The sequence below is a fragment of the Caulobacter sp. UNC358MFTsu5.1 genome, from assembly GCF_000712075.1.
Classification (GTDB): domain Bacteria; phylum Pseudomonadota; class Alphaproteobacteria; order Caulobacterales; family Caulobacteraceae; genus Caulobacter.
In genome coordinates this window covers 111,117-222,259 of the sequence record NZ_JONW01000009.1, presented here as the reverse complement: position 1 = coordinate 222,259, position 111,143 = coordinate 111,117, and the positions used below count along the sequence as shown (strand labels likewise).

107 protein-coding genes, 1 tRNA gene and 2 pseudogenes (2 of these 110 cut by a window edge) are annotated in these 111,143 nt (G+C 69.9%); 64 read left to right on the top strand and 46 right to left on the bottom strand.

Translation table 11 applies throughout. From position 1 onward, the window contains the following. From BR39_RS0118495 to BR39_RS0118450, 10 genes are all read left to right on the top strand, one after another. On the top strand, positions 1-734 hold the 3' portion of the coding sequence (locus BR39_RS0118495; protein WP_029914935.1) for an alginate lyase family protein. The gene continues 322 nt to the left of window position 1, outside the view; only the last 734 of its 1,056 coding nucleotides appear in the window; its start codon lies off the left edge, out of view; it ends in the stop codon at positions 732-734. Between the two features lie 139 nt (positions 735-873). After that, on the top strand, positions 874-1,452 hold the full coding sequence (locus BR39_RS0118490) for an ANTAR domain-containing response regulator (RefSeq protein WP_029914933.1): 579 nt from the start codon (positions 874-876) through the stop codon (positions 1,450-1,452). After that, on the top strand, positions 1,449-2,594 hold the full coding sequence (locus BR39_RS0118485; RefSeq protein ID WP_035018659.1) for a CmpA/NrtA family ABC transporter substrate-binding protein: 1,146 nt from the start codon (positions 1,449-1,451) through the stop codon (positions 2,592-2,594). The genes BR39_RS0118490 and BR39_RS0118485 overlap by 4 nt, the downstream gene beginning before the upstream one ends. A gap of 253 nt (positions 2,595-2,847) precedes the next feature. Next, the gene (locus BR39_RS0118480; RefSeq protein ID WP_029914928.1) at positions 2,848-4,071 is read left to right on the top strand and encodes a NarK/NasA family nitrate transporter; all 1,224 of its coding nucleotides are present in this window, start codon (positions 2,848-2,850) and stop codon (positions 4,069-4,071) included. Positions 4,072-4,096: 25 nt separating this feature from the next. Beyond that, on the top strand, positions 4,097-6,553 hold the full coding sequence (gene nirB / locus BR39_RS0118475; RefSeq protein ID WP_369795650.1) for a nitrite reductase large subunit NirB: 2,457 nt from the start codon (positions 4,097-4,099) through the stop codon (positions 6,551-6,553). After that, complete coding sequence (gene nirD / locus BR39_RS0118470) at positions 6,550-6,894, top strand: nitrite reductase small subunit NirD (protein WP_029914925.1); 345 nt, start codon at positions 6,550-6,552, stop codon at positions 6,892-6,894. Before nirB ends, nirD begins: the two co-directional genes overlap by 4 nt. After that, positions 6,887-9,565, top strand: coding sequence for a nitrate reductase (locus BR39_RS0118465; RefSeq protein ID WP_029914923.1), 2,679 nt, complete (start codon positions 6,887-6,889; stop codon positions 9,563-9,565). The genes nirD and BR39_RS0118465 overlap by 8 nt, the downstream gene beginning before the upstream one ends. Next, positions 9,558-10,313 carry a uroporphyrinogen-III C-methyltransferase gene (gene cobA, locus BR39_RS0118460; protein WP_029914921.1) on the top strand — a complete coding sequence of 252 codons (756 nt, stop codon included), beginning with the start codon at positions 9,558-9,560 and terminating at the stop codon, positions 10,311-10,313. Before BR39_RS0118465 ends, cobA begins: the two co-directional genes overlap by 8 nt. 141 nt (positions 10,314-10,454) lie before the next feature. Then, positions 10,455-11,744: a DUF5690 family protein gene (locus BR39_RS0118455; RefSeq protein WP_029914919.1), complete on the top strand. Its 1,290-nt coding sequence runs from the start codon at positions 10,455-10,457 to the stop codon at positions 11,742-11,744. A 76-nt stretch (positions 11,745-11,820) separates the two neighbouring features. Further along, entirely contained in the window at positions 11,821-12,486 is a 666-nt protein-coding gene (locus BR39_RS0118450; protein WP_029914917.1) for a hypothetical protein, read from the top strand. Here BR39_RS0118450 and BR39_RS0118445 read toward each other — a convergent pair. The 9 genes from BR39_RS0118445 to BR39_RS0118405 form a co-directional block, all read right to left on the bottom strand. Further along, the gene (locus BR39_RS0118445; protein ID WP_029914915.1) at positions 12,483-13,025 is read right to left on the bottom strand and encodes a DUF1697 domain-containing protein; all 543 of its coding nucleotides are present in this window, start codon (positions 13,023-13,025) and stop codon (positions 12,483-12,485) included. The two genes, BR39_RS0118450 and BR39_RS0118445, sit on opposite strands and share 4 nt — an antisense overlap. A gap of 61 nt (positions 13,026-13,086) precedes the next feature. Continuing rightward, positions 13,087-14,250 carry a cystathionine beta-lyase gene (gene metC, locus BR39_RS0118440; RefSeq protein ID WP_029914914.1) on the bottom strand — a complete coding sequence of 388 codons (1,164 nt, stop codon included), beginning with the start codon at positions 14,248-14,250 and terminating at the stop codon, positions 13,087-13,089. A gap of 160 nt (positions 14,251-14,410) precedes the next feature. Further along, positions 14,411-14,587, bottom strand: coding sequence for a DUF1843 domain-containing protein (locus BR39_RS26230; protein WP_081916892.1), 177 nt, complete (start codon positions 14,585-14,587; stop codon positions 14,411-14,413). Positions 14,588-14,614: 27 nt separating this feature from the next. Then, positions 14,615-15,481 (bottom strand): 3-mercaptopyruvate sulfurtransferase, encoded by an 867-nt coding sequence (sseA, locus tag BR39_RS0118430; protein ID WP_029914911.1) that lies wholly within the window; start codon positions 15,479-15,481, stop codon positions 14,615-14,617. Positions 15,482-15,722: 241 nt separating this feature from the next. Then, complete coding sequence (locus BR39_RS0118425) at positions 15,723-16,295, bottom strand: peptidoglycan recognition family protein (RefSeq protein ID WP_029914909.1); 573 nt, start codon at positions 16,293-16,295, stop codon at positions 15,723-15,725. A gap of 102 nt (positions 16,296-16,397) precedes the next feature. Further along, the gene (locus BR39_RS0118420; RefSeq protein WP_029914908.1) at positions 16,398-17,396 is read right to left on the bottom strand and encodes a cysteine synthase A; all 999 of its coding nucleotides are present in this window, start codon (positions 17,394-17,396) and stop codon (positions 16,398-16,400) included. A gap of 120 nt (positions 17,397-17,516) precedes the next feature. Then, entirely contained in the window at positions 17,517-17,798 is a 282-nt protein-coding gene (locus tag BR39_RS0118415; protein WP_029914906.1) for a hypothetical protein, read from the bottom strand. A gap of 68 nt (positions 17,799-17,866) precedes the next feature. After that, positions 17,867-19,102, bottom strand: coding sequence for a cyclopropane-fatty-acyl-phospholipid synthase family protein (locus BR39_RS0118410; RefSeq protein ID WP_029914904.1), 1,236 nt, complete (start codon positions 19,100-19,102; stop codon positions 17,867-17,869). Positions 19,103-19,169: 67 nt separating this feature from the next. Further along, positions 19,170-20,627 (bottom strand): deoxyribodipyrimidine photo-lyase, encoded by a 1,458-nt coding sequence (locus tag BR39_RS0118405; RefSeq protein WP_029914902.1) that lies wholly within the window; start codon positions 20,625-20,627, stop codon positions 19,170-19,172. 62 nt (positions 20,628-20,689) lie between these two features. Here BR39_RS0118405 and rfaD point away from each other — a divergent pair, with 62 nt between their 5' ends. From rfaD to BR39_RS0118385, 4 genes are all read left to right on the top strand, one after another. Continuing rightward, entirely contained in the window at positions 20,690-21,691 is a 1,002-nt protein-coding gene (gene rfaD / locus BR39_RS0118400; protein ID WP_029914901.1) for an ADP-glyceromanno-heptose 6-epimerase, read from the top strand. 102 nt (positions 21,692-21,793) lie between these two features. After that, complete coding sequence (locus tag BR39_RS0118395; RefSeq protein WP_029914899.1) at positions 21,794-23,281, top strand: hydroxymethylglutaryl-CoA synthase family protein; 1,488 nt, start codon at positions 21,794-21,796, stop codon at positions 23,279-23,281. A gap of 11 nt (positions 23,282-23,292) precedes the next feature. Continuing rightward, positions 23,293-24,495: an acetyl-CoA acetyltransferase gene (locus BR39_RS0118390; RefSeq protein WP_029914897.1), complete on the top strand. Its 1,203-nt coding sequence runs from the start codon at positions 23,293-23,295 to the stop codon at positions 24,493-24,495. Between the two features lie 51 nt (positions 24,496-24,546). After that, positions 24,547-25,680 carry a DUF3089 domain-containing protein gene (locus BR39_RS0118385; protein ID WP_029914896.1) on the top strand — a complete coding sequence of 378 codons (1,134 nt, stop codon included), beginning with the start codon at positions 24,547-24,549 and terminating at the stop codon, positions 25,678-25,680. Between the two features lie 151 nt (positions 25,681-25,831). Here the strand turns inward: BR39_RS0118385 and BR39_RS0118380 are convergent, their stop codons facing one another. The 7 genes from BR39_RS0118380 to tcyJ form a co-directional block, all read right to left on the bottom strand. Then, a complete protein-coding gene (locus BR39_RS0118380) occupies positions 25,832-26,209 on the bottom strand; it encodes a DUF6285 domain-containing protein (protein WP_029914894.1) in 378 nt (125 codons plus the stop codon). Further along, entirely contained in the window at positions 26,206-27,198 is a 993-nt protein-coding gene (locus tag BR39_RS0118375) for a phosphotransferase family protein (protein WP_029914892.1), read from the bottom strand. Before BR39_RS0118375 ends, BR39_RS0118380 begins: the two co-directional genes overlap by 4 nt. Before the next feature lie 19 nt (positions 27,199-27,217). Further along, positions 27,218-29,293 (bottom strand): ATP-dependent DNA helicase RecG, encoded by a 2,076-nt coding sequence (gene recG, locus BR39_RS0118370; protein ID WP_029914890.1) that lies wholly within the window; start codon positions 29,291-29,293, stop codon positions 27,218-27,220. Positions 29,294-29,440: 147 nt separating this feature from the next. Then, positions 29,441-29,743 (bottom strand): hypothetical protein, encoded by a 303-nt coding sequence (locus BR39_RS0118365; RefSeq protein WP_029914888.1) that lies wholly within the window; start codon positions 29,741-29,743, stop codon positions 29,441-29,443. Positions 29,744-29,805: 62 nt separating this feature from the next. Then, on the bottom strand, positions 29,806-30,546 hold the full coding sequence (locus BR39_RS0118360; RefSeq protein ID WP_029914885.1) for an amino acid ABC transporter ATP-binding protein: 741 nt from the start codon (positions 30,544-30,546) through the stop codon (positions 29,806-29,808). Further along, on the bottom strand, positions 30,543-31,199 hold the full coding sequence (gene tcyL, locus BR39_RS0118355) for a cystine ABC transporter permease (RefSeq protein ID WP_029914883.1): 657 nt from the start codon (positions 31,197-31,199) through the stop codon (positions 30,543-30,545). The genes BR39_RS0118360 and tcyL overlap by 4 nt, the downstream gene beginning before the upstream one ends. A 55-nt stretch (positions 31,200-31,254) precedes the next feature. Continuing rightward, on the bottom strand, positions 31,255-32,064 hold the full coding sequence (gene tcyJ / locus BR39_RS0118350; RefSeq protein ID WP_029914881.1) for a cystine ABC transporter substrate-binding protein: 810 nt from the start codon (positions 32,062-32,064) through the stop codon (positions 31,255-31,257). 171 nt (positions 32,065-32,235) lie between these two features. Between tcyJ and BR39_RS0118345 the strand changes: the two genes are divergently transcribed. After that, complete coding sequence (locus BR39_RS0118345; protein ID WP_029914879.1) at positions 32,236-33,417, top strand: M48 family metallopeptidase; 1,182 nt, start codon at positions 32,236-32,238, stop codon at positions 33,415-33,417. Between the two features lie 44 nt (positions 33,418-33,461). On the opposite strand, the gene BR39_RS0118340 is transcribed toward BR39_RS0118345, so the two are convergent. Then, positions 33,462-34,577 carry a beta-ketoacyl-ACP synthase III gene (locus BR39_RS0118340; RefSeq protein ID WP_029914878.1) on the bottom strand — a complete coding sequence of 372 codons (1,116 nt, stop codon included), beginning with the start codon at positions 34,575-34,577 and terminating at the stop codon, positions 33,462-33,464. A 313-nt stretch (positions 34,578-34,890) separates the two neighbouring features. Here BR39_RS0118340 and BR39_RS0118335 point away from each other — a divergent pair, with 313 nt between their 5' ends. Continuing rightward, complete coding sequence (locus BR39_RS0118335) at positions 34,891-35,436, top strand: porin family protein (protein ID WP_029914876.1); 546 nt, start codon at positions 34,891-34,893, stop codon at positions 35,434-35,436. A gap of 76 nt (positions 35,437-35,512) precedes the next feature. Here the strand turns inward: BR39_RS0118335 and BR39_RS26225 are convergent, their stop codons facing one another. Continuing rightward, positions 35,513-35,845, bottom strand: coding sequence for a DUF805 domain-containing protein (locus tag BR39_RS26225; RefSeq protein ID WP_255347303.1), 333 nt, complete (start codon positions 35,843-35,845; stop codon positions 35,513-35,515). A gap of 55 nt (positions 35,846-35,900) precedes the next feature. Beyond that, positions 35,901-35,978: pseudogene (locus BR39_RS27290) on the bottom strand (DUF805 domain-containing protein); the annotation flags it as partial. Positions 35,979-36,184: 206 nt separating this feature from the next. On the opposite strand from BR39_RS27290, the gene BR39_RS0118325 reads away from it, so the two are divergent. Both BR39_RS0118325 and BR39_RS0118320 read left to right on the top strand, forming a co-directional pair. Next, on the top strand, positions 36,185-36,553 hold the full coding sequence (locus tag BR39_RS0118325; RefSeq protein ID WP_369795649.1) for a hypothetical protein: 369 nt from the start codon (positions 36,185-36,187) through the stop codon (positions 36,551-36,553). Next, positions 36,550-37,473 carry a sterol desaturase family protein gene (locus BR39_RS0118320; protein WP_029914871.1) on the top strand — a complete coding sequence of 308 codons (924 nt, stop codon included), beginning with the start codon at positions 36,550-36,552 and terminating at the stop codon, positions 37,471-37,473. The genes BR39_RS0118325 and BR39_RS0118320 overlap by 4 nt, the downstream gene beginning before the upstream one ends. A 10-nt stretch (positions 37,474-37,483) precedes the next feature. Here the strand turns inward: BR39_RS0118320 and BR39_RS0118315 are convergent, their stop codons facing one another. Further along, entirely contained in the window at positions 37,484-38,158 is a 675-nt protein-coding gene (locus BR39_RS0118315; RefSeq protein WP_051695895.1) for a phosphatase PAP2 family protein, read from the bottom strand. A 46-nt stretch (positions 38,159-38,204) separates the two neighbouring features. Continuing rightward, positions 38,205-39,017, bottom strand: a complete 813-nt coding sequence (locus BR39_RS25890) for a LytTR family DNA-binding domain-containing protein (RefSeq protein WP_156035828.1) — start codon at positions 39,015-39,017, stop codon at positions 38,205-38,207. A gap of 131 nt (positions 39,018-39,148) precedes the next feature. Between BR39_RS25890 and BR39_RS0118305 the strand changes: the two genes are divergently transcribed. Beyond that, complete coding sequence (locus BR39_RS0118305; RefSeq protein ID WP_029914866.1) at positions 39,149-40,183, top strand: S9 family peptidase; 1,035 nt, start codon at positions 39,149-39,151, stop codon at positions 40,181-40,183. Positions 40,184-40,198: 15 nt separating this feature from the next. Beyond that, positions 40,199-40,627, top strand: coding sequence for a DUF1801 domain-containing protein (locus BR39_RS0118300; protein WP_029914865.1), 429 nt, complete (start codon positions 40,199-40,201; stop codon positions 40,625-40,627). A gap of 28 nt (positions 40,628-40,655) precedes the next feature. Here BR39_RS0118300 and BR39_RS25410 read toward each other — a convergent pair whose 3' ends face one another. The 3 genes and pseudogenes from BR39_RS25410 to BR39_RS0118285 all read right to left on the bottom strand — a co-directional run bounded on the left by BR39_RS25410 (position 40,656) and on the right by BR39_RS0118285 (position 42,717). Continuing rightward, on the bottom strand, positions 40,656-41,042 hold the full coding sequence (locus tag BR39_RS25410; RefSeq protein WP_035018653.1) for a hypothetical protein: 387 nt from the start codon (positions 41,040-41,042) through the stop codon (positions 40,656-40,658). Positions 41,043-41,086: 44 nt separating this feature from the next. After that, positions 41,087-42,098 (bottom strand): annotated as a pseudogene (locus BR39_RS0118290) (NAD regulator); the annotation flags it as partial. Continuing rightward, positions 42,076-42,717, bottom strand: coding sequence for a YfbR-like 5'-deoxynucleotidase (locus BR39_RS0118285; RefSeq protein ID WP_156035827.1), 642 nt, complete (start codon positions 42,715-42,717; stop codon positions 42,076-42,078). The pseudogene BR39_RS0118290 and the gene BR39_RS0118285, both read right to left, overlap by 23 nt. Positions 42,718-42,869: 152 nt before the next feature. Here BR39_RS0118285 and BR39_RS0118280 point away from each other — a divergent pair, with 152 nt between their 5' ends. Continuing rightward, a complete protein-coding gene (locus BR39_RS0118280) occupies positions 42,870-43,685 on the top strand; it encodes a universal stress protein (RefSeq protein WP_029914862.1) in 816 nt (271 codons plus the stop codon). 34 nt (positions 43,686-43,719) lie between these two features. Beyond that, the gene (locus BR39_RS0118275) at positions 43,720-44,091 is read left to right on the top strand and encodes a hypothetical protein (protein ID WP_029914861.1); all 372 of its coding nucleotides are present in this window, start codon (positions 43,720-43,722) and stop codon (positions 44,089-44,091) included. Here BR39_RS0118275 and BR39_RS0118270 read toward each other — a convergent pair. The 7 genes from BR39_RS0118270 to BR39_RS0118240 form a co-directional block, all read right to left on the bottom strand. After that, a complete protein-coding gene (locus tag BR39_RS0118270; RefSeq protein WP_029914859.1) occupies positions 44,088-44,921 on the bottom strand; it encodes a hypothetical protein in 834 nt (277 codons plus the stop codon). The two genes, BR39_RS0118275 and BR39_RS0118270, sit on opposite strands and share 4 nt — an antisense overlap. Positions 44,922-44,994: 73 nt before the next feature. Further along, complete coding sequence (locus tag BR39_RS0118265) at positions 44,995-45,864, bottom strand: MoxR family ATPase (protein ID WP_029914858.1); 870 nt, start codon at positions 45,862-45,864, stop codon at positions 44,995-44,997. A 100-nt stretch (positions 45,865-45,964) separates the two neighbouring features. After that, complete coding sequence (locus BR39_RS26805; protein ID WP_197026728.1) at positions 45,965-46,132, bottom strand: hypothetical protein; 168 nt, start codon at positions 46,130-46,132, stop codon at positions 45,965-45,967. Positions 46,133-46,209: 77 nt separating this feature from the next. After that, positions 46,210-46,593: a hypothetical protein gene (locus BR39_RS0118255; protein WP_029914857.1), complete on the bottom strand. Its 384-nt coding sequence runs from the start codon at positions 46,591-46,593 to the stop codon at positions 46,210-46,212. 105 nt (positions 46,594-46,698) lie between these two features. Continuing rightward, positions 46,699-47,292 (bottom strand): UDP-4-amino-4,6-dideoxy-N-acetyl-beta-L-altrosamine N-acetyltransferase, encoded by a 594-nt coding sequence (gene pseH / locus BR39_RS0118250; RefSeq protein ID WP_029914856.1) that lies wholly within the window; start codon positions 47,290-47,292, stop codon positions 46,699-46,701. After that, positions 47,289-48,008, bottom strand: coding sequence for a cytidylyltransferase domain-containing protein (locus BR39_RS0118245; protein WP_029914855.1), 720 nt, complete (start codon positions 48,006-48,008; stop codon positions 47,289-47,291). The genes pseH (BR39_RS0118250) and BR39_RS0118245 overlap by 4 nt, the downstream gene beginning before the upstream one ends. Before the next feature lie 94 nt (positions 48,009-48,102). Beyond that, complete coding sequence (locus tag BR39_RS0118240; protein ID WP_029914854.1) at positions 48,103-49,902, bottom strand: tetratricopeptide repeat protein; 1,800 nt, start codon at positions 49,900-49,902, stop codon at positions 48,103-48,105. 183 nt (positions 49,903-50,085) lie between these two features. Between BR39_RS0118240 and flbT the strand changes: the two genes are divergently transcribed. From flbT to BR39_RS0118175, 13 genes are all read left to right on the top strand, one after another. Next, positions 50,086-50,481, top strand: coding sequence for a flagellar biosynthesis repressor FlbT (gene flbT, locus BR39_RS0118235; RefSeq protein ID WP_029914853.1), 396 nt, complete (start codon positions 50,086-50,088; stop codon positions 50,479-50,481). Beyond that, positions 50,471-50,833: a flagellar biosynthesis regulator FlaF gene (flaF, locus tag BR39_RS0118230; protein WP_029914851.1), complete on the top strand. Its 363-nt coding sequence runs from the start codon at positions 50,471-50,473 to the stop codon at positions 50,831-50,833. The genes flbT and flaF overlap by 11 nt, the downstream gene beginning before the upstream one ends. 334 nt (positions 50,834-51,167) lie before the next feature. Continuing rightward, entirely contained in the window at positions 51,168-51,986 is an 819-nt protein-coding gene (locus tag BR39_RS0118225; protein WP_029914849.1) for a flagellin, read from the top strand. A gap of 320 nt (positions 51,987-52,306) precedes the next feature. After that, entirely contained in the window at positions 52,307-53,128 is an 822-nt protein-coding gene (locus BR39_RS0118220; protein WP_029914847.1) for a flagellin, read from the top strand. 106 nt (positions 53,129-53,234) lie between these two features. Then, positions 53,235-53,558: a hypothetical protein gene (locus tag BR39_RS0118215; protein WP_029914845.1), complete on the top strand. Its 324-nt coding sequence runs from the start codon at positions 53,235-53,237 to the stop codon at positions 53,556-53,558. 176 nt (positions 53,559-53,734) lie between these two features. Further along, complete coding sequence (locus tag BR39_RS0118210) at positions 53,735-54,574, top strand: flagellin (RefSeq protein ID WP_029914843.1); 840 nt, start codon at positions 53,735-53,737, stop codon at positions 54,572-54,574. 59 nt (positions 54,575-54,633) lie between these two features. Beyond that, entirely contained in the window at positions 54,634-55,188 is a 555-nt protein-coding gene (gene pseH / locus BR39_RS0118205) for a UDP-4-amino-4,6-dideoxy-N-acetyl-beta-L-altrosamine N-acetyltransferase (protein ID WP_029914841.1), read from the top strand. Positions 55,189-55,280: 92 nt separating this feature from the next. Further along, entirely contained in the window at positions 55,281-58,133 is a 2,853-nt protein-coding gene (locus BR39_RS0118200) for a hypothetical protein (RefSeq protein WP_029914839.1), read from the top strand. Between the two features lie 79 nt (positions 58,134-58,212). Continuing rightward, positions 58,213-58,884: a hypothetical protein gene (locus tag BR39_RS0118195; RefSeq protein ID WP_029914837.1), complete on the top strand. Its 672-nt coding sequence runs from the start codon at positions 58,213-58,215 to the stop codon at positions 58,882-58,884. A gap of 16 nt (positions 58,885-58,900) precedes the next feature. Further along, positions 58,901-59,290 carry a hypothetical protein gene (locus BR39_RS0118190; protein ID WP_029914835.1) on the top strand — a complete coding sequence of 130 codons (390 nt, stop codon included), beginning with the start codon at positions 58,901-58,903 and terminating at the stop codon, positions 59,288-59,290. Between the two features lie 152 nt (positions 59,291-59,442). Then, on the top strand, positions 59,443-59,955 hold the full coding sequence (gene ssb, locus BR39_RS0118185; RefSeq protein ID WP_029914833.1) for a single-stranded DNA-binding protein: 513 nt from the start codon (positions 59,443-59,445) through the stop codon (positions 59,953-59,955). 192 nt (positions 59,956-60,147) lie between these two features. Further along, positions 60,148-60,411 carry a hypothetical protein gene (locus BR39_RS0118180; RefSeq protein ID WP_029914831.1) on the top strand — a complete coding sequence of 88 codons (264 nt, stop codon included), beginning with the start codon at positions 60,148-60,150 and terminating at the stop codon, positions 60,409-60,411. 201 nt (positions 60,412-60,612) lie between these two features. Continuing rightward, the gene (locus BR39_RS0118175; protein ID WP_051695891.1) at positions 60,613-61,686 is read left to right on the top strand and encodes a fatty acid desaturase; all 1,074 of its coding nucleotides are present in this window, start codon (positions 60,613-60,615) and stop codon (positions 61,684-61,686) included. Here the strand turns inward: BR39_RS0118175 and BR39_RS0118170 are convergent. Then, positions 61,645-62,412: a DoxX family membrane protein gene (locus BR39_RS0118170; protein WP_051695888.1), complete on the bottom strand. Its 768-nt coding sequence runs from the start codon at positions 62,410-62,412 to the stop codon at positions 61,645-61,647. The two genes, BR39_RS0118175 and BR39_RS0118170, sit on opposite strands and share 42 nt — an antisense overlap. Before the next feature lie 117 nt (positions 62,413-62,529). On the opposite strand from BR39_RS0118170, the gene BR39_RS26585 reads away from it, so the two are divergent. Both BR39_RS26585 and BR39_RS0118160 read left to right on the top strand, forming a co-directional pair. Continuing rightward, the gene (locus tag BR39_RS26585) at positions 62,530-63,342 is read left to right on the top strand and encodes an AraC family transcriptional regulator (protein WP_051695885.1); all 813 of its coding nucleotides are present in this window, start codon (positions 62,530-62,532) and stop codon (positions 63,340-63,342) included. Between the two features lies 1 nt (position 63,343). Beyond that, positions 63,344-63,670, top strand: a complete 327-nt coding sequence (locus BR39_RS0118160) for a hypothetical protein (RefSeq protein WP_029914823.1) — start codon at positions 63,344-63,346, stop codon at positions 63,668-63,670. A gap of 16 nt (positions 63,671-63,686) precedes the next feature. On the opposite strand, the gene BR39_RS0118155 is transcribed toward BR39_RS0118160, so the two are convergent. Genes BR39_RS0118155 through bioF form a run of 3 tightly spaced genes read right to left on the bottom strand, consistent with a single transcriptional unit; the run spans position 63,687 to position 66,420 of the window. Further along, on the bottom strand, positions 63,687-64,595 hold the full coding sequence (locus BR39_RS0118155) for a Gfo/Idh/MocA family protein (protein ID WP_029914822.1): 909 nt from the start codon (positions 64,593-64,595) through the stop codon (positions 63,687-63,689). After that, positions 64,592-65,266: a dethiobiotin synthase gene (bioD, locus tag BR39_RS0118150; RefSeq protein WP_029914821.1), complete on the bottom strand. Its 675-nt coding sequence runs from the start codon at positions 65,264-65,266 to the stop codon at positions 64,592-64,594. Before bioD ends, BR39_RS0118155 begins: the two co-directional genes overlap by 4 nt. Then, complete coding sequence (bioF, locus tag BR39_RS0118145) at positions 65,266-66,420, bottom strand: 8-amino-7-oxononanoate synthase (protein ID WP_029914820.1); 1,155 nt, start codon at positions 66,418-66,420, stop codon at positions 65,266-65,268. The genes bioD and bioF overlap by 1 nt, the downstream gene beginning before the upstream one ends. Before the next feature lie 74 nt (positions 66,421-66,494). Between bioF and BR39_RS0118140 the strand changes: the two genes are divergently transcribed. Both BR39_RS0118140 and BR39_RS0118135 read left to right on the top strand, forming a co-directional pair. Beyond that, the gene (locus BR39_RS0118140; RefSeq protein ID WP_029914819.1) at positions 66,495-67,787 is read left to right on the top strand and encodes an adenosylmethionine--8-amino-7-oxononanoate transaminase; all 1,293 of its coding nucleotides are present in this window, start codon (positions 66,495-66,497) and stop codon (positions 67,785-67,787) included. A gap of 13 nt (positions 67,788-67,800) precedes the next feature. Further along, entirely contained in the window at positions 67,801-68,709 is a 909-nt protein-coding gene (locus BR39_RS0118135) for a DMT family transporter (RefSeq protein WP_029914818.1), read from the top strand. Positions 68,710-68,800: 91 nt separating this feature from the next. On the opposite strand, the gene BR39_RS0118130 is transcribed toward BR39_RS0118135, so the two are convergent. Beyond that, positions 68,801-69,319, bottom strand: a complete 519-nt coding sequence (locus BR39_RS0118130; protein WP_029914816.1) for a superoxide dismutase family protein — start codon at positions 69,317-69,319, stop codon at positions 68,801-68,803. A gap of 122 nt (positions 69,320-69,441) precedes the next feature. Between BR39_RS0118130 and gyrA the strand changes: the two genes are divergently transcribed. Beyond that, positions 69,442-72,213, top strand: a complete 2,772-nt coding sequence (gene gyrA, locus BR39_RS0118125; RefSeq protein ID WP_029914814.1) for a DNA gyrase subunit A — start codon at positions 69,442-69,444, stop codon at positions 72,211-72,213. A 50-nt stretch (positions 72,214-72,263) separates the two neighbouring features. Continuing rightward, positions 72,264-72,752: a pantetheine-phosphate adenylyltransferase gene (coaD, locus tag BR39_RS0118120; RefSeq protein ID WP_029914812.1), complete on the top strand. Its 489-nt coding sequence runs from the start codon at positions 72,264-72,266 to the stop codon at positions 72,750-72,752. A gap of 7 nt (positions 72,753-72,759) precedes the next feature. Here the strand turns inward: coaD and BR39_RS0118115 are convergent, their stop codons facing one another. Further along, positions 72,760-73,758: a glycoside hydrolase family 43 protein gene (locus tag BR39_RS0118115; RefSeq protein WP_231499504.1), complete on the bottom strand. Its 999-nt coding sequence runs from the start codon at positions 73,756-73,758 to the stop codon at positions 72,760-72,762. Between the two features lie 231 nt (positions 73,759-73,989). On the opposite strand from BR39_RS0118115, the gene BR39_RS0118110 reads away from it, so the two are divergent. From BR39_RS0118110 to BR39_RS0118095, 4 genes are all read left to right on the top strand, one after another. Beyond that, positions 73,990-74,949: an alpha/beta hydrolase gene (locus BR39_RS0118110; RefSeq protein ID WP_051695884.1), complete on the top strand. Its 960-nt coding sequence runs from the start codon at positions 73,990-73,992 to the stop codon at positions 74,947-74,949. Positions 74,950-75,154: 205 nt separating this feature from the next. Continuing rightward, positions 75,155-75,970, top strand: a complete 816-nt coding sequence (locus BR39_RS0118105; protein WP_029914807.1) for a peptidylprolyl isomerase — start codon at positions 75,155-75,157, stop codon at positions 75,968-75,970. A gap of 31 nt (positions 75,971-76,001) precedes the next feature. Next, entirely contained in the window at positions 76,002-76,844 is an 843-nt protein-coding gene (locus tag BR39_RS0118100) for a peptidylprolyl isomerase (RefSeq protein ID WP_029914806.1), read from the top strand. Between the two features lie 127 nt (positions 76,845-76,971). Continuing rightward, positions 76,972-77,439 (top strand): peptidylprolyl isomerase, encoded by a 468-nt coding sequence (locus tag BR39_RS0118095; RefSeq protein ID WP_029914804.1) that lies wholly within the window; start codon positions 76,972-76,974, stop codon positions 77,437-77,439. A 68-nt stretch (positions 77,440-77,507) separates the two neighbouring features. On the opposite strand, the gene BR39_RS0118090 is transcribed toward BR39_RS0118095, so the two are convergent. Continuing rightward, positions 77,508-78,485, bottom strand: a complete 978-nt coding sequence (locus tag BR39_RS0118090; protein ID WP_029914802.1) for an endonuclease/exonuclease/phosphatase family protein — start codon at positions 78,483-78,485, stop codon at positions 77,508-77,510. Between the two features lie 40 nt (positions 78,486-78,525). After that, complete coding sequence (locus BR39_RS0118085) at positions 78,526-79,125, bottom strand: hypothetical protein (RefSeq protein ID WP_029914800.1); 600 nt, start codon at positions 79,123-79,125, stop codon at positions 78,526-78,528. A gap of 128 nt (positions 79,126-79,253) precedes the next feature. Between BR39_RS0118085 and queA the strand changes: the two genes are divergently transcribed. Both queA and tgt read left to right on the top strand, forming a co-directional pair. Next, entirely contained in the window at positions 79,254-80,375 is a 1,122-nt protein-coding gene (gene queA / locus BR39_RS0118080) for a tRNA preQ1(34) S-adenosylmethionine ribosyltransferase-isomerase QueA (protein WP_029914799.1), read from the top strand. Further along, positions 80,375-81,490 carry a tRNA guanosine(34) transglycosylase Tgt gene (gene tgt / locus BR39_RS0118075; protein WP_029914797.1) on the top strand — a complete coding sequence of 372 codons (1,116 nt, stop codon included), beginning with the start codon at positions 80,375-80,377 and terminating at the stop codon, positions 81,488-81,490. The genes queA and tgt overlap by 1 nt, the downstream gene beginning before the upstream one ends. Positions 81,491-81,885: 395 nt before the next feature. Here tgt and BR39_RS0118065 read toward each other — a convergent pair whose 3' ends face one another. Continuing rightward, entirely contained in the window at positions 81,886-82,611 is a 726-nt protein-coding gene (locus BR39_RS0118065) for a hypothetical protein (RefSeq protein WP_029914791.1), read from the bottom strand. 126 nt (positions 82,612-82,737) lie between these two features. Here BR39_RS0118065 and BR39_RS0118060 point away from each other — a divergent pair. From BR39_RS0118060 to BR39_RS0118025, 8 genes are all read left to right on the top strand, one after another. Continuing rightward, positions 82,738-82,812 (top strand) — tRNA-Lys (locus BR39_RS0118060). 259 nt (positions 82,813-83,071) lie between these two features. Further along, complete coding sequence (locus tag BR39_RS0118055) at positions 83,072-83,713, top strand: hypothetical protein (protein WP_029914789.1); 642 nt, start codon at positions 83,072-83,074, stop codon at positions 83,711-83,713. Then, the gene (locus BR39_RS0118050; protein WP_051695881.1) at positions 83,710-85,020 is read left to right on the top strand and encodes a hypothetical protein; all 1,311 of its coding nucleotides are present in this window, start codon (positions 83,710-83,712) and stop codon (positions 85,018-85,020) included. The genes BR39_RS0118055 and BR39_RS0118050 overlap by 4 nt, the downstream gene beginning before the upstream one ends. Next, a complete protein-coding gene (locus BR39_RS0118045) occupies positions 85,007-85,963 on the top strand; it encodes a MoxR family ATPase (RefSeq protein ID WP_029914785.1) in 957 nt (318 codons plus the stop codon). Before BR39_RS0118050 ends, BR39_RS0118045 begins: the two co-directional genes overlap by 14 nt. A 35-nt stretch (positions 85,964-85,998) precedes the next feature. Continuing rightward, positions 85,999-87,315: a DUF58 domain-containing protein gene (locus tag BR39_RS0118040; protein WP_231499503.1), complete on the top strand. Its 1,317-nt coding sequence runs from the start codon at positions 85,999-86,001 to the stop codon at positions 87,313-87,315. Continuing rightward, positions 87,315-88,310, top strand: a complete 996-nt coding sequence (locus BR39_RS0118035) for a stage II sporulation protein M (RefSeq protein ID WP_029914781.1) — start codon at positions 87,315-87,317, stop codon at positions 88,308-88,310. Before BR39_RS0118040 ends, BR39_RS0118035 begins: the two co-directional genes overlap by 1 nt. Next, positions 88,307-89,218, top strand: a complete 912-nt coding sequence (locus tag BR39_RS0118030; RefSeq protein WP_029914779.1) for an RDD family protein — start codon at positions 88,307-88,309, stop codon at positions 89,216-89,218. Before BR39_RS0118035 ends, BR39_RS0118030 begins: the two co-directional genes overlap by 4 nt. A 95-nt stretch (positions 89,219-89,313) precedes the next feature. Continuing rightward, complete coding sequence (locus tag BR39_RS0118025) at positions 89,314-90,429, top strand: hypothetical protein (RefSeq protein WP_029914777.1); 1,116 nt, start codon at positions 89,314-89,316, stop codon at positions 90,427-90,429. A gap of 16 nt (positions 90,430-90,445) precedes the next feature. Here the strand turns inward: BR39_RS0118025 and BR39_RS0118020 are convergent, their stop codons facing one another. Beyond that, positions 90,446-91,192 carry a hypothetical protein gene (locus tag BR39_RS0118020; RefSeq protein ID WP_029914774.1) on the bottom strand — a complete coding sequence of 249 codons (747 nt, stop codon included), beginning with the start codon at positions 91,190-91,192 and terminating at the stop codon, positions 90,446-90,448. A 2-nt stretch (positions 91,193-91,194) separates the two neighbouring features. Next, positions 91,195-91,947: a hypothetical protein gene (locus BR39_RS0118015; protein WP_051695879.1), complete on the bottom strand. Its 753-nt coding sequence runs from the start codon at positions 91,945-91,947 to the stop codon at positions 91,195-91,197. An 877-nt stretch (positions 91,948-92,824) separates the two neighbouring features. Between BR39_RS0118015 and cysT the strand changes: the two genes are divergently transcribed. Genes cysT through BR39_RS0118000 form a run of 3 tightly spaced genes read left to right on the top strand, consistent with a single transcriptional unit; the run spans position 92,825 to position 95,610 of the window. Next, positions 92,825-93,706, top strand: a complete 882-nt coding sequence (cysT, locus tag BR39_RS0118010) for a sulfate ABC transporter permease subunit CysT (RefSeq protein WP_051695917.1) — start codon at positions 92,825-92,827, stop codon at positions 93,704-93,706. Continuing rightward, complete coding sequence (cysW, locus tag BR39_RS0118005) at positions 93,706-94,566, top strand: sulfate ABC transporter permease subunit CysW (RefSeq protein WP_029914768.1); 861 nt, start codon at positions 93,706-93,708, stop codon at positions 94,564-94,566. Before cysT ends, cysW begins: the two co-directional genes overlap by 1 nt. Before the next feature lie 24 nt (positions 94,567-94,590). After that, positions 94,591-95,610: a sulfate/molybdate ABC transporter ATP-binding protein gene (locus BR39_RS0118000; protein ID WP_029914766.1), complete on the top strand. Its 1,020-nt coding sequence runs from the start codon at positions 94,591-94,593 to the stop codon at positions 95,608-95,610. Positions 95,611-95,623: 13 nt separating this feature from the next. On the opposite strand, the gene BR39_RS0117995 is transcribed toward BR39_RS0118000, so the two are convergent. The 4 genes from BR39_RS0117995 to BR39_RS0117980 form a co-directional block, all read right to left on the bottom strand. Then, positions 95,624-96,802 (bottom strand): DUF418 domain-containing protein, encoded by a 1,179-nt coding sequence (locus tag BR39_RS0117995; protein ID WP_029914765.1) that lies wholly within the window; start codon positions 96,800-96,802, stop codon positions 95,624-95,626. Between the two features lie 62 nt (positions 96,803-96,864). Beyond that, positions 96,865-97,860, bottom strand: a complete 996-nt coding sequence (locus BR39_RS0117990; protein ID WP_029914764.1) for a transglutaminase family protein — start codon at positions 97,858-97,860, stop codon at positions 96,865-96,867. A gap of 16 nt (positions 97,861-97,876) precedes the next feature. Beyond that, positions 97,877-98,812 carry an alpha-E domain-containing protein gene (locus tag BR39_RS0117985; RefSeq protein WP_029914763.1) on the bottom strand — a complete coding sequence of 312 codons (936 nt, stop codon included), beginning with the start codon at positions 98,810-98,812 and terminating at the stop codon, positions 97,877-97,879. Continuing rightward, a complete protein-coding gene (locus BR39_RS0117980; protein WP_156035824.1) occupies positions 98,799-100,331 on the bottom strand; it encodes a circularly permuted type 2 ATP-grasp protein in 1,533 nt (510 codons plus the stop codon). The genes BR39_RS0117985 and BR39_RS0117980 overlap by 14 nt, the downstream gene beginning before the upstream one ends. Positions 100,332-100,586: 255 nt before the next feature. Here BR39_RS0117980 and BR39_RS0117975 point away from each other — a divergent pair, with 255 nt between their 5' ends. The 6 genes from BR39_RS0117975 to astB all read left to right on the top strand — a co-directional run. Then, positions 100,587-102,374 (top strand): autotransporter assembly complex family protein, encoded by a 1,788-nt coding sequence (locus BR39_RS0117975; RefSeq protein ID WP_029914761.1) that lies wholly within the window; start codon positions 100,587-100,589, stop codon positions 102,372-102,374. Continuing rightward, positions 102,371-106,561, top strand: a complete 4,191-nt coding sequence (locus BR39_RS0117970; protein ID WP_029914760.1) for a translocation/assembly module TamB domain-containing protein — start codon at positions 102,371-102,373, stop codon at positions 106,559-106,561. Before BR39_RS0117975 ends, BR39_RS0117970 begins: the two co-directional genes overlap by 4 nt. 142 nt (positions 106,562-106,703) lie before the next feature. Further along, on the top strand, positions 106,704-107,960 hold the full coding sequence (locus tag BR39_RS0117965; protein ID WP_029914758.1) for a hydrolase: 1,257 nt from the start codon (positions 106,704-106,706) through the stop codon (positions 107,958-107,960). A gap of 2 nt (positions 107,961-107,962) precedes the next feature. Next, on the top strand, positions 107,963-108,967 hold the full coding sequence (locus tag BR39_RS0117960; RefSeq protein ID WP_029914756.1) for an arginine N-succinyltransferase: 1,005 nt from the start codon (positions 107,963-107,965) through the stop codon (positions 108,965-108,967). Continuing rightward, entirely contained in the window at positions 108,964-110,415 is a 1,452-nt protein-coding gene (astD, locus tag BR39_RS0117955; protein ID WP_029914754.1) for a succinylglutamate-semialdehyde dehydrogenase, read from the top strand. Before BR39_RS0117960 ends, astD begins: the two co-directional genes overlap by 4 nt. Then, positions 110,412-111,143, top strand: the 5' portion of a protein-coding gene (gene astB / locus BR39_RS0117950; RefSeq protein ID WP_029914752.1) for an N-succinylarginine dihydrolase. The gene runs 612 nt beyond the window's last position; the window shows 732 of its 1,344 coding nt (coding positions 1-732); it begins with the start codon at positions 110,412-110,414; its stop codon lies beyond the right edge, outside the window. Before astD ends, astB begins: the two co-directional genes overlap by 4 nt.

The window sequence follows — 111,143 nt, the reverse complement described above, 5'->3', positions numbered from 1 at the left end:
GCTATCTGGAGGCCTGGGCCGACATCTACGAGCCGTCGTTCAACCCGATCGACGAGACCGGCTTCGACACGCTGCTGATGGCCACCGACCTGACCGAGGCTGACCTGCCGGCCGCGACCCGCGCCAAGGTCGACAAGATGTGGCGGGGCATGGCCGCCGGCTATCTGGACGCGATGGACGCCAAGCCGAAGAACTTCAACACCAACTGGCAGAGCCACCGCGTCAAGCTGGCGACCATGGCCGCCTTCCAGACCGGCGACGCCAAGCTGATCGAGCGGGCGAGGGCGGCCTATCGCGCCCAGGTCTCGACCAACATCCAGCCCGACGGGTCGGTGTTCGACTTCCACGAGCGCGACGCCCTGCATTACGTCACCTACGACCTCGACCCGTTGATGATGGCGGCGCTGTCGGCCAAGGCGCACGGCGAGGACTGGCTGAACTGGAAGGCCGACAACGACGTCAGCCTGGCCTCGGCGCTGGACTGGCTGGTCCCGTACGCGCGCGGCCAGAAGACCCACATCGAGTTCGCCAACTCCAAGATCCAGTTCGACCGCGACCGCGCCGCCGCCGGCCAGAAGGAATACGCGCCCCACCCGTGGGACGTGTCGAACGCCGTGGGCACCTACGGCCTGGCCGCGCTGCTGGACCCGCGTTTCGGCGCGGTGCGCGACGAGGTGTCGGCCAAGACAGGCAAGAAGCCGGCGGCCTGGATCCGGCTGCGCGGGACACAGTGACGATCTGAAGGTCCGTCACGGCCTTCCGGCGCCGCTATTTCAGGCTAGGGTGCGAAAATTCCAGGCTGATAGAGCAACTGCGCCCGTGACGGACCTTCACCGCTCCCCCCCGTCGCCCGAGAGCCTTAGGGCGGAGGGCATGCGCGTCCTCGTCATCGATCCGGATCCCGCGCGCGCCGCCCTCGTGGCCGAGGGACTGGAGGGCGTGCAGCCGCTGGAGGTGCGTCGGGCGGCCACGTTCGACGAGCGCGAGGCCGCCGCCTTCGCGCCGGACGTGGTGGTGATCGCCGCCGACAGTCCCGACCGCGACACCCTGGAAAGCCTGCGCGAGGCCGGGCAGCACAATCCGCGCGCCGTGGTGATGTTCGTCGACCGCTCCGAACCGGGCCTGGCCGAGCAGGCCGTGCGGGCCGGGGTGGCCGCCTATGTGGTCGACGGCCTGGCGCCGGCGCGCGTCCGCTCGATCCTCGACGTGGCCATGAGCCGCTTCGCCCTGACCCAGCAGCTGCGCGGCGACCTGGCCAAGGCCAAGGCCGACCTGGAGTCGCGCAAGACCGTCGAGCGCGCCAAGGGCCTGCTGATGAAGGAGCGCGGCCTGGACGAGGACGGCGCCTATCGTCTGCTGCGCAAGCTGGCCATGGACCGCGGCAAGCCGATCGGCCAGGTCGCGGCCGACCTGCTGGCCTTCGCCGGCGTGCTGAAGGGCGACGCCTCGTGAGCGGGCTGGCCGACCTGACGCTGGGCTTCATCCCCCTGACCGACTGCGCGCCGCTGGTGGTGGCCAAGGCGCGGGGCTTCTTCGCCGAGGAGGGGCTGGAGGTCACGCTCAGCCGCGAGGCGTCGTGGGCCACGATCCGCGACAAGGTGCTGGTCGGCGCCCTGGACGGCGCGCACATGCTGGCGCCCATGGCCCTGGCCGCCGGTCTCAACGATCCGCGGTCGGCGATGCTGGCGCCGCTGGCCCTGAACCAGAACGGCAGCGCGATCACGGTCTCGACGCGGCTGGCGGCCCAACTGCGCCAGATCGACCCCGAGGGCATGGCCGCGCCCCTGATCACGGCCGCGCCCCTGGCCAAGCTGGTCGAACAGCGTCGCGCGCAGGACGCGCCGATCCTGACCTTCGCGATGGTCTTCCCGCAGTCGATGCACAACTACGCCCTGCGCTACTGGCTGGCCCAGGCGGGGATCGACCCAGACCGCGACGTGCGCTTGGTGGTCACGCCGCCGCCGCGCATGGTCGAGCATCTGCGCCTGGGCGAGATCGACGGCTTCTGCGTCGGCGCGCCGTGGAACGCCGTGGCCGTCGACGAGGGTCTGGGCGAGGTGCTGATCAAGGCCTCGCAGCTGTGGCCGGGCGGTCCGGACAAGGTGTTCGGCGTCACCGCCGGCTGGGCCGAGCGCCATGGCGACGAGTTGCGCGCCGCCCTTCGCGCCCTGATCCGCGCTGCGGCCTGGGCAGACGAGCCCGGCAACCACGCCGAACTGGTGGCCCTGCTGTCGCGGCCCGACCATGTGGGCGTCGAGGCCGAGGTCGTGGCCCGGGCGCTGAAGTCCGAGATCGTCTTCCACCGCGACGCCGCCGGCCTGCCGCGTCGCGAGCATGCGCTGTGGTTCCTGTCCCAGATGGTCCGCTGGGGGCAGGTCCGGGCGGAGCTCGACCTCGACCAAGTCGCGGACGCGGTCTACCGGCCCGATCTTTTCCGCGAGGCGGCCCTGTCCCTGGGGCCGATCGTCGATCCCGCGATGGTGTTCGCCGACGCGGCCCCCGCCGGCGGGGGGCTGTTCGACAGCGCGTCGTTCGACCCGGCGAAAGCCTCGAGCTACGCGGCGGCTTTTCCGATCGGCCGAATGCGCCCCTAGCTGCGTTTTGCCCAACTTGTGGGCATTAGCGCTGCCTTCAAGTTAGGCAATTGCACGAAGATCGTACGACGAGACCGTCGTTCGCACTGCACCGCAACATGGTGCGTGACTCCGTCAGCAGCCTGAAGTTCCACTGACATCAAGCCTTCGGACAACGGCGTTCGTGGCTGCCAGAGACGACCGCTCGGATGCGGTCACCCGCCCGGGGCGATGACGCCCCGCTCTCGCAGACACGCAACATCCGAGGCGCATCATGATCTCTCGTGATTTCCTGAAGGCCGGCCACACGCCGACCCTGTTCGCCGCGTTCCTGTATTTCGATCTCAGCTTCATGGTCTGGGTGATCCTGGGCCCGCTCGGCGTGGCCATCGCCAAGGAGTTCCACCTCGACCCCGCCCAGAAGGGCCTGATGGTCGCCATCCCGGTCCTAGCCGGCGCGGTGCTGCGGCTGGTCAACGGCGTGCTGGTCGACCGCATCGGTCCCAAGAAGACCGGCATGATCGGCCAGCTGATCGTGTTGGCCGGCCTGGTCGGGGCCTGGGCCCTGGGCATCCACGACTATCACCAGGTCCTGGCCCTGGGCCTGATCCTCGGCGTGGCCGGCGCCTCGTTCGCCGTCGCCCTGCCGCTGGCCTCGCGCTGGTATCCGCAGGAGCACCAGGGCCTGGCCCTGGGCATCGCCGGCGCCGGCAACAGCGGCACCGCCCTGGCGGCCCTGTTCGCGCCGATCCTGGCCAAGACCTTCGGCTGGCAGAACGTGATCGGCCTGGCCGCCGCGCCGCTGGCCGTGGCCTTCGTGGTCTACATGCTGCTGGCCAAGGACGCGCCGGAACAGCCCGCGCCCAAGAAGCTGACCGAGTATCTCGACGTCCTGAAGGTTCCGGACGCCTGGTGGCTGATGCTGCTGTACGCCGTCACCTTCGGCGGCTTCGTGGGCCTGGCCTCGTCCCTGACCATCTACTTCAACGCCGAATACGGCCTGGACCCGGTGATCGCCGGCTTCTTCACCGCCGCCTGCGTGTTCGCCGGCTCGTTCATCCGCCCGGTCGGCGGGGCCCTGGCCGACCGCTTCGGCGGGGTGCGGACCCTGACCTTCGTCTTCGCCCTGGCCGCCGCCGGCCTGTCGGTCGCCAGCTTCCAGCTGCCCTCGGCCTGGGTCGCCCTGGCGGTGCTGATGTTCTCGATGCTGGCCCTGGGCGCCGGCAACGGCGCGGTGTTCCAGCTGGCGCCCCAGCGGTTCCGCAAGGAGATCGGCGTCATGACCGGCCTGATCGGCATGACGGGCGGCATCGGCGGCTTCTACCTGGCCTCGTCCCTGGGCATGGCCAAGAAGATGACCGGTTCCTACCAGGTCGGCTTCCTGGGCTTCGCGGCCCTGGCGGTGTTCGCCCTGGTCGCCCTGACCGGCCTGAAGGCCCGCTGGCGCGCGGTCTGGCCGACCCTGCACGGCGGCGACGCCCGTCCGATCCGCGTCTGACCTTCCTCTTCCAGTGAGCAGAACCATGACCAAGGAAAAGCTGGTCGTCATCGGCAACGGCATGGCCGGTTGCCGGGCGGTCGAGGAAGTCCTCAAGCGCGATCCCGACCGCTACGAGATCGCGATCTTCGGGACCGAGCCGCGGGTGAACTACAACCGCATCATGCTGTCGCCGGTGCTGGCGGGCGAGAAGAGCTTCGCCGACATCGTCATCAACGACGAGGCCTGGTACGCCGACAACGCCATCACCCTGCACGCCGGTCGCGCCGTCACGGCGGTCGACCTGGAAGGCCGCAAGGTGGTCGCCGAGGGCGGGCTCGAGGTCGCCTACGACAAGCTGATCCTGGCCACGGGGTCCGACCCGTTCCGCCTGCCGCTGCCGGGCATCGACCTGAAGGGCGTGGTCACCTTCCGCGACCTGGACGACGTCGAGGCCATGGTCGCCGCCTCCAATAGGCCCGGCGCCAGGGCCGTGGTGATCGGCGGCGGCCTGCTGGGCCTCGAAGCCGCCTACGGCCTGGCCCGGCGCGGCATGGCCGCCACGGTCGTCCACCTGATGGACGTGCTGATGGAGCGCCAACTGGACGAAAGCGCCGGCTTCCTGCTGCGCGAGGCCTTGGCCGAGCGCGGCGTCGAGACCGTGCTGGGCGCTCACTCGGAAGAGATCGTCGGAGCGGACGGCCAGGTCACCGGCCTGAAGCTGAAGGACGGCCGCACCCTGCCGTGCGATCTGCTGGTCATGGCCGTGGGCATCCGTCCGAATTCGACCCTGGCCCGCAACGCCGGCCTGGCGGTCAATCGCGGCGTGCTCGTCGACGACGCCATGCGCACCTCCGACCCGGCGGTGTTCGCCGTGGGCGAATGCGCCGAGCACCGGGGGAACTGCTACGGCCTGGTCGCGCCCATCTGGGACATGTGCCGCTCGCTGGCCGAGTCCATGACCGACGGGGAGGGGGCCTACGAGGGCTCGGTCCTGTCGACCCGGCTGAAGGTGTCGGGCGTCGACGTCTTCTCAGCCGGCAAGTTCTCGGGCGGCGAAGGCTGCGAGGACATCGTGTTCCGCGACGCCGGGCGCGGCGTCTACAAGCGCGTGGTCATCGAGGACGGCAAGGTGGCGGGGGCGGTGCTGTTCGGCGACGCCGCCGACGGCAACTGGTACTTCGACCTGATGCGGTCGGGCGCCAGCGTGACCGACATCCGCGAGACCCTGATCTTCGGCCAGGCCATCACGGAAGGGCTGTTCGGCCTGGACCCTAACGCCGCCGTTGCGGCCATGCCCGACACGCAGGAAATCTGCGGCTGCAACGGCGTCTGCAAGGGTGCGATCGTCGGCGCCATCACCGCCCAGGGCCTGACCACCCTGGACGACGTCAAGGCGGTGACCAAGGCCTCGGCCTCGTGCGGCTCGTGTACGCCGCTGGTCGAGCAGGTGCTGAAGCTGACCCTGGGCGACGGCTTCAAGGAGCAGACCGGCCCCAAGCCGATGTGCAAGTGCACGTCCAAGCCGCACTCCGACGTCCGCAAGGCGATCGTGGAGTGGGAGCTGAAGTCCATGCCGGCGGTCATGCAGGCCCTGGAATGGACCACGCCCGACGGCTGCGCCTCGTGCCGTCCGGCCCTGAACTACTACCTGCTGTGCGCCTGGCCGTCGGAGTATCGCGACGACAAGCAGTCGCGCTTCATCAACGAGCGGGTCCACGCCAACATCCAGAAGGACGGCACCTACAGCGTCGTTCCGCGGATGTGGGGCGGCATGACCACGCCCGACGAGCTGCGGGCCATCGCCGACGTGGCGGACAAGTTCGCCATCCCGGCGGTCAAGGTCACGGGCGGCCAGCGGATCGACCTGCTGGGCGTCAAGAAGGACGACCTGCCGGCCGTCTGGGCCGACCTGAACGCCGCGGGCATGGTCAGCGGCCACGCCTACGCCAAGGGCCTGCGCACGGTGAAGACCTGCGTCGGCAGCGACTGGTGCCGGTTCGGCACCCAGGACTCCACGGGGCTGGGCATTCGCCTGGAGAAGTTCCTGTGGGGTTCGTGGGCGCCGGCCAAGGTCAAGCTGGCCGTGTCGGGCTGTCCGCGCAACTGCGCCGAGGCCACCTGCAAGGACTTCGGCGTGGTCTGCGTCGACAGCGGCTACGAGATCCACATCGGCGGCGCCGCCGGCCTGCACATCCAGGGCACCCAGGTGCTGACCCGGGTGGCGACCGAGGACGAGGCCGTCTGGGTCATCGCCGCAGCCATGCAACTGTACCGCGAGGAGGGCTGGTACCTGGAGCGGGTCTACAAGTGGATGGCGCGCGTGGGGCTGGAGAGCATCCAGGACAAGGTCACCGATCCGGACCAGCGCAAGGCCCTCTACGACCGCTTCGTGTTCTCGCAGCGCTTCGCCCGCCTCGATCCGTGGGCCGAGCGCGTGGCCGGCCGCCACACCGAGGAATTCACCCCCATGAGCCGCCGGATGGAGTTCGTCCCCGCATGAACGCGCACGTGAAAGTCCCGGTCTGGGTGGATGTCGGCGCGGTCACTGACGTGCCCCGTCGCGGCGCGCGCCGGGTGCCCAGCCCGCGCGGCGACATCGCCATCTTCCGCACCGGCGACGGCGAGGTGTTCGCCCTGATGGACGCCTGTCCGCACAAGGGCGGGCCGCTGAGCCAGGGCATCGTCCACGGCCGGGCGGTGACCTGCCCGCTGCACAGCTGGAACATCGACCTGGCCTCGGGCGAGGCCATGGGCGCCGACAAGGGCAAGGGCTGCACCCCCGTGGTGCCGCTGGAGGTCCGCGACGGCCGCCTGCTGCTGAGCCTCGACGTCCATGGCTGACGGATCGGCCGTCCCGAACGTCAAGACGACCTGCCCCTATTGCGGGGTGGGTTGCGGCGTCTCGGGCGCGGTCGCCCAGGAACGGGCCCTGTCGGTGTCGGGCGACAAGGCCCACCCGGCCAATCTCGGCCGCCTGTGCTCTAAGGGCACGGCGTTGGGGGCGACGGTGGGGCTGCAGGGCCGGCTGCTGGAGCCGACGATCAACGGCAAGTCGGCGAGTTGGAGCGACGCCACGGCCCTGGTCGCCAGGCGCTTCAAGGACACCATCGCCAGGCACGGCCCCGACAGCGTGGCCTTCTACGTCTCGGGCCAACTGCTGACCGAGGACTACTACGTCGCCAACAAGCTGATGAAGGGCTTCATCGGTTCGGGCAACATCGACACCAACAGCCGCCTGTGCATGGCCTCGGCCGTGGCGGCCCACAAGCAGGCCTTCGGCGCCGACCTGGTGCCCGGCTGCTACGAGGACCTGGACCTGGCCGACCTGGTGGTGTTCAGCGGCCACAACGCCGCCTGGACCCATCCGGTGCTGTTCCGGCGCATGGAGGCGGCGAGGGCGCGGGGCCAGAAGCACGTGGTCATCGATCCGCGCCGCACCGACACCGCCGAGGGCGCGGACCTGCACCTGGCGATCGCCCCGCAGAGCGACGTGCGTCTGTGGAACGGCCTACTGGCCCACCTGATCCGCATCGACGCCGTCGACCGCGACTACATCGCCGCTCACGTGAACGGTTTCGCGGAAGTCGTGGAAGCGCTTGAGGAATTGGACCAGTCGCCGGCCGCCGTCGCCACCGATTGCGGCGTGCCGGTCGAGGATGTGCTAACCTTCTTCGACCTGTTCGCGGCCCACGAGCGTACGGTCAGCCTGTTCTCGATGGGCGCCAATCAGTCGGCCCAGGGCACCGCCAAGGGGCTGTCGATCCTCAACGTCCACCTGGCCACTGGACGGATCGGAAAGCCGGGCGGTTGCCCGTTCTCGATCACCGGTCAGCCCAACGCCATGGGCGGGCGCGAGACCGGCGGCATGGCCAACACCCTGGCCGGCCACATGGACTTCGCCCCGGCCGACCGCGACCGCGTGGCCCGCTTCTGGGGCGCGCCCGACACAGCCCGCGCGCCGGGCCTGAAGGCCGTCGACATGTTCGAGGCCATCCACGCCGGCAAGATCAAGGCCGTCTGGGTGATGGCCACCAACCCCGCCGTCAGCCTGCCGGACGCCGGCCGGGTGCGCGAGGCGCTGGAGCGCTGTCCGTTCGTGGTGGTGTCCGACTGCGTGGAGACCGACACCACGGCCTTCGCCGACGTCAAGCTGCCGGCCCTGGCCTGGGGCGAGAAGGACGGCACGGTCACCAATTCCGAGCGCCGGATCTCGCGCCAGCGGGCCCTGTTCTCGGCGCCCGGCCAGGCCCGCGCCGACTGGCGGATCGTGGCCGATGTGGCCAAGGCCATGGGCTTCGACGGCTTCGGCTGGGCCAGCAACGCCAGCGTCTTCCGCGAATGGGCGCGCCTGACGGCCTACGAGAATACGGATCGCGTCCTGAACCTGTCCGGACTTTCGGCTTTGACGCCAGAGGCTTACGCCGAACTTCTGCCGGTGCAGTGGCCGGTGGCGGCGGACGGGCGGGGCACGCCGCGGCTGTTCGTGAGCGGACGCTTCCAGACCCCTGACGGCCGCGCCCGCATGGTCCCGACCCGGCCGAAGGGGCCGGCCGACGCGGTCGACGCGGCCTATCCGATGTCGCTGAACACCGGCCGCATCCGCGACCAGTGGCACACCATGACCCGCACGGGCCTGGCGCCGGACCTGTGCCGCCACGCACCCGAGCCGTTCGTCGAGGTCCACCCCGCCGACGCCGAGGCCCTGGGGGTCAAGGACGGCGCCCTGGCGCGGGTGATCACGACGCGCGGGGAGGCCGTGGCCCTGGCCAAGGTCACCGACCGCCAGCGGTCGGGCGGCCTGTTCATGCCCATGCACTGGACCGACGCCTTCGCGCCGTCGGGCCGCGCCAACCCCCTGGTCGCACCGAACCTGGACCCCACGTCCGGCCAGCCGGAGTTCAAGCACACCCCCGCCCGGATCCGCGCCTATCGCGAGACCTGGAAGGGTTTCTTCCTCACGCGGGACAGCCTGTCTCTACCCCCCGGGCTGGACCTCGTCTGGCGGCGTATCCCCCACGACGCCTGCCAGCAACACGAGTTCGCCGGCCGAGGCGGCGAGGTCGAGCGCGCCGCCTTGCGCAAGGTCCTCGCCAAGGGCCTGACCGGCGAACTCGTGACCTACGAGGACGCCGCCACTGGCGCGCGGCGCGACGCCTGGGTGCAGGACGGCCGGCTGACGGCGGTGCTGTACGTCACCCTGACCGGCCGCCTGCCGCCGCGCGACTGGCTGGCCGAGCTGTTCGCCGAGCCGGTGCTGAACGCGCAGGCCCGCTCGGCCCTGCTGTTCGGCCGCCCGCCCGGCGCGCCGGCCGACAAGGGGCCGCTGGTCTGCGCTTGCCTGAAGGTGGGCGCCAAGGTCGTGCAGGCCGCCATCGCCGCCGGCGCCGCCAGTCCCGACGCGGTCGGCGCCGCCACCGGGGCGGGGACCAATTGCGGGTCCTGCCGTCCCGAGATCGCCCGGATGATCGCCGCGTCAGTTTCCGTCTCCAGCAAGGAGCCCGTCCATGTCTAGCGCTCAAGTCCTGCTCGTCGGCGCCGGTCCCGGCCCGGTCGACCTGATGACCCTGCGGGCTGTCCGGGCCGTCGAGGGCGCCCAGGCGCTGCTCTACGACGCCCTGATCAGCGAGGAAGCCATCGCCCTGGCCCCGCCCGGCTGCGTGCGCATCCAGACGGGAAAGCGGGCCGGCAAGCCCAGCATGCACCAGGATGAGATCAACCGCCTGATGCTGCGCCTGGCGCGCAAGGGCCTGCGGGTGGTGCGACTGAAGGGCGGCGATCCTTCGGTGTTCGGCCGGGTGGGCGAGGAGTCCGCTTTCCTGCGCGAGCACGGGGTGTCGGTCGAGGTGGTGCCCGGCGTCACCGCCGCCTGCGCCGCCGCCGCCCAGTTCGGCTTCCCCCTGACCCACCGCGGCGAGGCCCGGCGGGTGGTGTTCACCACGGCCCGGCTGGAGGCCGGTGCGCTGAGCGGCGACTGGAGCGCCGCCGGCGACCCCGAGGCGACGATGGCCGTCTATATGGGCGGCGAGATGGCCGGCGCTCTCTGCGAGCGGATGGTCGCCGCGGGCCGTGCGCCCGGCACGCCCGCCGTGGCGGTCGAGCAGGCGGGCGGGGCGGACGCCCGCATCACCCACGGCACGCTGGCGACCCTCGGCGATCGCCTGGGCGGCCAGGGCGGTCCGGTGGTCATCGTGGTCGGTGAAGTGGCGGCCCAGGCGCTGGGCGCGGTGGCGGACGAGGCGCTTGTGGCGCGAACGGCCTGATGCCGCCGGGGACATGCCCTTGCGGCGTGTCCCCAGAACCTGGCTCCGTGGATGCGGATGGGGACACGCCCAAGGGCATGTCCCCGGCAGCGCCCCCGGCCGGGCTTGACGGATCGCCCCATTCCACCCGCCCATGAGCTCATGGGGACCACGACACCGACTCAGAGCCCGATCGCCCGCGCCCTGGCCAAGGCGCCGCCGTGGGCCTTCGCCCTCTACGGCGGGCTGGCGGCCTTCGCGGCCTATTTCTCGATGTTCGCCTATCGCAAGCCGTTCACGGCCGCGCACTACGAGCACATGGCCGGCTGGCCGCTGGCCATCGACTTCAAGGTCGCCCTGGTGATCGCCCAGGTCGCCGGCTACGCGGTGTCCAAGATCATCGGCATCAAGGTGATCTCGGAGATGCGGCCCGAGCGGCGCTGGATCGCCATCCTGGCGCTGATCGGCGTGGCCGAGCTGTCGCTGCTGGGCCTGGGCGGCGGCCCGGCGGCGATCGGCCCGCTGGCCCTGTTCGTCAACGGCCTGTGCCTGGGGATGATCTGGGGCCTGGTGTTCGGCTTCGTCGAGGGGCGGCGGCTGTCGGAGGTGCTGGGGGCCATGCTGTGCGCCAGCTTCATCCTGGCCTCGGGCGTGGTGAAGTCGGTGGGCAAGAGCCTGCTGCTGCAGGGCGTCGACGAGCGCTGGATGCCGGCCCTGGCCGGGCTGCTTTTCACCCCGCTGCTGCTGCTGGCCGTGGCGGCCCTGACTCAGCTGCCGCCGCCGTCGCCGGCCGACGAGGCCGCCCGGGTGCGCCGCGCGCCCATGGACGCCAAGGCCCGCGCCGCCATGTTCGCCGCTCACGCCCCGGCCCTGGTCCTGCTGGTGGCGGTCTATGTGGTGCTGACGGCCTTGCGCGACTTCCGCGACAACTTCGCCGCCGAGATCTGGGCCGAGCTGGGCTTCAAGAACGCCGCTGCAATCTTCTCGCTGTCCGAAATCCCGGTGGCGGCCATCGTGCTGGTGGGCTTAGGCGTGCTGAGCCTGGTGCGCGACAACCGCCGGGCGGTCGGCTTCAACTTCGCCTTCGTGGCCCTGGGCTTCGCCCTGCTGGGCCTGGCGACCCTGGGCTGGCGCCTGGGCCTGATCGGCCCCGTGGCCTGGATGATCGCGACGGGGGCGGGCGTCTACATGGCCTACACGCCCTTCAACGGCATGCTGTTCGACCGGCTGATCGCCGCGACGGGGCAGGTGGGGACGGCCGGCTTCCTGATCTATGTCGCCGACTCCTGCGGCTATGTCGGCAGCGTCTCCCTGCTGCTGACCCGCTATTTCGCGCACCTGGACCTGGCCTGGAGCGGGTTCCTGGCCAATGTGGCCTACGGGACCTGCGTGTTCGGCCTGATCGGCACGGCGGCGGCCTGGCGGCTGCTGAGGTTGCCCAAGCCCGGCTGACGGTTCGCTCCTGGATTGTGCTGCGGCCCGAGTTCGCGCAAGCTTCGCCTTTCGCAACGCCGCCGCCGGAGCCGCCATGTCCACGATCCAGGAAATCCAGATCGCCGTCGACCCCACCACCCTGGCCGCTCTCAAGGACCTGGGCTACGCGCTCTATGCGCTGCGGGCGATCGACACCAACAACGCCGGGGCCAAGGCGCTGGTCTGGGCGGCGGTCGGGGACTTCCTGAGCCAGACCACGCTCGCGATCCCATCGACCTTGCAGGCCCATGTGACGACAAGCGGAAGCGTGATCGACGTATCGGTCGGCGCCGACGTGGTGCTGGGCGACGTGTTCACCTACGTCGCCGGCGGCCCGCCCACGGTGACGCCGGGCGGCAATCCCCGGGGCGTGACCGTGCTCAACGGCACGACCGACCCGTTGACGGCGGGTCTCGGCGCGGGCCCGACCACGCCGTTCGTGTCGGCGCCGCTCTACGGCCTGGGCGGCGACATCTTCGCGCCGAAGGACAGTTTCCTGGTCACGTTCTCGACCGCCGGCCTCGGCCCCGGCGCCGTGCTCAACACCTCGAGTTCGCAAAGCCTGCTGATCGACATGACCGGCCAGGCGCAGGTCGCCGTCAGCTTCGACATCAACAAGGGTTGGAGCTACGGCGGGGCGAGCTGGGGGCGGACCGTGCCGGCGGGCGCGAACCTGCAGAAGACGCTGATCACGACCATGCCGATGGCCAAGCGGGCCTAGCCGTCCAGCATCGCCTCCAGGGCCAGGACGGTGGTCCAGTTCCGGCCGGTGATCCGCGCGCCCAGGGTCTTCTCGACCAGGCTGTTGGTCAGTTTCGAGCCGCCGACGCCGTCGGGATAGACGGCGTAGAGCTGGCGGCTTTCGGCCCGCACCTGCTCGCGGCCGCGGATGGCCGCGCGCAGGGCGCCGACGGCCTTCTTGTCCGGGGCGTCCTTCAGGAACAGGGTCATCAGCCAGCCCGGGTCCTGGGCGGCGAACTCGGGGAACGGGTTGGCGGCGACCAGGGCGCGCCAGGCGTCGGCGGTGCGGACATAGACGTCGGTGCGCAGCGAGAAGCGGTCCATCAGCGCGGTCTCGATCTGGGTCTGCAACTCGGCGCCCGTCTGTCCGCCGCTGGCGAACACCAGGTCGCCGACCTTGGGACCGGTGCGCGCGTCCGCATGGCCCAGCTCGGTCAGCAGGGTGGTCAGCTCTTCGGCCGCGACCTGACGGTTTCCGGCGGCGTTGACGCCGCGCAGCAGGGCGATGTGGACGGTCATGGGCGGGCCTTTCGAACGAGGCGGTTGTCTAGACCTTCCGGGCCGCGGCGTCGCGATGGATTTACGCCTTGGCCAGCGCTTCGAAGCCGCGTTCGAGGTCGGCCTTGAGGTCGGCGATGCTTTCCAGGCCCACGTGAAGGCGCAGCAGCGGCCCTTCCAGGTTCACCGGCACGGTGCGGTTCTTCAGCTGCGGGTCGCAGTGGATGGCCAGGCTCTCGTAGCCGCCCCACGAGAAGCCCAGGCCGAACAGGTCCAGGGCGTCGAGGAAGGCGTGGACGGCCTTCTGCGAGCAGGGCTTCAGCACCACGCCGAACAGGCCGCAGGCGCCGGTGAAGTCGCGCTTCCACAGGGCGTGGCCCGGATCGGTCTCCAGGGCCGGGTGCAGCACGCGCGACACCTCGGGCCGGTCCTGCAGCCAGCGGGCGATCTTCAGACCGGCGGCTTCGTGGGCGGGGAGGCGGGTGGTCAGGGTCCGCAGGCCGCGCAGCACGGTGTAGGCGTCGTCGGGCGACACCGACCAGCCGATGTCCCACATGGCGTCGCCCAGCTGGTTGCCGATCACGTTGTCGGCGGTGGCGGCGCTGCCCATGAACACGTCCGAGTGGCCGCCGACATACTTGGTCAGGGCCTGGACGCTGATGGTCACCCCGTGGGCCAGGGGCTTGAAGTAGAAGCCGGCCGCCCAGGTGTTGTCGATCAGGGTCAGGACGCCCCGGGCGTTGGCGGCGGCGGCGATGGCCGGGATGTCCTGCATCTCGAAGGTCAGCGAGCCGGGGGCCTCCAGCAGGATCATCCGGGTGGCCGGCCCGCACAGGGCCGTCAGGGCGTCGGGCGACAGGGCGGGGTCGTAGTAGGTGGTCTTGACGCCGAAGCGGGTCAGGACGCGGTCGCAGAACCGGCGGGTGGGCTTGTAGGCGCTGTCGACCACCAGGATCTCGTCGCCGGCCTTCAGCAGGGCCAGCATCACGCCGGTGATCGCCGCCAGGCCCGAGGGGTACAGGGTCACGTCCGGCGAGCCCTCCAGCTCGGCTAGGGCCAGCTGCAGGTTGGCGGGTGAGGACAGGCCGGTGATGCCGTAGGTCAGCTGGTCGTCGTCGTACAGCGACGCGGCGTTGGGCATCAGCACCGTCGAACCGCGCTGGACCGGCGGATTGACCGTGCGGGCCAGCACCGTGCCCTCCCTGGGCGGCGCGCCTCGACGGATCAGGCGGGTTTCTTCATCCAGGGGCATGGGCGGACTCGGGCTGAACTCGGGCGACGACGAAGCCCTTGTCGTTTACGGCGCGGGGGCGAACCCGTTCAAGGTGGGAAATCTGCAGGGGACTGGAGGTCGGCTGGACCGCTCCGCCGGAGCCTGTGCGCCGGCCTGCGGGTTCCCGGCGACCTCAGCCTTCATGCTCTTCCAGCTTGGAGATCTCGACCCTGAGCAGTTGGACCATGGTGGCGACATCTCCGTACGTCGCCAGATGCTGTTCGGCCACGGCCAAGACCGCCTTGAGGCGGGGGAGGTCACCCTTCCTGATCGCGTCGATCACGCCCTGGTGGGAGTACTGGCTGCTCATGGGCTTTTTCCTTGTGCGGGGCGTCGCCTAGACTTGGACCGGTGCGGCCGCGCCCGTCGCCACCGGCACGTCCTCGCGGCCGCCCCATTCCGTCCACGACCCGTCGTAGACCGCCGCTCGGGGCTTGCCGAGCCGCGCCAGGGCCAGGGAGACGGCGGCGGCGGTGATGCCCGAGCCGCAGGTGGTGGCGATCGGCTTGTCGATGTCGACCCCGGCGGCCTTGAACACCTCGGCCAGGCGATCGGCGGGCAGCATGGTCCCGTCCGACGCCAGGATGGCCGACAGGGGCACGTTGCGCGAGCCGGGGATGTGGCCGCCGCGCAGGCCGGCGCGGGGTTCAGGGTCGCGGCCCTCGAAGCGGCCGGCGGCGCGGGCGTCGATCACCTGCTCGCGGCGGGTGTCGAGATTGGTCTTCATCTGGTCGAGCGAGCGGACGATGTCGGCCTGGTAGCGCGGGGTGAAATGGCGTTCCTGCGGGCTGACGGCCAGGTCGTCGACCGGGCGGCCCTCGGCGATCCACTTGGGCAGGCCGCCGTCCAGCACCACCACGTCCTCGTGGCCCATGGCGCGGAATTCCCACCAGACGCGGGCGGCGGGCAGGATGCCGCTGGTGTCGTAGACGACGATCCGCGAGCCGTCGCCCAGGCCCAGCTTCTTGACCCGCGAGGCGAACTTGATGGGCGAGGGCAGCATGTGCGGCAGGGGCGAGGTCTCGTCCGAGATCTCGTCGATGTCGAAGAACACCGCGCCCGGGATGTGGGCCTGCTCGTACTCGGCCTTGGGATCGCGTTTCGCGGCCGGCATATGCCACGAGCCGTCGACGATCCGGACGTCCGGCGCATCGAGATGCTCGGCCAGCCAGGCGGTCGAGACGAGGGGATCGGCGTGGGTCATGAGGATAAGCCTTTCGGGGTCCGACTCGCCCCTTCGAGAAGGCGGGCAAGATCACGCGATCGGCGGTGAGGGGCAAGCGATTGGGCCTGCATTTCCACGCTCCCCCTGACCCGCTCATCCCGGCGAATGCCGGGACCCAGATCCTATGGCTGTGCGGATGACTGGAGGGGCGTGGAGGCCATGGCGTCCGCCACGCCTCTATTCCATCTGGGTCCCGGCATTCGCCGGGATGAGCGGAACCTTACGGATGCGCCTCGCTGAGGCTGTGCTCCTTGGCCTCTTCCTCCATCTTGTCCTGGACCCGCTGGATGACCTCCAGCTTCTTGACGTTCTTGCCCGGGCAGGCGTGGGTCGTCTTGGGGTCCTCGCGGTGCAGGCGCATGGTGTTCGGGTCCAGGCCCAGCACGGCCGACAGGGTGGCCATGGCCGCCACGACGTTGTCGCGCACCAGGGCGCCGCGGCCGGTGTCGAAGGCGTCCTTGTCGAAATCGCCCAGCATCTCGATGCCCAGGGCCACGCTGTTCCAACTGGGCGAGTGGACGCCGGACGTGGTCAGGGTCGTGAAGACCCAGATCTGCTTGTCGTCGACGAACAGGTGCGGTCCCGCGCTCCATTTCTGATTGTCGCGGTAATAGGCCTCGAGGTTCTTGATGTGCTGCTCGGTCAGGCCCTGCGGGCGCTGATCCAGCGACGGCACGCCGGTGTTGTGCAACACGATGAAATTAGGTCGCCAGGTCGACCACTTCAGGCCTTCGCAATAGGTCTCGAACCCTTCCGGCGAGAAGCTCTTGCCGACGATACCCTTCCAAGCCATCAGGCCCTCCCGGTGCGACTTCCCTCGATCCTGCACCGGATGGTTGAATTCCGCAACTTCTCGGTCAGCGTGATGCGCAATACCCGTATGCCGAGCTTGGCCTTACATCCAGGGCGGAGTCGGCAGGCCTTTCTCGGCCAGGAAGGCGGGATTGAAGAGCTTGCTCTGGTAGCGCGAGCCGTGGTCGCAGAGCACGGTCACGATGGTGTGGCCGGGGCCCATGGCCCGGGCCATGCGCACGGCGCCGGCCACGTTGATGCCGGTCGAACCGCCCAGGCACAGGCCTTCGTGCTGCACCAGGTCGAAGACCTGCTCCAGCATCTCCTCGTCGCTCACGCGGAAGGGATAGTCGATCGCCAGGCCTTCCAGGTTGGCGGTGATCCGGCCCTGGCCGATGCCCTCGCTGATCGAGTTGCCCTCGGCCTTCAGCTCGCCGTCGGCGTACCAGCTGTACAGCGACGCGCCGTGCGGGTCGGCCAGGCCGATCTTCACCGAGGGCTTGCGGGCTCGCAGGGCGGCGGCGACGCCGGCCAGGGTGCCGCCCGAGCCGATGGCGCAGATGAAGCCGTCGACCTTGCCGTCGGTCTGTTCGAAGATCTCCGGACCCGTGGTGTCGAAATGAGCCTGGCGGTTGGCGAGGTTGTCGAACTGGTTGGCCCAGATCGCGCCGTTCGGCTCGGTTTTGGCCAGCTCCTCGGCCAGGCGGCCGGAGTAGCGGACATAGTTGTCGGGGTTGGAGTAGGGGACGGCGTCCACCTCGACCAGCTCGGCGCCCAGCAGGCGGATGGCGTCCTTCTTCTCCTGGCTCTGGGTGCGCGGGATGACGATGGTGGTCTTGTAGCCCAGGGCCGAAGCGACCATCGCCAGGCCGATGCCGGTGTTGCCGGCCGTGCCCTCGACGATTCGGCCGCCGGGCCGCAGCAAACCTCGCGCCTCAGCGTCGCGGATGATGCCGAGGGCGGCGCGATCCTTGACCGACTGGCCGGGGTTCATGAACTCGGCCTTGCCGAGAATCTCGCAGCCGGTGGCCTCGCTGGCGCGGTTCAGGCGGATCAGGGGCGTGTCGCCGATAGCGTCCAGGACGCTGGTCTTTACGGTCATCTCTTCGGTCCGGCCGGTCGTGAGGTCGGTAGGGTAGATCGTGATGCGCGCCCGGTAAGCAAGGCCAGTTTTCCTGAAGGCGACCCGCGTCAACGCTTCGGGGGCCGTTTCAGCGCAGGTTCAATCCAGGCGCTGGGTGACGATCACGTTCAGCAGGGCCAGGGCGCCGTTGACCGTCGCCGCCGCGCACCAGGCGCCGTGCAGGCCCTCCACCTCGACCAGGTGGTTCTCGATGGCGTCGACCATGATGCCCTCGGCCACGGGGAACGAGGCGTCGCCCAGCAGTTGCTCGTCCTCCAGCTCCTTGCACCAGGCGGCGACCGCGTCCGTCGGCGTGTCGGCCTCGAACTGGGTGATGTAGGTGCCGCCGTGGAAATCGAGGACCAGGGTGTAGAGGTTCATCGGGCCGACCTCGGACGCGCGCTCGCGCGGGGATGCACGTCAAACGTCGGCACGACGGCCGGCCTTCGCTAGACCCTGGCGAGACCCAGCTGGATCACATTGGTGCGTTCCGTGCGGAAACCGGCCTCGCAATAGCTGAGATAGAACCGCCACAGCCGGCGGAACCGCTCGTCGAAACCCAGGCCCTTGATGTCCTCCCAGGCCGCCTCGAACCGCGTGGCCCATTCAGCCAGGGTGTCGGCGTAGTTCTGGCCGAAGCGGGTGACGCCGGTCCACGACAGGCCCGCGGCGTCGGTCTCCTGCTTCAGCCGCGCCTCGCTGGGCAGCATGCCGCCCGGGAAGACGTAGCGCTGGATGAAGTCGGTGCGGCTGCGATAGCGGGCGAACAGCTCGTCGCGGATGGTGATGATCTGCAGGCCGGCCCGGCCGCCCGGCGACAGGACCTCGCGGATCTTGCCGAAATAGGTGGGCCAGTACTCCTCGCCCACGGCCTCGAACATCTCGATCGAGGCGACGCTGTCGAACTGGCCCTGGACGTCGCGGTAGTCGATCAGCCGGATGTCGGCCTTCTCGGCCAGGCCCTGGTCGAACAGGCGCTTCCTGGCGAAGTCGTGCTGGGCCTGCGAGATGGTGACCCCGGTCACCTTGGCGCCCACCTCCTTGGCCGCGAACTCGGCGAAGCCGCCCCAGCCGCAGCCGATCTCCAGCACGTGCTGGCCGGGCCTGAGATCGATCGAGCGGGCCAGGGCAGCGTACTTGGCGTGCTGGGCCTGGTGCAGCGGCTGGCTGGGCGCTTCGTACAGCGCCGACGAATAGGTCATCGTCGGGTCCAGCCACCGCGAATAGAAGCTGTTGCCCAGGTCGTAGTGGGCGTGGATGTTCTTCCGCGAACCAGCCCGGTCGTTGCGATGGAACAGGTGGTAGAGCTTGTTGACCGCGAGCATGACCGGATTGCCGCGCACCAGGGCGGTCAGCCGGTCGAAGTTCAGCGAGAAGGCCTCCAGCACCGCCGACAGATCGGGCGTGTCCCACTCGCCGGCCATGTAGCCCTCGGCGAAGCCGATGCCGCCGGCGGCCAGGACCCGGCGGATGAAGCGATAGTCGTGGATGCGGACCACCGCGTCCGGCCCCGGCGCCTTGCCGACGATGCGCATCGGCTTTCCGGAGGGCAGGACGAAGGTCAGGTTGCCGGCCGCCCAGTTCTCCACGGCGAGGCGGAGGGCGGTGCGGAAGGCGGCCGGGGCGCGACGCAGTTCCGGGTCGCGGGCCGTGGCCGGCCAGGTCGAAGGCAGGATATCGGTCATCGACGGTCCCATCCCAAACTTGATGACGAAAGTAAGAACTCTCGGGACCGACCTGTAAATGGGGTTACTACCTGGCCGCGTGGAGCGGCTGATCTCCCCTGAGGCCGCGATAGGCCTCGAGCGCGCGTTCGCGCGCCGCCGAATGCCCCACGATCGGTTCCCCATAGAGACGCCTGGCCGCGCCGTTCAGTTGCGCCGCGGCCTTCCAGGGCTCGTGGATCGTCGCGTCGGGCAGGCCGACCAGTTCCGGGATCCAGCGGCGGACATAGGTCCCGGCGGGGTCGAACTTCTGGCCCTGGGCGATGGGGTTGAAGATCCGGAAATAGGGCGCGGCGTCGGCCCCGCCGCCGGCCACCCACTGCCAGTTGCCGACATTGTTGGCCAGGTCGGCGTCGACAAGCGTGTCCCAGAACCAGGCCTCGCCCCGGCGCCAGTCGACCAGCAGGTGCTTGACCAGGAACGAGGCGGCGATCATCCGCACGCGGTTGTGCATGAAGCCGGTGGCCCACAGCTCGCGCATGCCGGCGTCGACGATCGGATAGCCGGTCTCGCCCCGCGTCCAGGCCTCGAAGCCGGCGTGGTCGCTCACCCAGGGAAAGGCGTCGAACTCGGGCCGGAAGCTGGTCTTCGGCAGGTCGGGATGGTGGAACAGGATCGCGTGGTTGAACTCCCGCCAGCCGATCTCGGACAGGAACTTCTCGATCTGGCCGGCGGGGGCGTCGCCCGCCTCGACGGCGTTGCGGGCGGCGACCCAGATCTGGCGCGGGCCGATCTCGCCGAAATGCAGGTGTGGCGACAGGCGCGAGGTGGCCTCGACGCCCGGCAGATCGCGCTTGCGCTGGTAGTCGTCGACCGGGCCCGACAGGAAGTCGTCCAGCCGCTCCCGCGCGCCGGCCTCGCCGGGCGTCCACAGGTCGAAGCCCTTGGACCAGTCGGGCCTCGTCGGATGCAGCTTCCAGCCCGCCAGCGCCTCGGTGCGCGGCCAGTGCTCGGGCGCGGCCAGGGCCTTGGGCGCGGGCTCGACATGGACCTGGTGCAGATGCTCCCGCGCCGCGCGCCAGTAGGGCGTGAACACCTTGTAGGGCTGGCCGGCGCCGTTCCTCACCGTCCAGGGCTCGTTCAGCAGGCCGGCGTCGAAGCTTTCGCAGGCGACGCCTTCGTCCTTCAGCCAGGCCTTGATGTCGGTGTCGCGGTCGACCGCTGCGGCGTCGTAGAGGCGGTTCCAGACCACGGCCGCGGGCTGGGCGTGGGCGACGACCTCCGCCAGCACCTCGCGCGCCGGGCCGCGCCGCAGGATCAGCTGCGAGCCGATCGCATCCAGCGAGGCGGCCAGGGCGGCCAGCGACTTGTCGAGCCACCACAGGGACGCCCCGCCCATCGGTCGCACGCCGGGCGTCTGGTCCAGGATGTAGAGCGGGATCACCGGCCGGCCGGTCGCCGCCGCGGCGGCGAGGGCGGGGTTGTCGGCCAGGCGCAGGTCGTTGCGCAGCCAGACGATGACAGGGCCGTCCCGATCGATCCGCACGTTCACTCCGACGCCCAGTCCAACACCTTGTTCCTGTCGCCCCCTGTGCCATAACGCGGATCATGTCCAGACGCGTCATCCTCGTCACCGGCGGCGCCGGGTTCATCGGCTCCAACATCGTCGCCAAGCTGTGCGAGGACGACAGCCTCGACGTCGTGGTCTGCGACTGGCTGGGCGAGGCCGCCGAGAACAAGTGGAAGAACCTGGCCAAGTCGCCGATCGCCGACTTCGTTCCGCCCGAGGACCTGTTCGAGTGGCTGGCCGAGCGCGGCGACGAAGTCGAGCTGGTCATCCACATGGGCGCGATCTCGTCGACCACCGAGCCGGACGCCGACCTGATCGTGGAATCCAACTTCGTGCTGTCGCGCGACCTGTGGCGCTGGTGCGCCCAGCACAAGCGGCGGCTGATCTACGCCTCGTCGGCGGCCACCTACGGCGACGGCCAGCAGGGCTTCGACGGCAAGGACGACATCGAAAGCCTCAAGGCCCTGCGGCCGCTGAACGCCTACGGCTGGTCCAAGGCCCTGTTCGACATCTACGCCGTACGCGAAGCCGCCCGCGGCCATGCGCCGGCCCAATGGGTGGGGCTGAAGTTCTTCAACGTCTACGGGCCCAACGAGCAGCACAAGGGCGGCATGAAGTCGGTCGTCTGCCAAATCTGGCCGCAGGTGGCCGAAGGGCAGGGCGTGAAGCTCTTCAAGTCGCACCACCCCGACTACGAAGACGGCGGCCAGCTGCGCGACTTCGTCTATGTGCGCGACGTGGCCGACGTGGTCGCCTGGCTGGCCAAGAGCCCGCACGTCAACGGCGTCTACAACCTGGGTTCGGGCAAGGCCCGTTCGTTCAAGGCCCTGGCCGAGGCGACATTCCGCGCCATCGGCCGCGAGCCCGACATCGACTATTTCGACATGCCCGAAGTGCTGCGCGGCAAGTACCAGTACTTCACCCAGGCCGACATGAGCCGCCTGCGCGCCGCCGGCTACAACGCGCCGATGACCTCGCTGGAGGACGGCGTCGAGGACTATGTGGCCGGGTTCCTGAACACCGACGATCCCTATCGCTGATCGGCCCGCGCCTGACGTCAGGTCACACTTGCCGACCCCTTCCGCGAGCGTAAGCTAACCGCTGATAAGTCGCCGAAACGGGCGATGGTCAGGGAGTGGAACATGGTCGGCATCGCCGCCTGGGGCGCCTATGCGCCGCGTCTTCGGCTCAGCCGCAAGGCGGTCACCGAGGCCAACGCCTGGGTCGCGCCGAACCTGCGGGCCAAGGCCAACGGCGAGCGGTCCATGGCCAACTGGGACGAGGACGCCTTGACCATGGCGGTTGAGGCGGCCCGCGACGCCTTGGGACCGGACGACGACCGCTCGGCCGTCGACGCCCTCTATTTCGCTTCGACCACGGCGCCGTTCGTCGATCGCCAGAACGCCGGCATCGTCGCCGCCGCCCTGACCCTGGAGACGTCGATCGCTTCGGCCGACGTCACCGGCTCGCAGCGCTGCGGCCTCTCGGCCCTGGGCCAGGCCCTGGCGGCAGTGAAGGGCGGGGCGGCCCGGCGCGCCCTGGTGGCGACCGGCGAGCACCGGCGGGCCCGGGCGGCCTCGACCCAGGAGCTGGACAACGGCGACGGCGCGGCGGCCTTCGTGATCGACGCCGAGGGCGGCGTCGCCGAGTTCCTGGGCCAGGGCAGCGTCACCGACGACTTCGTCGACCACTTCCGCGGCGCCGACAGCGACTTCGACTATGCCTGGGAGGAGCGCTGGATCCGCGACGAGGGCATCGTCAAGCTGGTCCCGCCGGCCATCCGCCGGGCGCTGGAGGTTTCGGGCCTAAACACCTCCGACGTCTCGCATTTCTGCTTCCCATCGACCTTCTCCGGCATGGCCGCCAGTCTGGCCAAGGCGGTCGGGATCGCCCCCGAGGCGGTGCGCGACAACCTGGCCCTGACCCTGGGCGAGGCCGGCAGCGCTCACGGGCCGCTGATGCTGGCCCACGCCCTGGAGCAGGCCAAGCCGGGCGAGGTGATCCTGGTCGCCCAGTTCGGCCAGGGCGCCGAGGCCCTGGTGTTCCGCGTCGGCGACGGCGTCGGGAACAACCGCCCGGCGCGCGGCGTCGCGGGCTCGCTGGCCGATCGAAAAGACGAGACCAACTATCTGAAATTCCTGACCTTCAACGGCCTGGTCGAATGGGACAAGGGCATGCGGGCCGAGAAGGACAACAAGACGGCCCTGACCACCCTCTACCGCAACCAGGACATGATCCTGGGCCTGGTCGGCGGCCGCTGCCGCGAGACCGGCGTGGTCCAGTTCCCGCGCACCCGCATCTCGGTGGCCCCCAACAATCCCGGCGTCGACACCCAGGAGCCGTACCGCTTCGCCGAGCGCAAGGCGTCGGTCCTCAGTTACTCGGCCGACTACCTGACCTTCTCCATGAGCCCGCCCAACCACTACGGCATGATCGTCTTCGAGGGCGGCGGGCGGATCATGATGGACATCACCGACGTCGAGCCCGGCGAGGTCGACAGCGGCCTGCCGGTCAAGATGGTGTTCCGCATCAAGGACGTCGACGAGAAACGGGGCTTCGTCCGCTATTTCTGGAAGGCCGCCCCCGACCGCGCGGCCATGGCCAAGAACACCGCCCTGGCGGCGGAATAGGGAGCATCACCATGGCCAAGGGCATCCGCGACAAGGTCGCCATCCTGGGGATGGGCTGCAGCAAGTTCGGCGAGCGTTGGGACGCCGGGCCCGACGACCTGATGGTCGAGGCCTATGTCGAGGCGATGCAGGACGCCGGCATCGAGCCCAGTCAGCTGGACGCGGCCTGGTTCTCGACCCACATCGACGAGCTCGGGACCGGCAAGGGCGGCACGCCGCTGTCGATCGCCCTGCGCCTGCCCAACATCGCCGTCACCCGGGTGGAGAACTTCTGCGCCTCGGGCTCCGAGGCCTTCCGGGGCGCGGTCTACGCCGTGGCGGCGGGGGCGGCCGACATCGCCATCGCCGTGGGCGTGGAGAAACTGAAGGACACCGGCTACGGCGGCCTGCCGGTCGGCAATCCCGGCACGCTGGCGCCGCAGGTCATCCCCAACGGCTCGGCTCCCGGCAACTTCGCCCAGCTGGCCAGCGCCTACCGCGCCAAGCACGGGGTCTCGCGCGAGGATCTCAAGCGGGCCATCGCCCACGTTTCGGTCAAGAGCCACGCCAACGGCGCCAAGAACCGCAAGGCCCACCTGCAGAAGGCGGTGACGGTGGAGCAGGTGCTGAACGCCCCGATGATCGCCGAGCCGCTGGGCCTGTTCGACTGCTGCGGCGTGTCGGACGGGGCGGCCGCCGCCATCGTCACCACGCCCGAGATCGCGCGGTCGCTGGGCAAGCGCGACCTGATCACGGTCAAGGCCCTGCAGCTGTCGGTCTCCAACGGCTACGAGAGCCAGTACAACGGCTGGGACGGCAGCCACTTCCACACCGCCCGCATCGCCGCCGGCAAGGCTTATCGCGAGGCCGGCATCGAGCGCCCGCGCGAGCAGATCTCGATGATGGAGGTGCACGACTGCTTCTCGATCACCGAGCTGGTGACCATGGAGGACCTGTTCATCTCGCCCGAGGGCCAGGGCTGGCGCGACGTGCTGGACGGCTTCTACGACGCCGACGGCGGCCTGCCGTGCCAGATCGACGGCGGGCTGAAATGCTTCGGCCACCCGATCGGGGCCTCGGGCCTGCGCATGCTCTACGAGATGTACCTGCAGCTGCAGGGACGGGCCGGCGAGCGCCAGCTGAAGGACCCGGTGTTCGGCATGACGCACAATCTGGGCGGCGCGCCGGCCAGCAACGTCTGCTCGGTGGCGATCATCGGACAGGAAGGCGCGTAAGGGGTTCCGCGCCGGCTCGCGCCTTGGCCCGGCTTCGTGTAACGAGGGGCCATGGCCGAGCGGTTCAAGGGTTTCAAGCATTGGATCTTCGCGGGGACGGTCCTGTTCCTGGCGATGGTCGTGTCGGCGGCGTTCTACTGGCGCTACGACATCCTGCGCACCACCCTCGACCCCAAGATCCCGTTCCAGACCTACGACCCGCCGCCGGCCCCGAACTACGCCAAGCCCGACGCCTGGGCCCTGCGGCCGCAGCGTGACGCGGCGGCCCGCGTGACGGCCGACGTCTTTTTCGTCCACCCCACCAGCTATGACGGCGGCCGCGACTGGAACGCGCCGTTCGACCAGCCCAAGGCCGAGCGCGACCTGTCCCGGGTGATGCTGCCCAACTACGCCGCGCCGTTCGCGCGGGTCGGGCGGATCTTCGCGCCGCACTATCGCCAAGCCAGCCTCTACACCTTCCTGACCCTGCGCGACGACGCCCGGGACGCCCGGCGCTTCGCCTATGACGATGTCCGCGACGCCTTCCGCTACTACCTCGAGCACGACAACGGCGGCCGGCCGCTGGTGCTGGTCGGGGTGGAGCAAGGCGGGGTCCTGGCCGATCGCCTGCTGAAGGAGGAGATCGTCCCCGACGCGGCGCTGCGCCGGCGCCTGGCCGGGGTCTATCTGATCGAGACCGTGGTCCCGGCCGACGCCTTCGGGCCCGACGCGCCCACGCCGGCTTGCGCCGGCCGTAACGAGGCCGGTTGCGTGGTCGCCTGGGCGTCGCTGACCGACGGCGACTTCCAGCGCGCCCAGGAACTGTCCAACCGCTCGCTGGTCTGGAACCGGGACGGCGAACTGGTCACGATCGACGGCCGGGCGCCGCTGTGCGTCAACCCGCTGCTAGGCGCCCGCAACGAGATCCGCGCCCCGGCCAAGCTGAACCTGGGCGCGGCCAACGCCACGGGGCTCGAGTGGGGCTCGCGTCCCGCCCTGCTGAAGCGCCAGGTCTGGGCGCAGTGCGAGAACGGCCTGCTGCACACGGGCCGGCCCAAGTCGACCTCTCTGCGCGACAGCGGGTCCTGGACCGACCGGCGCAAGGTCGACGGCTTCAACCTGTTCTGGGCCGACATCGAGGCCGACGCCCTGGCGCGCGTGGCGGCGCTGAAGGCGCGGTCCGCGACGGCGACCGTCCCTCAATAGTCATCCCCCAAATCCGCTCATCCCGGCGAATGCCGGGACCCAGATCCCATAGCGGCGCAGTCGATTGGATGGGCTCTGAGGGCTTGGCGTCAGCCTCAAAGCCATTCCATCTGGATCCCGGCATTCGCCGGGATGAGCGGAGGAGAGGGTCTCACCGGGAAGGCGCGCCTTCAGATTGCAGCGCTCCCAAACCCCAGTAGCCGGGTTGATCGATCGCGACCTGGTCCACCAGGGTGGCCTTCAGATGCGCCAGGACCGCCGGATCCAGCGGCGCCAGGCGGCCGTCGCGAAGCCGGGCGCAGAGCTCGGCGTTCAGGGCCTCGAAGTCGCCGTCCCGCCCCAGCAGGGTCCGCAGCCGCGCGACCGCCGCCGCCTCGGCCGCGGGGCCCAGGGCGGCTTCGCGTTCGAGGGTGGCGCGGGCGTTGTCGGCGACCCGGGCGATGAAGGCGGCGCGGGCGTCGCCGGGCGGGCCCGCCTCGACGCCGGCCAAGGCCTCGGTCAGTTCGGCGGCGGTCGGGTGGGTGATCATGCGGCCTGCTCCATCAGCAGCACCAGGTCGATCTCGGTCTCGCTGGCCCGACGGCCGATCATCGCCCGTTCGATCGAGCGGTCGGCGCCGCTGGCGAAGCTGGCGTACATCATCAGGCACATGACGCCCCATTTCAGCGAGCCCAGGGCCTGCCAGAACAGCAGCCGGTCCAGCGACACCGGCTCGCCCCCGGCCGCGGCGTGGCCGTCCAGCAGGTCCTGGTAGTCGCCAAAGCCGCCCACCGGTCGTCGCCATTCGCCGAACCGCCAGGAATTGACGCAGATCCAGCCCAGGTCCTCGGCCGGGTCGCCCAGGTGGGCCAGCTCCCAGTCCAGCACCCCCACCAGGCCCCCTTTGGGGGACGGGGCGGGCGAGATCATCAGGTTGCCGTTCCGGAAGTCGCCGTGCACCAGCACCGGACGCTGCAGCGGCGGCGGGGCGCGCTCCTCCAGCCAGCGGAAGGCCGCCTCGAACACCGGCCGCCGGGCGCCGGACTGGCGGTAGACGGTCTCGTAGCGCGCCAGTTCGCTGGCGGCGTCCGACACGTTCAGGGGCGGCAGGCCGTCCAGGGGCGTGGCGTGGATCGTCGCCAGCACCTCGCCGCAGCGCCGGGCCAGGCCAGGACGGACGGCGGCGAAGGCCTCGTCGCGCACGATCCGCTTGCCCAGGGTCTCGCCCGACAGCCGGCGCATGACGTAGGCCTCGCCCAGGCCATCGGCGGGCTCGCAGACGCGGACGACTTCAGGCACGGGCGCGCCGCGCGGGCCGACGGCGGCCTGCAGGGCGGCCTCGGTCGACAGGGGCAGGGCGGCGGCGCTCATCGCCCCGCCCGGCGGCCGCCGGCGCAGGATCAAGGGTGTGCCGTCGTCGAGGTCGAAGGTCCAGGTCTCCTGGCTGGCCCCGCCCGACAGCCGGCGGACATTCAGCGCCGCCGTCGCGGCGGCGGACAGGCGCGGGGCCAGGGCGGAAAGGGCGGCGGAGACGTCCATGTCGCCAGCCTCCCTCGCTTCACCCAGCGTCATTCAAGGGGGAGGCGGCCTTCCAGTCGAACAGCTCCTGCAGGGTCCGCACCGCCTGGCCGCGCGGGCTGGTCAGGTCGGGGTCGCGGGCCAGGATCAGCCGGGCGTCGTCGGCCGCCGCGGCGATCAGGTCGCGATGGGCGACAGGGTCGGCCAGGCGGTAGGCGGGGAAGCCGCTCTGCTTGAGGCCCAGCGGGTCGCCGCCGCCGCGCAGCTCCAGGTCCTTCTCGGCGATCTCGAAGCCGTCGTCGCTTCGGCGCAGGATGTCCAGCCGCTGCTGGGCGGTCTCCGACAGCGGCGGGGCGTAGAGCAGCACGCACGAGCTCTCGCGCGCCCCGCGCCCCACGCGCCCGCGCAGCTGGTGCAGTTGGGCCAGGCCGAAGCGGTCGGCGTGCTCGATGACCATGATGCTGGCGTTGGGCACATTGACCCCGACCTCGACCACGGTGGTGGCGACCAGGACGCTGACCTCGCCGTCGACGAAGGCCTGCATCACCGCGTCCTTCTCGGCGGCCGGCATCTGGCCGTGGACCAGGCCGACGCTGGGGCCGATCGCCTGGCGCAGGGAGGCGGCGCGCATCTCGGCGTCGCGCAGGTCGATCTTTTCGGACTCAGACACCAGCGGGCAGATCCAGAAAGCCTGGGCGCCGGCTTCCGAGGCGGCCTTCAGCCGGGCGATGATCTCGGGGATGCGCGGGGTGGGCACGGCGCGGGTGGCGACGGGCGTGCGGCCTGGCGGCTTCTCGTCGATCCGCGAGACGTCCAGGTCGCCGAACACCGTCAGCTCCAGGGTGCGCGGGATCGGCGTGGCCGACATAGCGACTAGGTGGGTGCCTTCTCCCTTGTCCTGCAGGCGCTTCCTCTCATTGACGCCGAAGCGGTGCTGCTCGTCGATGATGGTCAGGCCCAGGGCCTTGAAGGCGACGTCGTCCTGGAACAGGGCGTGGGTGCCCACGGCCACGGCGGCCGAGCCGTCGGCCAGCTTGGCCAGCTTCGAGGCGCGGACCGAGCCCTTGTCGCGGCCGGTCAGCAGGATCACCGCCAGGCCTTGGGCCTCCAGCGGCGGGGCCAGGGTCTCGTAGTGCTGGCGGGCCAGGATCTCGGTCGGGGCCATCAGGGCCGACTGCAGGCCGCTGGAAGCGGCGTCGGCCATGGCCAGCATGGCCACCACCGTCTTGCCCGACCCGACGTCGCCCTGCAGCAGCCGGGCCATGCGCTCGCCGCTGGCCATGTCGCCGCGCACTTCCGACAGGGCGCGAATCTGGGCGCCGGTCAGCTTGAAGGGCAGGGCCTTCTCGACGGCGTCGGACAGGTCGCCGGCGACGATGCGCGGGGCGGGGTGCGAGCGCTTGCCGGCCTTGCGCTGGGCCAGGGCCAGCTGGTGGGCCAGCAATTCGTCGAAGGCCAGTCGGCGGCGGGCGACCGACATCGGGGACAGGTCGATCTCGGCCTGCGGGTTGTGGACCAGGGCCAGGGCCTCGCGCCAGCCCGGGAAGCCGCTCTTGGCCAGCCAGGCGGGGTCCTGCCACTCGGGCAGGGCGGCGGCGCGCTCAAGGGCCTCCTGGGCGAACTTGCGGAAGGTGCGCGAGGGCAGGCCCGCCGTGGCCGGATAGACCGGCTCGACGGCCGGGATCTCGCCGGCCTTCTCCGCGTCCAGCAGATAGTCCGGATGGGCGATCTGGATCTCGGATCCGAAGCGCTCGACCTTGCCGCTGACGGCCCGCTTGGCGCCGACGGGATGCTGGCGCTCCAGGTGAGGGCCGTGGCCCTTGAACCAGGTCAGGGTGACGAAACCGTGCTCGTCCCAGGTCCGGACCCGCCAGGGCTGGCCCGAGCGCTGCGGCGGCAGGTGGGCGTCGATGGTGACCAGGAAGGTCTGGACCTGGCCGTCCACGGCGCGGTCGCTGGTGGTCACCGTCCGGCGGATCAGGCCCTGGGGCGTCGTGAACAGCACGTCGCGCACGATCGGCCCCGCCAGGCGCTCGACCAGCGGCGCGACGCGCGGCCCCACGCCCTTCAGCGTGGAGACCGGCGTGAACAGCGGAAAGAGAATCTCGGGGCGCATGCTGACGCCACCATAGCGAAGCCTGCGCCGGATGTGGACGCCGCCGATGTTCTCTTTTCGTACTTGATGGCGAAGGGAAGCTCGACCGTACGAGGTCGGACGGATCCCGGGGCGACGATTCTGTCGGCCGTGGGATCCTGGAAGGGCCTATTCGCCCTTGTTCATGACCGGCCGGACGGCCGCCACGATGTCCTGCAGCTCATCCGAGCGCGAGGCGCCCGAGACGTTCAGGCGGGTGTAGAGATACTCGGCCTTGTGCTTCAGCGAGGCCTCGGGGAAGCGGTTGCCGGCCCCGTGCAGGTTGTTGGCCTCGCCCGCGTAGACGACGGTCCCCGCCGCATCGACGAAGACGAAATTGCCGGCGATGGTCGTCCGGGGATCGCGATCCTCGGCCAGCTTGTAACGGTAGACAGCGCCCGAAGCGCCTTGCAGATCGATATAGGGTTTCACAGGACCTCGCCTCACAGCACACGGCGTCGGCGGAGAGGAGGTGAGGGGCGCCGGAGGCCAAATTATGACCTTAGGCCGCTCACCTTGCTGAGGAATCGCCGCGTGCGCTCTTCCTTAGGCGAACCGAGCACGGCGGCGGAAGGGCCTTGTTCAATAATAACGCCGTCATCCATGAAGAGCGTCCGATCGGCCACATCGCGGGCGAAGTCCATCTGGTGGGTCACGATGACCATGGTGCGCTTCTCGGCGGCCAGGTCGCGGATCACCGTCAGCACCTCGCCGACCAGTTCCGGATCGAGCGCCGAGGTCGGTTCGTCGAAGAGGATGACCTCCGGGTCCATGGCCAGGGCGCGGGCGATGGCGCAGCGCTGCTGCTGGCCGCCGGACAGCTCGCGCGGATAGGCGTCGACCCGGTGGGCCAGGCCCACCTTGGTCAGCAGGGCGCGGGCCTTGCCGTGGGCTTCGCCCGGCTTGACGCCACGCACCACGATCAGGCCCTCGGCCACGTTCTGCAGGGCCGTGCGGTGCGGGAAGAGGTTGAAGCTCTGGAAGACGAAGCCGACCCGGCCCTTCAGGGCGCGGGCCAGCGGCGGCTTGGATCCGGCCGTCACGCCGGCCACGGTCAGGGTTCCGCCGTCGATGACCTCCAGCCCGGCCAGACAGCGCAGCAGGGTGCTCTTGCCCGAGCCGCTGGGGCCGATGACCGCGACGGTCTCGCCGGGCGTGACCGTCAGGTCCACGCCGTTGACGACTGTGGTCGCGCCGAAGCGCTTGACCAGGCCCTTGGCGTCGATCGCGCTCATCTGCGGCCCTCCGCGCGGCGTTCCAGCCGGGTTTGGCCCAGGGCCAGCAGGCTGGACAGGACCCAGTAGACGGCGGCGGCCGCCAGATACATGGCGAAGATCTCGTAGGTGCGGGCGGTGATCAGCTGGGCCTGGCGGAACAGCTCGGGCACCTGGATCGTGGCGGCCAGGGAGGTGTCCTTGACCAGGCTGATGAAGCTGTTGGACAGGGGCGCGACGGCGGTGCGGGCGGCCTGGGGCAGGATCACCCGGCGCAGGGTCTGGCCGCGGCTCATGCCCAGCACGCTGGCGGCCTCCCACTGGCCCTTGTCGACGGCGGCGATGGCGCTGCGCAGGATTTCGCCGGCATAGGCGCCGATATTGATCGAGAAGCCGATCCCGGCGGCCAGCAGCGGCGGCAGCTCGATCCCCAACTGCGGTAGACCGTAATAGATCAGGAACAGCTGCACCAGCAGCGGCGTGCCCCGGATCGCCGAGACATAGACCGCCGCCGGCCAACGCAGCAGCGGGCTGCGCGACAGCCGCATCAGGGCCAGGCCGAAGCCGATCACCAGGCCCACGCCCATGCCGATCACGCTGAGCAGCACGGTGTAGACCGCGCCCTTCAGCAGCAGCGGGGCGGACTGGGCGACGAGGTCGAGGGCGGGGTTCATGGGCCGACGACGGGGAACACGGACAGGGACATGAGCCCGATCCTAGCGTGGGATATCACTTCGTCACGTCCTGCCCGAACCACTTGGTCGAGATGGCGGCCAGCTGGCCGTTGGCGCGCAGGGCGTCGATGGCCTGGTCGATCGTCACCTTCAGGGCCGGGTCGCGCAGCATGGCCACGCCCATGCCCTGGCTGGCGAACGGCGGGCCCGAGGCCTCGAAGTCCGGCGTGGTCTTGACGAAGTCGGCGGCCACCAACCGATCGTTGAGCACGGCGTCGATGCGGCCGGCCTTCAGGTCCTGGTACTTGGTGGGGTCGTCGTCATAGGTGCGGACGACGGCCTTGGGGGCGTTCTTGCGCAGCCAGCTCTCGTAGTTGGTGCCCAGGCCCACGCCCACCTTCTTGCCGGCCAGGTCGGCGGGGGCGGCGATGCCGGTCTGGCCCTTGCGGACGATGATCTGGATGCCCGAGACCGTATAGGGCCGCGAGAAGTCGTACTTGGCCGCCCGCTCGGGGGTGATGGTGATCTGGTTGATCACCACGTCGATGCGCTTGGATTCCAGCGCGCCCAGCAGGCCGGCGAACGGCGAGGGGTGGAACTCGGCCTTGACGCCCATCTGGGCGGCCAGGGCCTTGGCGAAGTCGACCTCGAAGCCGGCCAGCTGGCCGTCCTTGTCCTGGAAGTTGAACGGCGGATAGGTGCCTTCCAGCCCGACGCGCAGGACCTTGGTCGATTCGACGCGTTTGAGGCCTGTCTCGGTCACGTCGCCGGTCTTGCCCCCGCAGGCGGCCAGGGCGCCGAGGCCGAGCGCGACGGCGCCCACGCCCAGGGCGGTCAGGAATTCACGACGAGCGGGGAATCGCATGCGAAGCCTCGAAAGACGAAAGTCAGGCGCGCATTTCTATACGCCCCACGCGCCGCCGCCAGAGGCAAGCGTCGCCGGGAGCGCGCCGGACCCAACCTGACCGAGATTTAACCTGACGGCCGCTCCCCGGTCTGGCTTCCTGCGAGGCTGCGTAACCCACCGGGGGATTCCATGGTTCTGTTCGATCCGGCCGCGGCGACGGCCGCCTATCTGGCGCAGTTGCCGCCCGAGGCCCACGCCAAGGCCACGGCCTACACCCAGGGCGGCCACTGGCTGCTGTTGTGGGGCTTCCTGGTCTCGGTCCTGGTGTCGTTCCTGATCGTGCGCAGCGGCGTGCTGGTCGGGCTGCGCCGCCGGATGGAGCGGCGCAAGCCGCGGCCCGTGCTGGTCAGCCTGGCGGTCGGGGTTGTCTACCTGCTGATCGACGGCGTCCTGAGCCTGCCTTGGTCGGCCTATGCCGGCTGGTGGCGGCAGAAGCAGTACGGCCTGACCAGCCAGGCGTTCGGCGGCTGGCTGGGCGAGAACGCGATCAGCCTGGCGATCAGCGCGGTGGCGTTCGGCCTGTTCCTGACGGCGCTCTACGCCCTGATCCGCAGGGTGCCGCGCACCTGGTGGCTGTGGAGCGGCGGTCTGACGGCCGTCTTCATCACCATCCTGATGGTGCTGTCGCCGATCTATATCGAGCCGATCTTCAACCACTACACGCCCGCGCCGGCCGGCCCCGTGCGCGACCAGGTCGTGGCCATGGCCAAGGCCAACGGCATCCCGGCCGACAAGATCTTCGTCTACAACGGCTCCAAGCAGTCCAACGCCTACACCGCCAACGTCTCGGGCCTGTTCGGCTCGGCGCGGGTGGCGATGAGCGACACCATGTTCAAGCAGGGCGCGGACCTGGCCGAGGTGCGCGGCGTCGTCGGCCACGAGATGGGCCACTACGCCCACTACCACTCGCTGTGGATCGCCGGGGTGATGAGCCTGCTGGCCATCGTGTCGTTCTTCCTGGTCGACCGCCTGTTCGCGCCGGTCTGCGCCCTGCTGGGCGGCGACACGATCAAGGGCCTGGCCGATCCGGCCGGCCTGCCGGTGCTGAGCGTGATCCTGGCGGTGCTGTCCCTGCTGGGCACGCCGGTGACCAACAGCCTGATCCGCATCGCCGAGAGCGACGCCGACCACTACAGCCTCGAGCACTTCAACGAGCCGGACGGCCTGTCCAAGGCCCTGGTCAAGACCATCGAGTACCGCGCGGCCACGCCCAGCCGCCTGGAGGAGGTGCTGTTCTACGACCACCCGGCCGTGGGCGCCCGCATCCGCCGGGCCATGGACTGGAAGGCGGCCCATCCGAAGGCGGAATAGGCGAAATAGGGCCGGGGACACGCACAAGCGCATGTCCCCGGCCGCTACCGCTTGCGGACGAACACCGTGCCCGCCGAATAGCCCGCGCCGAAGCTGCAGATCAGGCCGGTGTCGCCCGGCTTGAAGTCGTCGTTGGCGGTGTGGAAGGCGATGATCGAGCCGGCCGAGCTGGTGTTGGCGTAGGTGTCCAGGATGATCACGTTCTCGCCGGGGGCGGGATCGCGGCCCAGCACCTTGCGGCCGATCATCTCGTTCATGTTGATGTTGGCCTGGTGCAGCCACAGGCGCTTTAGCCCCGTCGGCTCCACGCCGATGTCGCCGGCGTGTTCGACGATCATCTCGCTGACCATCGGCACCACCTCGCGGAACACCTTGCGGCCTTCCTGCACGAACAGCTTGTCCCGCGCGCCGATCCCTTCCGGGGCCGCGCGGTTCAGGAAGCCGAAGTTGTTGCGGATGTTGTTGGAGAACTGGGTCTTCAGCCGCGTGCCCAGGATCTCCCAGCCGCCCTCGGCCTGGCTTTCCTCTTCCAGGATCACGGCCGTGGCCACGTCGCCGAAGATGAAGTGGCTGTCGCGGTCGGTGAAGTTCAGGTGGCCCGAGCAGATCTCGGGATTGACCATCAGCACGGCCTTGGCGCTGCCGGTGGCGATGAAGTCGGCGGCGGTCTTGATGCCGAAGGTGGCCGACGAGCAGGCGACGTTCATGTCGAAGGCGAAGCCCTCGATGCCCAGGGCTTGCTGCACCTCGATGGCCATGGCCGGATAGGCGCGCTGCATGTTCGAGGCGGCGCAGATCACCGCGCCGATCTCCGAGGCCGGCTTGCCCCAGCGGGCGATGGCCTGCTTGGCGGCCTCGACGGCCATCTCGGCCAGGATCGAGATCTCCTCGTTCGGACGCTCGGGCAGGATCGGGCGCATGACCTCGGGATCGACGATCCCGGTCTTGTCCATCACGAAGCGCGACTTGATGCCCGAGGCCTTCTCGATGAACTCGGGCGAGGAGGGCAGCAGGGCCGTGACCTCGCCGGCGGCGATGGCCTCGGCGTTGGCGGCGTTGAAGCGCTCGACATATGTGTTGAAGGTCTCGACCAACTCGGTGTTCGAAACGCTGAACGGCGGGGTGTACAGCCCCGTGGCGACGATGACGGCTTTAGGCAAGGCGGCGATCCCGGTGACGTTGGCGAGCCTCCGCCAAGATTAAGGGGGGAGCGCCTTTCGGTTCTTGCCCGATCAATAGCACGCTTGGCGCAGCCGTCACGTTTCCCCGCGCGGCAGGAAGGTCACACCTCTCCGCTTTCGGGCCGGGAAGGGGAACGATTCCAAGCCGCCACAATCGCCACGGACGTGTCGCGATCGACACGCAATGGCCCCAAACGGGCTCGCCAGGGTCCAATGGCGGCCCAACGGCAAGGCTATCCCTGAGACCGTCGAGGCGCTCCCCCCAGCCTCGCCAGTACCAAGGAGTACAACAATGAAGACTCTCATGTCGGCGGCCGTTCTGGCCGCTCCCGTGGTCGCGATCTCGCTCGCCTCGATGCCCGCCCTGGCCCAGGCCCAGGACACCGGGGTCTACGGCACGCTCGGCTACGCCGGGTCCCGCGCCGAGGGCGCCGACACCGGCGCCGTCCAGGGCCGCCTGGGCGCCAAGCTGACCCCGCACTTCGGCGTCGAGGGCGAACTGTCCGGCGGCGTCAAGGACGACAACATCGACCAGGCCGGCGTCCGCTCCAGCATCGAACAGACCCACCAGGCCGCGGTCTACGGCGTGGGCTTCCTGCCGGTGACCCCGCAGATCGACCTGATCGGCCGCGTCGGCTACGGCAACAGCCAGTTCAAGCAGACCGTGGCCGGGGTCGAGAACAAGTTCGACGCCGACAGCGTCAACTACGGCGTCGGCGCCCAGTACAAGTTCGACGACAAGAACGGCGTCCGCGTCGACTACACCCGTCAGCAGTACCGCGACGACGACGCGGCCGACGCCAACGTGGTGTCGGTGGGCTACGCCCGGAAGTTCTAGGCGCCAGGCCCCCTGAAACGAAGAACGCGCGCCTCGATCCCGGGGCGCGCGTTCTGATTCCGACATGGGCTCGCGGTCAGACCGCCGGCGGCTCCGCGCCGGGCGCGTAGTGATGGTGATGCACGGTCGGTCCAGCGCCGTAAGGCAGGCGGCCTTTCGGGTCCTCGCCGTAGCGGTTGGGACCGGGCGTGCCGTCCATCAGGTGGAAGACCAGCAGGATGATCCCGCCCACGCCGGGGATCAGGCCCAGCAGCACCATCCAGCCCGACTGGTCGATGTCGTGCAGCCGGCGGACATGGACCGCCAGGGTGGGGATGATCAGGGCCAGCGCGCCCGCCATGGCGACCAGGATCCAGACGACGAAGGCGGCTCCAACGCCGTCCTGGCCCTGGCTTGTTCGCCTCCGCACCCGCGACCACCAACGTCACGGTGACGATGGTGAAGGCCACGGCGACCAGGACATGGAACAGGAAGAAGAGCCAATATTCCGTCCGTCGCGAACGCCCTTCGAAATCGGCGTACCGGCGCAATGGCTCAAACATCAACGACATCGTTTTCCCCCAGAAGCTCGGCTCGGCGAGCGCTGAACAACCCTGGCGATACCGTAGGGCGGCGCAAGCCTCAGCGTAAAGACGCTTTTCGGCCGATCCGCGTCGCCGTGCCTCGGCGGAGCCGGCTTGACGCCGGCGCCATGAAGCGTGACGCTGGCGTCAAGTTTGGGAGGAAGCGTCGCTTGGACAAGGCGCTGTTGATTCAGTTGGTGGGCTCGGCCGTGGCCGTCAGCCTGCTGGTCGCCATCGCGGCCTGGGCGCGGATTCCGCGTCCGACCCCTCCGCTCGACGCCGAGGGCGCCCGGGCCCTGCTGGCCGTGGAGTTCCCCGACGACCGCGTCGACGCCCTGTGGATCGCCGCCGACGGCGCGGGTCTAGTGGCGCGGTCGGGCGAACGGGCCCTGGTCGCCTGGCGCAAGGGCGACAGCTACGTGGCCCGCGACCTGGCCTGGAGCGCCGCCCTGGCCGCCCGGCCCGACAAGGGCTTCCTCCGCCTCAAGACCGCCGACGGCGCCCCGCGCCTGGCCCTGAAGGACGGCGCCTGGCCGCCGCGGGAGTTCGCATGAAGACCTTCGACCCCGTGCAGCTTGCTATTCCTTTTTTCGTCCTGGCCGTCATCCTGGAGATCGTCCTGGCGCGCCTCGGCAAGGCGAACGCCCGCTACGAGGCCAAGGACACCGCCATGTCCCTGACCATGGGCCTGGGCAGCAGCATCGCCGGCGCGATCCTGGGCGGGGCGATCTTCGCCGCCACCGTTTGGGTCTGGCAGCACCGGATCTTCACGATCCCGATGACCGCCGTCTGGGCCTGGGTGATCCTCTTCTTCGCCGAGGACCTGACCTACTACTGGTTCCACCGCATCGCCCACGAGCGGCGGTTCTGGTGGGCCAGCCACGTCAACCACCACACCTCCACCCACTACAACCTGTCGACCGCCCTGCGGCAGACCTGGACGGGCGGCGTCGTGGGCACGTGGCTGCTTTGGCTGCCGCTGTCGTTCCTGGGCTTCCCGCCGGCCATGGTGGCCATCCAGAAGGGGATCAGCCTGATCTACCAGTTCTGGATCCACACCGAGGCGATCAAGAAGATGCCGCGCTGGTTCGAGGCGGTGTTCAACACGCCCTCGCACCACCGGGTGCACCACGCGCGCAACGCCCGCTACCTCGATGCCAACTACGCCGGCATCCTGATCATCTGGGACCGGATGTTCGGCACCTTCATCCCCGAGGTCGACGAGGAGCCGTGCCGCTACGGCACGGTCAAGAACCTGGCCAGCTTCAACCTGCTGACCAACGTCTTCCACGAGTTCATCGGCATCGCCAAGGACGTGGCCGCCCATCCGCGCCACGCCCTGGGCTATGTCTTCGGCCCGCCGGGCTGGAGCCACGACGGTTCGCGCGACACCTCCCACACCCTGAAGGCCAAGTGGCGGGCGCGGCTGGAGCGGGACGGGAAGGCGACGCCGGAGACGCACGCGGCCGAGTAGGGCGGTCGGCCTAGCGTCGCTCGCGCCCCACCAGCCAGCAGGTCGCCGCCCAGGCCGAGCCGGCGGCCCAGCCGCCCAGCACGTCGTTGGTCCAGTGGACGCCGAGGAACACCCGGCTGAATCCCACGGCGGCGGCCGTCGTCGCGCCCACGGCCAGGCCGTAGGCGCGCAACGCCGTCCCCTTGGCCCCCTGGGCGAACAGGATGCCCAGCGACAGGAAGGTCGCGGCCGACAGCAGGGCGTGGCCGCTGGGAAAGCTTTCGTTGACCGCCTCGGCGGCGCGGTACTCGGCCGGCGGCCGGCTGCGCTTGAACAGGTTCTTCAGCCCCTCGCTCAGCACCAGGGCCCCGGCGAACACCCCGGCCGTCAGCAAGGCTTCGCGGCGCTTGCCGGCGAGGGCCAGCCCGCCGGCCGTCACGGCGGTCAGCCCGGCCAGCACGGTGATCCCGCCCAGGGCGCTGGCCTCGGTCAGACTTTCCTTCAGCCATTTGGGCCCGACCGGCTCGGATGGATCGCCGTCGCGCCGCAGCGCCTTGAGGATCCTCCAGTCGGACGCTTGGCCGTCGGCCTCGTTCTGGTCGTCGGCGACGTCCTGGAAGACCGCCAGGGCTGCACCCAGGCCGAGCAGGGCGGCCAGGGCGAAGGTCTCGGTGTGGGGATTCAGGGCGTGGCGCGCGCGGTGCATCCGGCTTGAATGTGCGCGGGAGGCGCGGCGTTCCTTCGGCGAGTGCTCACGACCGCTCCAGCGGCCATCCCCGGGCGATCAGCGCCTTGACCCGGTCGCGCGCGACGGGCGCGGGCAGGCCGCCCGGCAGGAGCAGCCAGAAGCGTCGGCCGCGACGCTCGCACCGCTCGACCGCCGACCGCGCCACCCACCACGACCGGTGGACCTGGGCGCCGTCCAGCCCTTCGACCGCCGCGACCGCGTCGGCCATCCGCATCAGCAGCAGGGTCTGGCCGCCCTGGGCGTGGACCCGCACATAGTGGTCCTCCATCGACAGGGCGAGGATCGCCCCGTGGCCGGGCGGCAGGCGCCGGGCGAGGGCGGGCTTCACCTCGGCCGTCGGCGTCGCCGACTGTCCGGAGGCGCGCCCGCGCGTCCGGTCCTGGCCTGCTCGCGCCAGCCAGAGGGCCAGGACCACGAAGGCGGTGACGACCAGCACCTGGACATAGGCGTCGAGGAAATCGGCGAGCGACGGGGGCGGTCGCGAGAGGTCCGGATGCGGACCGAGCCACCAGACCAGGGCGGTCACCGGCGCGGCGGCTACGACCGACGCCGCCGCCCAGGCCAGGCCCTCGGGCAGATTCCAGCGCTTTGCGACGGCGCTTGCCAAGGCCAGACACGGCCGCACGATCGCGTAGCCCAGGGCCATGATCCGCAGCCAGTACAGGGTCCGCGCCGGCCAGTCGCGGTACGGGACCGCGCCGAACGGCCCCATGGCCACGACGATCGCGGCGCAGACCAGCATCACGATCGCCTCGCGAAGATGCTCGCGCCGGAACGCCCGGCGACCGATCGGCGAAGCGCCAAAGGGAATCGTCATGGACCAGGCCATTACACGAAGGCGGCGGTCCGTTTCACGAATTCCCGCTTGAGGTCGCCCCGGCCGAGCCCGATCCCTGCCTGGCCGCGGCGATCGCCCGGCGCTTCCCCACATCGGAGTTCCAGCCTTCCATGCGTCAGTTGCCGACGGCCTTCGCCCTGTCCTTCCTCGCGCTCTGCCTGCTGGGTCCGCGCGACGCCCTGGCGGGCGTCTGGCGCGAGACGCCGGTCACGATCAAGGCCCACGACGGGGTCGTGCTGGCGGGATCGGTGCTGTCGCCCGAGGGGCGGACGGACGCGCCCGGCGTGGTGATCCTGGCGGGTTCGGGCGGCAACGGACGGGACGGCAGGATCCAGGGCTTCCCCGCCTATCGCGTGATCGCCGAGCGGCTGGCGGCCGACGGCGTGGCGGTGATGATCACCGACCGACGGGGCGTCGGCGGGTCCGGCGGGCGCTGGCGCGGCGAAACCATCGAGGGACGGGCTCGGGACGCCGTCCTGATGCTCCGCCGCCTGGCCCAGGACCCGGCGGTGGACCCGCGCCGCGTCGGCGTGCTGGGACACAGCCAGGGCGGATGGGTGGCGACCGAGGCGGCGGCCCAGGCGCCCGACGCGGTGGCCTTCGTCGTGCTGATGGCGGGACCGGGCCAGTCGGTGCTGGACCAGGTGGTCACCGACCAGACCAACCAGTGGCGGCTGGCCGGCCGGAGCCGGGCCGGCGTCGCCTTCAACGGCCTGGTCCTGCGGGCGGGGCTTTCGACCGTGCGGCTGCTGCCGACCCGTTGCGAGATCGCCGCGCTGGAGACGCTTTGCGGCGTGATCCACTATTCGCCGGCCTCGGCCCTGCCGAAGGTCCGCGCGCCGGTGCTGGCCCTGCTCGGCGCGCGCGACAGCCTGGTTCCGCCCCGGCCCAACGTCGGCCTGCTCAGCCGGGGTCTGAGGAACACCGACCTGACGATCAGGATGTTCGACGAGGCCAACCATCAGTTCTGGAAGGCCAAGACCGGCGCCAGTGCTGAATACGCCAGCCTGACGCCGGGCTACGTGCCGGACTTCCTGGACACGATCAGCGACTGGGTCCGGGCGACGCCGCCGAGGGCCGAGGAAAATCAGCGGGCCGTGTCGGTTCCGAATCCGTCCGTTCGTCATCCAGAAGAGCGAGATTGAATAGGAAGTCCCGGCATGGACGTGCGCGAACAGGTCGACCGCTATATCGACGGCCAGCCTCCGGCGAAGCGCGAGGAATTGCGCGACCTGCACCGGCGTATCCTGGAGCTCTCGCCCGACGCCGAGCTCTGGTTCCTGGACGGCAGGAACGCCGACGGCAAGGTCGTCTCCAACCCGAACATCGGCTACTGCTCGCAGACGCTGGGCTACGCCAACGGGGAGTCGCGGCCGTTCTACAAGATCGGCCTCAGCGCAAATACGTCCGGGCTGTCGCTCTACGTCATGGGGCTGGAGGACAAGACCTACCTGTCGCGGACCTATGGGGCGCGGCTCGGCAAGGCCAAGGTCACCGGATACTGCATCAGCTTCAGGTCGACCAAGGACCTGGACCTCGACGTGTTCGAGGAGGTCGTCGCGGACGCCTTGGGGCGAGCGAAGTCCTAGACGCCCTCTCTCCAAGAGAGGGCGGGCCTCAGACGCAAAGATCGCTCCACGACTGGTCCAGGGCGTCGCTGCCGTCGGTCTCTTCCAGCTTCAGGTCGCCTTGCGACCAGACGAAGCGCTCGGGGCCGTCGAAGCCGTCCTGCTCCTCGACGATGTCGACCTCGCCGCAGACGGAGGGGATTTCGCCGTCCCAGTGGACGAAGGTCTTGCCGAAGTCGACGCCCTGGGCCTCCGGGAAACGGTCGGCGACGGCGATCCGGGCACCTTGGACGGCCTCGGCGTCGTCGGTGCGGTGATCGACGGCCTCGGCCTGGGTGTCGCGCAGGACATAGGCGGCCAGGCCCGCGCCCAGGCCGGCCAGCACGACGACGGCCGCGCCGCCGGCGATCAGGTGTGTGCGGGAGAGGTTCGCCATGCCGGTCAGCCTAGCGTTGAAGGGCCAGGAGGCAAATGCGACGCCTAGTCCCGCAGCAACGGAAGCGACAACCCCATGGCCGGCCGCGCCGTCAGGATCTCGCGGCGGAAGCGGAACAGCTCGGCGGGGCGACCGCCGGTGTCGGCGTCCTGGCGGCCCAGGCCCTCGACCAGGTCCTCGCGCTCGACCACGCGGCGGAAGTTCTGCTTGTGCAGCGGCACCCCGGCGATGGCCTCGACCGTGCGCTGCAGGGCCGACAGGGTGAACTCGGTCGGCATCAGCTCGAACACCACCGGGCGGTACTTGATCTTGCCCCGGATGCGCGAGAGGCCGGTGGCCAGGATGCGGCGGTGATCCGAGATCATCGGTTCGCCCAGGGCGGCCGACAGGGCGGCGGGCTCGGCCGGATCGTGGCCCTCGGCCCGGGCCCGGTCGCGGGCGGCCTCTGGGGCAAGGCCCGCCTCGTAGAGCAGCTCGTAGCGCTCCAGGACCCGTTCCTCGTTCCACGGCGCGCCGTCCAGGGCGAAGGCCAGGCGGGCGCGCGACCACTTGCCGGCGTCCTCGCCCGCCCAGCGGCGCAGGGCCGGGGCGATGGCCTCGTCCAGCAGGGCGGGGCGGCCGTGGCGCCAGTCCTCCCAGGGGAAGAAGGCCGACCAGGGCGCCCAGGCGGTGTCGGGGACCTGGGTCTCGACGGCCGTCGGGGTCAGGCCCAGATAGCCGACCGAGACGATCCGGGCCGCCCCGGCTCCCATTTCGGCGCGCGGCGCGTCGCGGCCCTCGTCGCCGAAGGTGTAGAGCTGCTCGACATAGCCCAGCTGGAACCGGGTCTGCTCGGTGACGAAGGCCCGCAGGCCCAGCTCGAAGGTGCGGTGGCCGGCCGGGTCGAACGGGCCGAACGGCAGGCCGGGCAGGGGGCTGGCCACGTCGGTGACGGCGTCGTGCGGCCGCACGGTCAGGACCACGGCCTCGCCGTCGCGGATCGCCACCACGACCGCCGACAGGCCGATGACGACCGATGTCGATCCGCCCCCGGTCATTCGGTCTCGAACGCCATGCCGGGGGCGCTTTCGAAGCCGGCGGCGCGCGACAGCACGTGGAAGCGCTGGACGTAGCGGGCCTGGGCCTCGAACGGCGGCAGGGGCAGGATCTTCAGATCGTAGCCGGCCGGCGGCGGGCCGAAGATGGCCAGGGACTCGGCGTGCTCGAACCCGGCCAGCTGGGTGGCTTCGAAGAAGGCGCAGGCGCGGTCGGCCTGCTTGATCAGCTTCTTGATCGCGGCCGGGACCTTGGGCGGCAGGCCGAAGCGGATGTGGATGGCGTCCTCCAGCCGGGCCTCGAAATCCTTGTAGCCGATGCCCAGCGCCGCCTTGAACGGGCTGATCATGTCGCCGATCACATATTCGGAGGCGTCGTGCAGCAGGGCGGCCAGGCGCCATTTCGGCTCGAGGTCGGGCTTGATATGGGCGGCGATCTCCTCGACCACCACGCTGTGCTGGGCCACCGAGAAGCCGTGTTCGCCGGTGGTCTGGCCGTTCCAGCGCGCCACCCGGGCCAGGCCGTGGGCGATGTCCTCGATCTCGATGTCCATCGGCGAGGGGTCCAGCAGGTCGAGCCTGCGGCCCGACAGCATGCGCTGCCACGCCCGGGGCGGAGTTTTATGCAGCCCTTTGGCCACGAGATCGTTCCTTACGGTGAAGGTGCAGGCCTTACACAGTCTGGCCCCACTCTAGCTGGGTTGGCCCATCGGTTGACAAAGATCAATGAGGGCCGGGCCGTTGTCTGTGGAAATGCCTCACCGTGTGAATGCTTAGACCCGGGAGATCGATCATGAGCTGGGCGAGAATCATGGCGCCGCTGGCCGGAGCCGCCGCCGACCGGGGCGTCCTGGAAGCGGCCAAGACGCTGGCCGAGGGTTTCGACGCCGAGCTGGCCTGCGTCCATGCGCCGGCCGACATGGCCGATCTGATGCCCTGGATGGGCGAGGGTTTCATGGGCGGCGTGCAGGTCACGGCGCTGGAGAGCCTGAAGGAAGCCGCCGTCGAGGGCCATCACGCCGTCGACAAGCTGGTGGCCGAGCTGGGCTACGCCCGCGCCACCGCGATCAGCCTGGAATCGCCCGTCTGGGCCGGCCTGGCCGCGGAGGGCCGCTTGTCGGACGTGATCGTGTTCGACAGCGCCGCCGCGCGCGGCAAGGGCCCGCTGGCGGAGTCGTTCCAGCAGATGATCGCCGACGAGCAGCGCCCCGTGGTCGTGGCCCGGCCGGGCCTGAAGGTCGGCGGCACGGTGCTGGTGGCCTGGGACGGCGGCAAGGAGGCCAGCCGCGCCATGCGCACCGCGCTGCCGCTGCTGCAGAAGGCCGCCAAGGTCGTGGTGGCCGGGGCGCCGGGCGCCTCGTCGCGCAATTTCGAGCTGGAGCGCCTGGTCGCGTTCCTGGCGGCCCGAGGCGTCAAGGCCGAGCCCAAGGTGCTGGAGGGGACGGGCGGCGACGCCTCGGCCCTGCTGCTGGGCGCGGCCAAGGACGTGGGCGCCGATTTCCTGGTGGCGGGCGCCTTCGGCCACCCGCGCCTGCAGGAGTTCATCTTCGGCGGCACCACCCGGAGCCTGCTGAACAGCGACGGACCTTCGCTGTTCCTGTCGCACTAGAGCTTTGTTCCAAAAGAAGAAGGAGGGCGTTCAAATGTCCCTGTCACGCATCGTCATGCGCCTGGCCCGCAATCCCGGCACCGAGTTCGCGGGAGGCGACGACCACCGGGGCTACGCCCTGACCGCGCCGCTGACCGAGGACGGCCACCTGGACGCCGCGGCCTACGCCAAGGCCAAGGACGAGTGCGTGGTCCGCCGCTTCGCCCCCGACGAGGACGCCGCCGACGGCCGCCTGAACCGACGCGGCGAGCGCTGGTTCTTCGACTATGACGAGGGCGAGGACCTGGACGACGAGCCCGTCCACCGCCTGGGCCAGCATCGCTTCGCCCTGGGCGAATACGTCACCGTCACCGACGACGACGGCCGGCCGCTGACCTACAAGGTCATGGAGGTGACGCCGATCTAGCCGCCGACGTTGTGGCGGACCAGGGTCTTCATGTCCTCGAAGATGTCGTGGTCGCTGCCGTCGCGGCCCTTGGCCTTGACCACGGCCACGGCAAGCGGGCCGCCCTTGGGGCCGCGGGCCTCGTAGCCGACGACGCGGTAGCCGCTGACGGCCTTGTCGCTGGCCAGGATCAAGGTGGCGCGCACGCCGTCGCCGCCCCGCCGCTGGCGGATCTGGGCACCGTCGTTGGTGGCGTGGATCTCGGTGTCGCCCTCGTCCTCGTTGGTGGACTGGACGCTGACGTTGGAATTGCCGCCGCTGGTCCGCTCGGTCACCCGCTTGGTGCTGTCGCCGTCGCGGATCGTGACGTTCTTGGCGACCTTGACCTCGGCGGTGTCGTCGTTGGCGTTGATCGTCAGGCCGCCGATCTTGATGTCGGCGCCCTTGTCGTGGGCGTCGATCTTGATCCCGGGCAGGCTGATCTTGGCGCTGTCGCCACGGGCCTTGCCGCCGGGCGGCGGGGGAGGGGGCGCCTTGACCGCCGGCATCAGGGTCTTCAGGTCGGCCTCGATCGGCGCCAGGGCGGCCTCGGCGTCGCCGCCGTTCAGCGCCACCAGGCTCAGCGTGACCTCGGCGTTCTGGCCGCTGTAGAGGCAGGTCTGGCCGTCGGGCGCGGCGCTGACGCGCGTCAGCTCGCCCTGCTTGTCCGGGCAGTCCAGCCGGCTGATCGCCCGCAGCGGCTCGCGCTTGCCGGGCGTCCTGTGGTCGCCATGGCTGACCTCGACCTTGGGCGAGCAGGCGCCGGCGAGAACGACCAGGCTCGCGGCGGCCAGCAGCGTCAGGTGTCGCATAAAAGGAATCTCCCGTTCGACGCGAACGTGGTCCGGCGGCGCTCGGAAATCCAATGAAATCGCGGTAACGGCCCTATTGCCCGGGCCGCGCCCCCGAACCCTCGCGGCGGGCCAGGAAGGCCAGGCGCTCGAACAGGTGGACGTCCTGCTCGTTCTTCAGCAGAGCGCCGTGTAGCGGCGGGATCAGCTTGGTCGGGTCCTTCTCGCGCAGGGTGGACTCGTCGATGTCCTCGACCAGCAGCAGCTTCAGCCAGTCCAGCAGCTCCGAGGTCGACGGCTTCTTCTTCAGGCCCGGCACCTTGCGCATGTCGTAGAAGATCCGCAGGGCCTCGGCGACCAGCTTCTGCTTGATGCCCGGGAAGTGGACGTCGACGATGGCCTGCATCGTCGCCTCCTCGGGGAAGCGGATGTAGTGGAAGAAGCAGCGGCGCAGGAAGGCGTCCGGCAGCTCCTTCTCGTTGTTCGAGGTGATGATGATGATCGGCCGGACCTTTGCGGCGATCGTCTCGTCGGTCTCGTAGACGTAGAACTCGTTGCGATCCAGTTCCTGCAGCAGGTCGTTGGGGAACTCGATATCGGCCTTGTCGATCTCGTCGATCAGCAGGACGGGGCGGACCGGGGCCTCGAAGGCCTCCCAGAGCTTGCCCTTCTTGATGTAGTTGCGGACGTCCTTGACCCGCTCGTCGCCCAGCTGACTGTCGCGCAGGCGGGTCACCGCGTCGTATTCGTAGAGGCCCTGCTGGGCCTTGGTCGTGGACTTGATGTGCCAGGTCAGCAGCGGCGCGTTCATCGCCTTGGCCACTTCGTAGGCCAGCACGGTCTTGCCGGTGCCGGGTTCGCCCTTGATCAGCAGGGGACGTTCCAGCGCCACGGCGGCGTTGACGGCGACCTTCAGGTCGTCGGTGGCGACGTAATCGGCGGTGCCTTCGAAGCGCGAGCTCATACGGTTTCCTGACGGCGGCTCCAGCGAACCGCCTCGAACAGTTGTTCAAATCAGGACTAACCTACAGACCAACGGTCGGCCGGATCAAGCCGGCTTGTGGTCAGGCTCCGTCGCGCGGTTTCAGCAGTTCGGGCGGCGGCTTGCGGTGGCGGCGGGCGACCGACGGCGGATCGCTGGCCGGGAAGCTGTCCTCCAGCCCTTCCTCCAACTGGTCCTCGAGATATTCCGTCGGGTCGTCATTGTCGGATTCGGGCGAGGCGTCGGACATGGCGGGTCTCCTATCGCCTCATGAATCTAGGCGCGCGGGGATACAGCTTCAACGCCGGCCCGGCCGTCTTGAACGTCTCAGCTCTCCTTGGCGTAGCCCAGCGACTCGATGTCGTCCTCGGCCAGCTCGGTGGATTCGAAGTCGGCGGCGCTGTCGTCGTCGTCCGAGATCGAGTCCTCGACGTCCTCGTCGTCGCCGGCGATCGCGCTGAGCGGCTCGCGCTCGACGTCCAGGCCCTCGTCGTCGCGTTCGCCTTCCAGATCGTCGTCGATCTCGTCGGCGTTCTCGTCGTCGAAGTCGTCGTCTTCTTCGTCCTCGTCGTCATCGCCGTCGGCCTGGGTGACGTCGTAGACGTCGTCCAGCTCGTCGAAATTGGCGATGTCGTCGCCGTCCTCGGTCAGATTGGTCTCGTCCAGGACCTCGGCGCCGTCCTGGTCGTCATAGTCGGTGTCGGTGGGCATGGCGGGCTCCCTGAAACCAGAAGGGCGAGGGCGACGCCCCCGCGGTCCCGGATTCAACCCGTCGTCCGTGACGATTGTTCCGTCGGTCGCGCGAGGCGAAGGCCCTCATGCGAAGGGAAGCGCGTAGCCCTTGTCCAGCAGGCGTCGGGCCATCTCCTCGCGCCGGGCCGGCCAGTCCTGGGCCAGCAGGCCCAGCCCCACCACGTCGGCCGGCGCGCCGTCCTTGATCACATGATGGCGGAACAGCGCCTCGCGCTGGAAGCCGTAGCGCTCGTGCAGCTTCCAGACGCTCTCGTTGGACAGCAGCACCTCGCACCACAGCTTGTCGAAGCCCAGGGGACCAAAGACGTACTCGATCATCCAGAACTCGATATACGACCCCACGCCCAGCCCGCGCACCGACGGGCTGGCCAGGTAGTAGGCCCAGGCGCAGCGGCGGTTCCTGGCGTCGATGTCGGCCAGGTTGGCCAGGCCCACGGGTTCGCCGTCCACCTCGATCACCCAGTATCGGCGGCGGGCGTCGCTCGCCATGCCGTCGAACCAGCGGTCGTGCTCGGCCTGGCCGATCTTGTGGTCGGTGTACATGTAGGCCGCGACGTCGGGACTGTTGCGCCAGTCCAGCAGCCTCTGACGATCGCCTTCGGTCACGTCGCGCAGGACGACGGCGTGGGACGGGGCGTCCGAGGCTCCAGTGGTCATACGCGGCGATCTCCCCCCAGGGCGGCCAGGTCCGGCCGGCCCCGCACGAAGGCCCGGACGTCGTCCGACGTGAAGGTCGGATTGGCGGCGTAGAGTCCATCGTACACCGCGCGGACGAAGTCCAGATCGTCGGGCCGGTCCACCGTCCAGCGCACGTCGCCCTCGTCGGCGGCCTGTTCGAGGCCCTCGATCTTGAAGCGGTTGGGGTGGCGGTAGAGGAAGGGGGTGACGTGCTCGTGGTCGTAGGGGTCGCTCGTCTCGTCGGCGGCGATCTTCAGGGCCACGGATTCGAAGACCTCGACGTCCAGCCCCTTGGGGAAGCTGCGCCGGGCGGGGGTGTTGGAGGTGTAGTCGGCGCCGGAGCGCTCGTGCAGGGCCAGGGTCTGGTCGATCAGGTCGGGGTCGGCCAGGGGGCAATCGGCGGTGAGGCGCACCACCGTGCGGGTCGGACCGAAGGTTTCGATCGCGCCGATATAGCGGGCCAGCACGTCGTCCAGCGATCCGCGGAACACCTCGACGCCGGCGGCGATCAGGCAGACGGCCAGCGGATCGTCGCTGGCCTGGTCGGAGGTGGCCACCACGATCCGCTGCAGTCGCGTGGCGCGCTTGAGGCGCTCGATCTGCCGCAGGATCATCGGCTTGCCGGCCAGATCGGCCAACACCTTGCCGGGAAGCCGCGTCGACGACATGCGAGCTTGGAGGATGGCGAGCGGCAAGGGCGTACTCAAGGTTAGGTCCGGAACTTCAAGCCCGAACTCCGGCGTTCGTCTACCGCCGAAATGCGGTGGCCTCGTGGCGAAGCCTTTTCCGTCAAGCGGCCGGAAAGCGCTCGCGCAGGGCGGCGCCGACCTCGCGCATGGTCGGGTTCCAGTCGTTGAAGTCCGGCGTGATGAAGCAGCGCGTCCGCGGGTACCAGGGCCAGGTCTGGGCGCCCAGCCGGGTCCAGGACGCCGCGCCGGTCAGCATCCAGATCGGCGCGCCGCAGGCGCCGCCGAGGTTGGTGGTGGCGTTGGAGAAGCCGACGATCAGGTCCATCGCGCAGCAGAGGGCGGCGACGTCGTCGAGGTCCTGCTTCAGGTCGATGCCCGGCGGCTGCCAGATGTCGACGCCGAACTCGGCCTTGGCCAGGGCGATCTCCTCGCTGCAGTCGCCGTACTGCAGGTTCACGAAGGTGACCCCCGGAACCTCCAGGATCGGACGCCACAGCAGGAAGGGCGAGAACTGGCGGGCCCGTTCGCCGTTCAGCTTCAGGCTCTTCCACAGCAGGCCGACCTTGGGGCCCTTGGGGGCGCTCTCCTCAAGGACCCGCCGCCAGTGCGCGACCCGCGCCGGATCGGCTGTCAAGAAGTTGGGACGGTTGGGGAAGGCGGCCAGGCTGGGCCGGAAGACCTCGAGCAGGTCGGCCATCGGGGCCCAGAAGTCGACGCCGCTCCAGTCCTCGATCTCGGGCGCGCCACGATAGACCCGGCCCTCGTAGGCGACGGTCTTGTGCGGGAAGACGGCGGCGTTCGGGAACGAGCGCTGGAACAACGAGACCAGCCGGCGCTCGACCGCGAGGGTCAACTTGCCGTCGGACCCCAGCGCCTCGACTACGTCGGGCAGCATGTTGGCGAACATCACCTCGTCGCCCAGGCCCTGCTCGGCGCAGATCATCAGCGACTTGCCGGCCAGGTCCATGCCCGGGCTCCAGCGCGGGGCGTCGATGGTGAAGCGCGGGGCGTCGCTAAGGTCCTTCGAGAGCCGGGCCTTGTAGGCGCTCCAGCCTTCCCCGACCCGGCCCAGGGACAGCAGGGTGGTGGCCCGGCCGAACTGCATCGTCGCCAAGTCCTCGGCGGATTCGGCGAAGGCGATCGCCCGGTCGCAGTCGGCCAGCGAGCCCTCGACGTCGCCCAGATCGAGCTTGGCGTAGGCGCGGTTGTGGTAGGCCTTGCCGAAGCGCGGGGCCAGCCGCAGCGTCTCGTCGAAGAAGGTCAGGGCCGTCTTGCCGTCGCCCTGGCTGCACAGGATGGTGCCCAGGGTGTTCCACAGCAGCGGCTGTTCGGGATTGTCGTTGATGGCCGGGCGCAGGACCTCGATGGCTTCCTCGCAGCGATTGAGGTCGCGCAGGGCGCAGGCCAGGTTGTTGACGCCCTCCAGGTCGCCGGGGCGGGCCTGGACGTAGTGGGCGAAGAACTTCACGGCGATTTCCGGCATGTTCAGGCGGAAGGCCAGGCGGCCCAGGTCGCCGGCGACGCCATCGTGGTTGGGCAGCAGCTTCAGCGCCGCCTCGTAGCAGTGCATCGAGCCGGCGAAATCGCCGATCTTCTCGCGGGCGATGCCCAGCACGTGCCAGGCCACGCCCAGCTTGTCGTCGAACTCCAGGGCCTTGAGGGCCAGCTTCTCGCCCTTGGCGAAGTCGCCGCTGTGCATGGCGCGGAGCGAGCGCTCCAGCTGCCGCGAGGCTTCCCGGTTGCGGACCTCGTGGACCTGGCGATCCAGCCGCTCCAGGGCCTCGGCCGAGGCGGCGTCGCCGGTCGCGGTCTGGAAGCCAAGGTTAACGGCCTGGGCGACGGATTCCTGGGCGACGGCCAGCGCGGCGGCCGAGATCTGGGTGTCGCGACTGCGGGACATCTATTGAAGGCCTTGGCGGTTGGAGAGAGTCATCCTCTGGGTCAGTATGTTTAATTGTATCCTAAGCTGCGTCTCCCGGTCGCAGGCTTGGCAAGGGGACGTTAACCGCCTCCGCCTAGCTTCTGCTCCGAACCGCTATTCCGGCGGATGGGGCGACACGGCAATGCAAGAGGGAGCGGCCTTGTGCCATTGAAGCTGTCGCTGAAACCCGGCGAGAAATTCGTGCTGAACGGCGCGGTCGTCCAGAACGGCGACCGTCGCGGCGTGCTGGTCCTCCAGAACAAGGCCTCCGTGCTGCGTGAGAAGGACATCATGCAGCCCGACGAAGCCACGACGCCGGCGCGCCGGATCTATTTCCCGGTCATGATGATGTACCTGGACGAGGCCGGCGCCGAGCGCCAGTACGAGGAATTCGCCACCCGCCTGACCGAATTCATGGGCGTGGTGCGCAATCCCGACGTGCTGGGCGACTGCATCGCCATCTCCAAGCACGTGATGGCCCGCGAGTACTACAAGGCGCTCATGCTGAGCCGGAAGCTAATCGAGTACGAAGATCAGAGGTTGGGGCATGTCTCTTAGGGCCTATCAACAGACGGCGACGCGGACCGAAAACCCGCGCGAGATGGAATACCGTCTGTTCGGTCAGGTGACGCGCGCCCTCATGGCCGCGTCCGAAGCGCCGGCGGACGACATCGCCACGCGCATCGACGCGCTCGACTGGAACCGGCGCGTGTGGTCGGCCCTGGCGACCGACTGCGCGCTGCCGGAGAACACCCTGCCGGTGCAGCTGCGCGCCAGCATCATCTCGCTCAGCCTCTGGGTCGGCCGCCACTCCAGCGCCATCATGCGCAAGGAGGAGGATTTCGAGCCGCTGATCGAGATCAACCGCATGATCATGCAGGGCCTGGCCGGCCGTTCCGACGGGGCCTGATCCCGGCCCGCCTCCGGCGGGCCAGCTTGAATTGAGCCGTCATGGCGGGGCGGGCGTCGGTTTCGGCGCCCGCCTTTTCAATGCGCGGACGACCGGGCAGGGGGCCGCGGCCCCGACGGCAAACCTTTCCGGTAAAAGCTGCCGCCCGGCTGTTTCTGCAGGCGATCGGCGGCGCCGCAGCGAACGCGGTATTCAAAAAATCCATTTCAAAACAGCGATTTAGCGATTCTCTCCGTGCGGCGCCGATTGGCCCGCCGCTTGCGATGGTTCCCGCGGGCAAAACGCCCGACCGGCAAAACGCCGGGGCAATCCTCCCAAAATGGCGAGAAACACCATGCTGAACTCGATCAACACCAATGCCGGCGCCATGATCGCGCTGCAAAACCTGAACGCCACCAACTCGGAGCTCCAAAACACTCAGCAACGCATCAACACCGGCAAGAAGATCTCCAACGCCAAGGACAACGGCGCGATCTGGTCGATGGCCAAGATGCAAAGCGCGACGTCGAGCTCGCTGAACGCCGTGAAGGATTCCCTCCAGCGCGGTCAGTCCACGATCGATGTCGGCCTTGCCGCTGGCGACACCATCACCGACCTGCTCGGCAAGATGAAGGAAAAGGCCCTGGCCGCTTCCGACACCTCGCTGAACACCGCCTCGTTCAACGCCCTGGTCTCGGACTTCACCTCGCTGCGTGACCAGATCACCAAGGCTGTCACCAACGCCAAGTTCAACGGCGTCAGCCTCGTCGACGGCACCACCACCAAGCTGCAGTTCCTCAGCAACTCGGACGGTGTCGCCTACACGGTGAGCGCCAAGACTCTGTCGCTGAAGGGCCTGGGTCTGACCACGACCTCGACCTTCACGACCGCCGCCGCGGCCAAGACCATGATCGACACGATCACCAAGTCGATGACCACGGCGACGAACAAGCTGGCGAGCCTGGGCACCAGCTCGACCGGTCTGGACATGCACCTGACCTTCACGGGTAAGCTGCAGGACAGCCTGGACTCGGGCGTGGGCAACCTGGTCGATGCGGACCTGGCCAAGGAAAGCGCGAAGCTGCAGTCGCTGCAGACGAAGCAGCAACTGGGCGTTCAAGCCCTGTCGATCGCCAATCAGACGCCTCAGTCGATCCTGTCGCTCTTCAAGTGATCGGCGACTAGGCTCCAAGAAGCGATCAAAGCCGGACGGTCTACGGACCGTCCGGCATTTCTTTTTCCACGGACCGGCGTTCGTCGAATTGTCCGAAGCCAACCTAAAATTGCCCGGCATATTTTGCCGAGGCGATATGTCGCTCGGCAGTTATTGCCCATCAAAATCACAGTAAACAAAACTATAACTTTGCAATTTCAAGCTGTTGGCAATTTCTGCCTACTGGGCAGTTTTGGCCCGATCATTGCTTCCTAGTTCGATGAGCAAAAAGCTCCCGGCAGTCAAAATGACGTCGGAACCCTTGAATAGGAACTGTTGCGATGCCGCTGAATAGCATCAACACGAACGCCGGCGCGATGATCGCCCTGCAAAACCTGAACGCCACCAACAGCGAGCTTCAGGTCACGCAACAACGCATCAACACCGGTAAGAAGGTCGGTACCGCCAAGGACAATGGCGCTATCTGGGCCATGGCCAAGAACCAGTCGGCCACCTCCAGCTCGCTGAACGCCGTGAAGGACTCGCTGCAACGCGGCCAGTCGACCATCGACGTGGCCCTCGCGGCCGGCGACACCATCACCGACCTGCTGGGCAAGATGAAGGAAAAGGCCCTGGCCGCTTCCGACACCTCGCTGAACACCGCCTCGTTCAACGCCCTGAAGTCGGACTTCGAAAGCCTGCGCGACCAGATCACCAAGGCCGTCACCAACGCCAAGTTCAACGGCGTGTCGATCGCCGACGGCTCGACCCAGAAGCTGGCCTTCCTGGCCAACTCGGACGGTTCGCAGTTCACGGTCAGCTCCAAGACCCTGTCGCTGAAGGGTATCGGCATGACCACGACGTCGACCTTCACGACCGCCGCGGCCGCCAAGACCATGATCGACACCGTCGGCAAGGCCATCGGCACCGCCACCAACAAGCTGGCTTCGCTGGGCACCAGCTCGACCGGCCTGGACACCCACCTGACCTTCGTCGGCAAGCTGCAAGACAGCCTCGACGCGGGCGTGGGCAACCTGGTCGACGCCGACCTGGCCAAGGAAAGCGCCAAGCTGCAGTCGCTGCAAACCAAGCAGCAGCTGGGCATCCAGGCGCTCTCGATCGCCAACCAGTCGACCGGCTCGATCCTGAGCCTGTTCCGATAGGGACACCTGGGGGCGGGCCTTCGGGCCCGTCCCCGCCTTCCGTCGGCCTTGAGCCGGGAGGAGGGTTCACCAGAGGCGCCGCCGTGACCCGGCGACGATAGGAGTAATGGAAACCAAAGCCGCACTGACACAGCCGATACCAGAACCGACCGCGCCGTCTTCGGCCGCCAATGCCTACACCGTCCCGGGCCAACCCGCGGGCGGTCCTGTCGTTTCGGAGGCTCCGGAGAAGCCGGCCGCCGCCGCGGGCCCCCAACCGGGCGACCTGCGACTGGTGATCGAGCAGGATCCCGTTTCGGGTTCGTACGTCTACAAGACGGTCGATCGCCGGACCGGCGACGTCCTGCAGCAGTTTCCCCGCGAGGACGTGCTCCGCTTCAAGCAGGCCGAGCACTACGACCCGGGCGAGGTTTTCGACGGCCTGACCTGAGAGGGCGCTCCGCCCCCTAGGACCGTGTTCGCCGCGACCTGGCGTCGCAGGCGGAACATGGTTTACGCGCGTTAACCATATTCTTACTCCCTGAGCCTCAAGTTCACGGTCGACCTGCTCGGCCGCCGAATCGCGTTCCGAGCCACATTGGCAAGAACCGCCGTTCGGAGACCGTGATGACGCTGAGCGTGAACACCAATCAGCCTGCGCTGATCGCCCTGCAGAATCTGAACAAGACCAACGACGAGATGGGCGGCGTGCAGTCGCGCATCAACACCGGTCTCGCGATCTCCAGCGCCAAGGACAACGCCGCGGTCTGGTCGATCGCCCAGGATCAGCGCGCCGACCGCTCGGCCCTGAACGCGGTGAAGATGAGCCTGGACCGCGCCACCTCGATCACCGACGTGGCCCTGGCCGCGGGGGAATCGGTCTCGGATCTGCTGACCCAGATGCGCGAGAAGGTGGTCGCCGCCAAGGACACCTCGCTGTCGACCCAGTCGCGCAACTCGCTGAACGCCGACTTCCAGAGCCTGCTGAAGAACATGACGCAGGTGATCAACAGCGCCACGTTCGACGGCGCCAACATCCTGAACGGCAGCGAGCCGAGCAACATCACGTTCCTGGCCGACGCCGACGCCGCCACCGTGATCACGCTGAACCTGCAGAACCTGTCGCTGAGCAGCACGATCAACACGCTGTCGCTGAACGACAAGATCAACACCCAGACCCTGGCCGCCAGCGTGCTGTCGCGCCTGGACGCGACGATGACGGCGGTGAACCAGGCCGTCGGCTCGATCGGCTCGCAAGCCAAGCAGATCGAAGCCCACAACACCTTCGTGTCCAAGCTCAACGACGTGCTCGAGACCGGCGTGGGCAACCTCGTCGACGCCGACATGGCCAAGGAAAGCGCGCGCCTGCAGGCCTTGCAGGTCAAGCAACAGCTCGGCGCCCAGGCGCTGTCGATCGCCAACCAGGCGCCGCAGATCATCCTGTCGCTGTTCAACGGCGGCAGCTAGGCCTGAGGCCCCGCGCGGGGTAGACTCTCCGCCACGCTAGTTGGGAGAATCGACCCGGTATGATCGAGCTTCGCGATTTGACGGACGGCGACGAGGCGGTCCTGTTCCAATGGCGGGGCGAACCGGAAGTCGACCGGTGGATGTCCGACGCGGCCTTTCCGAGCCGCGAGGCCCACGCCGCCTGGTTCCAGGCCCTGCGTTCCGATCCCGACATGCGCGGCTGGATGATCGTCCGGGCCGGCGAACCGTCGGGCCTTCTGACCCTGACGGGCCTGCTCAGCCATCATCGTCGCGCCGGCTGGAACTGGTTCCTCGGTTCGGCCGAGGCGCGGGGCAGGGGCGTGGGGCGCGCCGCTCAGGTGCTGGGACTGGACCGCGCCTTCGGCGAGCTGGGCCTGCACAAGGTCTTCGCCGAGGTCATGGCCGACAACGACGCGGCGCTGAAGGCCCAGGCGGCCTCCGGCTTCCGTCGCGAAGGCTATCTGCGCGGCCACGTGCTGAAGGACGGCGAGCCCCGGGACGTGGTCCTGCTGGGCATCCTGGCCGAGGAATGGCGCGAGCTGCGGGGCGAGGTCCGGCGCTCGCTGACCGACGCCCACCTGATCGCGGCCTGATCCCGACTTCGATTCATACGTCTTAACGAAACGTCAGCGATCATCGCGGACAATCGAATCGTGGGGCGTAGTGCGTCCCGATGGGACCCGCTGTGATCACTTTCGATTCCAGTCTGCTGCTCGGGTATTATCAGGCCAAGAACGCTGGCCTGGCCGCGAACGCGACCGCGTCGACCAACCAGTCCTCGTCGTCCGCTCCGTCCTCCTCGGGCGGCAAGACGGTGCCCAGCTCGCCCTGGACGACGATGACCAGCGAGCCCAGCGACCTGGTCAAGGCGGCCCTGAACGGCCGCAAGTTCGTCGACGAGGCTGCGGCCGTCGCCGCGTCCCCGACGATCTCGGGCGACTACAAGAAGCTGTTCGCCGCCTATCAGGCGCTCAACACCCTGTCGGCGATCGCCAACCGCTCGGCCGAGAAGGGCGTCACCGACAGCGAGATCAAGCGGCTGCAGGCCGTGTTCAGCAAGGGGCTGAACGAGGTCAACAGCTACGTCCAGAACCTCAGCACCGATGGCATGCGCCTGACGACCGGCACGGTCATGACCAGCGACAAGTCGACCGTCGGGGTGCCGAAGAACAACTACAACTACGTCACCAACACGATCTACAGCGGCCAGGTCGACGACGAGGTGCCCACGTTCAAGGGCAACGTCAGCTTCACGATGAACGTCAAGAAGTTCGGCGTGGCGACGGACGTGACGATGGACCTGTCGGAGATGGGTTCGACGCCGCGGACGATGGCCAACGTCGTCTCGTTCTTCAACCAGAAGCTCTCGGACGCCGGTTTCGACACCCAGTTCGCGGTCAACCGCACGGTGGGCCAGGAGCGCACCACCACGGTCAACGGCCAGACCGTCAAGCTGCCGGCCACCGGCGACGACTTCGCCCTGCAGATCAAGGGTGACCTGACCGAGACCCTGACCTTCTCGGCCCCGGCCGCCAAGCCGGCGGTCTACATCACCACGGCCGCCGGCAATCCGGATCCGGACAAGGACACCACCACCGACGACGCGGTGATCGAGAACACCCTGACCAAGTACGGCCCCGGCACGGCCGGCCAGCCGGGCACCAAGGTGTTCTCCGACACGCTGGAAGGCACGATCAGCACGGTCCACAAGACGATGACGGGCCCCGATGGCTCGCTCTACGTCCTGGCCGATGTTGACGGCACGACCAGCACCCAGACGATCAAGGGCGACCAGGACGTCGCCCTGCTGAAGTACGATTCGTCGGGCAAGCTGCTCTACGCCCGCACCCTGGGCGCCTCGAACACCGCCACCGGCTACAACATGGCCATCTCGGACGACGGCCAGGTGGCCATCGCCGGTTCGGTGGCGGGCAGCCTGGCCGGCGCCACCAACGGCCCGATCAATTCGGACTCGGCCGGCACGCTCACCGACAGCTTCGTGACCCTCTACGACGCCAAGGGCGACGAGACCTGGACGGTCCGCCGCGGCGGCATGCTGGAGGACGAGGCCACGGCCGTGGCCTTCGGCGAGGACGGCGTGGTCTATGTGGGCGGCCGCACCAAGTCCGACATCCCGGGCTCGGCCACCGGCGCGACGGAAGGCGGCTACGACAGCTATCTGAGCGCCTTCGCCACCGACATCGCCGGCACGCCCAAGGCGCTGTTCACCACCCATTTCGGCAGCGAGAACGACGACACCGTCTCCGGCATCGTGGTCAACGGCACGCAGGTGGTGGTGGCCAGCAAGGAAGGCAGCGAGGCGATGCTTCGCAGTTTCGACGTCTCGACCACCATCGTCACCGAGCCGCGCACCTATCTGAACGACAAGGAAGTCTGGGTCACCGAACCGACGACCTACACCAAGGCCGCGACGTTCACCGAGGGCGCGACGCGCGACCTGGGTTCGCTGAAGGGCGGCAACATCGCCGGCCTGACCATCGACAACGGCCAGCTCTACATCGGCGGCTCGACCACCAACGGCGCGCTGGACGTCGACAACAAGACCAAGGCCGCCTCGGGCGGTTCGGACGGGTTCGTGGCCCGCCTGTCGCTGGACCTGGCCGACAAGAGCCAGGACACCCTGGCCTATTACGGCGGGACGGGCGACGACACGGTCACCGGCATGGCGGTCTCCAACGGCCAGGCCTGGCTGGTGGGTTCGGCCGGCAAGGACCTGGCGGGCGAGGCCACGGTCGGCACGAAGGACGGCTACGTCGCCCAGATCAACGTCGCCACCGGTCAGGCCTCCTGGGAGCAGCGGCTGACCGGCAAGGACGGTTACGCCACGCCGACCTCGATCGCGGTCGACGCGTCGGGCTCCAGCACCCTGGACGTCTTCGGCATCCCGCGCGGCAAGATGGACTTCACCCAGTCCGACAAGATCGTCTCTGCGACCTCGGCGCGGGCGGGGGACACCTTCCAGGTCCGCACCCGGGCGCGCGGCACCCTGACCACGATCAAGATCGAGCAGGACGATACGCTCGACACCCTGGCCGACAAGATCCGCAAGGCCACGGGCTACGCGGCCAAGGTCGAGTTCAGCAGCGTCGGCAACAACCGCACCCTGCGGATCAGCCCGTCCCAAACCACCTCGACCGTCGAGATCCTGCCCGGCAAGGGCGGCACCGACGTGCTGGAATCGCTGGGGCTGAAGCCGGGGATCGTCCGCAACACCAAGACCGATCACGGCCAGACGGTCTCGGCCGACGGCAAGGGGCCGATCTACGGCTTCGCGCTGGACACGGGCCTGGACCTGACCACCGACGTCGGCCGCAACGCCGCCGTGTCGGCCATGACCAAGGCCCTGTCGGCGGTCCGCAACGCCTATCGCGAGATGGCCGACACCGCCAACGGCGTGAAGCGCACCGACGCGACCGCCTCCTCGAACAACAACGCCACCGGCACGGTGCCGACCTATCTGACCAACCAGATCGCCAACTACCAGGCGGCGTTGGATCGCCTGACCGGCGGCGGCTAGGGCGCGCGCCGCGACGGCCCTGGAAGCCGTCTTGAGCCTTGGACTTGAAAGCGTCATCACCGCGTCGTAGCCAGGGATCATGGAACTTCTCAAAGATCGACGCGTGTTGCTGGGCGGCGGCGCCGCCCTGGCCCTGATCGCGGGCCTCGGCATCGCCCTGACCGTGATGCACGGCAACAAGTCGCCGACCGCCGATCCGCCGGCCTCGCGCGCCGGCCTGATCGTCGAGACCGGCCGCGCCGACGACAACAAGCTGGACGCCAACCGCCCGCTGCGCTGCTTTGTCGGCGGCCAGTTCGTCGGCGAGATCACCCTGGCCGAGTGCGCCAAGAAGAACGGCGTGGCCACCGGCGCCCTGGACGTGGGCGTCGACGAGACCGGCGCCCTGGCCGCCGCCGACCAGGCCGGCACGGTCCTGACCCCGCTGCCGCCGCCGCCCGAGGCCCTGACCGTGCCCGCGCCGGCCGCGACGCCGGCCGCCCCGACGCCGACCGCGGCCAGCACGCCCCTGGCGGTCTGCTGGCGCTACGCCGGCGGCGAATGGCGCAAGCTGCCGGGCGAGATCACCGTCAACGCCTGCGCCCAGCAGATCTCGGGCGGCAAGTGCGAGAAAGCGGGCGGGGCCACCTACGGCCGCTGGGGCGACGAAACCCTGCGCATCGTGCCGGGCAAGGTCGAATCCTCGTCCGACAACCGCACCTTCCATTCGATCATCGACCTGGGGCAGGGCTGCTCCATCCCGTCGGCCTAGAGAGAGTCCAAGACCCATGCGCCTTCCCGTCGTCGCCCTCTCGCTCGTCGCCGCCGCCGCCGTTGTCGGCCTGAGCGGTTGCGAGAAGCAGACCAAGGCCCCGTTCGAGGCCGGCGTCTGCATGCACGTGATCGAACAGAAGGACGGGACGCTGAAGTTCAACCCGGTGGCCCGCAACGTGCCCAGTCTCGAGCTCTGCGCGGCCGAGTTGGAGGGCATGCGCCTGCGCTTCGTGCGCCTGGGCAGCCCCAGCCGCGAGATGACCGGCGCCTACCAGGGCAAGTTCATCTTCCTGCAGAAGGAAGGCATCTATCTGGGCGACACCTACGAAGGCGCCCGGTTCATGTCGCTGGTCCGCACGGGCGACGGCCGCCTGGCGGTCCCGGGGGCCATGCCGCCCCAGTAACGGGGAGGGCCGGAGGAAGAGGGCGGTGGATAACCGCTCTTGTTCCACAGGAACATTTGTGGAACAAACCTTGCGTTCGGCGTTGATAGGTCGTTAACGTCCGGGCCAGATTCCGGCGCGTTGGGTCGCCGGGCGAGAACGAAGGTCTTCCCATGGCGGGCAGCGTCAACAAGGTCATTCTGGTCGGCAACCTCGGCGCCGACCCCGAAATCCGCTCCCTCGGCTCCGGCGACCGCGTCGCCAACCTGCGCATTGCCACCTCGGAGAGCTGGCGCGACCGCACCAGCGGCGAGCGCAAGGAAAAGACCGAGTGGCACCGCGTCGTGATCTTCAACGACAACCTGGTGAAGGTGGCCGAGAGCTACCTGCGCAAGGGCTCGACGGTCTATATCGAGGGCTCGCTGCAGACCCGCAAATGGACCGACCAGTCGGGCCAGGAGAAGTACTCCACCGAGATCGTGCTGCAGAAGTTCCGCGGCGAACTGACCATGCTGGGCGGTCGCGGCGACGGCGCCGGCGCGTCGGCGGGCGGCGGCTATGACGAAGGCTACGCCGGCGGCGGCGGCGGCGGCGGCGGTGGGTTCGGCGGCGGCGCGCCGCGCAGCCAGCCCAGCGGCCCGCGCGAAAGCTTCTCGGCCGACCTGGACGACGAAATCCCGTTCTAGGCGTCGTCGCGACGCCAGAGCTCGAACAGCGGCCGGTTCCCGGGAGCCGGCCGCTTTTTCGTGTGCGCTTTCTCACGACCGCGCGGTGGGCTGGGCCACTGCTGGAACCGGTCCCCCTGGTGATCCTGGCTTCCGGGGACGCGCCAGGCCTGTCGGCCTGACCCGCGGGCTCCCCTTGCGAGGAGATCAGGGATGGCCGAGTCCGCGGGTCCCACCGACGAGGAGGTCCTCGTCGTCGGCGTCGCCCTCTTCGTGCGCGCGCGCGACCTTCGGGAGGATCCGCCGGGCCCTGACGAGACGCTGGCTCAGATCGGCGTAGGGGCCAACAGCCTGGACCTCGCGATCCGCGACTGGATCAACGACCGGTTCCGCGCGCCGCCCAAGCGCAAGCTGATGAGCGGCGATCTCGAGCCCTCCATGACCTGGGCGGCCTTCGTCCTCAAGGCGCTGGGCTGACCGAGCCTTCAAACAGGGCGATCGGCGCCGCGTCCGGCTGCGACAACGGTCGGCGTTTCGGCGCCGGCCGTTTTGGTTTATCCCTGGTGGACGCCTTTCGTCCGTATGGCCATTGAATTTCGAAGGGCGGCGCGCCACCTCGGGGGCGCGGAAGGCAAGCGCGTCGAGGCGCTCGAGTCGGAATCGGGGATTGAGAAGACCGTGGGACAACCCCAGAAAGACGAGGGCGGCCTGGTGCGCCAGGCCCACGGCCTGACCGCCGACCTGACGGCGCCCGACCGCCGGATCTACTGGCTGGACCTGGCCCTGACCGCGACCGCCGCCTGGGGCGGCCTGTGGATCGCCGCGACGGCCGGCCATCCCGGAATCGTCATCGCCGCCGGCCTGGTCGGCCTGCTGGCCATCTATCGCGGCCTGTCGTTCATCCACGAGATCAGCCACCTGCGGCCCAAGGACGTGCCGGGCTTCCGCCTGGGCTGGAACCTGCTGGTCGGCGTGCCGCTGATGACGCCGTCGATGATGTACGAGGGCGTGCACAACCTGCACCACGCCAAGCATCGCTTTGGCACCGCCAAGGACCCGGAATACCTGCCGCTGGGCCGCTATTCGCCGTTCAAGCTGGGCCTGTTCACGGCGATCTCGCTGCTGGCCCCGCTGGGCGTGATCCTGCGCTCGGGCGTCCTGGTCCCGCTGTCGTTCGTGGTCCCGCCCGTGCGCCGCTTCGTCAGGACCAAGCTGTCGGCCCTGGTGATCAATCCCGACTTCGTGCGCGAGGACAACGACAGGACGCGGCCCGACTGGCTGGCCCAGGAGATCGGCTGCTGGCTGTGGTGCTGGGGCGTGGCCGCCGCGACGGTCGCCGGTTTCGTGCCCGTCCGCGTGGTCGCGACCTGGTTCGTGCTGTTCTCGCTGGCCACCTTCGTCAACCAGCTGCGGACCCTGGCGGCCCACTACTGGCACAACGACGGCGAGATGATGAGCTTCGAGGAGCAGTTCCTGGACTCGGTCAACGTGCCGCCGCCGGCCCTGCTGCCGTTCCTGTGGGCGCCGGTCGGCCTGCGCTACCACGCCCTGCACCACCTGCTGCCGCGCCTGCCGTACCACAACCTGGGCAAGGCCCATGCGCGGCTGTCGGCCCGGCTGGCGGCGACCTCGCCCTATCACCGGGTCGAGGAGAAGGGCCTGTTCGTGGCCCTGGCCAAGCTGTTCGCCCGCGCCGGCGGCGCGCCGGTCCTAGCGGTCGAGGCCGACACGGTCGAACGCAAGAGCGCCTGACGGCTGCGACGGCGGCAAGGCCTGGCGCAGGGCCCAGGCCGCGCCGGTTAGCGACAGGGCGACCGCCGTCATCGTCCATTCCAGATGGCTGCCGGGCGAGGCCATGACGCGCGGGATGTGCAGCATCACCACGAAGCACGCCATCATCGCCGTCAGCGCGGTGGCCGCGGGCCGCGACGCCACCCCGAACAGGATCGCCAGGCCGGCCGCCAGGTGGCCTGTCCCCGTCGCATAGGCCCAGAACAGCGGGTAGGGGATCCAGCCCGGCACCATCTTGGCGGTGAAGTCGGCATAGGCGAAATGGCTCAGGCCAAAGACCAGCGGACAGACGCCGTAGATCAGCCGCACGGCCAGCCGCAGCCGGGCGTCCGGCGTCCCGCCCGACATCGCGAACAGGGCCAGGCCGCCGGCCGACAGCGACAGGGTCTCGGCCACGCCCAGCCACGAGGCGACCCGAGTCGGGGCGGCGGCGACCTCGGGGCCGTGCAGGGCGACCCAGCCCAGATAGACCACGGCCAACGCCGCCGAGGCGAGACGGGCGGTGCGCGACCACAGGACGCCGGCGCCCAGGACCAGCATCAGCGCCGCGCTGGCCAGGGCCAGGACATGCCGGCCGGGCGCGCCCTCGGGCACGGGTTGCCATTGCAGGGCGAAGTCGCCGAAGCCCAGGCCAATGATCCCCAGCGCCATGGCGCCCGAGCCGTAGAGTGCGCCGTCGCGGTTCATGATCCCTCCCGTTGAACGTTCCGAACTTGGCTCGGCCTCCGGCGCATGGCTTGGGGTTTGTTGCGCTTCGGCCTCCGGACGGGTTCTATGGCCGCGCACCCCGACGGAGGCGCCTGCATGTTTCGTGTCGAGTCCCACGGCCCCGCCTTGCCCGCCCGCTCGCCGCTGTACGGCGCCGGCGAGGCGCGCTGCGCCACCGACGCCAGGGCCCCGATCGGCAAGTGCTATGCGGGTCCGGTCATCGGCGTTGTGGTGGCGGGGACCTTCGACTACGCCGGCCGCCATGGCCGCGCCCAGGCCAAGCCCGGCGCGATCCTGCTGGGCAACGCCGGCGAGGCCTTCGACTGCCGCCACCTGGACGCCGCCGGCAATCGCCGGGCGGTGATCGCCCTGCATCCGGACCTCCTGGCCGAGGTCGCCAACGACTGCGGCCTGGACGACGCCGACTTCGCGATCTCGGCCCTGGCCCCGTCGCGCGAGACCGCGCCGCTGTACGGCGCCGTGCGCCGCGCGGCCGGCGGGCTGCGCCTGGGCGAAGAGGAGGTGATCGACCTGGCCGCCCGCGCCCTGGCCCTGGGCCGCGACACGCGTCCCGTCGCGCCCGTCGGGACCGAGCGGCGGCGCATCCGCGAGGTGATCCGGCACCTGGACGAGGCCTATGCCGAGCCCTGCGAACTGGACAGCCTGGCGGCCATGGGCCAGGTCAGCCGCTTCCACTTCATCCGCCTGTTCCGGGCCATGACCGGCGAGAGCCCGCGCCAGTACCTGATCGGCGCGCGCCTGCGGGCCGCCGCCGACCGCCTGACCGACACCGCCGAGCCCGTCACGCGCATCGCCTTCGACGTGGGCTTCAACGACATCTCGCACTTCAACGCCACGTTCCGGCGGGCCTTCGGCCTGTCGCCGACGGCGTGGCGGAAGACGGCTTAGGATGGGTTCAGCCACCGAACCGAAGCGCCGCTGGCCGGACGCCCTGTACGCCTATCTGCGATACGGCTGGGGCGAATGGTTGGCCGTTCTCGCCGTCTGCGGCCTGTCGATCGGCTGGTGTGCGTGGAACTTCGCATCGCTGGCCAGCAGCGGGTTCCTCTTCGTCTGGGGAGGACGATATGGCCCGCCAGGTCACTGGGCCGCGTTCGCCGCGGAGCCGCTGAGCGTTGCGGTCTACGGCGCCGTCGATCTCATCTGGCTGGCGGCGGCGTCGCTCGGGTTCGTGGCGGCAGCCCTGTGGATAGGCCGACGGCTTCAGTCCCGTTAGGCGCGGCGCGCGAAGCCTACGATCCCAGTTCCCGCACCACCGTCTCGCACAACCGATGCGTCTCCAGCGCATCCAACGCCGACAGGCGGCGCCCCTCGCGCACGGCGCCCAGGAAGTGCTCGCACAGGCCCTCGAAACCGCGCTGGCGGCCCACCGAGGTCCAGTCGCCGCGCCGCGCCAGGTGATCCTGGGAGCCCTGGTCGATCACCTGAGCCATGTCGACGATCCGCCGCTTGGCGCCGGCGCCCGAGACCTCAAGGGTCTCCTCGTTCGACCCGCTGGTGCGGTTCATGATCCCCAGGGCGTCGCGCCCGCCGCCCGACAGCGACAGGGCCACGTGTTCCAGCAGGCCGTCCACGACCCGCCCGTGCACCCGCGCCTCGCCGGCGCCCGGCGCCAGGAACCGCAGGGTGTCGATCACGTGGATGAAGTCGTCGAACACCACGCGGCGCGTCTCGTCGGCCTGATCGGCGCGGTTCTTCTGCATCACCGCCAGCGGCAGCTTCAGGGCGGCGGCGTCGCGATAGACCGGGGCGAAGCGGCGGTTGAAGCCGACCATCAGCGAGACGCCTTGCGTCTCGGCCAGGTCGACCAGGGCCTCGCTGTCGGCGGCGTTGTCGGCCAGGGGCTTGTCGACCATCGTCGGCACGCCGGCCTCCAGCAGGCGGCGGACGATCTGGGGATGGGCGGCCGTCGCCGCATGGACCAGGGCGCCGTCCAGGCCCTCGGCCAGGGCCGCGTCAAGTTCGGCGTGCAGGCGCGCGACCCGCCAGGCGGCGCCCAGCTCGACCAGGGTCCGGGCGTCGCGGGTGACGAAGACCAGGTCGAGGTCGGGACGTGGACCCAGCACGGGCAGGTAGGCCTTCCGGGCGATGTCGCCCAGGCCGATCATGGCGATGCGGAGCGGGGCGATGCGCGAGGTCATGAGGTCCCCAGGGCGTTGAGCAGGTGGTCGGCCAGGGCGCCGGCGTCCCAGGCGTCGCCGCGCGGGGCCAGGAACAGCGGCGCGCCGTCCAGGAACGGCGTCAGGGCCTGGGCCGTCTGGTCCAGGTTGGGGGCGTCGAGGCTCTCGCTCATCACCACGGCGGCGACCGGGACCCTGGCGGCGCGCAGGGCGACCAGGGCGGTCAGGACGTGGCTGATCGTGCCCAGGTACGAGCCGGCCACCAGCAGCACCGGCGCGCCCAGGGCGGCGATCATGTCCAGGTTGGTCTCGCCGTCGGTCAGGGGCGACATGACCCCGCCGGCCCCCTCGACCAGCAGCAGGCCGTCGCGGACCTCGGCGGCGCGGGCCACGGCGTCGATGACCATGTCGTCCAGGCTGAGCGTGTCGCCCTCCAGCCGCGCGGCGATGTTGGGCGACAGCGGAGCGCGGTAGCGGCGCGGGGCGATGCGGAAGACGTCGCCGGGCGCGCCCAGGGCGGCGGCCAGGCGGGCCGGGTCGCTGGCCGCCGCGTCCTTGGGATCGAAGCCGCTGACCACGGGCTTGAAGGCGTCGACGACCGCGCCCTTGGCCCGGAGCGCCCGGATCAGGGCGCAGCTGACATAGGTCTTGCCGATGTCGGTGCCCGTGCCGGTGACGAACAGGGCCGGCATCAGGCGGCCGCCTTGACGTAGGGCTTCACCAGTTCGGCCAGGCGGGCGATCTCGTCGTCGGGATGCTCGGCGCTGAAGGCGATGCGCAGGCGGGCCATGCCGGCCGGCACGGTGGGCGGGCGGATGGCGACGACCAGGAAGCCCTCGGCCTCCAGGGCGCGCGAGGCGTCCAGGGCGTCCTGGGCCTCGCCGATGATCACCGGCACGATGGGACTGGCGGCGCGCGGTAGGCCGACCGCCTCGGTGAAGGCGCGGGCCTTGGCCAGGGGCAGGGCGGTCAGGGCCGGATCGGCCTCGATGATGTCCAGCGCCGCCAGGGCGGCGGCGGCGGCGGCCGGCGGCAGGCCGGTGGTGTAGACCAGGGTGCGGGCCCGGGTCTTCAGGAGGTCGACCACGGCCTGGGACGCGCAGACATAGCCGCCGTACGAGCCCAGGGCCTTGGACAGGGTGCCCATCTGCAGCGGGATCTGGGCCTCGGGGAACAGGGCGGCCGAACCCTTGCCCTCGGCCAGGACGCCGACGCCGTGGGCGTCGTCCGACAGCAGCCAGGCGTCGTTGGCCTCGCAGACCGCCGACAGCCAGTCCAGCGGGGCGATGTCGCCGTCCATCGAGAACACCCCGTCGGTGGCGACGATGGCGTGGCGCGCGCTCGAGCGGTGCTCGGCCAGCAGGGCGGCCAGGTGGTCGCTGTCGTTGTGGGCGAACGGGACGATCCGGGCGCCCGACAGCTGGGCCCCGGCCCAGATGCAGGCGTGGGCCAGCTCGTCGACGAAGACGATGTCGCCCTTGCCGGCGAAGGTGGGGATGACGCCGGTGTTGGCCAGGTAGCCCGAACCGAACACCACGCAGGCCTCGGTTCCCTTCAGCCGCGCCAGCCGGCCTTCCAGCTCCGACAGCAGCGGATGGTCGCCGGTCACCAGCCGCGAGGCGCCCGAGCCGGCCCCGTGGGTCTCGATGGCGGCCTGGGCGGCGGCCTTGACCGCCGGGTGATGGGCCAGGCCCAGATAGTCGTTGCACGAGAAGGACAGCAGCTTGCGGCCGTCGCGCTCGACGAACGCCCCGGCCGAGCGCCGGGTGGGCTTGAGGCGGCGCAGCAGGCTGGCGGCCTCCAGGCGCTCGATCTTGTCGGCGGCGTAGGTGTCCAGACTGTGCATCACGGTTCCTGTTTGCCCCCCGCAGCGGGAGGGCATAGGCAGTGCGCCCGCTCTAGGCAACGAAGGATCGCGCCATGACCGCCGAAAGTCCCGACTGGCTCGTCGCCGGCGCGGCCCACGTCTGGCGGCCCTATTGCCAGATGAAGACGGCGCGTCCGCCGCTGCCCGTCGTGGCGACCCGGGGCTCGCGGCTGATTCTGGACGACGGGCGCGAGCTGGTCGACGGCCTGGCCTCGTGGTGGACCGCCTGCCACGGCTACAACCACCCGCACATCGCCGCCGCCGTCCGCGATCAGCTGGAGCGCATGCCGCACGTGATGTTCGGCGGCCTGGCCCACGAACCGGCCTATCGCCTGGCCAAGCGTCTGGCCGACCTGCTGCCGGGCGAGTTGGACCACGTGTTCTTCGCCGAGTCCGGCTCGGTCTCGGTCGAGATCGCCATGAAGATGGCGCTGCAGTTCCACATCAACCAGGGGCGGGCGGGGCGCACGAAATTCCTGTCGTTCCGGGGCGGCTATCACGGCGACACCCTGGCGACGATGACGGTCTGCGACCCGGAGGAGGGCATGCACAGCCTGTTCTCCGGCGTGATGCCATCGCAGGTGATCGCCGACCTGCCGGTGGACGCCGCGTCCGAGGCCGCCCTCGACGCGCTGCTGGCCGAGCGGGGCGGGGAGATCGCCGCCATCCTGACCGAACCGCTGGTCCAGGGAGCCGGCGGCATGCTGTTCCATGCGCCGGAAGTGTTGCGGACCCTGCGCCGCCTGGCCGACAAGCACGGCGTGCTGCTGATCTTCGACGAGATCTTCACCGGCTTCGGCCGCACCGGCGATCTGTTCGCCATGCAGGCGGCGGGCGTCGAGCCCGACATCGTCACCCTGTCCAAGGCCCTGACCGGCGGGACCTTGCCGCTGTCGACCGCCGTGGCCTCGCGCCGGGTGTTCGAGGCCTTCTGGTCCGACGACGCCGGGGCGGCCTTGATGCATGGGCCCACCTACATGGGCAACGCCTTGGCGTGCGCGGCCGCCAACGCCTCGCTGGACCTGTTCGAGGACGGCGCCTGGCGGGCCGACGTGGCGCGGGTGTCGGCGGCCCTGGCGGCGGGGCTGGAACCGGTCCGCACCGCGTCGGGGGTGGTCGACGTGCGGGTGCTGGGCGCGATCGGGGTGGTGGAGTTCGACGCGCCCGTGGCCGTCGGCGCCCTGTGCGACGCCTTCGCGGCCGAGGGCGCCTGGATCCGGCCGATGGGCAGGACCGTGTACCTGACCCCGGCCTTCACGACACCGGACGCCGACCTGGCGCTCCTGACGGCGGCCATCCGCAAGGTTGTGGGCGCCGGCGGGGTTGAAGGATCAGGCGGGGTCTGATCCAAGCGGGGGCATGTCGTCGAACACGCCCCAAACCGCGGCTTTGACCGGCCTCGAGCGCCTGGCCATCGCGGCCATCATCCTGACCTGGGGCCTGAACAACGCCGCGGCCAAGGTGGCGACCGCCGAGCTGCCGCCGATGATGGTCGGGGCCCTGCGCTTCGGCCTGGCGTTCGCGTTCCTGGTCCCGTTCCTGAAGCCGCCGTTCCCGTGGTCGCGGCGGCTGGCGGCCATCTGCCTGCTGTCGGGGCCGATCCACTTCGGCATCATCTACATCGCCTTCGGCCTGGCCAAGTCGCTGAGCCCGCTGGTGGTGGCGACCCAGCTGTGGATCCCGTTCACGGCCCTGTTCGCCTGGAAGATGCTGGGCGAGAGCATGAAGCCCATGGCCGTCGCCGGCCTGGTCGTGGCCTTCGTCGGGGTGGCCTGGATGAGCCTGGACCCGCACGGCGCGGCCGACCTGCCGGCCATCGTGCTGGGCGTGGTGGCCAGCGCCTGCTGGGCCCTGGCCACGGTGTTCGTGCGCCAGACGCCGGGCGCCAAGCCGCTGCAGGTCCAGGCCCTGACCGCCGCCGTCGCCGCGCCGGTGCTGCTGGCCATGTCGTTCGGCTTCGAGGACAACGTGATCGAGCGCGTGAAGACCGCCGCCCCGATCGCCTGGGCCTGCGTGGCCTTCGCCGGGGTGGTCTCGACCATCGGGGCCAGCGCCCTGCTGTTCTGGCTGGTCCAGCGCCGCGAGGCGGGCCGGGTGACGCCCTATTTCCTGCTGACGCCGCTGGTGTCGTGCACGATCGGCGTGCTGTTCATGGGCGACGCCCTGTCGCCGCAACTGGTGATCGGCGCGACGGCGACCATGGCCGGCGTGGCGCTGGTGGCGCTGACGGCGAAGAAGGTCGTGCCGGCCGAGGGCGAGGCGACATAGGACGAAGTAGGGGACACACACTCACGGCACGGCTCGTGGCCGTTCGCAAAGGCCTGCGTGTGAGTGTGTGTCCCCTGTTTCCGGCTCTGACCTACTTCACCACCCCGCAAGCCACCCGCGCCCCGGCGCCGCCGATCGGCTGGGTCTTGTAGTCGTCGGGGCTGGCGTGGACGACGATGGACGAGCCGTCGGCGTCGAGCAGGGCGGGGCGGCCGCCGGCGCCGTTCAGGGACACCAGGGGCGAGAACAGCTCGGCCGTCGCCGAGCCGTCGGCGGCGGCGAACAGGTTGGGCAGGTCGCCGTTGTCGTTGCCGTCCGGGTTCAGCAGGCCGTGGACCACGGCGGTCGTGGTGTGGACGTGGGCGCCGGCCGACTTGAAGTCCGGCGCGCCGCAGTCGCCCTTCTCGTGGAAGTGCAGGCCGTGCCAGCCCGGCGTCAGGCCCTTGGCCTCGATCCGCAGCAGCACGCCGTGCGGCGCCTCGGTCAGCGTGGCCGTCCCGAGCGTCTTGCCGTCGGCGCCTTTCAGTTCGGCCGTAGCGCTGGTGGCGGCGGCGGAGGCCTGGGAAGCGACCAGCAGGCCGGCGGACAGGGCGAGGGCGGTCAAACGCATCGAAAACTCCCGGAAAAGCCCAAGAAACTTGGGGGTTGGACCTGCGAAGGTGGCGTCTTGGCTATCGGAATGCTAACTGTTTTTGACGGTTCCGTGTTCGATTCTGACGGCGAAAAATTCCCTTGAGCGACGATCAAAACACCATCCCCGGGTCTCCGGCCTCGCCGGGCGCCCGCGGGGACGTTTCTCCCATCAACATCGAGGACGAACTGCGCCGTTCGTATCTCGACTATGCGATGAGCGTGATCGTCAGCCGGGCCCTGCCTGACGCCCGCGACGGCCTCAAGCCCGTGCACCGCCGGGTGCTGTTCTCGATGCACGAGCAGGGCCAGACGCCCGAGCGGCCCTACGTCAAGTCGGCCCGCGTGGTCGGTGACGTGATGGGTAAGTACCACCCGCACGGCGACGCCTCGATCTATTTTACCCTGGTGCGCATGACCCAGTCGTTCTCGATGGGCCTGGTGCTCATCGACGGCCAGGGCAACTTCGGTTCGGTCGACGGCGATATGCCCGCCGCCATGCGTTACACGGAATGCCGCATGGCCCCGCCGGCCATGGCGCTGCTGGCCGACCTGGACAAGGACACGGTCGACTTCCAGGACAACTACGACGGCAAGGAGCAGGAACCCGTCGTCCTGCCGTCGCGGATCCCCAACCTGCTGGTCAACGGCGCCGGCGGCATCGCCGTCGGCATGGCCACCAACATCCCGCCGCACAATCTGGGCGAGGTGATCGACGCCTGCCTGCTGATGATCGATCAGCCGGACTGCACCACCGACCAGCTGCTGGACCTGGTGCCGGGCCCCGACTTCCCGACCGGCGGCGAGATCATCGGCCGCGCCGGCCCGCGCCAGGCGCTGCTGACCGGCCGCGGCTCGGTGATCATGCGCGGCCTGGCCACGGTGGAGGAGATCCGCTCGGGCCGCGAAGCCATCGTCATCACCGCCATCCCCTATCAGGTGAACAAGGCCAACCTGGTCGAGTACATCGCCGAGATGGTCCGCGATAAGCGGATCGAGGGCGTGTCGGACATCCGCGACGAATCCAACCGCGACGGCATGCGCATCGTGGTCGAGCTGAAGCGCGACGCCTCGGGCGAGGTGATCCTGAACCAGCTCTACCGCTTCACCGCGCTGCAGAGCTCCTTCGGCGTCAACATGCTGGCCCTGAACCGCGGCCGTCCCGAGCAGATGGGCCTGCGCCAGCTGGTCGAGCTGTTCGTACAGTTCCGCGAGGAGGTCGTGGTCCGGCGCACCAAGTTCGAACTGGGCAAGGCGCGCGACCGCGGCCACGTCCTGGTCGGCCTGACCATCGCCGTCGCCAACATCGACGAATTCATCCACATCATCCGCTCGTCCAAGGACCCGACCGAGGCCCGCGAGCGGCTGGTGGCCAAGTCGTGGCCGGCCGGCGACATGCTGCCGCTGGTCGAGCTGATCGCCGACCCGCGCACCGTGCAGGAAGACGGCGGCATGATCCGCCTGACCGACGAGCAGGCCCGCGCCATCCTGGCCCTGACCCTGTCGCGCCTGACGGGCCTGGGCCGCGACGAGATCGGCAACGAGGCCGCCACCCTGGCCGAGGCCATCAAGGGCTTCCTCGAGCTGCTGTCGGACCGCGCCAACATCATGGCCGTGGTCCGCGAGGAACTGGTCGAGGTGCGCGAGAAGTTCGCCGTGCCGCGCCGCTGCCAGATCGTCGACGGCGACGCCGACGTCGAGGACGAGGACCTGATCGTCCGCGAGGAGATGGTGATCACCGTCACCCTGGGCGGCTATGTGAAGCGCACACCCCTGGCCGCCTATCGCACCCAGCACCGGGGCGGCAAGGGCAAGGCCGGCATGGCCACCAAGAACGAGGACGCCGTCACCCGCGTGTTCTCGGCCTCGACCCACGCCCCGCTGCTGTTCTTCACCTCGGGCGGCAAGGTCTACAAGATGAAGGTGTGGCGCCTGCCGCTGGGCGTCGCCAACAGCCGCGGCAAGGCGTTCGTCAACCTGCTGCCGATCGAGCCGGGCGAGACCATCACCTCGATCCTGGCCCTGCCGGAGGACGAGGCCACCTGGAACAGCCTGGACGTGATGTTCGCCACCCGCTCGGGCAGCGTGCGCCGCAACAAGCTGAGCGACTTCGTGGACGTCCGCCGCAACGGCAAGATCGCCATGAAGCTGGACGAAGGCGACGGCATCGTCGGCGTGGCGGTCTGCGACAGCGGCAAGGACATCCTGCTCAACACCGCCTCGGGCCGCTGTATCCGCTTCTCGACCGACGAAGTGCGGGTGTTCGCCAGCCGCGACTCCACCGGCGTGCGCGGCGTGCGCCTGGCCGAGGGCGACAGCGTCATCTCGATGAGCGTGCTGCGCAATGTCGACGCCACGCCGGCCGAGCGCGCCGCCTACCTCAAGCACCAGCGGGCCCTGGCCCGGGCCCTGGGCGAAGAGGGCGAGGAGGCTCCGGCCGCCGCGCCCGAAGAGGCCGAGGAAGAGGGCGGCGAGGCCAGCCTGACGCCGGAACGCATCGCCGAACTGGGCGCGGCCGAGGAGATCCTGCTGACCGTGTCGTCGGAAGGCTTCGGCAAGCGCACCAGCGCTTACGACTACCGCCGCACCGGCCGCGGCGGCCAGGGCCTGACGGCCCAGGACCTGTCCAAGCGCGGCGGCAAGCTGGTGGGCTCGTTCCCCGTCGAGGAGGGCGACCAGATCCTGCTGGTCACCGACGCCGGCCAGATGATCCGGGTGCCTGTCTCGCAAATTCGTGTTGCAGCGCGGAATACTCAAGGCGTAACCATCTTCCGCACCGCCGCCGACGAACACGTCGTCAGCGTCGAGCGTCTCGCCGAAGCCGGCGGGGACGACAACACGGGCGACGAAAACGAGGCGGACGAGACCTCGTAAGCGACCCAAGCAAGGGGGCCAGCGGGCGTACGCCCGGGTGAGGGAAAAGCATGCGGATCGGACTCTATCCGGGGACCTTCGACCCGGTCACCAACGGCCACCTCGACATCATCGGTCGAGCGGTCAAGCTGGTCGACAAGCTGGTGATCGGGGTGGCGGTGAACATCGGCAAGGGGCCGCTGTTCAGCCTGGACGAGCGGGTCGCGATCCTGCAGCGCGAGACGGCGCACCTGACCAAGATCGCCCAGATCGAGGTCCTGCCGTTCGACAGCCTGCTGATGCATTTCGCCCGCGAGGTCGGGGCCCAGATGATCGTGCGCGGCCTGCGGGCCGTGGCCGACTTCGAATACGAATTCCAGATGACGGCCATGAACCAGCAGCTCGATCGCGAGATCGAGACCGTGTTCCTGATGGCCGACCCGCGCCACCAGGCCATCGCCTCGCGCCTAGTCAAGGAGATCGCGGCCCTGGGCGGCGACGTCCACAAGTTCGTGCCGCCCGGCGTGGCCGAGCAACTGCTCGGCAAGCTGGCGAAGTAGGGCCGTCCTATCGCGGCGCCGACACGCCCGCTTCGGTCTGCACGACAGGCTGGAGCGTGCCGTCGGCGTTGTAGCGAAGCCGTTCGACCGTCACCGCCCGCCGCCCGATCGCGCCGTTCTGGTCGCCGACCGCCAGGGTCGCGTTGTGCAGGAAGATGTACCAGTCGCCCTTGAACTCCACGATGCCGGGATGGATCGTGAAGCTGTACTTGCCCGACCCGGTGAGCTCGCCGCGATAGGTCCAGGGGCCGTTGATCGAGGGCGCGGTCGCGTAGGAGACGTGCTCGTCCCGCTGGGTCGACCGGTCGAGCGAGGCGTAGGTCAGGTAGTAGAGCCCCCCGCGCTTGTGCAGCCAGGGGCCTTCCTCGAAGTGCGGCGGGGTGATCTCGGTGATCGGACCGTCGATCTCGATCATGTTCGGCTTGAGCTTGGCGATGTAGCACTCGCGATTGCCCCAGGCGATCCAGGTGGTCCCGTCGTCGTCGGTGAACACGGTGGGATCGATGTCCTCCCAGCTGTGCGTGCCCTTGGGCGTCATCTCGTTGGTGATCAGGGCGGACCCGCGTGCGTCGACGAAGGGGCCCGTCGGCCGATCCGAGACCGCCACGCCGATGGCCTTGCCGGGATGGGTGCTGTCGTGCTCGACGGCGGCGTAGAAGTAGAACTTGCCGTTCTTCTCGATCGCCTGCGACGCCCAGGCGTCCTTCTTGGCCCACTTGAAATCCGTGGCCTTCATGATCGGCGGATACGAGGTCCAGCTCTTCATGTCGGTGGTCGAATAGACCAGCCATTCGCGCATGTTGAACATCTCGTCGCGCTGGGCCTCGTCGTGGCCGACGTAGAGATACAGGCGATCGCCGACGACCAGCGGGGCGGGGTCCGCGGTGAACTTGTCCCGGAAGAGGGGGTTGGAACCCGGCGCGGCGCCGGCTCCGTCGCTTGCCCCGGAGGGTGACGCGACGGACATGGCCGTCGCCAGCGCAAGCGCCATCCAGACCGACTTCATGTTCGTGCTCCTCCCGTAGCGATGTCCAAAATTACTCAGACAAAAATGGTCGTCAATCGCTCACCTAACGACGCTACCCACGGGTAGGGGACCCCGTAGCGCCGTTCGAGGCGACTGTTGCCCTCTTGCGTACCACAAATTGTTAGCGTTACCAGTTGTCGGACATAAGTGGCGCTCGCGGTCCTTCCCATGGACCGTGCGGACAAGCCTCGACCAAGCAGGAGGAACGTCGTGAGAAACTTGAATTCCGTGCAGTCCGATCGTGCAGGACGATCCCTTCGCGCCGGCCTGGGCGCCGTGGTCCTGGCGTTGGCCTTGGCCGGCGGGGCGTGGGCGCAGGACGACAAGATGACCCCGATCGCGGTCCCAGCCCAGCCGAACGCGATCGTGCTGGACACCGGGCCCTTGCCGGGCGCGACCTCGCCGGAGTCCTGGCATCGCCAGTACAACAGCGTCTTCGCCCGCAACGTCACGGTGGCGACGCTGACGCCCTTCCTGCCGGATCCGGCCAAGGCCACGGGGGCGGCCGTCATCGTCGCGCCCGGCGGCGGCTTCCGCACCCTGTCGATGGAGAACGAGGGCTGGGACGTCGCCCGCGCGCTGGCCGACAAGGGCGTGGCCGCCTTCGTGCTCAAGTACAGGCTCAATCCGACGCCGGCGGACATACCGGGCTTCGAGCGGTCGATGGCCGAGATGTTCTCGGCCACCGCCAACAGGCCGCGGCCCGATCCCCAGGTCGCGATCGCCGGCCTGGCCCCGCAGATCGCCGACTCGCGCGCCGCGTTCGCGCTGGTCCGCCAGAGGGCCGCGGAGTGGCGGATCGACCCCGACCGCGTCGGCATGGTGGGCTTTTCCGCCGGCGCCATGCTGACCCTGGCGACCACCCTGGCCGGGGACGACGCCAAGCCCGCCTTCATCGGCCTGATCTACGGCCCGCTCACGGCCGTGACCCCGCCGGCCGACGCGCCGCCGATGTTCGTGGCGCTCGCCGCCGACGATCCGTTCTTCGCCCATAGCGGCATAGGGCTGATCGACAGCTGGCGGGCCGCCAAGCGCCCGGTCGAGTTCCACCTCTACGAACAGGGCGGCCACGGGTTCGGCATGTACCCGAAGACCACCACCAGCACCGGCTGGTTCGACGCCTATGTGCGTTGGCTCGGCATGCACGGCCTGCTGAAGCCCAAGTCTTAGTATCCGCCGGGGACATGCCCTTGCGGCGTGTCCCCATCAGCTCGCGCCGAGCTCGGTCTTGGGGACACGCCGCAAGGGCATGTCCCCGGCGCGGGGATGAAGCCGTGCCGGAAACTCGCCGGAATCTTCAGCTTAAACGCGGCGCTACTTGTCGTAGGCGCGTCGGCGTTCTACGCCGTCAGACCAGTTCTATCCGGGGATCTCCATGAAGCTTGCGTCCATCGCCGCCGTCCTGGCGCTCACCGCGGCCTCCGCCGCCAGCGCCCAGCAGGCCTCCGGCTGGCGAACGCCCGACCCCGAGAACATCCTGGTGGTCGACACCAACAAGGGCCGGATCATCGTGGAGCTGTCGCCCGAGGTCGCGCCGAACCACGTGGCGCGCGTGCGCGATCTGGCCAAGGCCCACTTCTATGACGGCCTGACCTTCTTCCGGGTCATCGACAGCTTCATGGCCCAGACCGGCGACCCGAAGAACGACGGCACCGGCGGGTCGGACCAGCCGAACCTGGCCGCCGAGTTCCAGTTCCGCCGCGGTCCCGGCTACGTGCAGATCGGCAAGACGGGCTCGACCGAGATGGGCTTCGTCGGCGCCCTGCCGGTCTACAGCCAGAACAGCGCCCTGGCGGCGATGACCGCCGACGGCAAGGTCTCGGCCTGGGGCGCCTTCTGCCCCGGCGTGCTGGGCATGGCCCGCGCCAACGACCCCGACAGCGCCAACAGCCAGTTCTTCTTCATGCGCCAGCACTACGCCTCGCTGGAGAAGACCTACACGCCGTTCGGCCGCGCCCTGACCGGCATCGAGGCCATCCGCGCCATCAAGACCGGCGAGCCGGTGGCCGCGCCGCAGGACCAGATGACCACCGTCCGCGTGCTGTCCGACATCCCGGCCGCCCAGCGCCCCAGCATCCAGGTGATGGACACCCGCTCGCCCGCCTTCACGGCCCTGGTCGAGAAGAAGAAGGCCGAGATGGGCGGGGCGTTCGGCCCCTGCGACGTCGCCGTGCCGGTGCAGGTGAAATAGGCTCGGTCAACCAGCCTCAGGGGGAAATCCGATGATCCGTCCGCTGCTCGCGTCCGTCGCCGTGCTGTCGGCCTTCGCCGGCCAGGTCCAGGCCGCGCCGAAGATCGCGCCGCCCAAGGCCGCCGATTGGCGCACGCCCGCGCCCGAGGACGTGGTGGTCATCGACACCAACAAGGGGCGCATCGTCGTGGAGCTGGTCCCCGAGGTCGCGCCGGGCCACGTGGCGCGCTTCCAGGAACTGACCCGCACCGGGGTCTATGACGGCCGCACCTTCTTCCGGGTGATCGACCGCTTCATGGCCCAGACCGGCGATCCGGACGACACGGGGGAGGGCGGTACGAAGCTGCCCAACCTCAAGGCCGAGTTCACCTTCCGCCGCGACGCCGCGACGCCGTTCGTGGCCGCCGCGGCGCCGGCCGGGACCGAGGTGGGCGTCCTGAAGTCGCTGCCGGTCGTCAGCCAGGCCTGGAGCTGGGCCGAGGTCACCTCGGACAAGAAGGTCTCGGCCTGGGGGACCTATTGCCCCGGCGTGGTCGGCGAGGCGCGCGACGAGGACCCCAACTCGGCCAACAGCCAGTTCTTCCTGATGCGCCAGGCCTATCCCTCGCTGGACAAGCGCTACACCGCCTTCGGCCGGGTGCTGTCGGGCCTGGACGTGGTGCGGGCCATCAAGACCGGCGAGCCGGTCGAGAAGCCGCAGGACAAGATGACCAAGGTGCGGCTGCTGTCCGACATCCCGGCGGCCGAGCGCCCGACGGTCCGGGTGGTCGACACGGGCAGCGCTTGGTTCAAGGCCGAGATCGCCCGCAAGCGGGCGGCGCGGGGCGCCGATTTCTCGGTTTGCGACCTCGATCTGCCGGTCGACGTTCGCTAGCGGGCAAGCTGAGCTGTGACAATTGATCCGCGTCCGGGATGCAACCGGGCGGTTTCCCCCTTGTGGAAAGCGGGATAGAAGCCTTCCCGACTCTCTTCCTCCCCCTCTTCAAGCTTAAGGGATGACCATGTCGGCCGACCTCGAAAACACCCTGCTGCTGACGCTCGAGACCGGGCCTGTCACGATCAAGATGCGTCCCGACCTGGCCCCGGGCCACGTGGACCGCATCAAGGAACTGGTCCGCGAGGGCTTCTACGACGGCGTGGTCTTCCACCGCGTGATTCCCGGCTTCATGGCCCAGGGTGGCGACCCGACCGGCACCGGCCGCGGCGGTTCGGCCAAGCCGGACATCAAGGCCGAGTTCTCCAAGGAGCCGCACGTGCGCGGCGTCTGCTCGATGGCCCGCACCCCCGATCCGAACTCGGCCAACAGCCAGTTCTTCATCGTGTTCGACGACGCCACCTTCCTGGACAACCAGTACACCGTCTGGGGCCAGGTGGTCGAAGGCATGGAGAACGTCGACGCCCTGCCGACCGGCGAGCCGCCGCGCAATCCGGGCAAGATCCTCAGCGCCAAGATCGCCGCCGACGCCTGAGCGCCGCGGCCTTGAGCTGAACTTGAACTGAAAAGGCCCCGGGAGACCGGGGCCTTTTTTCTGCGCGCCTACCGGGTGAGCGTCACGACCACGGCGCGATGGTCCGAACCCAGCTTGGGGCCGCGCTCGACCTTGACGGTCTTCCAGGCCTTGCCGGCGTAGACGTGGTCGATCGGCAGGATGGGGAAGGGCGCGCTGGCGATGCGCGAGAACTCGCCGCTGGGCCAGCTGGCCAGGGCCCGCGTCCGCCGCTTCAGGCCCAGGGCCTTGTCCTGCCGGCGCAGGCTCCACGACCAGGGCGTGGAGTTGAAATCGCCGGTGACGATCAGGGTGTCCTTGGGGAACGGCGACAGGGTCTTCGCCAGCAGGCGGCTCTGCGCCTGCTGCGGGCCGCCGGGGAAAGGCCAGATGAAATGGGTGGCCGCCACGGTGAACGGGCCCTTGGGATGGTCCAGCGTCGCCCACGCCCCGAACAGCGGCAGCTTGTCCTCGGTGAACGAGCGGTGGGCGCGCAAGGGCCAGCGGCTGAAGATCCAGGTGTCGCAGCCCTGCCGGTCACGGCAGGTCAGGTGGTTCGGATAGGCCTTGGCCAGGGCCCGGACCACCGGGAAGGCCGTGCCGCCGCCTTCCTCGATCATCACCACGTCGGCGTTCTGGCTCAGGATCCAGTCCGCGGTGGCCTTGGGATTGTTGTTCTCGCCCCAGACGTTGAACTGGACCAGTTTCACGGTCGCGCCGGGGACGGGCTTGGCCGGCGCGTGCAGGCCGGAGAGGACCTCCGGGACGATCAGGAGGCCGGTCGACAGCACGCCGACGGCGGCCAGGCTCATGACCGCGCGGCGTTCGGCGTCGCGGGCGAAGATCGCGGCCAGGGCCATGCCGGCCAGGCCCACGGCCAGCCAGACGGGCGCGACGTGGGTCAGGGCGTCGAGTTGCACGCTGAACGCCCCGCCCAGGCACGCCAGGCCCGCCGCCGCCGCCACGAGGCTGAGCATGAGCGCGGTGCCGCGCAGGAACAGGTTGGCGAGGTGCAGGATCAGAGGCATGACCACGCCTTAGCACGACCGCATGACGACCGCGCCAGCCTTACTCGCCGCCGAAGTACAGGAAGGCGACCTTGCTGAAACGCCGGTCGCCGACCTGCAGGTCGCCGGTCAGCACGGTCAGGGTTTCGCCCGGCCCGGCGGCCTTGGCGTCGGCCAGGGCCTTGAGGTCGAAGGCGCCGTCGAAGCTCACCTGGCCCAGCCCGGGGGCCACGCCGTGGAAGCTGACCTGCTGGCCGTCGACGCGGTAGGCGGTCGGCATCACCCGCAGCGACACCGTGTGATAGGTCTGGCCCAGCTCGTTCTCCGCCGTCGGACTGGTGACGTCGTCGAAGGCCAGGAAGATCGGCGCGAAGGTGGCCGGCCGCTTGCCCGCCTCCCAGTCGGCGAAGTCGCTGGGCTGGCCGATGTTCAGCGCGGTCAGCTTCAGGTCGCCCGACCGCACGTCCGCCTCGGTGAAATAGTAGCCGAACGCGTCGAGGGCCGGGTCGTGCGAGAAGGTCACCGGGGCCGGCGGGACGGCGGCGGGCGCGGTGGAGGGCGCGGGCGCCGTCTCGGGCGCCTTGGTCTCGGCGGCGGGCTTGCAGGCGGCCAGCGACAGGCAGGCGCAGGCGGCCAACAGGTGGCGGATCGTGACGGTCATTGGCTCCCCCCGCTGATGCGTCGGACCGCAGGATGACCGCGCGAGGCCGGGTTTGTCCATCCGGCTCGGACCGGCGCGGCGCCAGGACGCTTGACCTTCCCGCCCCGTCGTGGCCTTGAAGCCGCCCCATGCGCCTGTCCGACTTCGATTTCCACCTGCCCGACGAGGCGATCGCCCTGCGGCCGGCCGAGCCGCGGGATTCCGCGCGCCTGCTGGTGGTCCGCCCCGGCGCCCCAAGAGAAGACGGGGGCCTGGAAGACCGGATCGTCCACGAGCTGCCGGACTTCCTGCGGCCCGGCGACGCCCTGGTCTTCAACGACACCCGGGTGATCCCGGCGCGGCTGATGGGCTTGCGGGCCGGCCGTGAGACCGGCGGCGGCGACGGTTCGCCCGTCTCGGTCGAGGCCACCCTGCACAAGCGCGTCGCGCCGGACCGCTGGATCGCCTTCATGCGTCCCGGCAAGCGCCTGAAGGAAGGCGACCGCATCGCTTTCGGCCATGACTGCGATCGCGGGTGCATGGCCGGCCTGCTGGACGCCACCGTCGTGGCCAAGCACGAGGGCGGCGAGATCGAGCTGGCCTTCGACTTTTCCGGCGTCGACCTGGACCTGGCCGTGGCCGCCCACGGCGAGATGCCGCTGCCGCCCTACATCGCCGCCAAGCGCGCCGAGGACGACCGCGACCGCGCCGACTACCAGACCGTCTACGCCCGCGAGGACGGCTCGGTCGCCGCCCCGACCGCCGGCCTGCACTTCACGCCCCAGCTGCTGGAGGCCCTGAAGGCCAAGGGCGTCAGCCTGCACTTCGTCACCCTGCACGTCGGCGCGGGCACCTTCCTGCCGGTCAAGACCGACGACGTCTCCGAGCACAGGATGCACGCCGAGTTCGGCGAGGTCCCGGCCGCGGTCGCCGACGCCCTGAACGCCGCCCGCGCCGCCGGCGGCCGCATCGTCTGCGTCGGCACCACCAGCCTGCGCCTGCTGGAGAGCGCCACGGGCGAGGACGGCGTGATCCGGCCGTTCGCCGACGAGACGGCGATCTTCATCACGCCCGGCTACCGCTTCCGCGCCGCCGACGTGCTGATGACCAACTTCCACCTGCCCAAGTCGACCCTGTTCATGCTGGTCAGCGCCTTCGCCGGCCAGGCGACGATGAAGGCGGCCTATGAACACGCGATCGCCACGGGCTATCGCTTCTATTCCTATGGCGACGGCAGCCTGCTGTTCCGCGCCGATTTCGAGCAAACCTGATGGTCGCCTTTCCCTTCGAGATCTCGGCCACGGACGGCGCGGCCCGGACCGGCGTCCTGAAGACCCCGCGCGGCGACATCCGCACCCCGGCCTTCATGCCGGTCGGCACCGCCGCCACGGTCAAGGCCCTGACGGTCGACCAGGTCCAGGACACGGGCGCCGACATCATCCTGGGCAACACCTACCACCTGATGCTGCGCCCCACGGCCGAGCGGGTGAAGCGCCTGGGCGGGCTGCACAAGTTCATGCGCTGGGACAAGCCGATCCTGACCGACAGCGGCGGCTTCCAGGTGATGAGCCTGTCGGGGATCAGCAAGGTCACCGAGGAGGCCGTCACCTTCTCCAGCCACATCGACGGCTCCAAGCACGTGCTCAGCCCCGAGCGGTCGATGGAGATCCAGGCCGACCTCCTGGGCAGCGACATCGTCATGCAGCTGGACGAGTGCGTGGCCTGGCCGGCCGAGGAGAAGCGGGCCCGCGAGGGCATGGAGCTGTCCGCCCGCTGGGCCAAGCGCTCCAAGGCCGCCTTCGGGACGCGCGACGCCCAGGCCCTGTTCGGCATCCAGCAGGGCTCGACCTTCCGCAACCTGCGCCAGGAGTCCTCCGAGCGGCTGCAGGAGATCGGCTTCGACGGCTACGCCCTGGGCGGGCTGGCGGTCGGGGAGGGGCACGAGGCCATGTGCGAGGTGCTGGACTACGCGCCCGCGATGCTGCCCCAGGATCGTCCGCGCTACCTGATGGGCGTGGGCAAGCCGATCGACCTGGTGGAAGCGGTCTATCGCGGCGTCGACATGTTCGACTGCGTCCTGCCCACCCGCTCGGGCCGCCACGGCCAGGCCTGGACCTGGGACGGGGCGATCAACATCAAGAACGCCCGCTACGCCGAGGACGAGGACCCGCTGGACCCGACCAGCGACTGCCCGGCCAGCCGCGACTATTCCAAGGCCTATCTGCGCCACCTGTTCAAGGCCGAGGAGATCCTGGGCCAGGTGCTGCTGTCCTGGCACAACATCGCCTTCTTCCAGGCCCTGACGGCCGCCATGCGCGCCGCCATCGCCGAAGGCCGGTTCGAGCAGTTCCGCCGGGACTTCCGGGAACGGCACCAGGGCGGGTAGGGCGGCCTAGCTCGACGGGACGGGCACGCGCCGATTCCGCCCCCTGCGCCTCAGCCAGACGCCGAGCGAGCTGGCGATCAAGCAGGCTGGGATCAGGAGCAGCGCCCAGACGATCAGGGCGACCAGTATGTAGGCCGGACCATCGATCGAACGTGGATCGGGTCTGGTCGCCGGGCCGAGCCAGGCGAAGAGGCCGACACATGCCGGCGCGACAAGACCGCAGATCAGGGCGACCGCGAGCCCCTTCCATCGGGTGAGGGCCGCCAGGGCGTAGGCTCCCGCGCCCGTGACGGCGAAGGGAACGGCGACCGCGGCGGCGACGCCGTATGTCAGCAGACTTGGCGATTCCACGCGCCCTCCCGAACGTCAGACGTTCTCGACCACAGCCTTCCGACCTACCACACCTTGTAGAACGGCTTTTTCTTCTTCTTGGGCGGCGACGCAGCCTGCTCCGGCGCGTCGACCACGGGCGTGTCGGCCGTGGCGGTCGCGGTATCGGCGGTGGCGTCCGGCGGTGGCTGGTCCTTCTCCCAGGGGAAACGCTTCTCGACGATGGGCGCGGCGGGCTTGGCCAGGTGCTGGGGCGTGGCCGGCGGGTTGCAGCCGCGCGCCTCGCCCAGGCCCTTCAGATAGGCGCGGCGGATCGCGCCCGAGGCGACCGCGTGCTGCACCAGCTTGTCGTGCTTTTCGGCGCCGCTGAGCTTGCGGACCCAGCCGCGCATCGGGATCAGGTCCTGGGCGGCGCTGGCCATGGCGCCGAAGGCGGCCGAGCCGGCCATACGCTTGCTGCGGTCCAGCAGGTCCTCGTCGTCCTCCGGCGGCCGCCGATCGACGTCCTCGCCCAGCGCCAGGTCCAGCGGCGCGACCATCATGATCAGCGTGTCGCAACTGATCTTCTTGCCGGGCGGCCGGGCGTAGGGATCGGCCATGGCTTCCAGCAGCACCGGCGGGATCTTGGTGCGGACGATGTTCATGTCGCGCAGCGGCGCCTGAGCCGCGCCGGTGATGCCGTCCTTGTTGGCGTCGGAGGTCGTCTGGATTTTCTGCGGCGGCGGTTCCGAATTGGACGCGCAGGCGGCCAACACGGGAACGGCGACGGCGAGAAGCACGAGACTGCGCATGGACCGACCCTACCGCGCGAAAGATGCGTTCGTCATCTCCCTCTCCATGCGAAACCGCGCTTGCGACGCGAGCGCCCCCCGACTATGTTCCGCGCCGCTTCCACCGGCCACCCGCCGTGTCGATGCGGGCCGGTAGCTCAGTGGTAGAGCATTCGACTTTTAATCGAATGGTCCTGGGTTCGAATCCCAGCCGGCCCACCAATCTTCCCTTTGAAATAACGGACGAAATTCGCCACCCCGGAGACGCCCTCCGGCGGTGGGGCGCTCGGGATCGGCGCGGCGCATCCGTGTGCTCTCGGACGATCCGGGGCGCGGCGCGGAACGGACCCCGGCGAATCGAATCCCGGCCGGCGCCACGACCTCGACCGGTCGATGTCGGTAGGAGGCGACACCGAAAGTTGAATCGTCTAGCTGTAGCGACGGGGTTGTCGGGAGTGGGCGTTTGAGGGCGGGGGCTGGTGTGGATCGCAACGCGGCGTCGCCGGGTTTCGACGGCGCGTCGGACGCTTTCGCGCGCGCCCACGGCGCCCTGCTGCGCGGCAAGGACCTGCAGTTCGAACCGACCGCCGCGCCCAAGCCGCCGGACGTGCCCGATTGGCTGCTGGCGATCGGCAAGGCCCTGGCCGCCCTCGCGCCGTATCTGGCCTGGGTGTTCTGGGGCGGGTTGATCCTGGGCGCGGCGCTGATCCTGTATTTCCTGGCCCGCGAGCTGATCGCCACGCGCTGGCCCAGTTTCAAGACGACCAAGGGGCCGCCCCTGCAGGACGACGGCTGGCGCCCCACCGCCGCCAAGGCGCGGACCCTGCTGGAGGACGCCGACAAGCTGGCCGCCGCCGGCCGCTTCGCCGAGGCCGTTCACCTGATCCTGTTCCGCAGCATCGAGGACATCGAGGGCAAGCGCCCGGACCTGATCAAGCCCGCCCTGACCAGCCGCGACATCGCCGAGCTGGAGGGCGTGCCCGAGCGCGTGCGCCGCACCTTCAGCGAGATCGCCCGGGTGGTGGAGCGAAGCTTCTTCGGCGGCCGGTCGGTCGGCGCCGAGGAATTCGCCGCCTGCCGCCGGGCCTATGAGGGCTTCGCCTTCGCCGAGGCCTGGCGATGAGCGACGTCCAGCCCGCCGTCGCGACGGAAAGCCCCGGCGACGGCGACCGCGGCCTGTTCTCGCCCAAGGTCGTGCTGGGCATGATCCTGGCCGGGGTGTTCGCCTTCTCGGCCTTCGTGGTGCTGTCGACCTACGCGCCCGACCTGCAGTCGGGCGACAACGGCCGGGCCCACGCCCTGTCGAAGTCGGCCGTCGGCTACGGCGGCATGGTGCGGCTGCTGGGCAGGCTGGGCGAGCCGGTGATCGTCAGCCGGCGCGACCTGCGGCGCGACGAGCCCGGGCTGATCATCTTCGCGCCGGACGTCAACGTCACCCGGGACGCCTACGTCAAGGCCGCCCTGCTGTCGTCGCGGACCCTGGTGGTGCTGCCCAAGTGGCGCGGCGGGCTGGACCCCAAGCATCCGGGCTGGGTCATGGGGCTGGAACCCGTGCGCCCGAGCGAGCAGGCCGATCTGCTGAAGGCCGTCGGCATCCCCAAGGCGGTGACGACGCTCGCCAAGGATTCGGGTCCGCGCCGGCTGGTCGGCGCGCCGGGCGGCCTGTTCGACGGGATGTCGGTCGACACCGGTCCGATCAGGAACCTGCAGAGCATATCCGGCCCGAACCTGGTCCCCGTCCTCACCGACGCCCAGGGCCGGGTCGTCCTGGCCCGGCGGATGCCGACCGAAACCTACATCCTGGCCGACCCGGACCTGATCAACACCATGGGCCTGAAGGACATCCGCACGGCGCGCGCCGGGGTCGGGATGCTGCGGGTCCTGCGCGACCGCGCCATCCCGGACGGCGGCTACAAGCCGAAGGAGAGCAAGGTCATCGCCTTCGACGTGACGCTGAACGGCTTTTCCCGCTCGCGCAGCGTGCTGAAACTGGCCTTCGAGGCGCCGTTCGTCGGGGCCACCCTGTGCCTGGTGGCCGCCGCCGCGCTGATGGGGCTGCACGCCGCCGCGCGGTTCCGGGCGGTGCGGCGCGGCGAACGGGCCCTGGCCCTGGGCAAGGACGCCCTGATCGACAATTCCGCCGGCCTGATCCGCATGGCCCGCCGCGAACCGGCCCTGGCGCCGCGCTACGCCGAGCTGCAGCGCGCCGCCGCCGTCAAGGCCCTGGGCGGCCTGCGGGCCGGCGGCTCGCGCCTGGAGGGCCAGGCCCTCACCGACTTCCTGGACCGTCAGGGCGAGCGTTTCGGCGCGGCCGACAGCGCCTCGCGCCTGGACGAGGAAACCCGAACGGTCCGTTCGCTCGGCGACCTGATGAAGGTCGCCGCAAAATGGCATCAGTGGAGACTGGAGATGACTCGTGAACGTGGCTGACGTGCAGGCGCTGGCCGGCAGGATCCGGGCGCAGACGGCCAAGGCCGTGGTCGGCCAGAACGACACCATCGACCTGATGCTGACGGCCTTGTTCGCCGGCGGCCACGTGCTGCTGGAAGGTCCGCCCGGCACGGCCAAGACCTTCCTGGCCCAGTGCTTCGCCCAGGCGGTGAACCTGCAGTTCGGGCGCATCCAGTTCACGCCCGACCTGATGCCGGGCGACATCCTGGGCGCCAACCTGTTCAACTTCCAGACCAGCGCCTTCACCCTGGTGAAGGGCCCGATCTTCTGCGAGCTGCTGCTGGCCGACGAGATCAACCGCACGCCGCCCAAGACCCAGGCGGCCCTGCTGGAAGCCATGCAGGAGCGCAACGTCACCCTGGACGGCGAGCGCCATCCGCTCAGCGAGCGCTTCATGGTGGTGGCCACCCAGAACCCGCTGGAGCAGCAGGGCACCTATCCGCTGCCCGAGGCCCAGCTGGACCGCTTCCTGTTCAAGCACGTGCTGGCCTATCCCAGCCTGGCCGAGGAGACCGCCATCGTCGCCAGCCACGGCGGCCGCACCGGGCAGTTCTCGCCGGAAAGCTTCGGCGTCGAGCCGGCCGGCGACACGCGGACCATCTCCGAGGCCGTGGCCGCGGTGGCGTCCGTGCGCCTGACCGACGACATCGTCCGCTACATCGTCGGCGTGGTGCGGGCGACGCGCGACACCGGCGAACTGTCGGGCGGGGCCTCGCCGCGCTGCGCGGCCATGCTGGCCGTGGCCGCCCGGGCCCGCGCCGCCCTGGAAGGCCGCGACTACGTCATCCCCGACGACGTCAAGGCCCTGGCCCTGCCGGCCCTGCGCCACCGCGTGATCCTGTCGCCCGCCGCCGAGATCGAGGGCCGCAAGGTCGACGACGTGGTGCGCGGCCTGGTCGACCAGGTCGAGGCGCCGCGATGATCCTCAAGACGACTTTGGAAGGCTAGGGGCCGACCTTGCGCATCTATCCCACGGCGCGGGCGATCTTCCTGACGGTGCTGGGCGCGCCCCTGGCGCTGGCGGCGGCGCTCGTCTCCGCGCGCCTGTGGCTGGTCGGTCCCGCCTGGATCGCGCTGGCGGCGGCCCTGCTGTTCGTCGACGCGCTGCTGGCCCCGGGCCGGCGGCGCATGCAGCTGAGCCTGACCGCGCCCGGCGCCATGGCCAGCGGCGCGACCAGGCCGGTCCTGCTGCAGGCGACGTTCCCGCGCGGCGTGGCCCCGTGGAGCGTGGAGTTCGCCGTCGACCTGGACGACCGCCTGACCGCCGAACCGGCCCACGGTCGGGCCCGGGTGCGCGACCGCCAGGCCGGCCTGCCCCTGAGCCTGACCGCCGTCCGGCGCGGGGAGGGCAGGGTGCACCGCGTCTCGGCCCGCTGGCGCGGCCCGCTGGGCCTGATGTGGAAGCAGCGCGACGACGCCCTGGAGCAGGTGATCCCGGTCACCCTGGACATCGCCGGCGTCAAGGAGGAGGCCTTGCGCCTGTTCTCGCGCGATCCGTCGGTGGGCCACCGCCTGCAGCTGGACCTGGGCGGCGGCAGCGACTTCCACGCCCTGACCGACTTCCGACCCGGCATGAACCGCCGGGCCATCGACTGGAAGCAGTCGGCCCGCCACGGCGCGCTGCTGGCCAAGGAATTCCACGTCGAGCGCAACCACCACATCGTAGCGGCCATCGACACCGGCCGACTGATGAGCCAGCCCCTGCTGGGCAAGCCGCGCCTGGACCACGCCCTGAACGCCACCCTGCTGCTGGCCTATGTGGGCCTGAAGATGGGCGACAAGGTCGGGCTGTTCGGCTTCGACGCCAAGCCGCACGTGTCGAGCGGCGTCACCTCGGGCCCCAACGCCTTCGGCGCCCTGCAGCGCCTGGCCGCCTCGATCGACTATTCGACCGAGGAGACCAACTACACCCTGGGCCTGACCCAGCTGTCGGGCCAACTGTCGCGGCGTTCGCTGATCGTGGTGTTCACCGACATCGCCGACTCCACCAGCGCCGAGCTGATGCTCGAGAACGTCGGCCGCCTGCTGCGCCAGCACCTGGTGCTGTTCGTGATGATGCGCGACGAGGAGCTGGAGGCGATCGAGCGCAAGGCGCCCGTCGAGGCCGACGACGTGTCGCGCGCCGTGGTCGCCGCCTCGCTGCTGCGCGAGCGCGACGTGGTGATCACCCGCCTGCGCCGCATGGGCGTGGAGATCGTCGAGGCGTCGGCCGACCAGGTCGGTCCGGCCCTGCTGGCGAGCTATCTGGACCTCAAGCGCCGGGACCTGCTCTGATGGCCGAACTGCACCTGAAGAGCTACCGCTTCCGCGCCGAGCGCGAGGACGACTGGCGCCGGCTGGAGAAGCTGCTGACCAAGGTCGGCAAGGGTTCGGCCCGGGCGCTGAGCGACGAGGAGCTGCTGGCCATGCCGGTGCTCTACCGCCAGGCCCTGTCGTCGCTGTCGGTGGCCCGCGCCACCTCGCTGGACCAGGGGCTGGTCGACTATCTGGAGAGCCTGAGCACCCGGGCCTATTTCCTGGTCTACGGCACGCGGTCGAACCTGGTCGAGCGGGTGGGGGGCTTCTTCACACGCGCCTGGCCCGAGGCCGCCAAGGCCCTGTGGCGCGAGACCCTGGTCAGCTTCCTGCTCACCCTGGCCGGGGTGCTGGCGGCCTATTTCCTGACCCTGCACGACCCGGACTGGTTCAGCGCCTTCGTGCCCGACAGCCTGGCCGACGGGCGCGGCCCCGCCGCCTCGGCCGAGGCGATGCGCAGCACGCTCTACGACCACGGCGAGCACAAGGGCCTGTCGGTGTTCGCGGCCTTCCTGTTCACCCACAATTCGGGCGTGGCCCTGTTCGCCTTCGCCCTGGGCTTCGCCTTCTGCCTGCCGACCGCCATGCTGATGGCCTACAACGGCGCGATGCTGGGGGCCTTCCTGGCGGTGTTCGGCATGCGCGGTCTGGGCTTCGAGGCCGGGGGCTGGCTGGCCATCCACGGGGTCACCGAGATCTCGGCTGTCATCCTGGCCGGGGCCGCGGGCCTGCGGATCGGCTGGACCCTGGCCTTCCCCGGCGACCTCAGCCGTCCGGCCGCCATGGCCCAGGCGGGACGGCAGTCGGCCACCCTGATGGCCGGGGTCGTGGTCATGCTGTTCTGCGCCGGCATCCTGGAGGGCGTCGGCCGGCAGGTGATCCAGAACGACTGGGCCCGCTACGGCATCGCCCTGGCCACCCTGGCGATCTGGCCGGCCTATCTGTACCTGCCGCGCCGCCGGAGCGCCGCATGAAGCCGGCGACCAAGACGGCCAAGGCCGCGGCGGCGACCACGCCCTACGATCCCGGCGCGCGCGAGGACACCCGCGCCCGGTCGCTGGTCACCCCGGAGGGTGTGGACCTGAAGCTGCGCCTGGGCGACGCGGGCGAGCGCGCCGCCGCCCTGTTCATCGACCTGGCGATCATGCTGGGCGTGCTGATCGCCTTCTTCCTGCTGGCCGTCCTGACGATGGTCGGCACCAAGGGCAAGGGCTGGGAGCTGGTCGGCACCCTGGGGCTGCTGGTGTTCTTCATCCTGCGCAACCTCTACTTCGTGCTGTTCGAGCTGACCCCGGGCGCGGCCACGCCGGGCAAGCGGGCCATGGGCGTGCGGGTGGCGGCGCGCAACGGCGGCCGCCTGACCGCCGACGCCATCTTCGCCCGCAACGCCATGCGCGAGATCGAGCTCTACCTGCCCCTCAGCTTCCTGGCCTCCAGCGGCGACAAGGTCAGCGCCTGGATCAACCTGGCGGGGCTGGTGTGGTGCCTGGTCTTCGTGCTGTTTCCGCTGTTCAACCGCGACCGCCTGCGGGTGGGCGACATGGTCGCCGGGACCTGGGTGGTCAAGGCGCCGACCCGCAAGCTGGCGCCCGACCTGGTCGAGACCTCGCGGCCGCCGGTGGGGCGCTTCAAGTTCACCCAGGCCCAGCTGGACGCCTACGGCGTCAAGGAGCTGCACGTGCTGGAGGACGTGCTGCGCCGCTACGAGAGCAAGACCATCGCCCTGGTCGCGGCTCGCATTCGCCTGAAGATCGGCTGGCAGGCCGCGCCCTACGAGTCGGACGGCGACTTCCTGGCGGCCTATTACGCGGCCCTGCGCGGACGGCTGGAATCGCGCCTGCTGCTGGGCAAGCGACGCAAGGACAAGCACGACAAGAGTTGACGCCCAGGTGGCGGGGCGGTCGTTATAACGTTGCGGTAGAGATATATTTGAGCGCAATCTGAGAGGGTGGAAACGTTCTCGGGGAGCGATCGAGCATGGACCTGTCTTGGATGCGGATCGCCAACCGGGTGCTGCTGGGGTTCGTCTGGTTCATCCTCGTCCCGGCGATCTTCGCCTTCTTCTACACCGTCATCGAGACCCAGTCGGCGGCGCGGGTGGCGGTCGGCGCCAATTCGCGCCTCGCCCCGTTCACGATCAGCCGTCTTGCCGATCGCCTGAACGCCCTGGAAGCCGAGATCGAAACCACCAGCCAGGAGCTGACCGCGCTGGACGAGAAAATCCGGGCGGCCAAGGTGAGGGTCGATGAGGCCAAGCAGAAGAGCACTGCCGCCGTCAACTCGGTCTGGATCACCTTCCGCAACGCCCAGCCGACCTGCGAGCTGGAGCAATGCCTGGCCGACATCGTCACCGACAACGACCAGCACGACTGGGCCGAAGGGGCCGAGATCCCCAAGCGGGTCGCGGCCGCCCAACAGCTCTACGACGCCTATCGCAACGCGCAGTTCGTCAGCGACGACCTGGTGGATCGCAACGGCCACGCCGAAACCGCGCTCGCCGCGGCCAAGGCGGAATACAACGGGAGCAAGCCGCCCGCCCCATCGGATCAGGCGGATCAGGCGGATCAGGCGGATCAGGCGGACCAGCCCGTCACCGGCCCCGTCGGCGCCGACGAGGGCTCCACCGAGGACCAGAAGGCCGTCGCGCTCAGCTTCAACAAGCAACGCCACGCCATTCCGTTGTTCGAGTTCGCCTTCTTCCTGCCGTCGGGCGTGATCGTCGCCAGCTTCACCGGGCTGATGGGGGCGATCGGGGCGGCCGTCTATTCGCTCTATGTCGAGCTCGGCATGCTGGCGGCGCCGAAGGGCGAGCCCGACCGGACCTGGATGGCGTTCGGCGTGCGGCCGCTGCTGGGGGCGCTGGCCGGGTTCACGGTGTTCTTCGTCATCTCGGCGGGCGCCAGCTTCCTGATCCAGCCCCAGGCGACCGAGGCCACCCAGGCGGTGAACCAGCTGTCCCCGCCCGCATTGGCCTCCCTGGGCCTGTTCGCGGGCCTGGCCTCCGAGAACGCGCTGAAGTGGCTGGTCGAGAAGGCCAACAGCTTCTTCAAGTCTTCGGACGACGGGGATGGGGCGGCGGCGACCGGGGCGTGACCGCGATCGCGCGCCGCTAGGCGAAGACCTCGACCAGGCGATCGGCGGGCGAGCCCTCCTGGCTCTCGCGCAGTTCCTGATAGACCGCCACGACGAGGATGGCGTCCACCAGGCCGATCACGGCTTGGATCGCGGAACTGACAACGAGGCTGAGCGCCGGGATTCCCAGCGCGTCGATGGCGAGGCCGCCCACCCAGGCGGCGAGGAAGCTCAAGATCCCGACTCCCACCCACAGTCCGAAGATTTCTCCCCTGACCTCGCGGGTCAGGGCGTTGCTGCGCCGGATCGACTCCATCACGCCCAGGCGTTCGGTCACCATCGCAGGGACCACTACGAACCAGGCAAGCGAGAGAATGATCCCGGGAATGGCCAGAAGGGCGTAGCCGGCGACGATGCCGAGACCCGTGACCAGGCCCAGGGTCGCCAAGGCGAGGTAGTCGCTCGAGCCTCCGAAGACACTCCTGGAGGACGCGCGTCGGTTGCTGTCGTCCAGGGCCGTGCGACGGGCGATCACGGCCTGGAGCGCGGTCATGCCGAACATGGAGGCCAGCATCGTCCCGACCAGGAAGCCCCAGCGCGCCAGCGAGCCGAAGGGCGCGTCCTCGGAGAAACGTTGGTTGGCGTAGGCCATCGCCAGGTCAGGCAGGCCGGTGAAGACCACGGCCCACGCCAGATTGGCGGCGATGTTGCGTTTCAGCATGGCGAGGGCGCGCCTGACGGCGCGCCCTGTGTTGAACCGGCCGGGAGCGGCGGCGTCGGCCATGCTCAGTCGAACACCGAGGCCATGGCTTCGGGGCCGACGCCTTCGCGCGTACCGCGCAGTTCGGAATAGAGGGTCGCGCCGCCGGCCGTGCTGACCAGGGTGGTGATGGTGGCGATCAGGGCGGAAGCGATCATGGTGGCGACGTTCACGGTGGTGAGGCCGACCGAGTCCGGCGTCGGCAGGCCCTTGGACAGGATGAACGGCATCGCGGCGGCCATGATCAGCGCTTCCACGATCCACAGGGCGATCACGTAGATGACGAACAGGCCGAAGATCGCCCAGCGGCGTCCGCGGGTCAGGTCGCGGCTGCGCTGGAAGGCGTCGGTCACGCCGATCTTCTCCACCACCTTGGCCGGCACGGCGACCGACCACATCACCGCCAGGATGATCCCGGGCACGATCAGCAGCAGGAAGCCGAGCATCAGGCCCAGGCCCATCAGGATGGCCAGGCCGAGCAGCGGCAGCCAGTTGCTGAGCCCCGCCTTGAGGCTCTCGCCCACCACCACGCGGCGGCCGTTCAGGTCCGCCACGGTCGCGTGGACGATCGCGGCCTGCAGCACGAACGCGGCGACCATCATGACGATCAGGCCCACGGCCGAGCCGGCGAACACCTGAGGCGAGAAGGTCTTGACGCCGCCGGCGATCCAGAGCTGGCCGAAACTGACCAGGAGGTTGGGCAGGCCGCCCAGCAGCAGGGCCATCAGCGCGAACGCACCGAAATTGCGGCCGATGACGCCGAAGGTTCCTGAAATCACGCGTCCAATCTCAAATCGGCGCGAAGCGGCGGTCGTGTCGGTCATGTCTGAAGCCCCCTTGAACTGAAGCTTGTTCAACCATGCGACGAACACGCTGTCCATCGCGCGACGCGTCCATCCCCGTCGAATCTGAAATCGAGTTCAACGAAATCAACGTGATGGAGGAAAATACTCGTTTCCGATCCTTGGGCTTCCGGGCGGCCGCATAATGCTCGTCACCTGAAGGCGGGGGAGGGCGCACGTACGGCGACCGATGCGGCTTTCGGGGGTGGACGAGCGGGAAGGCTTGTCCGTCATGTCTCCTCGGAGACGCCCTGGGTTGGAGTTGGAGCAGGTTCGCCTCAGTCGCGACGAAGCTCCGGCGCTCGGGGTAGGCGGATCGGGCCGGCAGGCCTGGGCTGAAATCGCCCAGGCGGTCCGGGGTGCGGCCAGCACCCCGCCCGTCGGGGGCCTCCATCGGAGCGGGTTAAAAATCCGCGATCCGAAGGCTTCCGGATAACGGCTCCACGCGAAGCGCCTGTCTTCGTCGAAACGGTATTCAAAACTGCAAATCATCCGGGCGAGGCCCGGGCGCTTCGCACCCTTCCCATCACCCGCCGGGTTTCCCGGCCGGGGACATGCGCTCGCGCGTGTCCCCATCAGCCTCCACGGAGCCAAGACCCGGGGACACGCCCGAGGGCATGTCGCCGTCGGAGAACGGGCCCCCCACAGTTTTTCTGGCCCCCGCCTTCGACGAACTCAATTGACCCCACTGGTCGTGTAGGGATTTAAGCCGCTCAGCTTCACTACGCCCGGCGCTCTTTTCGGCGCTTGGCGCGTTCTTGTTTTCATGGCTCCGTTGCGGAGCCCCACGCGGATGCTGGACGACGATCACCCGATGACCGCCGAGACGATTCCCGCAGCCGCCCGTCCTTCCGGGATCAAGGGGCCGCGACGACCGCTGTTCCGACGCCGCTCGGCCATTCCCGGCTTCGGCCTGACCCTGGGCGTCACCCTGACGGTCCTGTCGCTGATCGTGCTGATCCCGCTGTCGGCCGTGGCCATCAAGGCCTCCAGCCTGTCGCCGAGCCAGTTCCTGGCCGCCGCCTTTTCCGAGCGCGCCGTCGCCGCCTATCGCCTGACCTTCGGCGCGGCCTTCGTCGCCGCCGTGATCAACGGGGTGTTCGGCGTGCTGACCACCTGGGCCCTGGTCCGCTACGAGTTCCCCGGCAAGGCCGTGGTCAACGCCCTGGTCGACCTGCCGTTCGCCCTGCCCACCGCCGTGGCCGGCATCTCCCTGGCCACCCTCTACGCCCCCAACGGCTGGGTCGGGCAGTACCTGACCCCGCTGGGGATCAAGGCCGCCTACAACCCCGTCGGCGTCACCATCGCCCTGATCTTCATCGGCCTGCCGTTCGTGGTCCGCACCCTGGAGCCGGTGATGCGCGACCTGTCGGCCGACGTCGAGGAAGCCGCCGCCAGCCTGGGCGCCGGGCGCTTCGCCACCATCGGCCGGATCATCCTGCCGGCCCTGGGCCCCGCCTGGCTGACCGGCTTCGCCCTGGCCTTCGCCAGAGGGGTGGGCGAGTACGGCTCGGTGATCTTCATCGCCGGCAACATGCCCTACAAGTCCGAGATCGCGCCGCTGCTGATCATCATCCAGCTGGAGCAGTTCGAATACGCCAACGCCGCGGCCATCGCCCTGGTCATGCTGGCCGTCTCGTTCCTGATGCTGCTGGTCATCAACGCCATCCAGGCCTGGTCGCGGAGGTTCGTCTGATGGCCGCTCCGTCCCGGGCCCACGCCCGCCACCCGACCGACGATCCGCTGTGGGCCAAGGTCGTGGTCATCGGCCTGGTCCTGGCCTTCCTGGGCCTGGTCCTGATCCTGCCGCTGGCCGCGGTGTTCGCCGAAGCGCTGCGCAAGGGGCTGGGCCCCGCGATCGCCGCGGTCTCGACGCCCGACGCCTGGGCCGCGATCAAGCTGACCCTGATCACCGCCGGCATCGCCGTGCCGTTCAACGCCGTGTTCGGCCTGTGCGCCGCCTGGGCGATCGCCAAGCACGACTTCCCCGGCAAGCCGCTGCTGATCACCCTGATCGACCTGCCGTTCTCGGTGTCGCCGGTCGTGGCGGGCCTGATCTACGTGCTGGTCTTCGGCCTGCAGGGCTGGTTCGGCGAGCGCCTGATCGACCACGACATCAAGATCATCTTCGCCATCCCGGGCATCGTGCTGGCCACGATCTTCGTGACCTTCCCGTTCATCGCCCGCGAACTGATCCCGCTGATGCAGGAGCAGGGCGTGTCGGAGGAGGAGGCGGCCGTCTCGATGGGCGCGTCGGGCCTCTACACCTTCTGGCGGGTGACCGCGCCCAACGTCCGCTGGGGCCTGCTGTACGGCGTGCTGCTGTGCAACGCCCGGGCCATGGGCGAGTTCGGCGCCGTCTCGGTGGTCAGCGGCCACATCCGCGGCCTGACCAACACCATGCCGCTGCACGTCGAGATTCTGTACAACGAGTACGACTTCGTCTCCGCCTTCGCCGTCGCCGCCTTGCTGTGCCTGCTGGCGATCGTGACCCTGGTGCTCAAGAGCGCGCTCGAGATCGCCCAACCCGACGTCAAGCGCGGCGGCGGCCACTAGATCAGACCGGAACGATCAGACCCCATGACCATCTCCATCCGTTCCGTCGAAAAGAAGTTCGGCCGCTACCCGGCCCTGAACCATGTCGACCTCGAGATCGCCGACGGCGAGCTGGTGGCCCTGCTGGGTCCCTCGGGCTCGGGCAAGACGACCCTGCTGCGCACGATCGCCGGCCTGGAATTCCCCGACGCCGGCCAGGTGCTGTTCGAGGGCGAGGACGTCACCTTCGCTTCGGCCGCCGCGCGCCGCGTCGGCTTCGTGTTCCAGCAGTACGCCCTGTTCAAGCACATGACCGTGGCCCGCAACATCGCGTTCGGCCTGGACGTGCGGAAGGGCAAGGACAAGCCGCCGAAGGCCGAGATCGCCCGCCGGGTCGACGAACTGCTGAAGCTGGTCGAGCTGGACGGGCTGGGCAAGCGCTACCCCTCGCAGCTGTCGGGCGGCCAGCGCCAGCGCGTGGCCCTGTCTCGGGCCCTGGCGGTGCAACCCAGCGTGCTGCTGCTGGACGAGCCGTTCGGCGCCCTGGACGCCACGGTCCGCAAGTCGCTGCGCAAGGAGTTGCGCCGAGTCCACGACGCCACCGGCGTCACCACCATCTTCGTCACCCACGACCAGGAAGAGGCCCTGGGCCTCGCCGACCGCGTGGCCATCCTGAACGCGGGCCGCATCGAGCAGATCGGCACGCCGGACGAGGTGCACGACAACCCCGCCACCCCGTTCGTCTGCGGCTTCGTGGGCGAGGCCAATCGGTTCGAGGGGACGGTCTCGGGCGGACGCTTCACGTCGGGCGCGGTGTCGTTCGCCGCCAACGGCGCCCGCGACGGGGCGGCCGTGGGCTTCGTGCGGCCACACGACTTCGCCCTGGACGACGGCGGCTTCGAGGTCCGGGTCGACCGGGTCCACGTGCAGGGCGCCCTGGCCTCGGCCTCCGCCGTCACGGCAGACGGCCGCCACATCGAGATCAGCGGCTCGCGCGCCGAGGCCGCCCGCTTCACCGGGACGATCAAGGTCGCGGCCCGCAAGAGCCACGTCTATCCGACCTAGGCCGGGTAGCTTTCTAGACGGGTTGGGGCTCGGGCCGGCGCCGGAACGGGATGTCGAGCGACCGGCGCGTCCCGCACCGCCACAGCCATTCCAGCGGGCCGTAGCGGAAGGCCTTGAACCAGGCCGAGGCCAGCAGCAGCTGCGCCGCCACGGCGATCAGGCCGGCGGTCAGGGCGAGGGCGGGGGTGATCTTCGCGTAGAGGCCCAGGCCCAGCGGGTAGAACAGCGGGATGAACACCAGCGACTGGGCGACATAGAGGGTCAGGGTCATGCGCCCCACCGGGACCAGGGCGCGCAGCACCGCCTCGCCCCCGGCCCGCCACAGCAGGATGAAGACCAGCACCGAGGCGGCCATGCACGACAGGTCGAACCAGCCGCCGAACAGCATGTTGGCCCAGAAGACCGGACCGCTGTGATGGCCGCCGGTCCTGGCCTTCAGGACGTAGCAGACCGCCGCGAACAGGATCACGGCGGCCAGGGCCACGGCGCGGCCCCGGGCGAACCGCCCCAGGTCGGCGAAGAAGCCGATCCGGCCCAGCACCAGCCCGATCAGGAACAGGCCCAGCACCTGCACGCAGCGGCCGGTCTCGATGAAGAACCACCACTTGTTGACCTGGCCCTCCCAGAGGTTGGCCCGCAGCACCTGGCCGAGGTCGCCGCTCAGATAGACGGCCATGGCCGGATCGGAGAAGAAGTGCGGCTTGTTCAGCGCCCACGGCGCGCCGGCCGCGCCCGCCGCGATCCACAGCAGGATGTACGGCTGCAGGAAGCAGAGCCCGGCCACGGCCAGCAGCGCGCGGTTGGAGCGGACCTTGTCGAACGGGATCAGGACGAAGCCCGCCAGGGCCAGCACCACGATGATGTCGCCGCGATAGACCAGGCCGTGCAGCAGGCCGATCCCCGCCAGCAGGGTCAGCCGCCAGGCGAAGCGCCCGGCGAACGGTTGGCCCCGCCGCGCGGCGCCGTCCATCATCACGAAGAAGCTGAAGCCGAAGCACAGGGCCAGCAGCGAGAAGGTCTTGCCCATGAACAGGGTGAAGACCGCCGTGGTCACCGGATTGGGCGTCGGGTCGGACCAGTAGAGCTCGAAATATTCCAGCATGTGGACCAGGAACAGGCCAATCAGGGCATAGCCCCGCAGACCGTCCACGATCGCCAGGCGGGGCGACGCCCCGTTCGGCCCTTCCGACATCCGCGCCCTCCCCAGGTCGTCGCTTTGTTAGCGCTAACCTAGGATGCGTCGGGCCGGGCGGTCTACTGCTGCTGTTGCTGCTGCTGTTGGCGCTGCTGCTGTTCGCGGATGGCGTCGGCGCTGGCCCGGCGGCGGTTGGCCGAGCCCAGCGGGGCGGCGGGGCGGGGCAGGCGCAGGAACTCCGGCTCGGCCACCGCCGCCCGCGCCCGGCGCACCGAGACGCCGACGGCCAGGTGGCTCTCGGAATCGCCCTTGTAGACGCCGCGCGACGGGGTGACGTCGCTGTAGTCGCGGCCCACGGCCACGGCGACATGGCGCTCGCCGGTCATGACATTGTTGGTCGGATCGAACCCCACCCAGCGATAGCTGGGCAGGAACACCTCGACCCAGGCGTGGGTCGCGTCGGGGTCGGAGCGGTCGCCGGCCTCGCGGTCGGTGAACAGATAGCCGGAGACGTACCGGGCGGGGATGCCCCAGGCGCGGCAGACGGCCAGCATGACGTGGGCGAAGTCCTGGCAGACGCCCCGGCCGGCGCTCAGCGCCAGGTCGATGGGGCTGTCGGCGTCGGTGACCCCGGGCTGGTACTCGAAGGCCCGGTAGATCGTATCGCACAGCGCCTGGACGGCCGAGAACGGGTCCTTGCGGCGCAGGGCGTCCAGATCGTGCTCGGCGATGAACGTCTCGAGGGCGGGCGTCACCTGGACGAAGCCATGGGGCCGCAGATAGTCGAAGCACTCGCCGCGCACGAAGGCGCTCTTCAGCCGCTCCCACTCGCCCATGTCCAGCGGCAGGGGCCATTCGTGCACCGGCTCGGTCTCGACGGCGGAGCGGGCGATGATGGTCAGGCCGTCGTGCGGCTGGGGCACGTCGAAATGATAGACGGCGTTGCCGAAGCTGTCGGCGTACGAGAACACCTGGGCCGCCGGCTCGATGTCCAGCTCGAAGCTGACCAGCCGCTGGCGCGCGCCCTTCTGCGGCTGCATCCACAGCTCCATCAGGCTTTCGCGGACGGGCTGTTCGTAATGGTACTGGGTGACGTGGCGGATCTCGAGCAGCACGGCGGGATTCCAATTCTCAAGCAGGCAGGCGCATTTCCAGGGGATAGGCGACGAAGGTCTCGTAGATCGCCTGGTGGATGCGGGCGCATTCGTTGGCCACGGTGGTCAGCAGTTCGCCGGCGCCCTGGCTCTCCAACTCGCCGACGTCGGCGAACTCCAGCCGGGCCTTGAGGCGGCCGGCCAGCCGTTCGGGCGCCGCGCGGCCCGTGGCCTCGACGTGGCGGGCCAATTCGCTGAGGTGCTTCTCGATCTGGCTGGTGGCGAAGCGGATCGAGCGCGGGAAGTCCTCGTCGAAGACCATGAACTCCAGGATGTGCCTTGGCTCGATCTCGGCGGTGTAGACCCGCAGATAGGGCTCCAGGGCGCAGCCCATCCGCAGCACGGCGACCAGGGCCAGGTGGTCGTTCACCTTGGGGCTGTCCTCGGCGAAACACGCCTCCAGCAGGCTGGCCATCAGCTGAGCGCGTTCGAGGTACATGCCGACCATCATGAACCGCCAGCTTTCGCCATGGCTCATCGTGGTGTCGGCCGCGCCCTTGAACAGGTGCACGTCGGCGATGATGTCGTGCAGGAACGTCACGGAATTGTCGGCGAATTCCCGGCCGGCGTTGCGGTCCATGACCTTCAGGTACAGCAGGTTCAGCCGCTCCCAGGTCTCGGTCGTGATCTGGTCGCGCACCTGGCGGGCGTTTTCCCGGGCCCGGGACAGCGAGGCGACCACCGAGTTGGGATCGGTGCGGTCCAGCACCAGGCCGTTGGCCGCCTCGAAGGCCCCCGACTTGAGTTCGGTCTCGCCGACCGCCGACAGGGCGATCCGCACGGCCTCGGCGCCGGCGTCGGTCTGGTCGAGGGTGGCGTTCAGCATCACCGTCGACAGCCGCGACAGGTGCTCGGCCCGTTCAATGTAGCGACCCAGCCAGTAGAGGCTGTCGGCGACCCTAGCGAGCATCATGGGCGCCGCCTCCGTTGTGACCGTTGCCGTTGTGGCCGTTCTCCTCGGCCAGCACCCAGGTGTCCTTGCTGCCGCCGCCCTGGCTGGAATTGACGACCAGCGAGCCGCGCTTCAGGGCCACGCGGGTCAGGGCGCCCGGCGTGACCACGGTCTTCTCGCCCGACAGGATGAAGGGCCGCAGGTCGACGTGGCGGGGTTCGATGCGGCCGTCGACCAGGCAGGGCGCGGTCGACAGCTGGATGGTCGGCTGGGCGATGTAGTTGGCCGGATCGGCCTTGAGGGCGTCGGCGAACTCGGCCCGCTCCTTGGCCGAGGCGTGCGGCCCCACCAGCATGCCGTAGCCGCCGGAGGCCCCCACGGCCTTGACCACCAGCTTGTCCAGGTTGTCGAGCACGTGGCTCAGCTGGGCCGGTTCGCGGCAGAGGAAGGTCTCGATGTTGGGCAGGATCGGGTCCTCGCCCAGATAGTAGCGGATGATGTCGGGCACGAAGGCGTAGACGGCCTTGTCGTCGGCCACCCCGGTGCCGGGCGCGTTGCACATCACCACGTTGCCGGCCCGATAGGCGTTGAACAGCCCGGCCGCGCCCAGCGACGAATCCCGGCGGAAGGTGAGGGGGTCGATGAAGTCGTCGTCCACTCGGCGGTAGATCACGTCCACCCGGCGCAGGCCCGTGGTGGTGCGCATGTAGACCATGTTGTCGTGGACCACGAGGTCGCGCCCCTCGACCAGCGGCACGCCCATCAGCCGCGCCAGATAGGCGTGCTCGTAATAGGCCGAGTTGTAGACCCCGGGGGTCAGGACCACGACCTGCGGGTTGGGCCGCCAGTCGGCGCTCATGCTCTTCAGCGTGGCCAGCAGCAGGTCGGGATAGCGCTCCACCGGCCGCACCCCGGCCTCGCGATAGGCGCTGGGGAAGGTGCGCTTGGAGGCGTCGCGGTTGGCCAGCATGTAGGACACGCCGGACGGCACCCGCAGATTGTCCTCCAGCACCGCGAACTCGCCGTCCTGGCCGCGGATCAGGTCGCTGCCGCAGACATTGGCGTAGGCCTTGTGCGGCACGTACAGGTTCTGCATCTCGCGCCGGTACGACGGCGCGCCCAGCACCAGTTCGCGCGGCACCACGCCGTCCATCAGGATCTGCTGCTCGCCGTAGATGTCGGCCAGGAACATGTTCAGGGCCTGCAGACGCTGGGTCAGGCCGGCCTCGATCTTGGCCCACTCCTGGGCGGGCAGGATGCGGGGGAACAGGTCGGTGGGGATGATCCGCTCGGTGGCGCTGTCGGCGCCGTAGACGGTGAAGGTGATGCCCTGCAGCAGGAACGACCGCTCGAGCGTGCGCTGTCGGTCGGCCAGCTCGCCGGCGCCCAGGGTGGAGATCCGGGTCTGCAGCGCCGCGTAGTGGGCCCGCACGTCGCCGCCGGGGGCGATCATCTCGTCATAGGCCGCGCCGGGCAGATAGGCCGCGCCGGTCATCGGCAGGCTGGGAGTATCGTCGAGGTCCTGGATTTTCGCCGCCACGCCCGTGTCCATTTCGTCCGCCCTGCGCGCCGGATCTGAGGGGGCGCGTCCCGATCCAGCCTAGAACGCGCGAACACGGCGAGCGGTGCTTTTCGCCCCGCAAAGACCCGATGGTGGAGACTGCCCAACATTTGGGCGCCCTCCGATCACCGACGGAACCTGGCGTTGAAGCGTTTCCGAAGATTTCACCGCGTGACAGCCGGCGGGGGGGCGACTACAGGGGTTCGGGGGCGCTCGCGCGGAGACTCGGAAGGCTTGGTGCGTAAGAGATTTGCCCTTGGCGTGACCGCGGCGGCCCTGATGGTCGCCAGCCATGCCGATGCGGCCGAGCCCGCGGCCAGCATCACCGGCGTCGAGGACAAGGCGCTGCGCGAAGCGATCCAGCGCGCCATGGTCGAGGCCAAGGCTCCGCCGCGCAGCCGCTCGGAGGCCCGCCGCCGCGCCCGCGACGCCGGCGACGACGCCGCCCAGGTGCTGCGGTCGGAAGGCTATTACGCCTATGTGGTCGAGCCGGACGTCTCCGAAGCCGATCCGCCCCGCGCGATCCTCAAGATCACCCCCGGTCCGGTCTTCGTGATCGCCGATCCCAGGCTGGCCTGGAGCGGACCCGAGCCGGACGAGGGTGTGGTCCAGCGCGCCGAGGGCGTCATCCGCCTGACCCCCGGCGCCCCGGGCCGCGCCGTCGACGTCCTGGCGGCCGAGGGACGCGTCGTCTCGCAGGTCCAGCAGCTTGGCTACGCCGACGCCGTGGCCGAGCCGCGCGAGGTCGTGGTCGATCACGCCGACCACACCCTGCGCCCGGTGTTCCACATCGCCGCGGGCGACCTGACCCATGTCGATGGGATCGAGGTGGTGACCCAGGGGCGCTCGAACCCCGCCTGGATCAAGCAGCTGGCGCCCTGGAAATCGGGGGACATCTACGAGCCCGACGACATCGCCGAGCTGGAGCGCCGGCTGCGCGACACCGGCGTCTACGACACGGTCTCGGTCTCGCTGGCTCCCAAGGACAAGGCGCTGGCCGATGGCTTGCGCCCGGTGATCGTGACCGTGTCCGACCGCAAGTCCCGGACGGTCGAACTGGCCGCCAACTATTCCAGCACCGACGGGCCGGGCGCCGACGCCAAGTGGATCCACTACAACCGCTTCCATCGGGCCGACACCACCACCCTGACGGCGCGGCTGGGAAGGCTGGACAGCCGGCTGGAAGCCGAACTGGCCCTGCCGCACTGGCGGCGCAGCCAGCAGACCCTGAAGCTGAACACCGCCATCTTCCGCGAAGACACCGACGCCTATGTGGAAACCGGCCTCCACCTCGGCGCGGACCTGACCCGCAAGCTTCAGACGACCGTCTATCGCACCTACGGCGTCTCGCTGGACCTGTCGCAGGTCGACTCGCCCACGACGGTCAACGGCGTCACCACCGACGTCCAGCAGAACTTCGCCACCTTCACCCTGCTGGGCGCCCAGGCCTGGGACCATTCCGACAGCGTGCTGGACCCGACCAAGGGCTGGCGGCTGGACGCGCGGGCCGAGCCCACCGCCATCACCGGCGACCTGACCATGGCCTTCCTGAAGATCCAGGCCCAGACCACGGCCTATCTCCCGTTCGGCCAGGGGGCGCGCACCGTGCTGGCGGGTCGCTTCAAGGCCGGCCAGATCCTGGGCGGCACCATGCCCGAGGTCCCGGCCTCGAACCGCTTCTACGCCGGCGGCGGCGGCTCGGTCCGCGGCTACTCCTACCAGGCCATCGGCCCGCGCATCGACAACACCACCACGCCGCAGGGCGGCCTGTCGCTGCTGGAGAGCTCGCTGGAGCTGCGCCACAAGTTCACCGACAAGTGGGGCGCCGTGGCCTTCGTCGACGCCGGCGGGGTCGGCGTGGACAAGTGGCCCAACGGCGACGACTTCGGAGTCGGCGTGGGCGTCGGCATCCGCTACGACCTGGGCTTCGGACCGATCCGCGCCGACATCGCCATGCCGATCAGCAAGCGCGAGGGCGATCCGTCGTTCCAGATCTATATCAGCATCGGGCAGGCCTTTTGACCAACGCCCAGACCCCCTCCGGCGGACCGCCGCCCGAAGACGTTCCGGAAGTCGTCGCCGAGGCGGCGACCAAGGTCGCGCGCAAGATCGGCTGGCCGGGCCTGATCATCATCGTCTCGGTGAGCCTGGTGGTGCTGGTCGCCCTGTTGCTGGGCGGCGTGCGCTTCGGCGCGGTCACCCCGCAGGGCCGCGCCTTCCTGGAAGCCCGCACCAGCGGCCTGAAGCTGGGCCGCATCGGCCGCCTGAAGATCGAGGGCTTGACCGGCGACATCTGGAACGCCTTCGGCGTGCGCCGCCTGACGATCAGCGACGAGAAGGGCGTCTGGCTTGAGGCCGCCGACCTGTACGTCGACTGGCGGCCGGCCGAGCTGTTCTACCGTCGCTTCCACGCCGACGAGATCAAGGCCCGCCAGGTCGTGGTGCTGCGCCGCCCGACCCTGACCCCGAAGGGCAAGTCCAGCGCCGCGCCGCTGTCGGTGGACCTGGACCACGTGGCCCTGCGCCTGATCACCCGTCCCGAGTTCAGCCGCCGGGCCGGCGACTTCGACCTCAGCGGCGACTACGAATCCCAGCGGCTGGGCGGCCAGAAGGGCGCGATCACCGCGCTGAGCCGCATGCACGCCGGCGACCACCTGAAGCTCGTCTTCGACCTGGGGCGCGACAAGACCTTGCTGCTCGACGCCGAGGGGCGCGAGGCCAACGGCGGGGCTCTGGCCGGGGCGCTGGGCCTGTCGCCCGACCGGCCGTTCGACCTGGACGCCAAGGCCCACGGCACCACCAGCCAGGGCGCCTTCACGGTCCTGGCCCGCTCGGGAACGGCCACGCCGCTGAAGGCGGGCGGCGCCTGGACGCCGCAGGGCGGATCGGCGGCGGGCCACATCGACCTGGCGGCCTCGACCCTGACCGACCGCGAGGAGAAGATGTTCGGGGCCGACGCGGCCTTCTCGATCGTCGGGCGCAAGGCCGGCGCCTTCAACGTCCTGGATCTGAAGATCGACAGCCAGAACCTGAACCTGACCGCCCACGGCCCCGCCGACCTGGGCAAGCGGATCACCGCGCCCGAGGGCTTGAAGTTCAACGCCCGGGTCGCCAACCTCTCGCGCCTGACGCCGCTGCCCACCCTGGGCGCGGGCGTCGCCGACGGCGTCTTCCACCTGGACGGCGACGGCTTCCTGGTCGACGGCCGCGTCGACGTCCGCGACCTGTCGTGGCTGGGCTACAAGCTGGCCCGCGCCAAGGGCCCGGCCACCGTCGGCTGGAAGCGCGGCGAGCTGAGCATCCGGGCGGACGCCACCACCGAGGGCGGGGGCGGGCAAGGCCTGCTGGCGGTGCTGGGGCGCTCGCCTTCGGCCCAGTTCGAGGGCGCGAGGCTGAAGGACGGCCGCTTCCTGATCCGGTCCGCCAAGGTCCAGGCCCCGAACCTGAAGATCGACGCCCAGGGCGAGCGCGGCATCCTCGGCGGCCTGTCCTTCAAGGGCGAGGCCAAGGTCGCCTCCCTGGCTCCCGTTCGCGCGGGGATAGCGGGGCAGGTCACCGCCAAGTGGTCCGCCAGCCAGGGCGTCAACAAGCCCTGGATGCTCAACGTCGATGCGCGCGGCGGCAATTTCGCCACCGGCCTGGCCGAGCTGGACCGCCTGCTGGGCAAGACCCCGCGGCTGGAGGCGCGCGCCTCGTGGGCCAACGAGCGGCTGTCGGTGGCCGACGCCAAGCTGGACGGCTCGGCCGCCTCGGTCCGAAGCGCCGGCGTGCTGGGTCCGGGTACGGCCTTGGCCTTCAAGCTGGACTGGACCGCCACGGGGCCGTTCGTGGCCGGCCCCATCGAGGTGGCGGGCAAGGCCAAGGGCACGGGGGCGGTGACCGGGACCCTTTCCGCGCCCAAGGCCGACCTGATCGCCGACTTCGACTCCATCGACGTGCCGCGCCTGCCGCTGAAGGACGCCCACGTGGTGCTGTCCTTCGCCAAGCGCCCGGACGGCGGCGACGGTACGGCTTCGATCGAGGCCGGCAGCCAGTATGGTCCGGCCAAGGGGCACACGGCGTTCAGCTTCGCGCCGGGCGGACTGGAGCTTTCCGACCTGGACGTCGACGCCGGCGGGGCCAAGGCCAAGGGCGCGATCTCGCTGCGCAGCGGCCGTCCGGCCACGGCCGACCTGACGGTGGCCGTCGGGCCCGGCGCCTTCCTGCCCCAGGGCCGGGTCAGCGGCACGGCCAAGATCACCGACGGCGCGGCGGGCGCCCTGGCCCAGCTGGACCTCGCCGCCGACGACATCACCAGCGGGGCCTGGAAAGTCCGGCACGCGGCCATCAAGGCCGCCGGCCCGATGGCGCGCCTGCCGCTGACGGTCGACGCCCGGGGCGAGTCGCCGTCCGGCCGCTGGAAGCTGAACGGCTCCGGCGTGCTGACCGAGGGCGAGGGGGACTACCATCTGGCCCTCGACGCCGCCGGCGCCATGGCGCGCACCGAGGTCAAGACCCGCGAGACGGCCCAGATCCGCTTCGGTGGCCCGCGCACCAGCGCCCGGTTGCGGCTGTCGGTGGGCGACGGCGCGGCCGATCTCGACGCCGACGTCGGGGGCGATCTGGCTTCGCTCCGGGCGCAGCTCACCGGCGTCAGCCTGACCGCGATCAATCCCGACATGGCCGGCAAGGTGGACGCCCGCCTGTCGCTCAACGGTTCGGGCCCGACCCTGACCGGCGACTTCGACGCCCATCTGGTCGACGCCCGGGAACGCGGCCCGCGGACCGACCGGTCGCTGAACGCCGAGATCCGGGGCGTGCTGCGCGACAACCTGATGACCATCAACGCCACCAGCTCCAACAGCCAGGGCCTGCAGGCCAAGGCCGAGGTGACCCTGCCGACCGAGGCCTCGGCCAAGCCGTTCCACCTGGCGATCAGCCGCGAGCGGCCGGTGCGCGGGCAGTTCACGGCCCAGGGCGAGATCAAGCCGCTGTGGGACCTGCTGGGCAGCTCGGAGCGCAGCGTATCGGGCAAGGTCGACGCCGAGGGCGAGCTGGCCGGCACCCTGGCCGACCCGCGCCTCACCGGCCGCGCCAGCCTGGAAGGCGGCCGGGTGGACGACGGCCAGACGGGCCTGAGCCTGCGCGACGTCATCGTGCGGGTGGCCCTGGCCGACAACGCCATCGACGTCAGCCAGGTCTCGGCCGGCGACGGCCAGGGCGGGACCATGTCGGGCTCGGGCCGGATCAGCCTGGCCCGCGACGGGCTGGGCAGCTTCAAGCTGGACCTGAAGGGCTTCCGCGTCATCGACAACGAACTGGCCACGGCGACGGCCAGCGGCCAGACCACGGTCAATCGCGGCGCCGACGGCAAGGTCAAGATGGTCGGCGCCCTGACCATCGACCGCGCCGACGTCTCGGCCCAGACCAAGACCCCCGCCGGCGTGGTCTCGCTGGACGTGATCGAGCGCAACCGGCCGGACGAACTGGACCAGGGCGTCGAGGTCCGCAAGGTCGCGCCCGGCAGCGGCATGCTGTTGGACGTCACCCTGACCGCGCCCCGGCGGATTTTCGTGCGGGGCCGGGGCCTGGACGTGGAGCTGTCGCTGAACGCCCACGTCGGCGGCTCGACCAACAGCCCCACCCTGGACGGCGAGGCGCGGATGGTGCGGGGCGAGTACGACTTCGCCGGCAAGCGCTTCGAGTTCGAGGAGAGCGGCACGGTGCGCCTGGCCACCCAGCTGGACCGCATCCGGCTGGACCTGACCGCCGTGCGCGAGGACCCGACCCTGACGGCCGTCGTCAAGGTGCAGGGCACGGCCGCCAAGCCGGAGATCACCCTGACCTCCAAGCCCGAGTTGCCGCAGGACGAGGTGCTGTCCCAGGTGCTGTTCGGGTCGTCGGCCGCCAACCTGCAGCCGATCGAAGCCGCCCAGCTGGCCTCGGCCCTGGCGGCCCTGGCCGGCGGCGGCGGCTTCGACGTGATCGGCAACCTGCGCAGCCTGGCCGGCCTGGACCGGCTGTCCTTCGCCGACAGCGCCACGGGCATGACCGTGGCCGGCGGCAAGTACGTCACCGACGACGTCTATATCGAGATCATCGGCGGCGGCCGGGAAGGGCCCTCGGCCCAGGTCGAATGGCGCGTGCGGCGGGCCCTGTCGCTGGTCTCCAAGCTGGGCAGCCAGGGCGACGCCCAGCTTTCGGTGCGCTGGCGGAAGGACTACAACTAGCCGGCTTCCCCGTCCTGGCCCCGGCCGGGACCCGACCTGTTCGAAGCAAGGCTGTTGCGCGGGCCACCGGTTTCCCCTGGCGAGGAAGCACGAATTGCCCGCGGCCCTTGGTTTAGTTTGAACTGAGGGAGACAGTGGATTCATGCGACTCAACGACGAGGATCGCGCCGTCCTTCGACATCTGGCCGACCAAGGGCCGGTGATCATCGACCGGGCGATAGGCTGGTGCGCGATCAACTCTGGAAGCCGCCACCTGGGCGGGCTGGAGCGCCAGCGGCAAGTTTTGCTCGACGCCTTCGGGAACCTGCCGGCCGCGCCGACCGACATCCCGCTGGGCGCCTCGCCGGAAGTCGGCGCCGATGGCCGGATCGGCGAACAGGCCCATCCGGCGGCGATCGCCGTGGTCGTCCGGCCCGAGGCGCCGGTTCAGGTCGTGCTGACCGGCCACTACGACACCGTCTATCCCGAGACCTCCGGCTTCCGGACCGTCACCACGCGGCCCGACGGCGCACTGCACGGCCCGGGGATCGCCGACATGAAGGGCGGCATCTCGGTGATGCTGGCGGCGCTGGAGGCGTTCGAGCGCCATCCGCTGGCGAACAACGTCGGCTATCGCGTGCTGCTGTCGCCCGACGAGGAGATCGGTTCGGTCGCCTCGGCCCCGATCCTGGCCCAGTTCGCCCGCCAGGGTCACGTAGGCCTGACCTACGAGCCGGCCCTGGCCGACGGCGCCCTGGCCAGCGCCCGCAAGGGCTCGGGCAACTTCCACATCGTGGTCCACGGCAAGGCGGCTCACGCCGGGCGCGACTTCGCCGCCGGCCGCAACGCGGTCATGGAGGCCGCGCGGATCGCCCAGGCCCTGCACGCCCTGAACGAGCTGCGCGACGGGGTGACCTGCAACATCGCCAAGATCGACGGCGGCTCGCCCCTGAACATGGTGCCCGACGTGGCCGTGGTGCGGTTCAACGTCCGCTTCCCGGCCGCCGAGGACGCGGCCTGGTTCGAGGGCGAGGTCGACAAGATCGTGGCCGCAACCGGGGAGGGGCTGCACGCCCACCTGCACGGCCGCATCACCCGCGGCGCCAAGCCGTTCAACGCCGCCCAGCAACGGCTGTTCGGGGCGGTGAAGGAGGCCGGGGCGCTGCTGGGCCAGGACATCGCCTGGAAGCCGTCCGGCGGGGTCTGCGAGGGCAACAACCTGTTCGCCTCGGGCCTGCCCAATGTCGACACCCTGGGGGTGCGCGGCGGCGACATCCACAGCGAGGCCGAGCACGCCTGGCCCGACAGCTTCGTCGAGCGGGCCCAGCTGTCGGCCGTGATCCTGATGAAGCTGGCGAGCGGCGAGATCGACGGTCCCGCCCTGCGCGCCGCCATGACCGACCTCGCGGAGACCCATTGAGCATGCTTGTCGTCCGTCCCGCGCTGCCCGCCGATTTCGACAGCCTGATGGAGCTGGCCGTCCTGTCGGGCCGCGGCTTCACCAGCCTGCCGGAAGACGAGGTCACCCTGCGGGCCCGCCTGGAGCTGTCGCAGAAGAGCTTCCACTCCGAAGTCGCCGCGCCCGAGGCCTGGTACACCCTGATGCTCGAGGACCTGGAGGCCGGGGACATCGTCGGCGTGGCCGGGGTCAAGGCCGGGGTGGGGCTGAAGCGCCCGCATTTCTCGTTCCGCGTCGTGACCCTGGCCCAATCTTCTCCCACGCTGGACAAGCGGTTCGACCACCGGGCCCTGGTGCTGGTCAACGAATGCGCCGGGTGGTCCGAGGTGGGGTCGCTGTTCCTCAAGCCCGAGCGCCGCAAGGGCGGGGCGGGCAGGCTGCTGGCGCAGTCGCGCTACATGCTGATCGGCCTGGAGCCGCAGCGCTTCGCCGAGATGGTGCTGGCCGAGCTGCGCGGCTGGTTCGACGAGGACGGCAGCTGTCCGTTCTGGGACCACGTGGCCAGCAAGTTCTTCCGGCTGGAGTTCGACGAGGCCGACATGATGAGCGCCTCGACCGACGGCCAGTTCATCCTCGACCTGGCCCCGCGCCATCCGATCTATGCCGAGCTGCTGCCCCAGGTGGCGTCCCAGACCATCGGCCGGGTGCACCGCGAGGGCGAGGCGGCGCGGGCCATGCTGGAGACCGAGGGCTTCCGCTTCTCGGGCCTGATCGACATCTTCGACGCCGGCCCGACCGTGGCGGCGCGACGAGACGACATCAAGACGGTGCGCGAGGGCCGGCGGCTCCGGGTCCGGCTGGGCGAGGACGCCTACGGCGAGGAGGCCCTGATCTGCTCGGGCGCGGTGGCCCGCTTCCGGGCGGTGCGCGCGCCGGTGCTGGTCGACGGCGAGAGCGCGATCATCGGCCGGGACGCCGCGGCGGCCCTGGGCGTCAAGGACGGCGAAATGGTGCGGGTGAAGGCATGAGCGGCGTGTTCATCGACGGCGTCTGGCGGACGGGCGCGGGTTCCGAGGCGACCTCGGTCGACCCCACCACCGGCGAGGTGATCTGGCGCCAGGCGACGGCGGGTCCGGCCGACGTGGCTTCGGCGGTCGCGGCGGCCCGCAAGGCCTTCCCGGCCTGGGCCGACCTGCCGCGCGAGGAGCGGATCGCGGTCCTGCGCCGCTACAAGGACGTGCTGGTGGCCCGCACGGCGACTTTCGCCGAGGCCCTGAGCCGCGAGACCGGCAAGGCGCTGTGGGAGACCAAGGCCGAGCTGGGCTCGATGGCCGGCAAGGTCGAGGCCTCGATCAAGGCCTATGACGAGCGCACCGGGGAGCACGCCAGCGACATGGCGTTCGGCCGCGCCGTGCTGCGCCATCGTCCCCACGGCGTGATGGCCGTGCTGGGCCCGTTCAACTTCCCCGGCCACCTGCCCAACGGCCACATCGTGCCGGCCCTGCTGGCGGGCGACACCGTGGTGTTCAAGCCGTCGGAAGAGACGCCCCTGGCCGGCCAGCTGCTGGTCGAGGCGCTGGAGGCGGCCGGCGTGCCGCCCGGCGTCGTCAACCTGGTGCAGGGCGGCCGCGAGGTGGGGCAGGCCCTGATCGACCAGGAGATCGACGGCCTGCTGTTCACCGGCTCGGCCGCCGCCGGGGCCTTCTTCCGCCGCCATTTCGCCGACCGTCCGGACGTGATCCTCGCGCTCGAGCTGGGCGGCAACAACCCGCTGGTGGTCTGGGACGCGGGCGACGCCGAGGCCGTGGCGGCCCTGGCGGTGCAGTCGGCCTATATCACCACGGGCCAACGCTGCTCGTGCGCCCGCCGGCTGATCGTGTCGGACGACGCGACGGGCCGGGCGGTGATCGACGCCGTGGCCGCCCTGTCGGAGCGCCTGGCGGTCGGTCCCTGGAACGGTCGCGAGGAGCCGTTCATGGGCCCGCTGATCTCGGACCGCGCCGCGGCCATGGCCCTGGCCGGCGCGAAGGCCATGCCCGGCCAAACCGTGCGGCCCATGACCGCCGTCGAAGGGCTGAGCGGGGCGTTCGTCTCGCCGGGCCTGGTCGATGTGACGGGCCAGACCGTGCCGGACGAGGAGCTGTTCGCGCCGCTGCTGCAGGTGCGCCGGGTCGGCTCGTTCGACGAGGCGATCGCCGCCGCCAACGCCACGCGCTACGGGCTGTCGGCCGGACTTGTCTCCAACGAAACAGGACGTTGGGACCACTTCCTCAAGCGCATCCGGGCCGGCGTGGTCAACTGGAACCGGCCGACCACGGGCGCCGCCGGGATCATGCCGTTCGGCGGCCTGGGCAACTCGGGCAACCACCGGCCCAGCGCCTACTACGCCGCCGACTACTGCGCCTATCCGGTGGCCAGTTTCGAGGCGCAAGCGGTGGCCAATACCCTGGGCGACATCAAGGGCCTGCGCGAATGAGTGCGCGGGCGGTCGAGGCCAATTGCGACGGGTTGGTGGGGCCCACCCACTCGTATGTCGGCCTGTCGCCCGGCAACATCGCCAGCCAGATCAACGCCGGCGAGGTCTCCAACCCGCGCGCCGCGGTGCTGGAGGGCCTGACCAAGATGCGCAAGCTGGCCGACTGGGGCGTGCCGCAGTTCGTGCTGCCGCCGCACGAGCGGCCGGACCTGGCGCTGCTGCGGGCCATCGGCTTCGCCGGAACCGACGCCGAGGTGCTGGGCAAGGCCTGGAAGGATGCGCCGGCCCTGGCCGCCGCCGCCTGTTCCGCCTCGCCGATGTGGGCCGCCAACGCCGCCACGGTCACGCCCAGCGCCGACACCGCCGACGGCCGCGTGCATTTCACCCCGGCCAACCTGCTGACCAACCTGCACCGCAGCCTGGAGGGTCCGCAGACCGCCCGCGCCCTGCGCCGGCTGTTCCCGGACATGGCCCGGTTCGCCGTGCACGACCCGCTGTCGGCCCAGTCCCATTTCGCCGACGAGGGCGCGGCCAACCATGTGCGGCTGTGCGCCGACCACGGCGATCCAGGCGTGAACCTGTTCGTCTGGGGCCGCGAGGCGTTCGAGCGCTGGGAAGGCCGCTATCCGGCCCGCCAGACCCTGGAGGCGTTCGAGGCCATCGAGCGCCGCCATGGCGCGGCGCGCGGCGTCTTCGCCCGCCAGGGCCGGGCGGCCATCGACGGCGGG

Excerpts from the sequence above, each read along its gene's own strand:
- BR39_RS0118380 (WP_029914894.1), bottom strand. The coding sequence starts at position 26,209 with ATGATCACCCACCCGACCGCCGCCGAACTGACCGAGGCCTTGGCCGGC.
- BR39_RS0118425 (WP_029914909.1), bottom strand. The coding sequence starts at position 16,295 with ATGGCTTGGAAGGGTATCGTCGGCAAGAGCTTCTCGCCGGAAGGGTTC.
- rfaD (WP_029914901.1), top strand. The coding sequence starts at position 20,690 with ATGTCCAGACGCGTCATCCTCGTCACCGGCGGCGCCGGGTTCATCGGC.
- nirD (WP_029914925.1), top strand. The coding sequence starts at position 6,550 with ATGAACGCGCACGTGAAAGTCCCGGTCTGGGTGGATGTCGGCGCGGTC.
- BR39_RS0118155 (WP_029914822.1), bottom strand. The coding sequence starts at position 64,595 with ATGACCTCGCGCATCGCCCCGCTCCGCATCGCCATGATCGGCCTGGGC.
- BR39_RS0118180 (WP_029914831.1), top strand. The coding sequence starts at position 60,148 with ATGGCCGAGTCCGCGGGTCCCACCGACGAGGAGGTCCTCGTCGTCGGC.
- BR39_RS0118410 (WP_029914904.1), bottom strand. The coding sequence starts at position 19,102 with ATGACCGATATCCTGCCTTCGACCTGGCCGGCCACGGCCCGCGACCCG.
- BR39_RS0118035 (WP_029914781.1), top strand. The coding sequence starts at position 87,315 with ATGGCCGAACTGCACCTGAAGAGCTACCGCTTCCGCGCCGAGCGCGAG.
- BR39_RS0118030 (WP_029914779.1), top strand. The coding sequence starts at position 88,307 with ATGAAGCCGGCGACCAAGACGGCCAAGGCCGCGGCGGCGACCACGCCC.
- BR39_RS0117965 (WP_029914758.1), top strand. The coding sequence starts at position 106,704 with ATGCGACTCAACGACGAGGATCGCGCCGTCCTTCGACATCTGGCCGAC.
- BR39_RS0118225 (WP_029914849.1), top strand. The coding sequence starts at position 51,168 with ATGCTGAACTCGATCAACACCAATGCCGGCGCCATGATCGCGCTGCAA.
- nirB (WP_369795650.1), top strand. The coding sequence starts at position 4,097 with ATGACCAAGGAAAAGCTGGTCGTCATCGGCAACGGCATGGCCGGTTGC.
- BR39_RS0118160 (WP_029914823.1), top strand. The coding sequence starts at position 63,344 with ATGGGTTCAGCCACCGAACCGAAGCGCCGCTGGCCGGACGCCCTGTAC.
- BR39_RS0117985 (WP_029914763.1), bottom strand. The coding sequence starts at position 98,812 with ATGATGCTCGCTAGGGTCGCCGACAGCCTCTACTGGCTGGGTCGCTAC.
- bioD (WP_029914821.1), bottom strand. The coding sequence starts at position 65,266 with ATGCCGGCCCTGTTCGTCACCGGCACGGGCACCGACATCGGCAAGACC.
- BR39_RS0118195 (WP_029914837.1), top strand. The coding sequence starts at position 58,213 with ATGGAACTTCTCAAAGATCGACGCGTGTTGCTGGGCGGCGGCGCCGCC.
- BR39_RS0118390 (WP_029914897.1), top strand. The coding sequence starts at position 23,293 with ATGGCCAAGGGCATCCGCGACAAGGTCGCCATCCTGGGGATGGGCTGC.
- BR39_RS0118265 (WP_029914858.1), bottom strand. The coding sequence starts at position 45,864 with ATGAGCTCGCGCTTCGAAGGCACCGCCGATTACGTCGCCACCGACGAC.
- BR39_RS0118320 (WP_029914871.1), top strand. The coding sequence starts at position 36,550 with ATGAAGACCTTCGACCCCGTGCAGCTTGCTATTCCTTTTTTCGTCCTG.
- BR39_RS0118480 (WP_029914928.1), top strand. The coding sequence starts at position 2,848 with ATGATCTCTCGTGATTTCCTGAAGGCCGGCCACACGCCGACCCTGTTC.
- BR39_RS25410 (WP_035018653.1), bottom strand. The coding sequence starts at position 41,042 with ATGGCGAACCTCTCCCGCACACACCTGATCGCCGGCGGCGCGGCCGTC.
- BR39_RS0118090 (WP_029914802.1), bottom strand. The coding sequence starts at position 78,485 with ATGCCTCTGATCCTGCACCTCGCCAACCTGTTCCTGCGCGGCACCGCG.
- sseA (WP_029914911.1), bottom strand. The coding sequence starts at position 15,481 with ATGACCCACGCCGATCCCCTCGTCTCGACCGCCTGGCTGGCCGAGCAT.
- BR39_RS26805 (WP_197026728.1), bottom strand. The coding sequence starts at position 46,132 with ATGTCCGACGCCTCGCCCGAATCCGACAATGACGACCCGACGGAATAT.
- BR39_RS0118025 (WP_029914777.1), top strand. The coding sequence starts at position 89,314 with ATGGACCTGTCTTGGATGCGGATCGCCAACCGGGTGCTGCTGGGGTTC.
- BR39_RS0118170 (WP_051695888.1), bottom strand. The coding sequence starts at position 62,412 with ATGAACCGCGACGGCGCACTCTACGGCTCGGGCGCCATGGCGCTGGGG.
- coaD (WP_029914812.1), top strand. The coding sequence starts at position 72,264 with ATGCGGATCGGACTCTATCCGGGGACCTTCGACCCGGTCACCAACGGC.
- BR39_RS0118395 (WP_029914899.1), top strand. The coding sequence starts at position 21,794 with ATGGTCGGCATCGCCGCCTGGGGCGCCTATGCGCCGCGTCTTCGGCTC.
- BR39_RS0118415 (WP_029914906.1), bottom strand. The coding sequence starts at position 17,798 with ATGAACCTCTACACCCTGGTCCTCGATTTCCACGGCGGCACCTACATC.
- BR39_RS0118115 (WP_231499504.1), bottom strand. The coding sequence starts at position 73,758 with ATGAAGTCGGTCTGGATGGCGCTTGCGCTGGCGACGGCCATGTCCGTC.
- BR39_RS0117995 (WP_029914765.1), bottom strand. The coding sequence starts at position 96,802 with ATGTCGGAAGGGCCGAACGGGGCGTCGCCCCGCCTGGCGATCGTGGAC.
- BR39_RS0118000 (WP_029914766.1), top strand. The coding sequence starts at position 94,591 with ATGACCATCTCCATCCGTTCCGTCGAAAAGAAGTTCGGCCGCTACCCG.
- cysT (WP_051695917.1), top strand. The coding sequence starts at position 92,825 with ATGACCGCCGAGACGATTCCCGCAGCCGCCCGTCCTTCCGGGATCAAG.
- BR39_RS0118020 (WP_029914774.1), bottom strand. The coding sequence starts at position 91,192 with ATGGCCGACGCCGCCGCTCCCGGCCGGTTCAACACAGGGCGCGCCGTC.
- tcyL (WP_029914883.1), bottom strand. The coding sequence starts at position 31,199 with ATGAACCCCGCCCTCGACCTCGTCGCCCAGTCCGCCCCGCTGCTGCTG.
- recG (WP_029914890.1), bottom strand. The coding sequence starts at position 29,293 with ATGCGCCCCGAGATTCTCTTTCCGCTGTTCACGCCGGTCTCCACGCTG.
- BR39_RS0118335 (WP_029914876.1), top strand. The coding sequence starts at position 34,891 with ATGAAGACTCTCATGTCGGCGGCCGTTCTGGCCGCTCCCGTGGTCGCG.
- BR39_RS0118140 (WP_029914819.1), top strand. The coding sequence starts at position 66,495 with ATGACCGCCGAAAGTCCCGACTGGCTCGTCGCCGGCGCGGCCCACGTC.
- BR39_RS0118445 (WP_029914915.1), bottom strand. The coding sequence starts at position 13,025 with ATGACCGTCCACATCGCCCTGCTGCGCGGCGTCAACGCCGCCGGAAAC.
- BR39_RS0118100 (WP_029914806.1), top strand. The coding sequence starts at position 76,002 with ATGATCCGTCCGCTGCTCGCGTCCGTCGCCGTGCTGTCGGCCTTCGCC.
- BR39_RS0118275 (WP_029914861.1), top strand. The coding sequence starts at position 43,720 with ATGTCCCTGTCACGCATCGTCATGCGCCTGGCCCGCAATCCCGGCACC.
- tgt (WP_029914797.1), top strand. The coding sequence starts at position 80,375 with ATGGTCGCCTTTCCCTTCGAGATCTCGGCCACGGACGGCGCGGCCCGG.
- BR39_RS0118105 (WP_029914807.1), top strand. The coding sequence starts at position 75,155 with ATGAAGCTTGCGTCCATCGCCGCCGTCCTGGCGCTCACCGCGGCCTCC.
- BR39_RS0118385 (WP_029914896.1), top strand. The coding sequence starts at position 24,547 with ATGGCCGAGCGGTTCAAGGGTTTCAAGCATTGGATCTTCGCGGGGACG.
- BR39_RS26585 (WP_051695885.1), top strand. The coding sequence starts at position 62,530 with ATGTTTCGTGTCGAGTCCCACGGCCCCGCCTTGCCCGCCCGCTCGCCG.
- BR39_RS0118240 (WP_029914854.1), bottom strand. The coding sequence starts at position 49,902 with ATGTCCCGCAGTCGCGACACCCAGATCTCGGCCGCCGCGCTGGCCGTC.
- BR39_RS0118220 (WP_029914847.1), top strand. The coding sequence starts at position 52,307 with ATGCCGCTGAATAGCATCAACACGAACGCCGGCGCGATGATCGCCCTG.
- BR39_RS0118345 (WP_029914879.1), top strand. The coding sequence starts at position 32,236 with ATGGTTCTGTTCGATCCGGCCGCGGCGACGGCCGCCTATCTGGCGCAG.
- BR39_RS0118490 (WP_029914933.1), top strand. The coding sequence starts at position 874 with ATGCGCGTCCTCGTCATCGATCCGGATCCCGCGCGCGCCGCCCTCGTG.
- BR39_RS0118190 (WP_029914835.1), top strand. The coding sequence starts at position 58,901 with ATGCGCCTTCCCGTCGTCGCCCTCTCGCTCGTCGCCGCCGCCGCCGTT.
- BR39_RS0118255 (WP_029914857.1), bottom strand. The coding sequence starts at position 46,593 with ATGCCCACCGACACCGACTATGACGACCAGGACGGCGCCGAGGTCCTG.
- BR39_RS0118315 (WP_051695895.1), bottom strand. The coding sequence starts at position 38,158 with ATGCACCGCGCGCGCCACGCCCTGAATCCCCACACCGAGACCTTCGCC.
- BR39_RS0118215 (WP_029914845.1), top strand. The coding sequence starts at position 53,235 with ATGGAAACCAAAGCCGCACTGACACAGCCGATACCAGAACCGACCGCG.
- BR39_RS0117960 (WP_029914756.1), top strand. The coding sequence starts at position 107,963 with ATGCTTGTCGTCCGTCCCGCGCTGCCCGCCGATTTCGACAGCCTGATG.
- BR39_RS0118130 (WP_029914816.1), bottom strand. The coding sequence starts at position 69,319 with ATGCGTTTGACCGCCCTCGCCCTGTCCGCCGGCCTGCTGGTCGCTTCC.
- BR39_RS0118095 (WP_029914804.1), top strand. The coding sequence starts at position 76,972 with ATGTCGGCCGACCTCGAAAACACCCTGCTGCTGACGCTCGAGACCGGG.
- BR39_RS0118280 (WP_029914862.1), top strand. The coding sequence starts at position 42,870 with ATGAGCTGGGCGAGAATCATGGCGCCGCTGGCCGGAGCCGCCGCCGAC.
- BR39_RS0118050 (WP_051695881.1), top strand. The coding sequence starts at position 83,710 with ATGAGCGACGTCCAGCCCGCCGTCGCGACGGAAAGCCCCGGCGACGGC.
- pseH (WP_029914841.1), top strand. The coding sequence starts at position 54,634 with ATGATCGAGCTTCGCGATTTGACGGACGGCGACGAGGCGGTCCTGTTC.
- queA (WP_029914799.1), top strand. The coding sequence starts at position 79,254 with ATGCGCCTGTCCGACTTCGATTTCCACCTGCCCGACGAGGCGATCGCC.
- tcyJ (WP_029914881.1), bottom strand. The coding sequence starts at position 32,064 with ATGCGATTCCCCGCTCGTCGTGAATTCCTGACCGCCCTGGGCGTGGGC.
- BR39_RS0118300 (WP_029914865.1), top strand. The coding sequence starts at position 40,199 with ATGGACGTGCGCGAACAGGTCGACCGCTATATCGACGGCCAGCCTCCG.
- BR39_RS25890 (WP_156035828.1), bottom strand. The coding sequence starts at position 39,017 with ATGACGATTCCCTTTGGCGCTTCGCCGATCGGTCGCCGGGCGTTCCGG.
- BR39_RS0118270 (WP_029914859.1), bottom strand. The coding sequence starts at position 44,921 with ATGCGACACCTGACGCTGCTGGCCGCCGCGAGCCTGGTCGTTCTCGCC.
- BR39_RS0118085 (WP_029914800.1), bottom strand. The coding sequence starts at position 79,125 with ATGACCGTCACGATCCGCCACCTGTTGGCCGCCTGCGCCTGCCTGTCG.
- bioF (WP_029914820.1), bottom strand. The coding sequence starts at position 66,420 with ATGCACAGTCTGGACACCTACGCCGCCGACAAGATCGAGCGCCTGGAG.
- BR39_RS0118360 (WP_029914885.1), bottom strand. The coding sequence starts at position 30,546 with ATGAGCGCGATCGACGCCAAGGGCCTGGTCAAGCGCTTCGGCGCGACC.
- BR39_RS0118455 (WP_029914919.1), top strand. The coding sequence starts at position 10,455 with ATGGGGACCACGACACCGACTCAGAGCCCGATCGCCCGCGCCCTGGCC.
- cysW (WP_029914768.1), top strand. The coding sequence starts at position 93,706 with ATGGCCGCTCCGTCCCGGGCCCACGCCCGCCACCCGACCGACGATCCG.
- astD (WP_029914754.1), top strand. The coding sequence starts at position 108,964 with ATGAGCGGCGTGTTCATCGACGGCGTCTGGCGGACGGGCGCGGGTTCC.
- pseH (WP_029914856.1), bottom strand. The coding sequence starts at position 47,292 with ATGACCACTGGAGCCTCGGACGCCCCGTCCCACGCCGTCGTCCTGCGC.
- ssb (WP_029914833.1), top strand. The coding sequence starts at position 59,443 with ATGGCGGGCAGCGTCAACAAGGTCATTCTGGTCGGCAACCTCGGCGCC.
- BR39_RS26230 (WP_081916892.1), bottom strand. The coding sequence starts at position 14,587 with ATGAGCAGCCAGTACTCCCACCAGGGCGTGATCGACGCGATCAGGAAG.
- BR39_RS0118210 (WP_029914843.1), top strand. The coding sequence starts at position 53,735 with ATGACGCTGAGCGTGAACACCAATCAGCCTGCGCTGATCGCCCTGCAG.
- BR39_RS0118465 (WP_029914923.1), top strand. The coding sequence starts at position 6,887 with ATGGCTGACGGATCGGCCGTCCCGAACGTCAAGACGACCTGCCCCTAT.
- BR39_RS0118375 (WP_029914892.1), bottom strand. The coding sequence starts at position 27,198 with ATGGACGTCTCCGCCGCCCTTTCCGCCCTGGCCCCGCGCCTGTCCGCC.
- cobA (WP_029914921.1), top strand. The coding sequence starts at position 9,558 with ATGTCTAGCGCTCAAGTCCTGCTCGTCGGCGCCGGTCCCGGCCCGGTC.
- flaF (WP_029914851.1), top strand. The coding sequence starts at position 50,471 with ATGTCTCTTAGGGCCTATCAACAGACGGCGACGCGGACCGAAAACCCG.
- BR39_RS0118065 (WP_029914791.1), bottom strand. The coding sequence starts at position 82,611 with ATGCGCAGTCTCGTGCTTCTCGCCGTCGCCGTTCCCGTGTTGGCCGCC.
- BR39_RS0118305 (WP_029914866.1), top strand. The coding sequence starts at position 39,149 with ATGCGTCAGTTGCCGACGGCCTTCGCCCTGTCCTTCCTCGCGCTCTGC.
- BR39_RS0118420 (WP_029914908.1), bottom strand. The coding sequence starts at position 17,396 with ATGACCGTAAAGACCAGCGTCCTGGACGCTATCGGCGACACGCCCCTG.
- BR39_RS0118450 (WP_029914917.1), top strand. The coding sequence starts at position 11,821 with ATGTCCACGATCCAGGAAATCCAGATCGCCGTCGACCCCACCACCCTG.
- BR39_RS0118135 (WP_029914818.1), top strand. The coding sequence starts at position 67,801 with ATGTCGTCGAACACGCCCCAAACCGCGGCTTTGACCGGCCTCGAGCGC.